Here is a 100,796-nt window from a genome sequence, read left to right as displayed (position 1 = left end):
GACGCTCGGCTGGGAAACCCCAGCCGAGCGCCTCTCTACACTGCTTGCAACCGCCCAACACTGATCACGTGTTGCGACGACCGCTGGAATCCGCCGGTCGGGCAGGGGGCGCTTTCGTCGTGCCCGGGGTCAGGCATCGGGCTGCCTGTTGTACGCCGCCAGCGTCGCCTTGTTCGTCGACGCGTCCTGGAATACCAGCTCCCACGGTCCAGTGTTCACGTCGAACTCCTTACCGAAGCCGACCCACTTGCCGGTCATGCGGCGCCCGGTCGGCTCGACTAGCAGCTGAATGGCCCCGTGGTACCGGGCGCCTCGGTAGTAGCCGTCGGTCGCGGTCTGCTCCGTCCAGGTGCCGGTGGCGACATGCCCGTCGATTTCCAGGTCCATCGTCAGCGGGCTGTCGGACGAGCCGGGCAGGCTGCGCACGGTGAGTCGGTTGCCGTGCTGGAGCACGACGACGTAGTGCTGGCCGATGAAGGCGGAGTCGCGGCCACTGGAGAAGTACTCGTAGCGGGATAGCCACACGCCGGAGTAGTTGCGGTGGGCGCTTTGCGGCTCGGGCTGCGATGTGGTGGCGGCGGGGGCGATGCCGTTCTCCGATGCTTCGACATCGTGCCCGCCGTGCCCGTCCTCGGTGACGCGTGCTCCGGGTACCGCAGCGGTGAAGCCGAGGGCTTCGATGGGCAAACCGGTAACGGACTCAAGGGCGCGGGCGTAGACGGGGCGGGGGGAGGTGGTCACGCCGGATTCCCAGCGCTGTACGAGTCGTTTGTTGGCGTCGTTGGGCTGGCCCGCGCGGGCGCCGGCATCTCGCACGGCGCGGGCGAAGTCGTCTTGGGACATGAGCAGGCCGAGGCGGACTGCTCGCAGTGCGCTGTTCGGTGTTGCCATGAGAGCAAGGTAGTCCCAACCGCCTTGGAATGACACCGAAATGACGCCCCATGTGTCGCCGGTTTGACGCCTGCACTGACGCCGCGCAACTCTCTGTGGTCGCGCAATGGTGAATCCGTGACCACGACAGGTAACGGCGCATCACATCCCGGTCTGGCCATCAGCGTTTACCGGGTCAACCCCGAGACGAAGGTGCGAACCCCCGTCAAGGAGTGCACCCTCCCGGCCGCTGATCAGCCGGCGTTCTCCCTCGCCTACCCGGCATGCGCCTGCGCGCGGTGCCTCGGCACGGAGAGTGCGGCGCGATGAGCCCCATGTGGGACGCAGGTCCCGAGTACGGCGAGGGCTTCTGTGCCGCCTGCGGCCGCCACACCGAGAAGGGCATCGTCACCTGGCTGCCCCGGATGTCAGCCGCGGACGTGCGCCTGATCGTGCACGCCAACCCTGCCGACTGCCCGTCAGCGTCACGCAGCAGTGACCCGTCCTCACCCGAGGACACGTCCACACAGGAGGAAGCATGACCATTGCGTTGGAGCGTCCCGCGGGCACCACCGACCCGGCCACCCTGGTCGACCCCGAGGTGATGGAGCGGCTTACCGCCCGCATCACCAAGGAGCACACCGACGTCGACGAGCCCACGGCCCGCCGCATCGTCGCCCAGACGGCCGCGTTCCTCGCCGCCGGCGTCCACTCCGGGCAGGAGCTGGCGCCCAGCGAGCTGGTCGACATCGGCTGGCACACGTTCATCCTGCACACCGTCGACTACGCCGCCTTCTGCCAGCAGATCGCGGGCCGCTTCATCCACCACGTGCCCGAGCCCCAGGCCGATGGGCGTGACTCCAAGACGGGCGAGCCGCTGCGCACTACCGTGGCGGCACTGACCGCGGCCGGCTTCACCGCCGACCCCGACCTGTGGCGCGGCTCGGGCGACTGCTCGCAGTGCCACGCCGGGTGCCACAACAGCCCCAAGCACTGACTCGCCCGTCCCGCGGCCGCCCGGTGCTCCACTGCCGGGCGGCCGCCCGCACGTGAAAGGTCACGACCTTGACCGACCCCCGCTACTGGGACGTGTACGCGAAGAGCAGCAAGCAGCGGCGAGAGACGAATGCCGCCGGGGAGACCACCTGGTTCAACTGGACCCAGTACCCCGACCACGGCCCCGGCGCCGAGATCCTCGACCTCGGTCCCGGTATGGTCGCCCTCGAGCTCGGCTGCGGGAGCGGCGGAAACCTGGCCCACGTCAGCACGCTCGGCGCTAGCGCCGTCGGCATTGACGTCTCACCCACCCAGCTGGCTGCCGCGGAGGACCGCTGGGGTGACGCGCACGGCCTGGAGCTACGGCACGCTGACGCGGTCGATTTCCTCTGCGAGACCGACACGGAGTTCGACGCCGTGTACTCGGTGTTCGGCGCAGCCTGGTTCACCGCGCCGGACGTGCTGCTGCCACTGGTCCGTAAGCGGCTGCGCCCGGGTGGCGTGTACGCGTTCTCCCACCGGCCGGCGGTCGAGGACTGCTACGGCTGCCAGGCCTCGTACATCAACCGCGAGGACGCTGACCCGTTCATCGTGAAGCGCTGGGACTACGAGCCCGAGCGCTGGGTGCAGATCCTGCGCGAGCATGGCTTCACCAGGGTGACCGCCGAGGTAGTGGCCGCCCCTCCCGGACCCAAGACGCTCGGCACGCTCCTCGTCCGCGCCCAGACGTAGCCCCTCTCAGACCGCCCCGGCCCGCCGTCCCCCGTCGGCTGGCCGGGGCTTTCGTGTGCCCCCTGCAGGATTGTTTGCGCTTGGCCCGCCGCAGATGCATCCTGCGCCGCGTGCTTCTCCACATCATGAGCGGGCCGCACCAGGGCAAGACGCTCGACGCCACGCCGGGCCCCACCGAGTACCGGCTGCCTCACCCTGACCGGCCGGGCGTCCACTGCCGGTATTCGATCAATGACGGGGACAGTCCGATCGACGGTCTTCCGGGCGCGGTACAGCTGCACTACGTCGGCGACGTCGGCGCGGATGTCACCACCCAAGAGCCTTGATCGTTAGCGCTTCGGCTGAGCATTGACTGAGCAGCCGCCCGGAATGTCCACCCAAACAAGATCAGCCCCGGGTCAGATGCGTTCTGACCTGGGGCTGAGGCGTAGGCCGTGTGGGACTCGAACCCACAACCAACGGATTAAAAGTCCGCTGCTCTGCCAATTGAGCTAACGGCCCTCGGCACAACACCCCCGAGCATAGCCGGACAGGGCCGGTGAGCCGATCGGGTATCGGTTCACCGGCCCCGTCACCTTGCTCGAACAGCTCCAACAGCCTCTAGAAGAGGCCCTTCATCGTCGCCCAGCCGGTGCCGATCTGGACCGCGGGGCCGAATGAGCCCTGGCCGTCGCCCGACATGCGGAAGAGCAGGCCGGCCCTGTCCCGGGCGATCAGGTCGGGCTTGGCGTCGCCGGTCACGTCCCCGACGCCGACGATCGAGGTGTACGAACCGCCCCAGCCCGAGAGGATCTTCACGCCCGCCTTGAGCCTGCCGGTGCCCGTGCCGTCGTAGCGGTAGACCGAGCCGTCGCTCTTGCGCGCGACCAGATCGCCCGCGCCGTCGCCGTTCAGATCACCCACACCCACGATGTGGGTGAAGGACGACCACCCGGACCCGAGCTTCACCGCGCTCGCGACCGCCCCGCCGGCGCGCCCGGCGAACAGATACAGCCCGTCCCCGCTCCGCCCGATCAGGTCGGCACGCCCGTCCCCGGTCAGATCACCGGGCGAGGTGAGCACATTGAGCCCACCGAAGCCGCTCCCTGCCTTGGTGTACGGAACCGAGGGCGTCAGCGGCTTGCCGCAGGCCGGCTTGTAGGCACGCAGTTCACCGCCCGGCATCCGGACAAGGACGTCATTGCACGCGTCACCGTTCACGTCCCCGAAGGGCACCGCGCTGACACCGGCGGGCCAGCCCGCCCCCGACGTCTTCCCGGACACCCGGCCAGTACCCGTGCCGTGCCAGAAGTCGAAGGAGCCGGCGGGGGTGAGGGCGAGCAGGTCACCGTTCCCGTCCGGGATGGAGGCCGCGCCGACATGGTCGTGGCGCTGGGCCGGACCGCCGTAGCGCCGGATCGATCCGGTTGCCGTGAACGCGGCGCCCTGGCCGTTGGCGGGCTGGGCGGTGAGGGTCCAGGTGTAGTAGCCGCTGGGCAGATGGCCGCCGGTGGCGCTGAATCCGTCCCACTGGACGTCCATGGCGCTGTGCGGACCACCGGAGAAGGTCCGGACGACGGCTCCGGTGGCGTTGTTCCTGATGACCACTTGCCAGGAGGACATCGGCCGGTTCATCTGCCACTGGCCCTTCCACGCCCCGTAGTCGGACGTCGGCCGCACCACCGTGTCCGTGTGGGACTGGATCGGTGCCAGGGGCTCGGTCTCCACTCCGCTCGGAACGAGGTGGATCTTCTTGTCCGGGGCCACGAACGCCGCCGGGCCACCGAACTTGTCCACCGTCCACAGCTGCCCGCGCGTGCTCGCACCCGTGTCGGGCATGTCGCCGATGACCCGCGTGTCGTCGGCCGTGCCGTCCCGGAAGCCGGTCAGGAGCAGCTTGCCGGCCGCCCTGTCGTGGCGTACGAGATAGCCGTCACCGATCAGCGCCTCGCCGGCGGGCACGGGGACGTTCTTCTTCGCCTTCAGGTCCCATACACCCGCAGGACCGGTCGTGCCGCAGGCCCAGTAGAGCCAGCGCCCCACGGCCTGGAGGTCGGTGGCGAGGCAGGTCGCCCCGGTCTTGAGCGTGGTGACGGTGCCGTTGCCGAGGCTCTCGGCCGTGAGCGTGCCGGGGGTCGCCGACTGGGTCCAGTAGGTGGGCCCCCAGACGGTGGCGGCCGGCGTCGTGGAGCGGGTCCGGATCGGCTTGAAGTCCGAGAAGCGGTTGAGGTCACCTACGTACTGCGCCGTGGGATTGGCGCCGTTCGCGATGACGTACCGGCCGGAGACGTCGACGACCTTGACGGACTCCGACGAAAAGCGGACGTAGCCGGTGTCGTGGTAGGGATCCAGTACCGACATGTCCACGCTGCCGAACGACGAACTCAGCCGGTACTCCCTGCCGTCGCCCGACGCGAATGGCACATCGGTGGATTCCCGGCCCCAGGCGATCCAGGAACGCACCCCGGGGGTGAGCTTTGCCCCCTCGGTCGCAATGGGCCTGCGGTGGAACGAGGGGTGGAAACTGCCGTCGATCTCCCGGGTGGCCATCTGCCCTGCCGCGATCGACAGATTGTGCACGCCTGCCGGCAACGGCGGTATGTCCAGGATCGTCTGCGGTGCCGGAACGGCACCGTCGAACCGCCGCAGCGCCCACTGTCCTGAGTCCTCGCCACCCGCCACGATCGCGCTTCCGTCGGCGGCGGTGATCAGGCTCGGGGCGGCGTGCCGCAGCAGCGTCCGGCGCTCGCCGCCGTCGAAGGGGATGGCCTCCAGGCGGTATCCGGCCACATCGGCCATGTTGTTCGGAGTGTTGAGGTCAGACCAGGTGAGGAGCAGCGAATCCCCGGCCACGGCGAGGACCGGCCACTCGTCGCCCACGGATACGAGCGGGATTTCCCTCGGCGTCGACTGGAGATCGCCGCGCGGCAGCCACCGGACCTTCCCTTCGGCGACACGGGAAACGAGCCGGTCCCCGGAAAGCATCATCCGCCCAGAGAAGACCGTGGTCGTCGGTCCGAGCGCGAAAGCGCCCGTCTTGAAATCGAGAATGCCGTAGCGGAGGGGCCCCCCTCCTCCGTCGTAGGACTGGAGCACGACACCCGACTCGTCGGCCGCGTAAGCCCCTGTCGTGATCAACTGGATTCCGGTCGGAACGACGAGGTCCCTCAGTGGCGTAAGAGCCTCGCCCGTCCACTCCAGCAGGTGGTACGCGACCGCGCCCGCCTCCCCGGTCCTCGTCACGAGGTACTGCCCCGCCGTGGCCAGGGCAAGGTGCCCGGCCGGGAGGGCGAAGTCCTTCTTCGTTCCGGCATCGAAATCGAGCGCGCGCCAGTTGCCGCCGCCGAGACTGGTGATGAGAATGTCGGACCCGGTCGAGACCTTCAGGGACGACAGATTGACGAAGTCGTCCGGCACGCTCCGGCTCGTACCGTCCCACCGGGTCCACAGCAGGCCGCTGCCCTCCTGCTTGTGGAGCACACCGGTCGCACCGGCCCAGTACAGGGTCTCGGCACGCGGCAGATAGCGGTCGGACTGGAAGACCACCTGCTCAGGCGGCGCCTCGGCGGCCGTGGCCGGACCCCCGACCGTGGCGGCCAGTCCGGCCGTCAGGCTGACGGCGATCGCGGTGGACAGCAGTCTTCGAGTGCGGATTCGCACGAGGTTCCCTCCCCAGAGAAACCTGTGGGGAGGCCTGTTCGCATGCCCCAGCGCGCCCCTCGCCACAGGTGCGCGGATCGTAACAGCAGCCACAGGGGCAACGGAAGAAAGATTCGAACCCGTTCAAAGGACGGGTGTGGAGGGCGGAGACAGGGAACCGCGAGCGCCGGAAAAGGCACAGGGCCCGCACAAGCACCGAAGTGCTCGTACGGGCCCTGCTTCCGGGTTACGCGATGTCAGCCGTTGCGCTTCCAGCGCGGCTTGTCGTCGCGGCGACCGCCGCCGAACGAGCCGGTGCCGGTGCCGGTGCCCGAGCCGCGGTGGTCGCGGTGGTCGTCGCGGCGGCCGTACGGGCGGTCGTGGCCGCTGGAGCGGAAGCCGCCGCCCGAGGGGCGGTCGTCACGACGGTCGCGGTTGAACGGACGGTCGCTGCCACCGCGGTGGTCACGGCGCTCGAAGCCACGGTCGTTGTCGCGGCGCTGGAAACCGCCCGAGGGACGGTCGTTGTCGCGGCGGTCGCGGTTGAACGGACGGTCGTTGTCACGACGCTCGAAGGAACGGCCACCGCGGTCGTCGCGACGGTCGTCGCGGCGGAAGCCGCCACGGTCGCCTTCCCGGCGGTCGTCACGACGGTCGTTGTCCCGACGGAAACCACCCGACGGGCGGTCGTCGCGGCGGAAACCGCCACGGTCGCCGTCCCGGCGGTCGTCACGACGGTCGTTGTCCCGACGGAAACCACCCGACGGGCGGTCGTTGTCGCGACGGTCGTCACGACGGTCGTTGTCCCGACGGAAACCACCGGACGGACGGTCGTTGTCACGGCGGAAGCCGCCACGGTCGCCGTCCCGGCGGTCGTCGCGACGGAAACCGCCACGGTCGCCGCCACGATCGCCACCGCGGTCGCCACCACGGTCACGGCGCTCGTAGTTGCCGCGCTCGTCGCGGTACGCCGGGCGCTCCTCGCGGGTCTCGCGTACCGGCTCCGCCACGACGGCAGCCGCAGCGACGACCTCGGCCTCGGCCGCCTCCGTCACCTCGGCGACCGCGGCCTCCGGGTCCTCGCCCCGCTCGCGCGCGGCGCGGGCGATCAGGCGGTCGGCCTCCTCGCGGAGTTCGGTGGCTCGGCGCTGGACGCGCTCCAGCTCCTTGGTGAGCTGGGCGACATCGCGCTCGGCCTGCTTGGCGGCGTTGTTCGCGGAGTCGGCCTGGACCTCGGTCAGCGAGCGGGCGCCGGTGATCTCGGCGACCTCCGGGTCGAACGCGCCGGCGCCGCCGACGATGTGGCGCGAGGCGTCGACGCCCGCGTCCTCCATCAGGCGGAAGATCTGGCGGCGCTGGTGCGGGAGCGCCAGCGAGACGACCGTGCCGGACTGGCCCGCACGAGCGGTACGGCCGGAACGGTGCAGGTAGTCCTTGTGGTCACCGGCCGGGTCCACGTTCAGGACCAGGTCGATGCCGTCGACGTGGATACCGCGGGCGGCGACGTCGGTCGCGACGAGCGCGTTGACGTAACCGTCCTTGAAGTCGGCGAGGACGCGGGTACGGGCACCCTGCGTCATGCCGCCGTGCAGCGCGTCGGCCTTCACGCCCGCCTCGACGAGCTGCTCGGCGATACGGTCGGCGCCCAGCTGCGTACGCACGAAGATGATCGTGCGGCCCTTGCGTGCGGCGATCGCGGCCGTGACCGGCGCCTTGTCCTTGGGCTTCACGACGAGGACGTGGTGCGTCATGGTCGTGACGTTGCCCTGGGCGCTGTCGACCTCGTGGCTGACCGGGTTGTTCAGGTAGCGCTTGACCAGCGTGCCGATCTCGTTCTCCATGGTGGCGGAGAAGAGCATGCGCTGGCCGCCCTCGGGCACCTGGTCGAGCAGCTCGGTGACCTCGGGCAGGAAGCCCAGGTCGGACATCTGGTCGGCCTCGTCGAGGACCGCGACCTGGACGTTCTCCAGGGAGCAGGCGCCGCGGTTGATGATGTCGCGCAGTCGGCCCGGGGTGGCGACGAGGATGTCGACGCCGCGCTCGAGCGCGTAGATCTGGTTGCCCATGGACGTACCGCCGCAGACGACCTTGATCTTCAGACCGAGGACATCGCCGTACGGCTGGAGCGCGTCCGCGACCTGCATCGCGAGCTCACGGGTCGGGGTGAGGATGACGGCGCGGGGCTTCTTCTTCTCGGTGTGGCCGCCGGCCAGCGTGGCCAGGGTCGGCAGACCGAAGGAGAGGGTCTTGCCGGAGCCGGTACGGCCACGGCCGAGGATGTCCTTGCCGGCCAGGGCGTCCGGGATGGTCGCGGCCTGGATCGGGAACGGGACGGTGACACCGTTCTGGGCGAGCTTGCGGACGACGCCCTCGGGGAGACCCAGGTCGCCGAAGGTCACCTCGGGAGCCTCAGGGGCCTCGGGAGCCTCGGCCTCGACGGCCGTGTCGACCTCGACAGCGTCGACGATCTCGTCGTTCTCGGGCAGGACGGCACGGTCAGAACTGGAAATGGACATGCGAAATGCGAAACCTTCCGGAGTCTCGGCACGCGCCCAAACTCCGTGAATTCGCAATTCGACCGCCTCAATGCGGTCAGTCACGGCTAGGGAGAGTACGCGCCACGCGGCGCGCTTCTGTGTCGGCGCCGGGCAATGGGATCAAACGATCTACCACCATACGCACCCGAACCCACCGGAGGCAAACCACCACGCTGCGGCTCTCGTCACACCCGTCGGCGCCTCCCGCCCATCGCACGACCGTCACGCGGGCGCCATCTGCGGCGATGCCGTCGGTTCCGCGCGCATTGCCTCCCCGCGCTCGTCGTCGGCCGCCCGCATCCCGCCCATCTGCGTGTCGGCCGCAGGCGACGCGGACGGCGGGTCGGCCGGCTCCCCCGTCGGGTCCGGGTCCGGGCCCGGCGGTGTCGGATCCACGGGCGGGGTCGGCTCACCGGGCGGAGGCGTGGGTTCCACCGGCGGGGTCGGATCGCCCGGGTGCGACGTGGGCCGCTGCGGACCGGCGGGCTTCCCGAGTCCGCCGCCCCCGTGGCCCGCGCCGCCGTTCGACGGCCGCCCGGACGGCGCGACCGACGTGCTCGGGCTCGCCCCGGCCCCCGCGTCCTTGCCGTCGCCCTTGCCCGCGGCCCCGCCGGACCGCGCCGCTCCGCCCATGCCCGTACGCCCATGTCCACCGCCACCGCCCTGCGCGGCTCCGCCGCCGTCGGGCTCGGCCGCGGCCCCTTTCTGCTGCGGGGACTTCGCGGGCGCCCGGTCGCCACCGTCGTCGCCGACGCTCATACAGCCTGCGGAGGCCGCGACCGCCAGGGCGGTGGCGACCCATACGGCACAACGGCCAGGGGCGGACAACTGGCGCACGGGCGGCACCTCCGGGGCACGGGACACGGGTTTCCCTGCCCAACTCCCTTTGCCCCACGAGGGACACGCCCGCAGACCCTTGGGCTAACGCGAGTCCGAGCGCTCGGGCGAGGGCGAGAGCGGGCGCTCGGGCGAGTGCGCGGGCGAACTCATCCGTACCCCAGGGCATGCAGCCGCTCGTCATCGATCCCGAAGTGATGGGCGATCTCATGGACCACCGTGACCTCGGTCTCGGCGACGACGTCCTCCCGCGACTCGCACATCCGCAGCGTCGGCCCCCGGTAGATCGTGATCCGGTCCGGCAACACCCCGGCGTACCACTCACCGCGGTCGGTCAGCGGAGTCCCCTCGTAGAGCCCGAGCAGCTCGGGATCGTCGGCGGTGGGTTCGTCCTCGACGAACACCGCGACGTTGTCCATCAGCCGCGTCAGCTCCGGCGGGATCCTGTCCAGCGCCTCGGCGACCAGTTCCTCGAACTCCTCGCGCGTCATCTCCAGCACCCGGCCATTGTCACGCACATACGTCTCCGTGAGCGGGCATAGCCCGTCCCGAGCCTGGGCATACGGGACCAATGGCCCGCGCTCGTGAACGGTTCCGTGCCCTCCTCACCGGCGTCACGCGCCTCTACCTCCGGGTGCGGTCGCACCGCCACCGATCGCACCGCCACCGATCGCACCGCCACCGGTCGGACCGCCATCGGTCGCGCCCCACCGAGACCCTTGCCGGGATCCCCGCCCTCACCCACACCTCGCGCCCTGGTGCCCGCGCACTCGCCCTGACCGCCGTCGTCCTGACGGGTGCGTGGCTCGGCCTCCTCATCGTCGGGGCCGTCCGTACGCCCGTGGGGCCGATGGACACCACCATGACCCTGCGCCCGTCCCTCACCGGCGGCACGAAGATCAACGTCTCGCCGCTGGGCGCCCTGGAGCTGGACTCCCACGTGGCGCCCATCCGCCTCGACGTCGACGTCGACCGGCTCGACCCGGTCCGCTCCCAGGCCCTCGTCGAGCACCCCGAGCGCCTCTCCGGCCTCCAGGACGAGGTCACCCACGACGTCACGGCCGGCACCCGCGAGCTGGCGTGGCGTTCGTGTGTCGCCGTAGTCTCCGGCGCCACCGCCCTCGGCCTCGCGGTCTACCGCCGCCCGCGCCGCGCCCTCGCCGCCGGCGGCCTCGCACTCGCACTCCTCGCGGCTTCCGGCGTCAGCGCGTACGCCACCTGGAACCCGAAGTCCGTACTGGAACCGAAGTTCTCCGGACTCCTGTCATCGGCCCCCTCCGTCGTCGGCAACGCACGCTCGATCGTCACCGAATTCGACGTCTACCAGAAGGAGTTGGCACGCCTGGTCACCAACGTCACCAAGCTGTACGACGCGACGTCCACGCTCCCCGTCTACCAGCCGGACCCCGGCACGATGCGCGTCCTGCACGTCTCCGACGTCCACCTCAACCCGGCGGCGTGGCACATCATCGGCTCGCTCGTGGAGCAGTACGAGATCGACGTCGTCATCGACTCCGGCGACACCATGGACCACGGCACCGCCGCCGAGAACGCCTTCCTCGACCCGATCCCCGACCTCGGCGCGCCCTACGTCTGGGTCCGCGGCAACCACGACTCACTCACCACCCAGCGGTACCTGGAGGGCCTCAAGAACGTCCACGTCCTCGACGACGGCCGTGCGATCACCGTCGCGGGCCTGCGGGTGGCGGGCACCGGCGACCCCCAGTTCACCCCGGACCGCTCGACCCGGCCCCAGGGCGACCCCGCCGAGAGCATGGCCGGAATCCGCCTCGCCTCCGCCCTCCGCGACCAGCGCCGCGCGGGCACCCCCGTCGACATCGCCGTCGCGCACAACCCCGTGGCCGCCCGTGAGACCGACGGCGAGGTCCCCCTCGTCCTGGCCGGCCACGTCCACCACCGCGAGACCGAGCTCCTCCCCCTCGGAACCCGCCTCAAGATCGAGGGCTCCACGGGCGGCGGCGGCCTGCGCGCGGTCCAGAACGACGAACCCGAGAAGGTCCGCGCCTCCGTCCTCTACCTCGACCGGACCACCCGCCGCCTCCAGGCCTGGGACGAGATCACCCTGGGCGGCCTCGGCCTCACGACGGCCGAGGTCAGCCGCCACCTGGCCGGCCCCGAACCCTCCGGCGGGCCGACTCCCGCCTCCCCGTCGGCGACGCCACCCGAGTGACCTCGGCCGCGCCTTTCCGCAGCCGAGCCCGGGCCCCTGCCGCGCCTGCGCGCCAGCCCTTCCGGGGGGTCGGCCCCCGGCCCCCCGCCGTGTCCTCCCGTGGGCCGACCCCCCGGCCCCCGAAAAGCGTTTTGGCGATAGCTCCCCGCATCCCATATGCTTCTCACGTCCCCGACGCGCTGAGAAGCGCCCAGGTGGGCCCTTAGCCCTCATCGTCTAGTGGCCCAGGACGCCGCCCTTTCAAGGCGGTAGCACGGGTTCGAATCCCGTTGGGGGCACGCATCACCGTGTGCGAGACTGTCTCTCGCACAATGCATCACCCTGGTCCTGTGGAGCAGTTTGGAGTGCTCGCCACCCTGTCAAGGTGGAGGCCGCGGGTTCAAATCCCGTCAGGACCGCTGCAGCTCGCAAGAGCTGCGTGGCTGGGTAGCTCAGTTGGTACGAGCGTCCGCCTGAAAAGCGGAAGGTCGCCGGTTCGACCCCGGCCCCAGCCACCGCCCCTGAATAGGGAAAACGCCCGCCCGAGGCTTCTCGGAGCGGGCGTTTCGCTTTTCGTACGCCAGCACCTTCCTGCTGCGGGGGTGAGGGATCCGTATCCACGGACCTCACCTCCGGCGCTACACCCGCTCGCGGCGGCGCCACCCCCGGACCGCCGGCCCGATCGCGACGACCGCGACGACAAGAACCAGCAGGACCCGGTCCGGGACCGCGCGGCCCAGGCCGGCGGCCCGCGACGCGGACCGTGCGGCCGCGCAGCCATGTGCGCGCGCCCAGCTCGTAGCGTTCCCAGAGGAGCGCGAGGGCGAAGAGCGGGACCGCCATACCGAGGGCGTAGACGGCGAGGAGCAGGCCGCCGTAGGCGGGGCTGCCGCTGAGGGCCGCGACCGTGAGGACGCTGCCGAGGATCGGGCCCGCGCAGAAGCCGGCCAGGCCGTAGACCGCACCGAGCGCGTGGACGGAGACTGCGGTCGTGGGCCGGATCCGGCCGCTGACCTCGGCGAGGCGACGCCACGCGCAGCCGCGCCGCTCGTCCCCGCGGCCAGCAGGACCCCGAACAGCACCGCCGCCGCCGGCGCGATCACGGCCGCGAAGACGTCGCGGCCCCGGCGGCTGCTTGCGCTGGGCATGGGCGGGCGGTCGCCTGATCTTGGGTGTGCCGCACTCGTACGGGCCGTCGGACCCCGGGCCCCGGGCCGCCGGGGCCGCGAAGTCTGCGCGTCCGGCCGGGCGACCCCGCGTCGCACCGCGGTCGGACCGCGCCGTCACCGTAAATGGGTTCGCCAGTCCGCTCGCACGGGTGCGATCCTGGGTTCCGTATGTCTACTTCCTTCGCCGATCTCCAGACCCAGCTGGCCGAGCTCTCGCTGCGCGACGCGCACCGGCTCGGCCGGCGGCTCGAAGGCACCCGCCGGATCCGTAAGCCCGAGGCGCGGCAGGCCGTGCTGGACGAGATCGCGGCCGAGGCCGCCAAGGCCGCTGCCCGCACCGCCGAGCGCGCGGGGCGGGTGCCCGAGGTCACGTACCCCGAGCAGCTGCCGGTCAGTCAGAAGAGGGACGAGATCCTCGCGGCGATACGGGACCACCAGGTCGTGATCGTCGCCGGTGAGACCGGCTCCGGCAAGACCACGCAGATCCCCAAGATCTGTCTGGAGCTCGGCCGGGGCGTGCGCGGCATGATCGGGCACACCCAGCCGCGCCGGATCGCCGCCCGCACGGTCGCCGAGCGCGTCGCCGAGGAGCTCCGCACCCCGCTCGGCGAGGCCGTCGGCTGGAAGGTCCGCTTCACCGACCAGGTGGGGCAGGACACGTTCGTCAAGCTCATGACGGACGGCATCCTGCTCGCGGAGATCCAGACGGACCGCGAGCTGCGCGCGTACGACACGCTCATCATCGACGAGGCCCACGAGCGCAGCCTCAACATCGACTTCCTGCTCGGCTATCTGGCCCAGCTGCTGCCCAAGCGGCCGGACCTCAAGGTCGTCATCACCTCCGCGACGATCGATCCCGAGCGCTTCTCGCGCCACTTCGGCAACGCGCCGATCGTCGAGGTCAGTGGGCGTACGTATCCCGTCGAGGTCCGCTACCGGCCCCTCCTGGAGGAGGACGGCGAGGAGTCCGACCGCGACCAGATCACCGCCATCTGCGACGCCGTCGACGAGCTGCAGTCCGAGGGCCCCGGCGACGTGCTGGTCTTCCTCTCCGGCGAGCGCGAGATCCGCGACACCGCGGACGCGCTCAACAAGAAGAACCTCCGCCACACCGAGGTCCTCCCGCTCTACGCCCGCCTCTCGCACGCCGAGCAGCACCGCGTCTTCCAGGCGCACACCGGCCGCCGTATCGTCCTCGCGACGAACGTCGCAGAGACGTCGCTCACGGTCCCCGGCATCAAGTACGTCATCGACCCGGGCACCGCCCGTATCTCCCGCTACAGCCATCGCACCAAGGTCCAGCGCCTCCCCATCGAGGCCATCAGCCAGGCCAGCGCCAATCAGCGCAAGGGCCGCTGCGGCCGTACGTCCGACGGCATCTGCATCCGGCTCTACTCCGAGGACGACTTCCTGTCCCGCCCGGAGTTCACGGACGCGGAGATCCTCCGTACGAACCTGGCGTCCGTCATCCTCCAGATGACCGCCGCCGGCCTCGGCGAAATCGAGAAGTTCCCCTTCATCGACCCGCCGGACCACCGCAACATCCGCGACGGTGTGCAGCTCCTGCAGGAGCTGCACGCGCTGGACCCCGCGCAGAAGGATCCGAAGAAGCGGCTGACGCAGATGGGCCGCAAGCTCGCGCAGCTGCCCGTCGACCCGCGTCTGGCCCGGATGGTCATCGAGGCCGACAAGAACGGCTGTGTCCGCGAGGTCATGGTCATCGCGGCCGCCCTCTCCATCCAGGACCCGCGCGAGCGGCCCGCCGACAAGCAGGCCCAGGCCGACCAGCAGCACGCCCGCTTCAAGGACGAGACGAGCGACTTCCTCGCCTTCCTCAACCTCTGGCGGTACATCCGCGAGCAGCAGAAGGAGCGCGGCTCCTCCAGCTTCCGCCGGATGTGCAAGCAGGAGTACCTGAACTTCCTGCGCATCCGCGAATGGCAGGACATCTACGCGCAGCTGCGTACGGTCGCCAAGCAGATGGGCATCCACCTCAACGAGGACGACGCCCCCGACCAGCAGGTGCACATCTCGCTGCTCGCGGGCCTCCTGTCCCACATCGGCATGAAGGACATCAAGGAGGGCGCGAAGAACGAGTACCTGGGCGCGCGCAACGCGAAATTCGCGGTCTTCCCCGGGTCCGCCCTCTTCAAGAAGCCCCCGCGCTTCATCATGTCCGCCGAGCTGGTCGAGACGTCCCGCCTCTGGGCCCGGGTCAATGCGAAGGTCGAGCCGGAGTGGATCGAGCCGCTCGCCGGGCATCTGATCAAGCGCACGTACAGCGAGCCGCACTGGGAGAAGGACCAGGCGGCGGTGATGGCGTACGAGAAGGTCACGCTGTACGGCGTCCCGATCGTCGCCCAGCGCAAGGTCAACTACGGACGGATCGACCCGGAGACGAGCCGCGAGCTGTTCATCCGCAACGCGCTCGTCGAGGGCGACTGGCGTACGCACCACAAGTTCTTCGCCGACAACCGCAAACTCCTCACCGAGGTCGAGGAGTTGGAGCACCGTGCCCGGCGCCGCGGCATCCTCGTGGACGACGAGACGCTGTTCGACTTCTACGACCGGCGAGTGCCCGAGCACGTCGTGTCGGGCGCGCACTTCGACTCGTGGTGGAAGCACAAGCGCCACGAGGAGCCCGAGCTCCTCGACTTCGAGCGCGAGATGCTCATCAACGAGAAGGCCGGGGCGGTCACCAAGGACGACTACCCCGACTCGTGGCAGCAGGGGCAGCTGAAGTTCCGGGTCACGTACCAGTTCGAGCCCGGCGCGGACGCGGACGGCGTCACCGTCCACATCCCGCTCCAGGTCCTCAACCAGGTCACGGACGAGGGCTTCGACTGGCAGATCCCGGGTCTGCGCGAAGAGGTCGTCACGGAGCTGATCCGTTCCCTCCCGAAGCCGATCCGCCGCCATTACGTGCCCGCACCGAACTACGCGAAGGCCTTCCTGGAGCGGGCCGTGCCGCTGCAGGAGCCGCTGCCGGTCACGTTGGCGCGTGAGCTTCAGCGCATGGTCGGCGTGCCGGTCACGGGCGACGACTTCGATCTCTCGAAGATCCCGGACCACCTGAAGATCACGTTCCGGATCATTGACGAGCGCCGGCGCAAGCTCGCCGAGGACAAGGACCTGGAGGCGCTCCGGCTGCAGCTGAAGCCCAAGGCCCGCCAGGCCCTCTCCAAGGCCGCCGCGGCCACCGCCGAGCGCTCGGGCGGGGCCGCCGTCGAGCGCACGGGCCTCACCGACTGGACGATCGGCACGCTGACGAAGGTCTTCGAGACCCGGCGCGCGGGCCAGCCCGTGAAGGCGTACCCGGCCCTCGTCGATCAGGGCGAGACCGTCGCCGTACGCCTCTTCGACACCGAGGCGGAGCAGGCGCAGGCGATGTGGCAGGGCACGCGGAAGCTGATCCTGCTGAACATCCCGGTCAACCCGGCGAAGTTCGCGTCCGAGCGGCTGACGAACCAGCAGAAGCTCGCCCTCTCGCGCAATCCGCACGGCTCCATCCAGGCGCTCTTCGAGGACTGCGCGACCGCGGCGGCGGACAAGCTGATCGCCGACCACGGCGGTCCCGCGTGGGACGAGGAATCGTTCCGGAAGCTGTACGACAAGGTCCGCGCAGACCTGGTGGACACGACCGTACGGACCGTGGACCAGGTCGGACAGATCCTGGCCGCCTGGCAGGCCTGTGAGCGCCGTCTCAAGGCCACGAACAGCCTGGCCCTCGTCAGCAACGTCCAGGACGTACGGGAGCAGCTGGCCGCCCTCGTGCCGGCCGGCTTCGTGACGAGGACGGGCCTGCGACGGCTGCCCGACCTGATGCGCTACCTGATCGCGGTGGACCGCCGGCTGCAGCAGATGCCGACGGCCGCCCAGCGCGACACGACGCGCATGGAGAAGGTCCACGAGATGCAGGACGAGTACGCCTGGCTCCTGGAGCAGCTGCCCAAGGGGCGGCCGGTGCCGCAGGAGGTCCTGGACATCCGCTGGATGATCGAGGAGCTGCGCGTGAGCTACTTCGCCCATGCCCTCGGCACGGCGTACCCCGTGTCCGACAAGCGCATCGTCAAGGCGATCGACGCGGCGGCGCCGTGAGCGGCAGTGACGCGGCCGTCGCCTTGAGTGAGTTCGACCGCACCGTCTGACCTGCTGTACAGTCTCTCTCGCAGCCGAGGAAGTACGGAGCTGCGAAACCTGGTCCTGTGGAGCAGTTTGGAGTGCTCGCCACCCTGTCAAGGTGGAGGCCGCGGGTTCAAATCCCGTCAGGACCGCAACAACGAAGGCCCCTCGTACCGATTGGTGCGAGGGGCCTTCGGCATGCAGGCCCCTCGCGGCGCAGGCCCGGGGCCGCGCCCGCGGCGGAGCCGCAATCGGACACAGCAAATCCCGTCAGGACCGCAGCAACGAAGGCCCGGCACCGCTTGGTGCGGGGCCTTCTGGCGTATTGACGGGGCCACTTGCCGCCGGTACCCAGTCAAGACAGGGGTAGGGCCCCCGACCGCGGAGGTGGCGCATGGCGGCATCCACAGCGAGGCACGAGACCCGGGCGCTGCTGCGCGCCCATCTGGCGGCCGTCTCCGGCTATCGGCACCTCACCCAGCACTGTCCGGTGTGCCATCGACTGCTGCGCCTCGCCATGGACGCTATGGACACCGTGGACGCCATGGACGCCATGGACGCTATGGACACCGTGGACGCCATGGACGCAAGGGGCGCCGTGGACACCGTGGACGCCATGGACGCAAGGGACGCCTTCGAACCCATCGAGCGGGCCGAGAGGTCCGCCGAGGGCGACGCCTCGACCCGGCCTCCGGGCATGTGACGGGAGTCACCGAACGAATTTCCAGAACGGCGGAACTTACACACCCCCTACAACCACCCAATTTAATATGTGCAATTGCACCTGTCTGGGGGCCACTTCACGCCACTCCGAGCGACCCCTTGGCCAACGCATCGCCGCCCCGCGGCGCCGGCCGTGCGCGCACAAAAAAGATCGCGCTGGACCCGGCGGAGTCCAGCGCGATCGACGACGAAACCTGTTGGGGCAGGCGCCCGCCGTGTCGAGCTCTGTTTCGGGCTGCGGGGTTGGGGGTCCCGCTATGCCCTGCTATCGGGGTGTCAGGCCTCGCTGCGCTGCTGCGGAATACCCGCAAGCAGTGCGCGGACCTCTGCCTCGCGGTACCGGCGGTGTCCACCGAGCGTACGGATGGACGTGAGCTTGCCAGCCTTGGCCCAGCGAGTGACCGTCTTCGGGTCCACGCGGAACATCGTGGCAACCTCAGCCGGGGTCAGCAGCGGCTCGGCATCAGGGGTGCGAGCGGTCATGAGCGGCCTCCTCGGGAGAACCGAACCTTCTCGGTTCTTTCCTCTAAATTCTGCACCTTGACCCACGTTGCCCGAAATGGCAGACGCGGGCCGAGTCGGTTATAGGACGAACGGCTTGTCCTCGGCACTACAACTACACCATCTGTCCAGCCACGTCGGCCAAACCGATGGAATTGCCCTCTCAGGTGTTCATCAGCGGCGGAAGCCGATGGACCATGCCATAACGGACAGTCACGTCACAGTGACGATCAGTCACAGAGCGATCAGGAGTCATCAGACCCCCCATAGAGTGCAATGCTGAGCAATCCGCCTTTTATGTAGACGGAAGGAACCCTCCCCGGACTCCTTGTCCTATTTTGGCACGAGGGTGGGCGATGGACGCAAGAAGCGACTTAGTGCTGTCCGTCACGCTTGAGCCAAAGGCCCGGATCGGGACCTACGTCCCGTCGCTCCCCGTTCAGGAGTTCGCCGCCGTTACGTCAGTTCGCGAACTGACGGTGCCGCACCGCTCGCCACCGCTCGCTCAGCCGCCCGTACGCCTCGCCCGCACCGTCGCCGTCGCCGGCCCTGAGCGCCGCGATCCCCTCGGCGAGGTCCGCCGCCGAGCGGTCGTCGGCGAGCTCCTCCGGGGAGAGCGCGTGGACGAGCCCGCCGTAGTCGAGCTCGACCAGCGAGCGCGGGTGGAATTCCTCCATCCACTTCCCCACATCTACCAGGCCCTCGGTCAGCGGCCCCTCGTCGATCGTCTCCCTCAGCGTCTTCAGTGCCCGCGCGAGCCTGCGCCTGGCCTGCACCATCGGCGTCCGGTAGCGCAGGGTGGGCGGCACCCCGGGCACGTCCCCGGGCTCGTACTCGCGCTCCTCGTCCGCGAAGAGCGTGAACCAGCGCACCGGCACCTGCCACACCGCCGTCCTGATCCACGGCCGGGCGTCGGGGTTGCGCTCGCGCCACGCCTCGTAGTCCGCCGCGGCCTGCCCGCGCACCACGGGCGGCAGCACCGCGTCCAGCACCGGCGCCGGCAGCAGGGCGGTCAGCTCCTCCAGCGCCAGCCAGCCGCGCAGCCGGGTGCGCCAGGGACAGACGCAGACCACCCCGTCCACCTCCGTGACGAAGGCGTCCGCGCTCTCGTGGACCGGCACCGGCACGGGAGGGGTCGGCAGCAAGTCCGCCAGTGAGCGTCGGAGTTCGTCCTGCGCCGTGGGCGTACGGTCGCCGCGGGCGTAGCGCGCCCAGTGGCTCCGCTCCGGCTCGGGAAAGGCCGCCAACGGCTCGTACACCCGCAGGTAGGAGGCATAGGGGACGAGCACAGAAGTGACGGCCGGCATGTCGCAAATCCTTCCACGCGCGTACTCCGGGAGGGGGTGATCCTGGGCACTGGGTCGGATCTACGCACCCGTAGGACTTACTCTCTTGCCCACCGGGTCCCTCCCCACCCGCAGGAGGGCCCTCAAATCGCCGCTTCGTACTTGGGAGTCACCACCGTGACCGATGTGACCGACGGCGTCCTGCACACCCTGTTCCATTCGGACCAGGGGGGCCACGAGCAAGTCGTGCTGTGCCAGGACCGCGCCACTGGCCTGAAGGCCGTCATCGCCATCCACTCGACCGCCCTGGGCCCCGCCCTCGGCGGCACGCGCTTCTACCCCTACGCCTCCGAGGAAGCGGCCGTCGCCGACGCGCTGAACCTCTCGCGCGGGATGTCGTACAAGAACGCCATGGCCGGTCTCGACCACGGCGGCGGCAAGGCCGTGATCATCGGAGACCCGGAACTGATCAAGACCGAGGAGCTGCTGCTGGCCTACGGCCGGTTCGTGGCATCGCTCGGCGGCCGGTACGTCACGGCCTGTGACGTCGGCACGTACGTCGCCGACATGGACGTCGTCGCGCGCGAGAACCGCTGGACCACGGGCCGGTCCCCCGAGAACGGCGGCGCGGGCGACTCGTCCGTCCTCACCGCGTACGGCGTCTTCCAGGGCATGCGCGCCTCCGCGCAGCACGAGTGGGGCGACCCGACGCTGCGCGGCCGCAAGGTCGGTGTCGCCGGCGTCGGCAAGGTCGGCCACTACCTGGTCGAGCATCTGCTGGAGGACGGCGCCGAGGTCGTCATCACGGACGTACGGGAAGAGTCGGTGCGCCGCATCACCGAGAAGTTCCCGCAGGTCCAGGTGGCCGAGGACACGGACGCGCTGATCCGCACCGAGGGCCTGGACATCTACGCCCCGTGCGCGCTCGGCGGTGCGCTGAACGACGCCACCGTGCCCGTGCTGACCGCGCGGATCGTCTGCGGCGCGGCCAACAATCAGCTCGCGCACCCCGGTGTCGAGAAGGACCTCGCCGACCGCCACATCCTCTACGCACCGGACTACGTCGTGAACGCGGGCGGAGTCATCCAGGTCGCCGACGAGCTCCACGGGTTCGACTTCGACCGGTGCAAGGCGAAGGCGTCGAAGATCTTCGACACCACGCTGGCCATATTCGCACGTGCGAAGGCGGATGGCATTCCGCCGGCCGCGGCGGCCGACCGGATCGCCGAGCAGCGGATGGCGGAGGCGCGCCGCCGCTGAGCCCCACGGCCATGGACACGGCCATGGACACGGCCTTGGACACGGTCACGACACGGCCATGACACGGCCGGGGAACGGGTCACCGCCGACCGGGGAGACAAGACTCACGCCGGTCGGCGGGTCGACCGCCAAGAAGAGGTTAAAATCGCGGTTGACCAGCGAGGACAGAGCTCCTTGCCGGTTCTGTGAGGTGGCATGTCATGCGGGCGGCGTACCGTATGGCCGCGGAAGCAGGTACCGTTGAAGCTCTACGGACCGGTCTCTCCAAGGAGAGCCCGTTCCGAATCATGAACGCGTGTCAAGACTCTGGGGCCGTCGAGCCCCGTCACCGAGGGGGTCGAGCCATGGGGCGCGGCCGGGCCAAGGCCAAGCAGACGAAGGTCGCCCGCCAGCTGAAGTACAACAGCGGCGGGACTGACCTGTCGCGTCTGGCCAACGAGCTGGGCGCATCGACTTCGAGTCCGATTTCGAGCCAGCCGCCGAACGCTGAGCCGTTCGAGGACGACGAGGAAGACGACCCGTACGCCCGCTACGCGGAGCTGTACAACGATGACGAGGACGACGAGGAGGACGACGAGTCCTCGCCCTCGCAGCGTCGCGGCGCTTGACGCGAGCACACTTTGAAACCCGGTCCGGGGCCTCGCCCCGGACCGGGTTCTGTGCTGTTCAGCCGGCGTAGTCGCCGACCAGGGCGGCGCCCGTGGTGTGCTCGCCGCGCTCCGTGATCTCGCCGGCGACCCAGGCGTCGACGCCACGGTCGGCGAGGGTCGTCAGCGCCACGTCGACCGACTCCTGCGGCACGACGGCGATCATGCCGACGCCCATGTTGAGGGTCTTCTCCAGCTCCAGCCGCTCGACCTGGCCGGCGGTGCCGACGACGTCGAAGACCGCGCCCGGTGCCCAGGTGGACCGGTCGACGACCGCGTGCAGGCTGTCGGGGACGACGCGGGCCAGGTTCGCCGCGAGCCCGCCGCCGGTGATGTGGCTGAAGGCGTGCACCTCGGTCGTGCGGGTCAGCGCCAGGCAGTCCAGCGAGTAGATCTTGGTGGGCTCCAGCAGCTCCTCGCCGAGGGTGCGGCCGAACTCCGGGATCTCACGGTCGAGCGTCCAGCCGGCGCGGTCGAAGACCACGTGGCGGACGAGCGAGTACCCGTTCGAGTGAAGGCCGGAGGACGCCATGGCGATGACCGCGTCCCCCGTACGGATGCGATCCGCGCCCAGCAGCCGGTCGGCCTCCACCACGCCCGTACCGGCGCCCGCGACATCGAAGTCGTCCGGACCCAGCAGGCCGGGGTGCTCGGCGGTCTCACCGCCCACGAGGGCCGTGCCGGCCAGCACACAGCCCTCGGCGATGCCCTTCACGATGGCGGCGACGCGCTCGGGGTGGACCTTGCCGACGCAGATGTAGTCGGTCATGAAGAGCGGCTCGGCACCGCAGACGACGATGTCGTCCATGACCATCGCGACGAGGTCGTGGCCGATCGTGTCGTAGACGCCCATCCGGCGGGCCAGATCGACCTTCGTGCCGACGCCGTCGGTGGCGGACGCGAGCAGCGGGCGCTCGTAGCGCTTGAGCGCGGAGGCGTCGAAGAGGCCGGCGAAGCCGCCGATGCCCCCGAGAACCTCGGGGCGCTGCGCCTTCTTCACCCACTCCTTCATGAGCTCGACGGCGCGGTCGCCCGCTTCGATGTCGACGCCCGCGGCCGCGTAGGAAGCACCAGTGTCCGGGGACGGAGTCGCCTGATCAGACGCAGCAGACATTGCCTGAGATCTTTCGATTGGTTGTGACGGGGCCTGACTACGGACGCCGGAGCGCGTCGGCGGCATCGGCGCCGCCCGCAAGCTCGGTCTCCAGCAGCTGCTTGCCCAGCAGCTCGGGGTCGGGCAGCTCCATCGGGTACTCGCCGTCGAAGCAGGCACGGCACAGGTTCGGCTTGGCGATGGTGGTCGCCTCGATCATGCCGTCGATGGAGATGTACGAGAGGGAGTCGGCGCCGAGCGAGGTGCCGATCTCCTCGATGGTCATGCCGTTGGCGATGAGCTCGGCGCGGGTGGCGAAATCGATGCCGAAGAAGCACGGCCACTTCACGGGCGGGGACGAGATCCGGATGTGGACCTCGGCCGCGCCGGCCTCACGGAGCATCCTGACCAGGGCACGCTGGGTGTTGCCGCGGACGATCGAGTCGTCGACGACCACCAGGCGCTTGCCCTTGATGACTTCCTTGAGCGGGTTCAGCTTGAGGCGGATGCCGAGCTGGCGGATGGTCTGCGACGGCTGGATGAAGGTCCGGCCGACGTACGCGTTCTTGACCAGTCCCGCGCCGTAGGGGATTCCGGAGGCCTCCGCGTAGCCGATCGCGGCGGGGGTGCCGGACTCCGGTGTCGCTATGACGAGGTCGGCGTCGGCGGGCGCTTCCTTCGCGAGGCGGCGGCCCATCTCCACACGGGAGAGGTAGACGTTGCGGCCGGCGATGTCGGTGTCGGGGCGCGCGAGGTACACGTACTCGAAGACACAGCCCTTGGGCTTCGCTTCTGCGAATCGAGAGGTGCGCAGACCGTTCTCGTCGATCGCGATGAGCTCGCCCGGCTCGATCTCGCGGACGAAGCTCGCGCCGCAGATGTCGAGGGCGGCGGTCTCGGAGGCGACCACCCAGCCGCGCTCCAGCCGGCCGAGGACCAGCGGGCGGATGCCCTGCGGGTCGCGGGCGGCGTAGAGCGTGTGCTCGTCCATGAAGACGAGGGAGAAGGCGCCCTTGACCTGGGGCAGGATCTTGGCGGCCGCGTCCTCGACGGTCAGCGGCTTGCCGTCGGCATCGGTCTGCCCGGCGAGCAGCGCGGTGACGAGGTCGGTGTCGTTGGTGGCGGCGACCTGGGTGGCGCGGCCGTCCTTACGGGGCAGGTCGGCAACCATCTCGGCGAGCTGCGCCGTGTTGACCAGGTTGCCGTTGTGGCCGAGCGCGATCGAGCCGTGGGCCGTGGCCCGGAAGGTCGGCTGCGCGTTCTCCCACACGGAGGCACCCGTGGTCGAGTAGCGGGCGTGACCGACCGCGATATGACCCTGGAGGGAGCCGAGGGAGGTCTCGTCGAAGACCTGGGACACGAGGCCCATGTCCTTGAAGACGAGGATCTGGGAGCCATTGCTTACCGCGATACCCGCGGATTCCTGGCCCCGGTGTTGGAGGGCATAGAGCCCGAAGTAAGTGAGCTTGGCGACCTCTTCGCCCGGAGCCCAGACACCGAAGACGCCGCAAGCGTCCTGGGGGCCCTTCTCACCGGGGAGCAGGTCGTGGTTGAGTCGTCCGTCACCACGTGGCACGCCACCGAGTGTAGGCGAGATCGACCACTGGTCCGAATTGGGGACGGGCGGCGGACAGTAGTTGACCCCCTCGGATGTTCACACAAAAGCCGCGTAATGAAGCCTTTGGGGGGTCCTACGGGCGAGTAAGGGGCACCTGGGGGCGTGCCGCACATCACTCTCCGCATGGTCCCTACGGGCCCCGTGTGTCCGTCCTCAGGTTCCGGACGGGCTCGAACCGGGCCCGGCACCGCCAGGGCGGGCGTACGCCTGGCCGGGGGTCCCCGTCGCCGCCAGTCCCTCGCCGTTCTTCGCGGTGAGGGACAGGCCGCGGTGCTGCAGCTCGTACGTCACCGTGCCCTGCAGGACCTTGGCCACGGCCCGCTCGAGGGTCATCTCGGGGCCCGGGCACATCCTGCGCGTGGTGGCCGGCCGGCCGAAAGTGATCTCGGATCCGGAGATCTTCGCGGTGCCGCGGAAGGTGTTGCAGCCGAGGCTGCCGTACACGGAACCGTCCTTGCCGAAGACGAAGTGCGCCTTCTTCTCCGTGCCTGCCGGCAGCGAGGTCGCGATGTCGCCCGTCACCAGGGACGTGACGGTCCACTCGGTGCCGACGAGCGGGGCGTCGGCCTGCCTGATCAGGGCGATGGAGTCACCGTTCGCCGTCGTCAGCGTGAGGTTGTCCTTGTCCGACAGCTTCGCCGTGAGCTTGCCGGAGAACGCCTTGGTCATCGCCTTTTCGAAGGCCTCCAGGTCCTTCGGGCAGCCCATCTCCGTCATCTCGCCCGGTCGGACCGTGATCGTGTCACCCTCGACGGTGACATCGGCACCGAAGTGGTTGCAGCCGTAGTTGCCCGTGGCCCGGCCCTTGGTGTCGATCTCGATATGGGCACCTTCGGGGGCTGCCGTCTTCTTTCCCTCGACGGTGACGCTGTGGACGGTCCAGTGGATGCCGGTGACGGGCACCTCGGGCCCTACGGAACCGCCCGCGCCGTCCGAGCCCGCACCGGAGCCCGAACCCGCGCCACAGGCGGTGAGCGAGAGGAGGGCGGTCACGGCTGCCGCGACGGAAACGATCGGCTTGGTTCGCATGCCGGTCTGACGGAACGGCTGTGACACCGGTTCCCTCCTCAGCCCAGCAGGGGCAGCAGCCCGGACAGATCGGCCCGCTCCCCGCTCGCGCTCACCTTCGCCGCGCCGACCGCCTCGCCCCACCCCGCACGCCCCGCCGCCAGCCGGATCCAGGTCAGCGGGTCCGTCTCGACGACGTTCGGCGGGGTGCCACGCGTGTGCCTGGGGCCCTCGACGCACTGCACCACGGCGTACGGAGGGATCCGCACCTCCACCGAACCGCCGGGTGCCTTCACGGCGAGCGCGTCCGCGAGCAGCCGTACGCAGGCGGCGACCGCCTGCCGGTCGTACGGGACACCGAGACCGGTCGCGTCGTTCAAATCGTCGGTGTGGACGACGAGTTCGACGGTGCGGGTGACCAGGTAGTCGCCGAGCCGCATCGCCCCCATCCGGGCCTGGATCAGCCGGTCGTCGGGGGTCGCCGCCAGGGTGTCGGCGAGCTCCGCGGCGGTGCGCTCGTACAGCGCGTGCAGCGCGTCGAGGCCCTGGGCCACGTCGGCGATCGCGCGCGTGTCCTCGTCGATCGCCCCTGCCCGCTCGGCCGTCGTGAACGGCCAGTCCAACAACCCGACTTCCCGCTGCGCCGGCTCCGGCCGGGCGACGTTCCGGACGACGGACCCGACCGCCAGCGCGAAATGGGCGGCCAGCTCACGCACGGTCCAGTCGCCCAGCCGGGTGGGCAGGGCGAGCTGCTCGGGAGTCAACGTCCGCACCGCCTCCCGCACATGCCCGAACTGCGTGAGCACGGCGGCACGGATCTTGGCGGAGTCGTAGCTGCGGGTGCGCTTCTTGGCCGGGGACATGGGGGCGAGGGTAATCGCTGCCGCATGGCAGGGCCCACGGACCCGGCGGAAGATGGAGGCGAGCGGACCTACTGGCACGAAAGGCGTGAAACAACCATGGCCGAGCACCCGGACGCCGCCCTGGTCCGCCAGGGCTACGACGCGTTCAACAAGGGCGACATGGAGGCACTCGCCTCCCTGATGACGTCGGACTGCACCCATCACGCGCCGGGCGGGAGCCGGCTCTCCGGACACTTCAAGGGTCGGGACAACGTCCTGGCCATGTACCGCGAGATGCATGAGCTCACAGGTGGCAGCATGCGCGTCGAGCTCGAAGGCGTCTTCCCCGACGGACGCGGGCACGCCATGTCCGTACACAAGATCTACGCCGAGCGCGGGGACCGCGGCATAGAGATGCGGGGCGGGCTCTTCTTCACGATCGTCGGCGGCAAGATCTCCGACATCGACGAGTGCGTCGAGAGCATCGAGGAAATGGACTCCTTCTGGGACACGCCCGCTTAGGCCGTGTCTTGGGACCAGCGCCGACCGCCCCGAAAGGCACGACAGCAGCCCCCGTACGTACGGGGGCTGCTGTCGTTGCTCGTGTCATGCTCGGCGTGCTGGTGCGCCGGGCCGGGTGCGTCAGGCGAGCAGAGCCGGAATGGTCTCCTCGTGCGAGGTACGCAGCTCGCCCAGCGGAATGCCGAACGCGCCCTGCACCTCCACCGCGTCCCCGTCGACGACACCGATCCGCGTCGCCGGCAGACCCCGCGCAGCGCACATGTCGGTGAAGCGGAGCTCCTCGCTGCGCGGGACGGCGACGACCGCGCGGCCCGCCGACTCGCTGAACAGGAACGTGAAGGCGTCCAGGCCGTCGGGGACGACCAGGCGAGCGCCCTTTCCGCCACGCAGGCACGACTCGGTGACCGCCTGGATCAGACCGCCGTCCGACAGGTCGTGCGCCGCGTCGATCATGCCGTCGCGGGAGGCGGAGATCAGGATGTCGCCGAGCAGCCTCTCCCGGTCCAGGTCGACCTTCGGCGGCAGACCGCCGAGGTGGTCGTGGATCACCTGCGACCAGGCCGAACCGCCGAACTCCTCGCGCGTGTCGCCCAGCAGGTAGAGCAGCTGGCCCTCCTCGGCGAACGCGATCGGCGTACGGCGCGTGACGTCGTCGATCACACCGAGCACGGCCACGACCGGGGTCGGGTGGATCGCCGTCTCGCCCGTCTGGTTGTAGAGCGAGACATTGCCGCCGGTCACCGGCGTGCCGAGCTGCAGGCAGCCGTCCGCGAGACCACGGGTGGCCTCGGCGAACTGCCACATGACGGCCGGGTCCTCGGGCGAGCCGAAGTTCAGGCAGTCCGAGATCGCCAGCGGCTTCGCGCCCGACGCGGCCACATTGCGGTACGCCTCGGCCAGCGCGAGCTGCGCGCCCGTGTACGGGTCGAGCTTCGCGTACCGGCCGTTGCCGTCCGTGGCGACCGCGACACCGAGGTTGGTGTCGGGGTCGATCCGGACCATGCCGGAGTCCTCGGGCTGGGCGAGCACGGTGTTGCCCTGCACGAAGCGGTCGTACTGGTCCGTGATCCACGCCTTGGAGGCCTGGTTCGGGGACGCGACCAGCTTGAGGACCTGGTCACGCAGCTCCTCGCTCGTGGCGGGGCGGGGCAGCTTGCCCGCGTCGTCGGCCTGCAGCGCGTCCTGCCAGTCGGGGCGCGCGTACGGACGCTCGTACACCGGGCCCTCGTGCGCGACGGTCCGCGGCGGTACGTCGACGATCTGCTCGCCGTGCCAGAAGATCTCCAGGCGCTCGCCGTCCGTCACCTCACCGATGACGGTGGCGATGACGTCCCACTTCTCGCAGATCTCCATGAAGCGGTCGACGTGCTGCGGCTCGACGATCGCGCACATGCGCTCCTGCGACTCGCTCATGAGGATCTCCTCGGGCGAGAGGGTCGCATCGCGCAGCGGGACGGTGTCGAGCTCGACCCGCATACCGCCGGAGCCGGCGGACGCCAGCTCGCTGGTGGCGCAGGACAGACCGGCACCGCCGAGGTCCTGGATGCCCGCGACCAGCTGCTCCTTGAAGATCTCGAGCGTGCACTCGATGAGGAGCTTCTCCTGGAACGGGTCGCCGACCTGCACCGCGGGGCGCTTGGCCGGGCCGGTCGACTCGAAGGTCTCGGAGGCCAGCACCGAGACACCGCCGATTCCGTCGCCGCCGGTACGGGCGCCGTACAGGATGACCTTGTTGCCGGCGCCGGACGCCTTCGCGAGGTGGATGTCCTCGTGCTTCATGACGCCCACGCACAGGGCGTTGACCAGCGGGTTGCCCTGGTAGCAGGAGTCGAAGACGACCTCGCCGCCGATGTTCGGCAGACCCAGGCAGTTGCCGTAGCCGCCGATGCCCGCGACGACGCCCGGCAGGACGCGCTTGGTGTCGGGGTGGTCGGCGGCGCCGAAGCGCAGCGGGTCCATGACGGCGACCGGGCGGGCGCCCATGGCGAGGATGTCGCGGACGATGCCGCCGACGCCGGTGGCGGCGCCCTGGTAGGGCTCGATGTAGCTGGGGTGGTTGTGCGACTCGACCTTGAAGGTGACCGCGTACCCCTGGCCGACGTCCACGACGCCCGCGTTCTCGCCGATGCCGACGAGGAGCGCGTCGTTCTCCGGGGCCTTCTCGCCGAACTGGCGCAGGTGGACCTTGCTGCTCTTGTACGAGCAGTGCTCGGACCACATCACGGAGTACATGGCGAGCTCGGCGCCGGTCGGGCGGCGGCCGAGGATCTCGCGGATGCGCGCGTACTCGTCCTCCTTGAGGCCGAGCTCCTTCCAGGGCTGCTCGACCTCGGGCGTCTCGGTTGCGTGCTTGACGGTGTCCAGAGTCATGCGGCGACCAGCTTCTTGATGATCGAGGTGAAGAATCCGAGGCCCTCGGTGCCGCCGGTGCCGATCAGCGGCTCCACGGCGTGCTCGGGGTGCGGCATCAGGCCGACGACGTTGCCGGCGGCGTTGGTGATGCCCGCGATGTCGCGCAGCGAGCCGTTGGGGTTGCCGTCGAGGTAGCGGAAGGCGACCCGGCCCTCGGCCTCGAGCTCGTCGAGGACGTGCTCGTCGGCGACGTAGCGCCCGTCCATGTTCTTCAGCGGAACGGAGATCTCCTGGCCCTCCTCGTAGTCCGAGGTCCAGGCCGTCCCCGCGTTATCCACCCGCAGCTTCTGGTCGCGGCAGATGAAGTGCAGGTGGTTGTTGCGCAGCATCGCGCCGGGCAGCAGATGGGCCTCGGTGAGGATCTGGAAGCCGTTGCAGATGCCGAGGACCGGCAGTCCGGCCTTCGCCTGCTCGATGATCGTCTCCATCACCGGCGAGAAGCGGGAGATGGCGCCCGCCCGCAGATAGTCACCGTAGGAGAAGCCGCCCGCGAGGACGACCGCGTCGACCTGCTTGAGGTCCTTGTCGCGGTGCCACAGCGAAACGGGCTCGGCGCCCGCGATGCGGACGGCGCGCAGTGCGTCCTGGTCGTCGAGCGTTCCAGGGAAGGTGACGACTCCGATGCGAGTGGTCACGACTCCACCTTTACGACGAAGTCCTCGATGACGGTGTTGGCGAGGAACGTTTCGGCCATCTCGTGGATGCGGGCGAGGGCGGCGTCGTCGACGGGCCCTTCCACCTCGAGTTCGAAGCGCTTTCCCTGACGTACGTCGGCGATCCCCTCGAAGCCCAGACGGGGCAGTGCGCGCTGCACCGCCTGTCCCTGCGGGTCGAGGATCTCCGGCTTGAGCATGACGTCGACTACGACGCGTGCCACTGGCACTCCCGGTGGTGTGGTGCTGAAGGCGGTTCCCTCAGCGTACCCGCCCGGAAAATCTACGCGCATAGATATCCGGAGAGCCCCAGTGAAACCCCATGTGAAAATCCAGAGAAAAACCGCCCCGCCCCATTGCGGAAGACACGCTGATGCAATTGGCTGGGCTTCACAATGCGACGCCGACCGCTGTACAAAGGAATACAGCGGAAAGCAGCATTGCCCCGCATCAGCCGGAATACCGGTATCGCCGCATGCCAGCACCGACCGAGTCGCAATCCGGTTGCGATCCGGCCGTCCTGGCACGGCGAAACCGCAGGAAAGGACCGATATCCGTGGCTCAGCGCGTAGTGGTCACGCTCTTCGACGACATCGACGGCGGAGAAGCGGCGGAAACGGTCAGGTTCGGCCTGGACGGGAAGTCGTACGAGATCGACCTGAATCCCGCCAATGCAAAGAAACTGCGCAACGCTCTCGCCCCTTACGTGGCGGCAGGACGCAAGGCCTCCAGGCACGCGGGCAAGGCGCGCAAGGAGTACCGGCACACCGCACTCGAGCCCGACCCGGCCGCCGTCCGCGCCTGGGCCCAGTCCAACAAGATGGACGTGCCGGCCCGCGGCCGGATCCCCAAGCGGGTCTACGAGGCGTTCCGCGAGGCGAGCTGAACACGCCCCGGATCACCGGCAGAAGAGCCCGCGAAGCGTCATGCCTGGTGAACCGAGTTGCACTGCACCCCCGCAGGTGGGCTAGAGTCTGGACCACGCCGAGGGGCGAGGCCGGAAGGCCGGACCTCACGGAGCGTGCGGGTGTAGTTCAGTAGCAGAACAGCCCTCTTCCAGAGGGAAGGCGCAGTGTGCAATTCCTGTCACCCGCTCCGCACCACTCATCGACCACTCCGGTGGATCAGGTACAGTGGTGAACGCACCGCCCAGTGAGAGCTGAGCGGCAGCAATGCGGACGTGGCTCAGTTGGTAGAGCATCACCTTGCCAAGGTGAGGGTCGCGAGTTCGAATCTCGTCGTCCGCTCTTGAGAAGGCCCCGGTCATCACGACCGGGGTCTTCGTCGTTTGTACGTGACCTTCGTCGTTTGTGCGTGACCTTCGACGCAGGTGCGTGACCTTCGACGTATCTGCGGGCGGGGCGCCGACGGTTCCCTCATCGATGTGGCCGGACTCACACCCGCACGGGGTCCTGACTCCTCGGCCCTGCGCAGCAGTTCGGCTCGCGGCTCGACCCCGGGAAGCGGCACGGCTCGCCGTGTCTCACCTGTGGGCGAGGTTGGGTTATAGTGGTTCCCGCGCTACGGCGCATGCGGACGTGGCTCAGTTGGTAGAGCATCACCTTGCCAAGGTGAGGGTCGCGAGTTCGAATCTCGTCGTCCGCTCTGAGAAAGCCCCCCGGCCGGTCGGCCGGGGGGCTTCTTCGTGCCTGCTTCGTGCTTGGTGCCTTCTCGGACGCTGCCTACGCCCGGCTACGACCAGCGGGTGCCGGTCAGCCGCTCGTACGCCTCCACGTACTTGGCGCGGGTCGCGTCCACGACCTCCTGCGGCAGCGGAGGCGGCGGCTGCTCGCTCCTGCGGTCCCAGCCGGAGGCCGGCGAGGTCAGCCAGTCGCGCACGTACTGCTTGTCGTACGAGGGCTGGGCGCGGCCCGGCTGCCACTGGTCGGCGGGCCAGAAGCGCGAGGAGTCCGGGGTCAGCACCTCGTCCGCGATGATCAGCTCCTCACCGTCGAAGCCGAACTCGAACTTGGTGTCGGCGAGGATGATCCCGCGCTCGCGGGCGATGTCCCGGGCGCGGCCGTAGACGGCGAGGGTCTTCTGGCGCAGCAGAGCGGCGGTCTCTGCGCCGACCTGGTGGGCGACTTCTTCGTACGACACGTTCTCGTCGTGGTCACCGACGGCCGCCTTCGTGGCGGGCGTGAAGATCGGAGCCGGGAGCTCGGAGCCGTCCACAAGGCCCTCGGGGAGGGCGAGGCCGCAGACCGTACGCGTCTGCTCGTACTCGGCGAGGCCGGAGCCGGTGAGATAGCCGCGGGCGACGCACTCGACCGGCACCATGTCGAGGGCCTTGCAGACGAGCGTGCGACCCGCCCAGTCGTCGGGGGCGCCGGCCGGGAGGTCGGTGGAGAGCACATGGTTGGGGACGAGGTCCACGAGACGCTCGAACCACCAGAGGGACAGCTGTGTGAGGACCCGCCCCTTGTCGGGGATCTCGGTGGGCAGCACCCAGTCGTACGCGGACATGCGGTCGCTCGCGACCATCACGAGGTCACCGGCCTCGGTCTCGTACAGGTCGCGCACCTTGCCCGTGTGGAGGTGGGTCAGTCCCGGAACCTGAAGCGGCTCGGGCTTTTCTACAAATCCGGACACGGTTCCTCCGCGTAGATTGATCCAGGAGCGCTTCGATTCTCCCGTACGGAGCGCGGACCGGCACGGACGGGGTCGTCGGTCGCGCCGGCGGCGGCGTCAGTCCCGCTTGCAGATGCGGTCGAGGAGATTGGCGGTCGCCCGCTGGATACGGGTGTCCACGTGGCCGGGGCGATCGAGGGCCGGGGACCAGGCGAAGGTGCCGGAGGCGAAGACGAGGGCGCCGGAAGGGGCGCGGTAGAGGGACGTCTCCTGGTGGCGGGTGACGCCGTCGCCGTCCTGGTAGGGCGAGTGGGCGAGGAGGATGCGGCCCTGGTGGTCGGGGAGCGGGGTGCGCGGGAAATAGCGGTCGGCCTCGCCGGCGACCAGGCCCGGGATCTCGTCTCCTTCGCCCGCGCCGGTCGCCTCCCAGAGCCAGTGCTCCGCGTTGCGCACCACCAGAGGGTGGGGCTCGGGGACCCGGCCGACGTACTGGATGCCGAGCAGTTGCTGCTCCGCCCGGTCGACCTCGCGCCAGAGCGCGGGGCGGCCGGGGCCGCGGCGCTTGCGGCAGGTGAGGAGACGGTCGGCGACGCCGGAGGGGGACGGGCCGAGCTCGACCTGCCAGTACATGGTGTTGGCGGAGAGGAACACGAGGGACGTGCCCTGCTCGCGGGCGAGCTCGGCGGTGCGGCGCATGGGCGCCGACCAGTACTCGTCGTGGCCGGGGAAGACCAGGCCCCGGTAGCGGGTGGGGTCGATCCGGCCGGCGTGCAGATCGCGGGTGTCGGCGTAGGCGAGGTCGTAGCCGTACCGCTCGGCCCAGCGGATGAAGTCGTACGCGTGGCCGACGTGGAGGGGCAGGCCCGCGCCCGCGTAAGGACGGTCGAAGGAGACCGTGATCGCGGCGTCCTCCTCGCCGAGGAGCCGCCCGTGCTCGTCCCAGGCGTGGTAGAGGCTGGCGCCGGTGCGGCCGTCCTCCGGATAGAGGTTGTACGCCTGCCAGGTGATGTCGGGGAGGAGCAGGAGCAGATCGGCGGGATGGCTGTCGCGGACGGTGAAGGGGATGTGCGAGCGGTATCCGTCGGCGGTGGTCAGGACGGCGACGTACGCACCGATCGACCAGTAGGAGGGGATCTGCAGCCGCCAGGAGAGCCACCAGTGGTGGCAGGAGACCGTGCGGTCGGCGGTGAGCGGGGACGGCTGGACGATGCCGGAGAGCCGAGGGCTGGTCGTGATCTTGGCGGCGCCGTCGCCGCCGTAGTGACCGATCCGGTAGACGTCGACGGAGAACTGCTGGGGCGGGTCGACCGTCACATGGAAGTCGATGGCCTCGCCGGGGGCGACGGCGCCGGTGGAGGTGAAGCCCTTGATCTGGCGGCGTACGTCGTCGGCGGTGCGGGGGCCGCGGGCGCTCTTGCCTCGGTCCGGGTCCGCGTACCAGGGAACGACCTGGCCGGTGTCGTCGAAGTAGTGCTCGCTGCCGCGGAGCCAGGGTAGGGGGCCCTGGCCGAAGGGGTCGGTGACGGCGTGGGCGAGGGCGCCCGATTCCCACCGCCGGATCTGCTCCGCCCCCATGGCGCCCCTCCTTCGATTCCCCCGCGACCGCTGTTGATGAAAAGCCGATGATGAAAGTCGTTGAAGCCACTGAAGCCGCTGAAGCCGTTGATGAAAGCGCCTGCTGTCAGCGTCGACCTCCAGCACATCACATAACGCACGCACTCCGTCACCGTTCGTCGTGAATTGGCGTGAACGGAACGCACTATTCCGCTCAGGCCCGGTCCTCAGACCAGGCGGACGGGCTTCTCGGAGCGGATTCCCACGGACGTGAACCAGTCGCGCAGGGGCCCCGGATCGCCGTCCTCGACCAGACTCAGCACCCGGCCGCCCAGATCCACGCTGCGCTCGCCGCGGATGAGGAGGGCCGGCCCGTCGAGCCAGTCGAGCCCGGGCACGGCGCCCGCGGTGTCGACGGCCGCGCAACAGACCATGGCGGTGACATGGTCGGCGAGAAGCTCACGGGCGGTGCGGGGCGGCAGGAGCGGGAGGAGGGGCAGCGGGTCCGTGCCCCACACGGCGGCGGCGCCGCTCGCGGGGTCGGCCGCCGGGACCCCGCATCCCTTGAGGCCCGCGGCCCGCTCGCGCGCGGCCTCTTCGCGTGCCACTTCGGCACTGATTCCGGCGGCGAGCGCGGCACCGGGGACGGCGGACCGGGGGTGGCCGTCGGCGTCTTCGCCGACGTCGGCGGATGCGCCGGATGCGGTGCACGGGGTGGCCGCGGCGGATGCGGGGAATGCGGCGGTCTCGGCAGTCTTGGCGGTCTCGGCCGCAAAGGCATCGTGCGCGCCGGCAGCGTGGTCGGACCCGGAACCCGACTCCGGGCCCGGGGTATGCCCGGCGGCCGGGCCTCCGGGAGCGTCCTCGGCGACGGGGGCGTCGTCCGCATCGTCCCAACAGCCAGGACCTGCGCCGGAGAGGTAGTCCACAACCCGGGCGAGGGTCGGCCCGGCGGGCGCCGCGGCGGGACGCACCCCCATCGTGTCCAGGACACGGTGCAGCCGGGCCGCTTCCGTGCGCCACTTGCGGTCCACGACCTCTTCCGGATACGCCTGCCAGTCCACCGGTGACCAGTCGGCACCGCCCTCGGCCGGGCCGCCGTGGAAGAGGCGTGCGGCCAGCAGCGATGCGGCCTCGTCGACCGCGCCGGGCTCCTCCAGGAGATCGCAGGCCGGTCGCTCGCCCAGCCGGGACGCGAAGCCCTCCGCCAGGCGGTCGCGGCGGGAAAGCTCGGTCAGCGCCGAGACCACGCCGGCGTCGAGACGGGACGGCCATCGCCCCATCCGCCAGGCGGGCAGCGCGACCCGGGTCAGCAGGCGGTCCCAGCCTGCGTAGGCGAGCCCGACCTGCTCCTGGGCGACGATCCGCAGGCCGTAGTCCACAGCCTGTGCACGCTCGGACGCGGCGGCGGCGACGCCCCGCTCCATCTCGGCGGCATGGCCGCGGCAGCTGCGCAGCAGGAGCTTGGCGACCCCGCCGGCCAGGCCGAGCGCCGGGCCGCGTATCGGACCGAGCCCGGGCCGGGCCGCGGCTCCCACCGCGGCGTCCAGCCCTCGCACGAAACGGCGGGCGGCGGCTATGTCCGGGTGCGCGGACGGGCCCGTACCGGCGACGACCGGGGCGAGCACGGCTCTCAGCTCGGCCACCCGCATCCACCACAGAAAGGGCGAGCCGATGACCAGCACGGGAGCGTCGGCGGAGCGGCGGACGCCGCCCGGTATCGCGCCGGAGCGGCGCGTGCGGGGGTGCATGGCCGCCTGCTTCGCATGGGTCGCCGGGTGCGTACGGTCCTCGAGCCAGCTGTCGCAGTCCGGCGTGAGGGCTATCGAGGACGGCACGGGGACGTCCAGCCGGCCGGCGAGGTCCTCCACCAGCCGGTACAGATCCGGGGCGGCCTCCTCGGCCAGCTCCACCGTCGGGCTGACGGCCGGCCTGGCCCGGGCGATCACCGCGGCGACGGCAGCCGCGACGAGCAGCACCACGATCGCGACGACCGTCACGGCCCAGCGGGCGGTGTCCCAGCTTCCGCCGATACGTCCCGTGGCCTCGCCGACGAGCAGGACGACGGAAACGGCCGCGGGCAGCAGCGCCACGGCCTGCGCCCTGCTGCGGATGCGCAGCACGGCGAGGGCCCGGGAGCGCGCAGCCAGCGCGCCCGCCTCCTCGCCGATACCGGTTCCGGACACGGCCGGATTCACCCCCTCTGCCCTGCGGCGGTGTAGCTCACTCCCCCACTGTGGCACCCACCACTGACATCGCAATGCCGGTGGGCCAAGTGCCGGAACGCCTGCGCCGCACCCTAGTTGGGGCTTCGGCGGCCGTCATCCGGATGGGGCAGCCATCACTCGATGGAATGGCTTTGGGCAAAGGTGATGACGGCCGTCGGAGGCCGTGGATTCAGGCCGTCGTTCAGGCCGTGGGCTCAGCTCCCGCGGCCTTGCGCGCAATGTCCGTACGGTGCTGCGAGCCGTCGAGCCGGATACGGCCGACTGCCGCGTACGCACGCTCGCGGGCCTGCGTCAGGTTCTCTCCGGTCGCGGTCACCGACAGCACACGGCCTCCGGCGCTCACGATCGCGTCGCCTTCCTGCCTGGTCCCTGCGTGCAGGACGTACGCGCACGGCGCGTCCTGCTCCGCGACCGCGTCGAGTCCCTCGATCGGGTCGCCGGTGCGCGGCGTACCGGGGTAGTTGTGCGAGGCGATGACGACGGTGACGGCGGCGTCGTCGTGCCAGTTCAGCGGGGGCTCGTCGGCGAGGGTGCCGCGCGCGGCGCTGAGCAGGACGCCCGCGAGCGGGGTCTTGAGGCGGGCGAGGACCACCTGGGTCTCGGGGTCACCGAAACGGGCGTTGAACTCGATGACCCGTACACCGCGGCTCGTGATGGCAAGACCGGCGTAGAGGAGCCCCGCGAACGGGGTGCCACGGCGGTGCAGCTCGTCCACGGTGGGCTGGAGCACGGTCGCCATGACCTCGTCGACGAGCTTGGGGTCGGCCCAGGGGAGCGGCGAGTACGCGCCCATGCCGCCGGTGTTCGGGCCCTCGTCGTCGTCCAGGGCTCGCTTGAAGTCCTGGGCGGGCTGGAGGGGGAGCACGGTCTCGCCGTCGGTGATGGCGAAGAGGGAGACCTCGGGGCCGTCGAGGTACTCCTCGATGACGACTCGGTCGCAGGCGAGCGCGTGCTCGCGGGCCTTCTCCACGTCGCCGGTCACGACGACGCCCTTGCCGGCGGCGAGTCCGTCGTCCTTGACGACGTACGGGGGCCCGAAGGCGTCGAGGGCCTCGTCGATCTCCTCGGGGGTGGTGCACACGTACGAGCGGGCGGTGGGCACGTTCGCCGAGGCCATCACCTCCTTGGCGAAGGCCTTGGAGCCCTCCAGCCGGGCGGCCTCGCCGGACGGGCCGAAGCAGGCGATGCCCGCGGCCCGTACGGCGTCGGCGACACCGGCGACGAGGGGAGCCTCGGGGCCGACGACGACCAGGTCCGCTTCGAGCTCGGTGGCGAGCGCGGCCACGGCGGCGCCGTCGAGGGCGTCCACCGGGTGCAGCTCGGCCACCTCGGCGATTCCGGCGTTGCCGGGCGCGCAGTGCAGAGCGGTGACGTCGGGGTCGAGGGAGAGAGAGCGGCACAGGGCGTGTTCGCGGGCGCCGCCGCCGATGACGAGGACCTTCACGGCAGCCAGGGTAGCCCGCGCGGCGGCGGTGACCTTGTGCGGGCCACCGAAGCCGCCGTACCTACTCGTTTGTGTATTCCTCCACGACCGTGGCGCCGAGCTCCCGGACGATCAGGTCGTGGCCGGAGAGTGCGGAGTCCACAAGGTCCGGATCGTCCTCTTCCGGAATGTCGTCCTCGGGGGCGACGGGCTGCGGCTGAGGCTGCGCGTGCCCTTGCGGCCGCGACTGCGACCGGGGGCCTGTGGCGGCGGGCATGGCCGACGCCGTGGCCGATGCAGCCGCGGCCTGCGGCGGCTGTGGTGCGGTCGCGGTGTGCGGAGGCTGGAAGGCGGACGACTGCGGGGCGGGCGCGGACTGCGGCTGCGACTGGGGGGCCGGGGGCTGGGCGGGGCGTGGTGCGGGGCCGGAGCCGGGGCCCGGGCGGCCGCCGTAGCCGCCGCCACCGCCGGGACCGGCCGGAGGCTGACCGGCACCACCCGACGGGTCGACGATCGCCTCGATCTTCCACTGGACGTTGAACTGCTCGGCGAGCGCCTGCCTGAGCACGTCCTCGCTGCCACTGCTCGCGAAGTTGTCGCGGGCGCCGGCATTGATGAAGCCGATCTGGAGGGTCGTGCCGTCGAAGCCCGTCACCTGCGCGTTCTGACTGAGCAGGATCCAGGTGAACCGGCGACGGTTCTTGACCGCCTCCAGGATGTCGGGCCACATGTTCCGCACCTGGGCCGCGCCCTGGGCGGCTCCGGCTCCCGGAGCGACGGCGTGGGCCGGCTGTGGCGCGGGTGCCGGCGCGGCAGCGGGTGCGGGTTCGGGTTCGGGCGTCGGGGCCGGGCCGCCCGCGGGCGCGGCAGGGCGCCCCTGGCCGGGGGCGGTGGCGGAGGGCCAGGCGCCGGGGCGCTGAGCCGCCGGAGCAGGAGTGCCGGTGCTCTGGGATGAGGGGGCGCCGACGGCACCGCCACCGGGGGTCGCGGCGCCCGGCCAGGCGCCGGGCCGCGGCGCTGCGGGCTCCTGGACGGGCGGGGGCGGAGCCTGGACCTGACCCCCGGCCTGGGCCTCGGGCGCCGCGGCCGGGGCGACCTGCGGGGCGACCTGCGGCTCGGGGGCCTGGCCCCGTACGGCCGCGCGCGCGGCGGTCGGCCCCCCGACGGGGCCAACGGGCCCGGGCGGCATATGGGCATCCGTCGCCGGTACGTATCCCATGGCCGGCGCCTGAGCGCCCGTCGAGTACGTGGCCCCCCGCTCCAGCCGGTCGAGCCGTGCCTGGAGCGAACGCTCGTCGTCGAAGGCCGCGGGCAGCAGCACCCGGGCACAGATCAGCTCCAGCTGCAGCCGCGGCGAGGTCGCGCCACGCATCTCCGTAAGACCCGCGTTGACAAGATCCGCTGCCCTGCTGAGCTCGGCCGCGCCGAAAACCTGCGCCTGCGCCTGCATGCGCTCGACCACATCGACGGGGGCGTCGATCAGCCCCTTCTCCGCCGCGTCCGGCACGGCCGCGAGGATCACCAGATCGCGCAGCCGCTCCAGCAGATCGGCGACGAAGCGCCGGGGATCGTTCCCGCCCTCGATCACCCGGTCCACGACCTCGAACGCCGCCGCCCCGTCCCCCGCCGCGAAAGCGTCCACGACCGAGTCCAGCAGAGACCCGTCCGTGTAGCCGAGCAGGGACGTCGCCATGGCGTATGTCACACCGTCGTCCGCGGCACCGGCGAGCAGCTGGTCCATCACCGACATCGAGTCACGCACCGACCCGGCCCCGGCCCGCACCACCAGCGGCAGCACCCCGTCCTCGACCGGAATGCCCTCCCGGCCGCACACCTCTGCCAGGTACTCCCTGAGCGTCCCGGGCGGCACGAGCCGGAACGGATAGTGGTGCGTCCTCGACCGGATCGTCCCGATGACCTTCTCGGGCTCGGTGGTCGCGAAGATGAACTTGAGATGCTCCGGGGGCTCCTCGACCACCTTCAGCAGGGCGTTGAAGCCCGCCGACGTGACCATGTGCGCCTCGTCGATGATGTAGATCTTGTACCGACTCGAGGCGGGCCCGAAGAACGCCTTCTCCCGCAGCTCACGGGCGTCGTCCACACCACCGTGCGACGCGGCGTCGATCTCGATGACATCGATCGACCCCGGCCCGTTCCGCGCGAGGTCCCGGCAGGACTGACACTCCCCGCAGGGCGTCGGCGTGGGCCCCTGCTCACAGTTCAGACACCGCGCGAGAATGCGCGCACTGGTCGTCTTGCCACAGCCACGCGGCCCGCTGAACAGGTACGCGTGATTGACCCGGTTGTTCCGCAGCGCCTGCTGCAGCGGGTCGGTGACATGCTCCTGCCCGATGACCTCGGCGAAGGACTCGGGACGGTAGCGGCGGTACAGCGCAAGGGACGACACGCCTACGAGGTTATCGGGGCCCACGGACAACCGGCCCCGCCGCAAGCCCCCGCTGCGGCGCACAACCCCGGCGCCCGGCACGCCATCGCCCTACGGAACGCAAAGCGCCCCTCACGCACCCGCCAGAGCCGACCTACCCTTGCTGCCTTCCGGCCCTGGGGGAGTTCAGTCAGATAGCGCCACGTGAGGGGCTCTGCACAGAGTACCTGATGGTGGGGGTGGGGAACGAGTTCGCGAGCACTCCTCGCCGTCATGTAATGTTTCCGGCGGAGGATTCGCCTAGAGGCCTAGGGCGCACGCTTGGAAAGCGTGTTGGGGGCAACCCCTCACGAGTTCGAATCTCGTATCCTCCGCCAGTGCCTCACCGGGCACGATGTCGAAGGGCCCCACCGTTCGCGGTGGGGCCCTTCGACGTTTCTCAGCTCTCGTTGTCCTGCGTCTTTGTCCACAAGGGCTGTGTCCGGGTCTCCCCAGATCGCTGTTCCGATCTTCTGGGCCACTTCCTTGAGTAGCTGGTCCGGCACATGGAGGTACCGCGCCCGCATCCGCGCGGCGCCACCCGGCTCCCATCCCATGATCTGGTCGATGACTCGGTCCGGGACTCCCAGCAACATGAGCACCGTCCCGGCTGTGTGGCGGGCATCGTGCAGGCGAGCGTCGCGGACCTGAGCGTCTTCGAGCAGCCGCTTCCGGTCGTGGTAGTCCGTGTTCGGGCTCAGCGGCCCGCCCAACGTCTTGGTGAACACGTACTCCGATTCGGTCCACAGGTTCCCGGCGGCGGCGCGCTCCCGCGATTGCGCCTCAGCGTGTGTGCGGAGGTGCGGAGCCCGGCAGGGCACCGCACGGCGCCCCGCGCGCGAATTGGTGTTCTTGGTCTCGCGCCGCACCTGCACCCGATCCTGGCAGTAACCGGCCTTCCGGCCGCAGGGTGCTGACTCGCTGCACCGTGCTCGCCTTCTTCGACCAAGTCCTTGCGCGAGGGCGGGTCAGATGCCGACGGTAGGGGGTCCCGTCATCCTTGTAGCCCGTGGGTACCCGGGCGTGCCAACGTCCGTCTTTACCTAGGTAGATGGCCGATTCACCGTTGGCGCGGCGGGTGCGCTTCTTCTCCTCTGCCATGGGCAGCTCCTCTGTTCGGTACGGGGCAGACGGGGACGGAGCGCCGACCGAATCTCGGGCGGCGCTCCGGGAGTACTGAGATCAGGCGGCGCGCTGCGCAGCGCGCCGGCGGACGACATACGCGGCGGGAGCGTCGGCAGGGATACGACGCAGGCTGCCGACGGGGACGGACTCCAACTGACCGGTGCGGATGAGGGCGTAACAGGTCGTGCGGCCAATGCTCAGGCGACGAGCCGCCTCTTCGACGGTGAGCAGAACCAGAGTGCTGTCGACGGCGGGGCTGAGTTCGGTGCTCATGAACGTCCCTTCGTGGCCAGGCCCTCCGGGGCCCTTCTGGAAATCGGCGGCCGGCGCAGGACTACTCCAACGGCCGCGTGCTGGGCCGGAACCGCCTTATCGGGGCCGGGCAGGTCCTCGACTGTTGACCGCTGGCCGCTGGCCGCGTCGAGGATGTCCGCGCGCGGCTCCGGGACCCGGCGGCCGCCCACGACAGGGCTCGCTTCCGGACTAAAGGAATCGATCAAGAGGTGGCCGTGCTCAGACGGCCGGAGCAGCCATCGGAAGACAGGTTGCCTCGGGCATGAGGGCCTCGCGGGACACGCGCGTCGCGGTGGCAAGAGCCCGGCCCACGGAGTAGGCGTGGGCGCTTGCCGGGAGGTGTCCGCGGCTGCCGCTGAGCACCACGTCGACGTTACCCATCGCGCCGTCTGACTCCGTGGGCCGGTCCAGGCGCCGCAACGTCTGCCGGGCGACCGCCTCCGCGCTGTCGTACAGGGTGGTGCCGGCGGGTAGCTGCTGCAGAATCTCAGGTGCTACCAGGGGGTAATGCGTGCAACCCAGCACCACTGCGTCGCAGCGGAGGGGAGTTCGCTCGACCGCATAGGCGATCGCTTCAGATGCAGCCGCCACGTCCCCGTGGTCGATCGCTTCGGCCAAACCGGGACAGGCAACCCGCACGACTGGCTTGCCGTTCGCGAAGTCGGCGATCAGGCGGGCCTGATAGTCACTCGCCGTGGTCCGAACCGTTGCCCATACCGCGATGCTCCTGCCGGTCGCTGCGGCCGGCTTCACTGCGGGAACAGTACCGATCACCGGCACATGAGGCTCGAACTCCTGGCGCAAGGCGTCGATCGCAGTGACGGTGGCGGTATTGCAGGGCACCACGATTGCCTCCGCACCCCGCTCGACTGCGGCATGAGCAGCGGTGAACAGACGGTCCGTGATGAAGGACGTGCTCTTCGGGCCCCAAGGGGCGCCCTCGGGATCCAAGAGCAGCAGCAGATCGAGTTCAGGGGCAAGATGCCGCACCCAGCCGGCGGTGGAGAGAAGGCCAAGTCCGGAGTCGATCAATGCCACCGTCATGGCGATCAAGCTACCAAGCTCGTTCCCACCATGGGTAGCGCGGTCAGGAACACCGCCTTCTGTCAAGTCCCGAGTTCTCCTGCCACGCGATTTCGGAACATGACGCGATCCGACACCGGGGCTTGACTGGAACCTGGGTTCACGCAGAGCAGGTGGACGCCCTCATCGTCCGGAAATAAGCCTGGCGGTGCGACGGGACATGTGCCCACCGCAAAAGGTCCGTGAATTGATAGGGCCGCCGACACACACTGTTCCACATTTCTCGCAAGGAGTGATTCTTATGGCTCACCACTCGCTGACGCAGCGCTTTCTGATGCTTGCCGGCTCGACTTCCCTGGCTGCAGGAGGTGTGCTGCTTCCCACCAGTGCCTTCGCCGCCCCGGCGCCGCCGTCCGCCGGCATCGGGACAATGATGGTGGCCGAGCAGGGCGATCACGGTCAGGCCGATGCCACGGAATGGGTGAAGACCACCGATTCCCCCAGTGGCATCACCTTCAAACTTCCCGGACAGCCCACCGTTGAGAAGTTCGCCGAAGACGCCACTGCCTACGCCGGGCGCACGTATTCGGTGACTACCGCTGACGTGTCCACCAGCATCACCGTTAATGACGGGCCTAGCTCGTCGGAGGATCTCGACCGGCAGCTTCAGTTCTCCCTTGACGTTGACAACGCGGACCTCAAGGCCACCGACATTCAGAAGACCACGGTTGATGGCCGCCCCGTCCTCGACGCTCGTGTCACAGACCCCACCGACGCCAGCTGGGTTGGTTTCATTCGCATCATCGGCGGTGACACCCATGTCGTTAAGGTCATAACCGAGGCTTCCGCGGCAGACGAGCAGGCAGTGAGCCAGACGCATCAGAAGGCCCGCGACAGCGTCCGCATCCCCGGATCTTGAGCCAGGGACCATCATCCACGAATCCCTGCACCATTCGGGGGATATTGGACTCTCCGGACCCTAGGGGCTTTGAGCCGCTCGTTGTCCTGGTCTTTGTCCAGTGCGCTGACGGACGCCCCCGTTCACTGCTGTACGCGCACCCCGTCCGACCTGCCCCGTGAACTCTCACGAAGGCGCACGTACAGTCACGTGGACAGTTGGAAAGCGTGTTGGGGGCAACCCCTCACGAGTTCGAATCTCGTATCCTCCGCCAGTGCCTCACCGGGCACGATGTCGAAGGGCCCCACCGTTCGCGGTGGGGCCCTTCGACGTTGTCCGTCTCCGTTTTCCGTCTGGCCCCGTGATGTGCATGTACCGAGCGCGCATCCGGGCCGCTCCCCCGGGCTCCCATCCCATGATCGAGTCGACCACGACGTCCGGGACACCGAGGATCAGGAGCACGGTCGCCGCCGTGTGGCGAGCGTCGAGTGCGCAGCACGTCAGACGCCCTGTGGATCACTCCACAGGGCCTCCGACTTTTGTCTTGACGGCACTGTTTGACGGCAACCGCCCACGAGCTGGGGGAGCGTGCGGCCGTCGCTCGCGCGGCGGCTGCCTTGACCGATCAAAGGTGGTGCAGCGTCTCGATGATCTTGGCGGTGACGGCCTTGGTGGAGTAGGGGTTCTGTCCCGTCACGAGCCTGCCGCCAGCGGTGGCGAAGGGGGTCATGGGGATGGTGTTCCTGACATAGCGCGCGCCCCGATTGCGGAGTTCGTCCTCCAGCAAGAACGGCACCCGCTTCTTCACCATGGCGACTCGCTCCTCCGCGGTGGAGAACCCGGTGACTGTGCGGCCGTCGACAAGCAAGGAGCCGTCGGAGAGCGTGATGTTCAGCAGTCCGCTGGCGCCATGGCAGACCGAGGAGACCACGCCACCGTTCTCGTAGATCTGCCGTGCGGCCTGCTGGAGCGCGGCGTTTGAGGGGAAGTCCCACATGACGCCGTGCCCGCCGGTGTAGAAGATCGCGGCATACCGGGCCGGGTCGATGTCGGCCGCCTTGCTGGTGCGGTCCAGGCTCGACATGAACGCGCGATCGTTCATGTAGTCGCGTACCGCCTTGTCGGCCCATCTGGTGCTGCGCGGATCCAGCGGCACCGGTCCCCCTTCTGGACTGACGAGGTCGACCTCGAAGCCGGCCTGGCGGACCCCGGCGTGGAAGTGAACCAGCTCTCCGATCCACAGTCCGGTCCGATGGGGGCTCGTCCCGTAGGTCGCCTGGTTGGTCACCACGGCGAGGATCCGCCTCATCGTCATCACGACTCCTTGCTTGCCGCGGAGTTGGCCACGGACTTGGTGTTCAGGCCTGCTCGGTGGGGCGTACGAGCAGTTCGGCGACGGCCACGTGCCGGGGGCGGGTGACGATGTAGCCGACGGTATCGGCGATGTCCTGGCTCTGCAGCCGCTCGATGTCGCCCAGGGCGGCGACGATGTGCTGCTGGATGGCGGCCGGGTTGTGCGTGCGCAGTTCGGTGTCGACGCTGCCCGGCTCGATGACGGACACGCGGACGTGTTGCCGTGCCAGTTCCTGACGCAGTGCCTCGCTGAAGGCACCGACGCCGAACTTGGTGGCGCTGTACACGGCGGACATGGCGTAGGCGTTGCGGCCGGCGAGCGAGCCGATGTTGACGATGTCGGCGACCTGACGCGGCTCCTCGGCGGCGGCCTTGACCAGGTGGGGGACGGCCGCGTGGGCGGTGTACATCAGGCCCATGAGGTTGATGTCGATCATGCGCCGCCAGTCGTTCAGGTCCGCACCGGGCGCGGGCCCGAGCAGCATGAGGCCGGCGTTGTTGACCAGCGTGTCCAGACGGCCCAGGCCCTCGACGGTCCGCTCGACCGCTTCCGCGGCGGCCTGGGCCGTGGTGATGTCGGCGGGCACGACCAGGGCCTTTCCACCGGCGCCGGTGATTTCCGCGGCGAGGTCGGTGAGCCGGTCCTCGCGCCGGCCGACCAGGGCCACGGAGGCGCCCTCGCGGGCAAGCTCCAACGCGGTGGCGTGGCCGATACCGCTGGATGCTCCGGTGACCAGGGCGACGGTTCCTTCAAGACGACGATTCATGGGTTCAAGCCTTTCGATGAACGGCCACGCTGCTGCGGGCCGTACGGAATGCCGTACGGGATGCCGTACGGGATAGGGGGAGGACGGCCCTATGGGTGTGGGCCGTACGGGGGTGGAGGCCGCTCGAGGCAGGGCCGAGGGCACAATGGGGAAGTGAGCAGCACTGGGCAGAAGACCACCGACAGCACGCGTCGAGAGACCAAGACCGAGGGAGAACTACCGCCTCGCGAACGCCTGGTCCGGGCCGCGTCGCGGCTGTTCTACTACGAGGGCGTCCGCGCGATCGGCGTGGAGCGGCTGATCGCCGAGGCCGGGGTGACGAAGGCGACCTTCTACCGGCACTTCGCCTCCAAGGACGACCTGGTCGTGGCCTACCTGCTGACCAAGGACGCCTACTACCGTGAGGTGGCCGAACCACTGGCCGCCGGGCACCCGCCCGCGGAGGCGATCGACCTGATCTTCGCGGCCATCGCCGAGCACGCCCGCGAGCGCGGCTTTCGCGGATCGCCGTTCATGAACGCGGCCGCCGAGTACCCGGACGCCGACCATCCTGTCCGTGGCCTGGTGACGTCCCATCGGGACTGGATCCGCACCCTCTTCCAGGATCTGCTCACCCGGCTCGGCCACGCCGACCCGGAGTCGGCCGCCGGTGCGCTGCTGATGCTGTACGACGGCGCGATGGCCGCCGGCTACCTGGACGACTCGACGGCCGCCCACAAGACCCTGCTGAACGCGGTCCGGCTCATCCGATCTGACGGCTGACCCCGTCGGGGCCGCGCGAATCAGCGGCCCTCTGCGGGGCCCCGGCCAGGCCGGGGCGCGGGTTGCTTTCATAGAACTCTTTGATCTCTCTTCGACGTGCACCGGGGACCCCTGGCAGGTTCTCTGCCTGGAGGCAGTCCCACCCCGGAAGGCCGAGAGGCCATTCCCCAAGGGGTAGGAAGACCGGTCGCTCTACCTCTCGAAGATAGCCCCCCTCGGCGTTCGCGCGCCACTGGTCGACCCGTTTGTGGGATCCCTCACCGGTCCGCCGCCGGCTCTCGCCACCGCCCAGAGAGCCATCCATGACCCCGCTGACCGGCCTCGTGCCAGCCGGACCGTCTCGGTTTCCGTCTCATTCAGCGACGTTCACCGCCGTTCAGGCGGGCCCATCAGCGGAGGCCGCCCATGAACGCAGGTGAACGGCCCATGGCCGCACCCCTCGCCCACACCGCCACCGCCCACCAGGGCAGACGAAAGGCCCCGGCCGATCATGGTCGGGGCCTTCGTCGTATCCGTGTTCTCGGTTTCGGTGTCCGTGGCCTGCCCCGCTGCGGCTCCCCCCTAGTCGCGACCGGGTGCCAGGTGACCCAGCGCCGCCTCCGTCCCGGCGATGAGCTCGTCGAGGTAGTCGCGGGCGCCCCGCGGCCGGGTGAGCGCTGCCGCCTGCCCGGACCAGAGGTTGACGTACTCGGCCAGACCGCGTTCCGCGGCTGCGGTGCGCAGCGGGCGGGTGAGGGTGTACTGGAGCGGATAGGGCGCCAGTTCGTTCTCGTACGCCAGCGCCTCACGCGTGAAGCGATTGGGGAGGGCCCGCGCGAGCCGTCCCGAGAAGGCCCGGGTCAGTACGGTCGTATGCGCGTCGGGGCCGTGCAGCGCGGCCCGGTGGACGGCGCTTGCGCCGGACTCCTCGGTCGCCAGGAAGCCGGTGCCGATCTGCACTCCGTCCGCCCCGAGCGTCAGCGCGGCGGCGATTCCCCGGCCGTCGGCGATGCCGCCGGCGGCCACGACGGGGATCGACACGGCCCGCGCGACCTGTGGGACGAGCGAGAAGGTCCCGACGAGGGACTCGTTCACGGGGCGCAGGAACGAGCCGCGGTGCCCTCCCGCGTCACTGCCCGAGGCGACGACGGCGTCCATACCCGCCGCCTCGATCGCGAGGGCCTCCTCGACGGTGGTCGCGGTACCGACGGTCCGGATGCCTCGTCGCCGGGCCTCGTCGAGCACGCCGGCCTCGGGAATGCCCATCACGAAGCTGATCACCGGCGGCTCCGCCGCGAGCAGCGCGTCGATCTGCTCCGCGAAGCCCGGGGCGGGCGGCGGCTCCTCCAACTGGCCGGTCGGCAGCCCGAGTTCCTCGAACCAGGGGCGCAGCAGCCCGGCGTACCGGGCCATCCGGTCACGGTCGGGCGGTGCGGCGGTTTCGTCGGGGTGCGGGACCCAGAGGTTGACCGCGAAGGGCCGGGCGGTGGCCTTCCGTAGCTCGCCCACGAGTTCGCCGATCCCGTCCGGGGTGAGGATATGCCCTCCGTACGAGCCGAGCCCGCCGCCCTCGGAGACGGCGGAGGCGAGCGCCACGGACGACAGACCGCCGCCGAACGGACCCTGCACGATGGGAACTTCGAGGCCCAGCAGCTCTGCGAGCCGGCCGCGGGCCCAGGAGTGCTTCCCGGTGGTCATGACGGTCTTCCTTTCAGGCCATGGAGAGCTATTGGGGCGTTCAGGGGCTTGAGGACGTTCACAGCGCGAGGGCGAGCGCCGTACGGCCCGACACCTGCTCGAGTGCGGTCTCGGCCACCCGGCGCCCGAGGTGCTCGGCGGTCCGCAGATCCGCCCCGGACGGGGCGTCGTCCGGACCCAGGTCGGACGGCGACTGGGCCATCGCGCCGAGGAAGCCGCCGAGGCGATTGAGGTCCTCGGGGGTTCCGGTCGTGGAGTACTCACCGCCGGGCGGCAGACCCAGCGAGACCCAGTTCATGCCGTGCTGCGCGGCGAAGAGCGCGAGAGAGACCAGGACGTTCAGTTTGTCGCCGTTGACGCCGGCGGAGTTGGTGAAGCCGGCGGCGAGCTTTCCGGCCCAGCCCTGCTTCATCCAGACCGGGGCACTGGCCTCGGCGAATGCCTGGAAGACGGCGGACTGGCTGCCCATGTAGGTCGGTGTACCGAAGACGATCGCATCAGCGGCGGCCAGCGTCTCCCACAGCCGGTCGCCCACGACGGCCACGTCGCACAGCCGGGCCTGCACTCCGGGCACCGACCCGGCTCCGGCAGCGACCGCACGAGCCTGGCGGGCGGTGTGGCCGTAGCCGCTGTGGAAGGCGACGGCGATCGTGATGTTTTCGGGCATGGCGAAGTCCTCGCAGGTCAGGTAGTCGGCGGGCAGTTTTCCCACCACCTGCCGAGAAGAGTAGACGACCGGTCAACTAAAAACCACTCCGGATAGTTGACCGCCCGTATACTCGTCGGCATGGGACGGACGAGCACGGCACGGGAACGACTGCTGGATGCGGCCTGCGGCCTGATGCTGAGCCGCGGTTACGGCACGATCGGCGTCGCCGAGATCTGTGCTCGCGCGGACGTGAAGAAGGGCAGCTTCTACCACTTCTTCGAGTCGAAGCAGGCCCTGACGATCGAGGCGATCAACGCCCACTGGGCGGCCCAACGGCCCGGCTGGGTGGCGACCCTGCGCAGCGACGGGCCGGCGGAGGACCGGCTGGAACGGCTCTTCCTCGACCAGGCCACCGCCCAGCGCGCGGCGAAGACGGAGGGCGGCGCGGTCAACGGCTGTCTGTTCGGCAATCTGGCGCTGGAGCTGAGCACCCAGGACGCGGGCGTCCAGACCCGGCTGGCGGAGATCTTCGACGAGCAGATCGACCTGGTCCACGCCGCGCTGAGCGATGCGGCGGAACAGGGCACGATCCCCGCCCCGGCCGCGACCCGCACCACTGCCCGCGCGGTACTCGCCCAGCTGGAAGGCATGGTCATGTTCGCGAAGCTGGCGAACGACCCGTCCGTGCTGGACGGGCTTTGGGCGCAGACCTCCCGGCTGCTGCGGAGCTAGGCCGACCACGTCCGGCGTCACGACGTGCGTGCCGACCGGGAACTGCATCCTCCGCCACCGCCGCGCAGGGCAGCCGAGAGGCCCCGACCGATCATGGTCGGGGCCTTTCGTCGTCGCCCGTGTCGCCTTCTATGTCACCGGCCCGGTGATGGGCGTGTCCCAGGACCGCATCCGGGCCGCTCCCCGGGCTCCCACCCAGGTGATCGCGCGCTCGGCCACCCCATGGTCAGCGCCTCAGCACGGTCAGCGCCCGAGGAGGAAGTCGAACACCGCCTGACGGCCCTCGTCGCTCGCCGCCCTGCTCTGCACCGAGTGCGCGGCACCCGGCACCACCACGACCCGAGCTCGCGGCGTCAGCTTCTTCTGGTCGTACAGCCATTCCACGGGCGTCGACAGGTCCCGGTCCCCGCCGAGCAGCAGTACCGGTACGCCCGGAAGCCGGCGGTGCTCCGGCGGCAGCGGCGGCGCCGGCGTGCGCGGCCAGTGCAGACAGCTGAGCATCGAGCCGAGGCCCGTCGCCGTGGCGGCGTCGAAGGGGCCGTAGTCGGCCGGTGTCAGCTCCGCGCCTGCCTTCTCCAGCGCCTCTTGGCGCCCTGCCACCGGGCTGTCCGACCTGCCCCACGGATAGCGCCCGTCCAGGCACAGCGTCGAGGCGTGCAGCCCCTGGCTCAGCTCCTCCGCGGTCGCCGCGCTTCCCTGCCGTACACCCGCGATCAGGCCCTGCAGCAGTGCGGGATCGCCGGCCGCCGCCTTGTGCAGGGCGTCGATCATCGCCGCATAGTCCGGGTCCACGAAACCCCAGGTGGTCAGCGCGTCCAGCACATCGACGCCGTTGTCGTACGTGTCCACCACCTTGGCCAGATCCGCTGCCGGGTCCGTATGGCAGCCGATCGCCTCGCAGGCCGCCGTCAGCACACGCGGCGCCGCTCGCATGGCGGCGCGGTCCATCGGGTCGTAACCGGTCTGCGGCACCACCGAATCCAGTACCAGCCGCGCCACGTGCTGCGGGTACGCCAGGGCGTACCGTTCGGCGGTGTACGTGCCGTACGAGACACCGTCGAGCGTCATTTTCCGCACGCCCAGCGCCCTGCGCAGCAGCTCCAGGTCGGCGACCGTGTCACTCGTGCTGTAGAAGCGGCGGTCAGGACCGATGGCCGCGGCGCAGTCCGTCACCGCCCGCACGGTGGGCGGCGTGAGGTCGGACGACCCCATCTCCTTCTGCAGCTGCGGGCATTGGAGCGCATCGGTGCCGGTGCCGCGCTGGTCGATCATGACGAGGCGGTAGTCCTTCAGCAACGGCGCCAGCTTCTTGCTCAGCCGTTCCACGAACGGCACACCCGGCTGCCCCGGACCGCCCGTCAGGAACAGCAGCACGCCCTTCGGGGCCTTCGCGTTGTCCGCCATCGCGACCTTCAGGCCCAGCCGGTCCGGCACGCCGCCGCTGTGGTCGAGCGGGACCGTCAGCGTGGCGCAGCTGAAGCCCTCCAGGCCGGGGCAGGCCGCGGCGCCGGAGAGTCCCCCGCTCCCCCCGGCCGACGCCGCGGCTGCCCGGTCCTGCGCCGTCGACGTGCACGTCCCCGAGAGCATCAGCACGCCGGCGGCGGCCAGCGCGACCTTCGCCAGCGCTCCGGGACGCCGCAACGCCCGTACCTTCTCGCCCCTCTGCGTTCCCCGCATCCCCCACATGCCCTGCAGCCCCCCGTGTCCCTCGCGCCTCTGCGGCCCCTCGTCCCCGTCGGCCACCAGAGTGCGCCGAGCAGGCCCACTACGGCGAGCTTCCGTGCCACGATTCGAGCAGGTTCGAAGGGACATGGGGCAAGAGACACGGGACAGGGGACAGCGGAGGGCCGTGATCGAACTCACCGTGGACGCCACCGGGCTGGCCCGCTCCCGCTTCGCGGTCTCGCCCTTGCACGAGGTCGCGGCGACGCTGCTGCCATGGGGCCTGTGCCCGGGCTCGGACGCCGATCCGTGGGTCACGCTCGCCCGGCGCGTGCTGCGCCGGGCGCGGCTGCCGCTGCTGTCGGAGCTGGCCCTGGACGGCGGCGGCTATGTGCCGGACTTCCTCAGTCCGCATCCGTCCGGGCCCTCGCCCACCGTCGAGGAGGAACTGGAGCGGGTCCGGTCCACCCCGCCCGAGCGCGTCCTCGGCGAGCTGGAGGCGCTGCGCGACGGCCGCCCGTGCAACGGCCTGGCCGGATCGGAACTGCCCCCGGAGGTGCGGCGGGCGATGGCCCGGGGCGGCGGGTACGTCGCCCGGCAGGCCGCGGAGGAACTGCGGCGCTACTGGGACCTGGCCTTCGCCCCGCACTGGGAGGCCGCGAAGGCCGCCCTCGAATCGGAGGTCGACCGGTGCGCCGGAGTGCTGGCCCGGCGCGGCGCGGCCGGGCTCTTCAACTCACTGCACCCCGGCATCCGGTGGGCCGACGGCACGCTGCGCGTCGACAGTCGGTTCACGGTGGAGTTGGCCGTGCCCCTGGTGGTCGTGGTGCCGTCGCTGGTGGCGGCGGGGCCGGGCGTGGCCGTTGACCCGGTGCGGGACGGACGGAGGCCGCCGATGGTGGCCTATCCCGTGCGCGACAGGGCCACCGCGCCGACGATCCCCTCCGCCGAGCTGGCCAGGCTGCTCGGACCCACCCGCGCCGGGCTGCTCGCAGCGCTGGCGCGACCGACTTCCACCGCGCAGCTCGCGGCACATCACTTCCTCAGTCCCGCTACGGTGTCGTACCACCTGGGCGTCCTGCACCGGGCGGGTCTCGTCGCCCGCGCCCGGTCCGGACGGGCGGTGCTCTATCGCCGCACGCCGGCGGGTTCCCGGCTGGCGGGAAGCCGGTAGACACGGCCGGCGGTGCCGCCGCCCGTTCACCGGACCTCGTGCGCCCCGGCCGTCGGTCGCGGCCGTTACGAAACCGTCCCCTCCCCGCGTGCAACTGCTGCGCACCCTCCGCTGTCTACCAGGCGGAACTCAACACCACGCTCACCGCAGCCGCACGGACATGAGGAGTCGACAGCAGTGGGGGACACACGCCGACGAGGAGTCGTCGCACTCGGGATCGCCGCACTGGTGGCGCCGCTCACGCTCGCCATGGGCAGCACGACCGCTCAGGCGGCGACCTCGTGCACGACGCAGACCGGGCCGTACCAGAGGCAGGTCGAGGGGTTCCTCGGGCTCCCGGTGGACGGGAGGCAGTCGGCCACGGACTGCAAGGCGATCCAGGCATTCCAGACGAAGCACTCGATCAGCCCGAACGCCGGGCTGGCGGGGCCCATCACCTGGGGCGTCATGGATCTGATGAACAAGCAGAAAGCCGTCGGGAAGAACCCGAACAAGGCCGGCAAGTGCCCGACGAACAAGGGCCGTATCGCCTGCGTCGACCTGACGCTCCAACTGAGCTGGATCCAGGACGGCACGAAGCTGGTGTACGGACCGGTCGCGGTGCGGACCGGGCGTGACGGGCACGAGACCCGCACCGGGCTGAAGAAGATCTACTGGCGGCACATCGACCACGTGTCCAGCCTGTACAAGGTGCCGATGCCGTACAGCCAGTTCTTCGACGGCGGCCAGGCCTTCCACTCGGTCGGCATCAGCGTGTGGGCTCCGCCCGGGTCGCACGGGTGCGTGAACATGACCAGGACCAACGCCGCCGCGTACTGGAACCTGCTCCGCAACGGCGACGACGTCTTCGTCTACGGCCGCAAGCCCGGGACCTGAGAAACGCACGGCTCCGCGGTCCGCCATGCCCTTCGTCGCCCGCTCGAAGTGGCCGACCCACACCCTCGCCGAGGGCAACGGCAGGAGAGCGTCACTCGTCGCGGCGCCCGGTGGTGAGGGCACACCGGAGCGCCCGATTCCGGCGCGGTGAAAGGGATTTTGCGGGCCGCCGGGCATATGCCATGCTGCTCCTCCTCCGGGGAGGGGATCATGAACATATTCACGGGGAGCGGTCGCATTCGGCGCCGCCGCGCCACCGGCAGAGCGGTCGGGACAGCCCTCGCGGCGGCAGCCGCGTGCCTCGCGTTGCCCGCATCCGGCGCGGAGGCGGCAACCACCTGCGCCGCCGGGGTCTGGAAAGCGTCGTACTACGCGAACACCACGTTCGCCGGGACCCCTAGGGGGACCGTGTGCGACTCCGCGATCAGCGAGAGCTACGGCACCGGGGACCCGGCGGGCGTCACGCTGCCGCGCGACAACTTCGGAGTCCGCTGGACGATGACCCGCGACTTCGGTTCCGGCGGGCCCTTCACCTTCAGCGTGGCCGTCCAGGACGCCGTCCGCGTCTACCTGGACGGCACCCGCAAGATCGACCTGTGGTCCAACGTCTCGTCGACCCGCAGCAAGACCGTCTACGTCACCGTTCCCAAGGGCACCCACACCATCCGCGTCGACTTCGCCGCCTTCACCGGCAGCGCGAACGTCAAATTCGGCTACGCGCCCAGGACCTCGGCCACCGTCGACAGGACCGCCCCGCTCGCCCCGACCGGCGCGAAGGTCGTGTACGACAAGGTCACCAGCAAGGCCACGTTCACCTGGGCGAGGAACAAGGAGATGGATCTCGCCGGGTACAAGGTGTACCTGCGCAGGCCGGGCACCAGCACCCTGGTGGTGCGGACGACCGCCACTTCCTACACGACGACGCTGCCCGCCACCGGTGCGGTCTACCGCTTCGGCGTCGACGCCGTGGACATCGCGGGGAACACATCGTCCTCCGCCATCGATCTGCCGGTCACGACCGTCGACCGGACGGCTCCGCCGGCGCCCACGGGCCTGACGGCGGCCGACAGCCAGTGGGACGTCACCCTGGGCTGGAAGGCGAGCGAGACGGACTCCACCTTCAGGGTGTACCGGGCCGACGCGGCCACCGGGCCGTACGCCCTCGTCGGAACGACGAAGGCGACGGCGCTGGGCCTCACCGACGTCCCGTACAGCACGGCGCGCTACTACAAGGTGACCGCCACCGACGCCTCGGGCAACACATCGGCGGCGTCCGCCGTGCTGGCCTACACCCGGCCCACGGCGGTTCCCCGGATCTACCACGCCGAGAACAACGAGGCGGACACCGGTATCCGCCTGCTCTGGGAAGCACGCGTGAACGCCGGCACGACGGGGTTCCGCGTCTACCGTTCCGAGCCCGCATCGGCCGACCCCTCCTGGCACGCCGTCACGTGCGAGGACTTCGGGCAGGGCGGCTCGACCCCGTACGTGCAGGTCCACTACTGCACGGATCACACGGCGGTCGCCAGGACCGCGTACGAGTACGCGGTGACGTCGGTCGACGCCCAGGGGCGTGAGTCGGAGCGGTCCGCTCCGTATGCGATCTCGCGCGTGGACAGGACGCCCCCGCCCGCCGTCACCGGGGTGACGGCCAAGGCCACGCCCTACGGTGTGGTGCTGGACTGGGATCCCAGCACGGCCCCCGACATCGCCAAGTTCGTCATCCGCAGGGAGCCGGTGGAGAAGCTTCCCTGCTGGTGCAATCTGGCCGAGGTCGACGCCGGCACCACCCACTTCGTGGACACGGAACTGCCGGACGGAGAGACCCTGACCTACTCCGTGGATGCCGTGGACACCTCGGGGAACTCCCTCTACACGCTGTACCTGAACCCGGAGAGCATGACGTTCGCCGAGGTGACGGAACTGGACCTGACCCCGTCCGTCGACACTCCGGCGGGCGCACCGCTCGGTCTCACCGCCACGGCCGCGGATTCGGGCCGGGCGGTGGAGCTGGGCTGGGACGCGGTCGGGGAGGCGACCGGTTACCGCGTCCACCGCTGGAACCACGACGCCGGGGCGTACGAGCAGCTGACGGCGGAGCCGGTCACCGGTCTCTCCTACACGGACACCACGGCCGCCACCGGTACGACCCACTTCTACTGGGTGACCGCCGTCCACGCCGACGGGACCGAGTCGGCCCCGGGGGACGCCTGGGCGATCCTGCAGCCCGGAAGCTGACGGCGCGACCGTCCACCGGACGGACCGAAGGCCGGACCGCTCGACGGTCCGGCCTTCGTCGTTGTCCGGTGGCGGGTTTCGTACGACCTTGCCTTCCCGGCCTGTTTCTCCACCTGCACGCGGCGGGGTCGCGCCTCACACCGTGATGACGACCTTGCCGCGTGCGTTGCCCTCCTGGACGTACCGGATCGCCTCGGGGGCCTCGCTCAGCGGGTACGTCGCGCCGACGACCGGCGCGACCTTGCCGGCCTCGATGAGTACCCGCAGGGACTGAAGGTCCTCGTGGCGCTCCACCGAGATCAGCCCGCGCAGCTTGTGGCGCACGAACGGTGACAGCATCAGCGCACGCAGGACGCGATCCGTGCCGCCGAACCACCGCCCGCCGCCCTCGCCCCCGACGATGACCAGAGTTCCCCGCGGAGTGAGGGCACGCCGGAGGAGGGACAGCGGACGGTTGCCGGCGGTGTCCACGATGAGGTCGTAGCGGCGCGCCCCGTCGGCGAAGTCCTCACGGGTGTAGTCGATGACGTCGTCCGCGCCGATCGAGCGGACCAGGTCCGTCTTGGTCGTGCTGCAGACGCCGGTGACATCCGCTCCGAACGCTTTGGCCAGTTGCACCGCGAAGGTGCCCACCCCGCCCGCCGCGCCGATGATCAGGACCTTCTGTCCCGGCTGCACCCGGCCCGCGTCGCGCAGGGCCTGGAGTGCGGTGAGCGCGGATATGGGGACGGCCGCCGCCTGCTCGAGGGTGAGATTCGGGGGCTTCGGTACGAATCTGTCCTCCGGAGCGCTCGCGTACTCGGCGAAGGAGCCTTCGCAGATGCCGAACACCTCGTCGCCCGGCCGGAACCGGGTGACCGCGGCGCCGACGGCCTCGACGCGCCCGGCGACCTCCCTGCCCCGGACGCGGACCTTGGGGGCACGGAGCCCGTAGCCCATCAGGCGCAGGAGATACGGCAGGCCGGTCATGAGGTGCCAGACGCCCGCGTCGACGGCGGCTGCGTGCACCCGTACGAGCACGTCGCCTTCGCCTGCCGACGGCTTGTCGATGTCCCTGAGCTCCAGCACGTCGGAGGAGCCGTAGGTGTCGTGCACGATGGCCTTCATGGTGTCTCTCCTTCGCTGCGTTCGCTTCCTTCGGCTCCTTGGGCCCCTTCGACCCCTTCGGTCCCTTGGCGACCTTCGCCGTCCGGGTACTGGAACACCTCGTCGAGCGGGACTCTGAACACGCGGGCGATCTGGAAGGCCATCTCGAGCGAAGGCGAGTAGCGGCCCTTCTCGATGGCGATGACGGTCTGGCGGGTCACGCCGATCCGATCCGCCAGCTCCGCCTGGGTCATCTCCCCGTGCGTGAAGCGGAGGGACCGGATCGTGTTCGTGACGCGGGTCGGCTTCACCACGGCTGGAAGCCCCACCTGTAGGCGGCGATCTTGGCCACGGAGCCGAGGACGGCGGAGAGGACGAAGGCCAGGTAGATCGCATTGGCGATCCAGAAGTGGTCCAGCTCGGCCATCGACATGCCGAGGGCCGCCACTCCGCCGATGACGACGAACGACTGCCCCGTGTACTCGCCGAACCGGGTGATCTCCCGGTCGCGCTGGTCCTTCCTGTTCGCGTCCTTGGGCGAGGCGATCGCGATCACGACTTCGAGCGCTATCGCCGCCGCGACCGCGGCGCCGACGGTCCACAGCAGCGTCGGTACGTACGACACCTCCGCGAGCGGGGTGTGCTCCGCCCGGCCGAGCACGATGGCGAGGTAGGCCGTGTACGCGGCGACCGCGACCACCCCCATGATCCATGCACGCTTCTCTTCGAAGGTCACGCCAACTCCCCCCTGTAAAGCAAACTTGACACCGAGAAGGTAAAGCCACGCGTACATGAAGTCAAGAATTCTGTACATCGACCTACCGCCCCCGCGCCCGCTCCCGCGGCCGCACCCCCGGCCGCGACAGGCCGGCGCGTACCGCCTGGGGATCCGCGGCCGGATCGTTCGCGGCGACGCCCAGCCGGCGTCTGTCTGCGGTGATCAGGGTGGACAAGATCCGGACCGCCGCGGTCACGGGTGCCTGCTTCGCGTACCGAAACCCATGGTTCCGTGACATCCGTCACGGCGGCTTATGGCACTAAGGCGGCCGAATAGTAGCGATCACCCCGGCGACATAGTGAGATTTGTCCGACTTGACGTAGACATATCTCGCACAGGATCCGAGGGCACTGGACGCCCCCTGCAACTTCGCTCGTTCCTTTTGCAAATAGGGACTTCTGACGGAGCGACAGCTCGTTCCGGAATTCCGCAAACCGGGCCAGCACGCCCATGTGCCCATTTCAAGGGCCCTCCACCGCTACGAGCGCGGGTAGTACCGACGCTCGTTGCCCTCCGCTCGGAGTGCTTCTAACAATGGCGGCCCGCAAGGCGTCCCCGCAGCTCAGGTGCAGTGTCTGCACAGAGTTTGCCGCACCGGGGATGCTCCGCGATCACCGAGTGAGGTCATGCATGAGGAAGCACCGCAGGAAGACGCACTACCGGAAGATAGCCATCGCCGTCGTCGCGCTGGGCACGGTAGGTGTGCCCTCCGTCGCCATGGCCTGCATGGATCCGCAGGAGAACCAGGACGGCGGGTCCAGGGGACAGTGGCAGAATGCGTCCGCCGATCAGCGGTGGTCGCACGACGGCGGGGACTGGAAGCAGAAGCACGGCGGCTGGGACTGGAGGCAGAAGCACAACGGGGCGGAGCAGTCCGCGCCGGCTTCGAAGACGCCCACCGCGCCCCCGAGCACCTCGAAGCCGACGGCCCCGAGCACCTCGAAGCCCACCGCTCCGAGCACTGCCGCGCCGGCCCCCACCGCCCCCGCCGCCCCCGCGTCCGGCGCCGTGGCCCGCGTCGTGCAGCTCGTCAACAGCGAGCGCAGCAAGGCCGGATGCTCGCCCGTCACCGTCAACGCGACGCTGACGAAGGCCGCTCAGGCTCACAGCGCGGACATGGCGGCCCACAAGAACATGTCGCACACGGGCTCCGACGGCTCGTCCCCGGGCGCCCGGATCACGCGTGCCGGTTACAACTGGAGCACCTACGGCGAGAACGTCGCCTACGGCTACTCCACCCCCGAGAGCGTCATGCAGGCCTGGATGACCAGCCCCGGCCACAAGGCCAACATCCTCAACTGTGAGTTCAAGGAGATCGGCGTCGGCCTCGCGCAGCCGAACGACTACTGGACCCAGGACTTCGGCACCGCCCGATAGCGGTCCCGTCAACGGACTCGCTCTGCACGGGACGAAAAGCCCCGACCGGACTCTGGTCGGGGCTTTCGTCGTGCTCCCGGTCGGTCGACCCCGGCCGGCCGCCGGCCCGTCCCCCGGCCCGGTCGGTTCCGGTTCAGCCGGCCGCCGCCGGCTGCGTCTCCGGCACTTCCACGAGAGTGGCCGGCAAGGCTACGTACGCCGTGACTCCGGCGGTACTCCCGCCCTGCCCCGCCGTGGGGCGCAGATCGACCTGGGCGCCGAGCCGGGCCGCGAGAGTACCGACGACGTAGTGGCCGAGGTAGCGGGTAGGGGCGACCAGGAAGGACTCCCGGCCCGTGAGCCGGGCGTTGGAGCGGGCCAGTTCCTCGGCGGTCATGCCGGAACCGCGATCGACGACTGCGAGGCAGTACTCACCACCGTCGCGCCAGCCGTAGATCTCGACGGGGCGCGAGGAAGGCGAGAAGACCAGCGCGTTCTCTATGAGCTCGGCGAGCAGATGGGAGAGCTCGGCGACGACCCGGCCGCGGATCCGCCCTGCCTGTACGTCGACCACGACGACGCGCTGGTACTCCTCGACCTCGGCGATCGCCGACTGCACCACCTCGGCCGCCGTCACCAGCCCCGCCCAGGTGCGCGGGGCCAGCTCCTCCCCCGCGAGCACGAGCAGCGACTCGGCATTGCGGCGCATACGGGTGGCCAGGTGATCGAGTTGGAAGAGCTCGCCGAGTGCGTCCGGATCGACCTCCTGACGCTCCAGTGCGGTGATCAGGCCGAGTTGGCGGGAGAGCAGTGCCTGATTGCGGCGGCCAAGACTGGCGAGCGATTCGGAGCTGTTGCGGCGCAGCACGGCCTGCTCGGTCGCGAGGGCGATGGCCGTGCGCTCGACGTTGTGCAGGGCGGTGGCGAGCCGGGTGAGCTCAAGGGCGCCGCCGGGCATCCGGCGGGGCGGTACGGAGACCAGCTCTTCGCCCGCCTCGGCCTCTTGGATACGGGCAACAGCTGCGGGCAGCCCGGTGCGGGCGACCGAGTCGGCCTCGTCGGCGATCGCGACGAGCGGCCGGGTGATCGAGCGGGCGGCGAGCACAACGAGTGCGGCGGCGGCTGCGAGGATCAGGACACCGAGGCCGAGGAAGCCGCCCAGCTCGCCGGTGGCCTCGTCGCCGATACGCTCCGCGCGCGTTCGGATGTCGGCACCGATCTCCCGCTGTACGCCGTGGAGCCGGTCGACGAGTGAGGTCATCGATGACCACCAGCGGCCGGGGTCCACCGTGAGGCGGCTGCCGTCGGCTCCGCCCTCGGCCTGCTTCTCGTAGCCGAGTGCGCGTCGGGCATCGCTGGTGGCGAAGGCGGCGTCGAGCGCGGACTGCTGGGCGGGGGTGGAGAGTTCGGCGAAGTGACGCAGAAAGGCCAGCCGATCCGCTCGTACCTCGGTGAAGTCGAGGAACTCGGTTCCCTTGAAGCGCCCTGTCGCGAAGACCCCGTTGAGGAAGCCGCGCTCGAGTGCGACCGCCTCGGTGGCCCTGGCGAGGGTCTGCAGGGCCCCCATCGCCTCGGCGAGGGCCCCGTCACCGCCGGCCGGTTCCGCTGCCACGGCGTCGATCAGTCCGTCGATCGCCTTGGTGTACGCGGCCAGCGTCGCGGCGCGCTCGGCAGTGCCGCTGTCGACCTGGCTGCGCACGGACACCAGCTCCGAGACCGGGGCGAGCGCCCTTCGTAAGGTCTCGGCGGTGTCCTCGCCCGCGCCATCCGCCTCCAGCAGGGAGCCGAACCCGGTGCGGGCGGTGTCGGTGCGTGTGCGCTGGGCGTCGACGTCCTCGCGGTACTCCTTGGCCCCGCCCAGCAGCCCATTGGTGAGGCCACGCTCGCGTTGCAGCTCACGCACCAGGTCCTGGGCCTCGAGAGCGAGCTCGACCCGGCCGGCGCTCTCACGTGCCAGGGACCAGTCGGCCGCCCGGTCGGCGACACCGAGGCCGGTCACGACCAGCAGCAGACAGGTGGGGACGGCGAGCACGATGGCCATACGGCCGCGGATCGTGCTCCAGGCGGGCAGGGCGGACAGTCGCGGCAGAAGGCGCCGCCGGGTGCGCTTCATCACGTCCGACGACGATAGGAACCGGCATGCCCGGCGCGGTTTCCCGGCGGTTAGAGGCTGGTTGCTCCTGATTCACAGGGCGTCGTTCCGCGCCGAGCACCGTACGCCACGTTCCCGTAACGCAGCGCTGGGCATGTCGGCTGCACGGCAGCGTCGGGGGCGTCCCTGTCGTAAGGCCGCGCCTTCAGCAGACAGGGCCGGCCGTGCCGGTGGCAATCCAGGTCTGTGGGCCTCCGGTTCCGGGTTCGAATAAGAAATTGTCCGGGCGCGGTTGCCGCCCTACGGTTGACGCCGTGACTGCCGGGTCGGCCTTGGGCCAAGAGCGAGTGGGGTACCCGGCCCTGGCGTGAGCGCGGGGCGGGCGAGAGGCCCGCCTTCTTCTTTCTTCTCCGTTTGTGTTCGACGTTTCCGTTCGACCCCTGAGAAGAAAGCAGCGCATGCCCAACGACTTCAACCAGCAGATCATCGACGAGTTCCGTGCCAACGGCGGACGTGTCGGCGGCCCCTTCGAGGGCGGCCGACTGCTCCTGCTCACCACCACCGGGGCGCGAACCGGCGCCCGCCACACCACGCCCGTGGGCTATCTGCCCGACGGCGGCGAGCGCGTCCTGGTCATCGCATCGGCCGGTGGCGCGCCGAGGCATCCGGACTGGTTCCACAACCTGGTGGCCCATCCACGCGTCACCGTCGAGGCCGGAGTGTTCACGTACGAGGCCGAGGCCGTCGTCCTGGAGGGCGCCGAGCGGGATCGCGCCTTCGCCCGCGCGGTCGAGGCCGATCCCGGGTGGGCCGAGTACCAGGCCAGGGCGGAGCGGGTGATCCCCGTGGTCGCCCTCGAGGAGATCCCCGGTCCGCCGAACATCGCCGCGGCGTCGTTCGGGGCGGCCGTCAAGGCCGTGCACGACGGGTTCCGGCAGGAGCTGGCGCTGATCCGCAAGGAGATCGCCGAGTGGCACGCGGCGACGGAGTCGCCGTCACAGTCGGAGTCCGGGCCCGGGTCCGAGCGGGGTCCCGGCACCGGCATCGGCATCGGCATCGGAGCCCAGCTCCGGGTGAACTGCCTGACCGTCTGCGCCGGAGTGCACAACCACCACACCGGCGAGGACGCCGGGATGTTCCCGCTCCTCGCGGAGCGCCATCCGGAGCTCGCCCCGGTCCTGGACCGGCTGCGCGACGAGCACGTGCGCATCGCCGAGCTCGTCGAGGACCTGCGGAAGGTCGTATCGGCCGAAGGGGCCGACGCCGCACGGGTCCGCGCCGAGGTCGAGCGGCTCACGGACGAGCTGGAGAGCCATCTGCTCTACGAGGAGGAGCAGCTGATCCCGGTGCTCGACCCGCCACAGGCGCCCTGAGTTCTCAGCCGCCGTCGGGAGCGTCGGGTCCGGCCTCCCGGCGGCGGTCCTCGTCCGGACGCAGGACCAGGGCCAGCAGCCCAGGGAAGCGTGCGTCGAACTCCTCGCGGCGCAGCCGGTTGACGCGCTTGGGTCCCTCGTCGCGCTGTTCGACCAGGCCGGCCGCGCGCAGGACCGAGAAATGGTGGCTGAGCGCCGCCTTGCCGACCGGTACGTCGAAGCTGCCGCAGGCGCGCGTCCAGTCGGCAGAGCCCGCGAGCTCACGCACGAGCTGGATGCGCACGGGGTCGGCGAGCGCGGAGAGGGCGACCAGGACGGGGACCTCGTCGGGGTGCGTGTGCACAGGGGCGGCGCGGTGTCCGCCGCTCGCCGCCGTCCCATCGGTCATGGCCGCCTGCTCCTTCTCTTGTTCTCTTGCCGAGTGTTCGATGAGGATCATACACTTCGAGTGTTCGACTCCCATTGAACACTTCGAAGGATGTGTACTGCTGTGCGTGCGGTCGAGATCCATGAGTACGGCGGTCCCGAGGTGCTGAAGGTCGTACGGACCGACGCACCCGATCCGGGACCGGGCGAGGTCACCATCGACGTCGCCTACGCGGGCGTGAACTTCGCGGACCTCAAGGCGCGGGCCGAGGGCTACCGGGTCCCCGCCCTGCCCTACGTCCCCGGCCTCGAGGTCTCGGGCCGGATCCGGGCCGTCGGCACGGACGTGGCGGACCTGCGCCCGGGCCAGGAGGTCGCCGCGCTCACCGCCGCGGGCGGGTACGCCGAGGTCGTGGCGGTACCGGCCGCCTCGGTGTTCCCGCTGCCCGAAGGGGTGGATCTGCGCACCGGCGCGACGCTCCCCACCGTGCTGCCGACCGCGCACGCCCTGCTGCACGAGGTGGGACGGCTGCGCGCCGGCGAGACCGTGCTGGTCCACGGCGCGGCGGGCGGCGTCGGCACGGCGGCCGGGCAGCTGGCGCGGGCGGCGGGCGCGAGGGCGGTGTACGGCGTGGTGTCGTCGGCCGCGAAGGCCGGGCACGCACTCGAGCACGGCTACGACGAGGTGTTCGTCGGTGACTCCTTCCCGGACGAGGTCCGCCGTGCCACCGACGGCCGCGGCGTCGACCTGCTGCTCGACCCGGTGGGCGGTGACACCCTCCGCCGCGGTCTCGACGCGCTCGCCGTCTTCGGGCGGCTCGTGTCGTACGGCAACGCGAGCGGGGCGGAGCCCTGGCAGGTGGGTCCCGCCGAGCTCTACGGATCCGGCCGTACGGTCGCGGGCTTCTCCATCCTCGCGCTCGCGCAGACCGCCCCCGAGGCGCTGCGGGCCCTCGCCGAACGCGCCTTCCGCACCGTCACGGACGGAGTCGTGGAGCTTCCGGTCACCGCGGAGTTCCCCCTGGAGGACGCGGCCGGGGCGCACGCACTGATGGGCGGCCGGACGTCGACGGGCAAGCTGCTGCTGAAGGTGGCCCCATGAGCGCGAAGAATCCCCTGAAGATCGCCGTGATCGGCACCGGCGGTGTCGGCGGCTACTTCGGCGGCCGCCTCGCGCTCGCCGGCCACGACGTCGCCTTCGTCGCCCGCGGCCCCCACCTCGAAGCGCTCCGGCGCGACGGGCTCACCGTGGAGAGCGTGGCGGGCGACTTCGCCGTGTCGCCGGCCCGTGCGACGGACGACACGGCGGAGATCGGCGAGGTGGACTACGTACTCCTGTGCGTGAAGACGTGGCAGCTGCCGTCCGCCATCGACGCACTGCGTCCGCTCCTGGGCACCGACACAGCCGTGGTCACGCTCCAGAACGGGGTCGAGGCGCCCTCCGAGGTCGCCGGGGCCATCGGCCGGGACGCGGTCCTGCCGGGCACAGCGAAGATCATCGCGCAGCTCGACGGTCCCGGGCGGGTACGTCATGTCGGCGGACCCGGCCTGCTGGCCTTCGCGGAGTGGGACAACCGGCCGACGGACCGGGTCGGGCGGCTGCGGGCCGCACTCGACGCGGCGGACGGGGTGACGGCCGTGTTGTCCGAGGACATCTGGGCCGAGCTCTGGGCGAAGTTCCTGTTCGTCGTGCCGCCCGGCGGGCTCGGCGCCGTGACGGACGCGCCGTTCGGGGTCCTGCGCACCCGGCCGGGGACCCGGCAGCTGCTCGTGGCGGCGATGACCGAGATCCGGCAGGTGGCGCTGGCGACGGACGTCAAGCTGCCGGACGATGTCGTAGCGACGGCGATGGCGTTCCTCGACCAGCAGCCCGCCACCGGTACGACGTCGCTGCACCGCGACCTCGTGGCCGGTCTCCCCTCCGAGCTGGAGGCCCTGACCGGCGCGGTGGTGCGCATCGGCGAGCGGACGGGGACGGCGACGCCCGTGAACAGCGTCCTCTACGAGGTGCTGCGCCTGCGGGAGGAGGCGTCGCAGGGCACCTGACGGCGAGGATCGCGAAGGCCGCAAAAAATTCTCGCGTGCCGTGTCGAGAAACCGTCATCCGCTCCGACGTCCCCTGTGAGAGTTGCCCACAAGGGGCGGCACCCCACCCGAGGGAGCGAAACCATGAAGTACCTGGTGATGGTTCAGGGCTCGCAGGCCGACTACGACGCGATGAGCGGCAAGGCCTCCGAGCACAGCCCGGCCTGGAGCGAGAAGGACCTGCAGGCGATGTTCTCCTTCATGGAGGCCGTCAACAACGACCTGGCCGAAACCGGTGAGCTCGTGGACGGGCAGGGCCTGGTCGAGCCCGCGCAGACCCGCTTCGTGAGCACGGGCGAGGACGGCCGCCCGGTCATCTCGGACGGTCCCTACGGCGAGACGAAGGAGCTGCTCGCCGGGTACTGGGTGCTGGAATGCGAGAGCTTCGACCGGGTGACCGAGATCGCGGCCCGTATCGCCCGGTGCCCGTCCCCCGAGGGCGCGCCCGACTACCCGGTGGTCATCCGTCCGATCCAGGACGGCGGGGGCGACCTCTGCCGGTGAAGCGCCCGACCGAGGTCGAGGACCTGCTGCGTCTGCACGCGCCGCAGGTCCTCGGCGCGCTGGTACGCCGGTACGGACACTTCGGCCCCGCCGAGGACGCCGTACAGGAGGCGCTGCTCGCCGCCGCGCAGCAGTGGCCCGATGCGGGCGTGCCGGACAATCCGCGCGGCTGGCTGATCAAGGTGGCCTCGCGGCGCCTCACCGACCAGCTGCGCAGCGACGAGGCGCGACGCCGCCGCGAGGAGACGGCCGCGCAGCTCGCGCCCAGGGACGCCTTCGTCGCCCCGCCGCCCGGTGAGGGCAGGGCGCCTTCCGATGACGACACCCTCACACTGCTGTTCCTCTGCTGCCATCCCGATCTGACGCCCGCCGCGCAGATCGCGCTCACGCTGCGGGCCGTCGGCGGTCTGACGACGGCGGAGATCGCCCGCGCGCTGCTGCTGCCCGAGGCGACGACGGCCCAGCGCATCAGCCGGGCCAAGGCGAGGATCAAGGGCGTGCCCTTCCGCCCGCCGGTCCCCGAGGACCGCGACCGGCGGCTGGCGGCGGTGCTCCAGGTCCTCTACCTGATCTTCAACGAGGGCTACACGGCCACCTCGGGCGCCGCGCTGCACCGCGCCGACCTGGCCCACGAGGCGATCCGGCTGACCCGTGCCGTACGCAGGCTGCTGCCCCGGGAGGGCGCGGTCACCGGGCTGCTGGCCCTCATGCTCCTCACCGAGGCGCGGAGTGCGGCCCGCACCGGCCCGCACGGCGAGCTCATCCCCCTCGACGAGCAGGACCGCACGCTGTGGAACCGCGACGCGATCGCCGAGGGCACGGCCCTGGTGGAGGAGGCCCTCTCCGAAGGACCCGCGGGCGCCTACCAGTTGCAGGCGGCGATCGCGGCGCTCCACGACGAGGCGGCGCGGGCGGAGGACACCGACTGGCCGCAGATCCTCGCCCTGTACGACGTGCTCCTACGCAGGGCACCCGAGCCGATGGCCGAGCTGGGGAGGGCGGTGGCCGTGGCCATGGTGGAAGGGCCGGAGGCGGGGCTGGCCGAAGTGGCGAAGCTGGAGGACCGGTTGGCGGGGCACCACCGGCTCGATGCCGTACGGGCCCATCTGCTGGAGAAGGCCGGGGACCGGGAGGGTGCGCGGGCGGCGTACCAGCGGGCGGCCCAGCGCACGCTCAGCGTCCCGGAGGCCCGCTATCTCCAGCTGCGGGCGGCCGGGCTGAGCTGAGTCCGGATCGAGTCCGGTCCGGAGTCTGGCCTTTCATCTGACCCGCCAGTACCTTACCGCGCAGTAAGTTCCTGTCTCCCTCCTGCCCCACGCCCCTGCCCCACGCCTTCAGGAGCGCACCGTGAAGACAGCACTGACCCCTGCCGTCGCCGCCCTCGCCGCAGCCCTGGCCCTCAGCGCGACGTCCGCGGCCCCGGCGGCCGCGACCACGTCCCCCGACGGCCTCCGGGAGGTGCTCTTCGTCGGGAACAACTGGGAAGGCACCGCCGACGTACTCGAATCGTCCGGAGCCCTCACGAAGGTCGGCCGGATCAATGTCGTTCCGGACAAGGACGAGCGGCTGCTGGAGATCCACCTCAACCCCGTGAAGCTGGCCTACTTCCTCGGGATACGGATGACGGTGGGCGAGGGCCACGACCAGTTCGTGGACGACATGTACTCGACCCCCGACGGGTCGGCGATCGTCGTCTCGCGCCCCAGCTTCGCCGACGTCGCCTCGATCGATGTCGCCACCAACAAGGTCAACTGGCGCTTCCCCGTGTCCGGCTACCGCTCCGACCACATGGCCGTCTCCCCGGACGGCAAGCGCGTCGCCGTGTCCGCCTCCACGTCGAACACCGTGCATGTCCTGGACATCGGGACCGGCCGCGAGACCGGCTCGTTCACGACCGGGGACAAGCCGCACGAGAACGTCTTCACGGCCGACGGCAGATACATCTGGAACATGGCCATCGGGGAGGTCAACACCGCACTCGACGACCCGTTCTTCGACTGGACCAAGGGCGACCGGAAGATCACGGTCGTGGACGCACAGACCTACGGGACGGTGAAGGTCATCGACATGCGGCAGCGGCTGGACGCGTTCGGCCGCAAGGACCTGTCCGACGCGGTACGGCCGGTGGCGTTCACGCCCGACGAGTCGAAGCTCTACTTCCAGGTGTCGTTCTTCAACGGCTTCCTCGAGTACGACGTCGCCGCCGACAGGATCACCCGCCAGAAGACGCTCCCGAAGAACCCGGCCACCAGCGAGGACCGCACGACCTGGGTCAACGACTCGCGCCACCACGGCCTGTCGATGAGCCCGAAGGGCGACAAGCTCTGCATCGCCGGGACGATGGACGACTACGCAACGGTCGTCGACCGGGCGACCCTCCAGGAGGGGCCGCTCGTCGCGGCGTCGAAGCCGTACTGGGCGACGGTGAGCGGGGACGGCAAGTCCTGCGTCATCTCCGAGAGCGGCGCCGACACGGTCACGGCGATCGACTTCGCGACCGGGCGGAAGGTGGCGAGCGTGCCGGTGGGCGACCATCCGCAGCGCGTACGGCTCGGCCATGTGGCGGCGGACTGGACGGGTCCTTCCGCCACGCGGGAATAGCCATGGCGTGAACACGGACCGTTCGTGTGGGACAGACGTGGCCATGGCAAACCAGTTGGCAGAGGCCGTGTCCGGAGGGACGATCGGTCCATGACTCGCACGTTCGACCACCTCGTCGCCGAGGCCGAGTCCGTGTCCGTGGCCGGCTGGGACTTCTCGTGGCTCGACGGCCGGGCCACCGAGCAGCGCCCGTCCTGGGGCTACCAGCGCCTGATGAGCGAGCGGCTGGCGCGGGCCTCCGCCGCCCTCGACATCCAGACGGGCGGCGGGGAGGTCCTCGCCGGAGCGCCGAAGCTGCCGCCGCTCATGGTGGCCACGGAGTCCTGGCCGCCGAACGTCGCCAGGGCCACCAAGCTGCTCCACCCGCTGGGCGTGGCCGTCGTCGTCGACACCGACGAGCCGCCGCTCCCCTTCGGCGACGAGGCCTTCGACCTCGTCGTCAGCCGCCACCCGGTGACCGTTCGGTGGGACGAGATCGCCCGCGTACTGCGGCGGGGCGGCACGTACTTCTCCCAGCAGGTCGGCCCCGCCAGCGTCTTCGAACTGGTCGAGTACTTCCTCGGACCGCAGCCGGAGGAGGTGCGCCGCGCCCGCCATCCGGACGACGCGCGGGCGGCGGCCGAGGCGGCGGGCCTGGAGATCACCGACCTGCGGTCGGAGTCGCTGCGCACCGAGTTCTTCGACATCGGCGCGGTGATCTACTTCCTCCGGAAGGTGGTCTGGATGGTCCCTGGCTTCACCGTGGCCCGGTACCGCGGCCGCCTCCGCGAGCTCCACGACCGGATCGAGGCGGAGGGCCCGTTCGTCGCGCACACGACCCGCTTCCTGATCGAGGCCCGCAAGCCCGGCTGACGGACGGGACGTGCGTGGCGACCGCGCCGGCGTCATCATCGGGGCATGAGCCCCACGATTCATCTCGCCCAGCAGCCAGAAGCCGACGAACTCCTCGGTCGCAGCCCGCTCGCCGCCCTGGTCGGCATGCTGCTGGACCAGCAGGTCCCCATGGAATGGGCCTTCTCCGGCCCGTACACGATCGCCCGGCGCCTCGGCAGCGACGACCTGGACGCTCACGAGATCGCCGCCCACGACCCGGAGGCCTTCGGCGCGCTGCTGTCCGAGAAGCCGGCGGTGCACCGCTACCCGGGATCCATGGCGAAGCGGATCCAGCAGCTGTGCCAGTACCTCGTGGACGAGTACGACGGCGACGCGACGGCGCTGTGGCGGGACGCCGCGACGGGCAAGGAGCTGCTCGCGCGGCTCAACGCGCTGCCCGGATTCGGCAAGCAGAAGTCGCAGATCTTCCTGGCCCTGCTGGGCAAGCAGTTCGGCGTCACGCCGGAGGGCTGGCGGGAGGCGGCGGGACCGTACGGCGAGGAGGGCTCGTACCGTTCGGCGGCGGACATCACGGGCCCCGAGTCGCTGGCCAAGGTGCGCTCGTACAAGCAGGAGATGAAGCGCGCGGCGAAGACCGCCAAATGACCTACGCCTACGCCCGAAGACGTACAACCTGCTGTCAATGCGGCTAAATATCGCGTGAGTTGCGGCACAACTGTTCACAGAGCCATCAGAGATCGCTAACTTCCCCTCAACCTCGTTCGCACCGGGAAGGACCTCTGTGAACGCAACCCATCGCAGAGCCGTGGCCACCCTGGCCGCAGCCGCACTCGCGACCCCGCTCCTGCTGGCATCCGCCTCCCCCGCAACCGCCCACCGGCACGACCCTGCCAAGGAAGCGGCGAAGGAAGCAGCCAAGCTGTCGAAGCGGCTGGTACGCGAGTCGTCCGCCAAGGACGCCTACCAGCACCTCCAGAAGTTCCAGCAGATAGCCGACAGCGCCGGCGGCAACCGCGCCGCCGGGACGCTGGGCCACGACGCGTCCGCCGCGTACGTCTACCAGCTCCTGAAGAAGGCCGGGTACGACGTCTCGTACCAGGACTTCGAGTTCATCTACACCGAGACCAAGGCCCAGAGGCTGTCGGTGGTCTCGCCCGCGCCGCGCGATGTCGCGATAGCCGCGATGACGTACACCAAGTCGACGCCCGTGGGCGGTGTGAAGGCGGATCTGGTCGCCGCGCCCGTCGACGCCGACGGCACCAACGGCTGTGAGCCCGGCGACTTCGCCGCCGGCGCCTTCACCGGGAAGATCGCCCTGATCAAGCGCGGCGGCTGCACTTTCGCCCTCAAGCAGGAGAACGCGGCGGCCGCGGGCGCGATCGGCGCGGTGATCTACAACAACACCGAGGGCGTGCTCTCCGGCACGCTCGGCGCCCCGGAGGCGGGCAAGATCCCGACCGGCGGCGTCACCCTCGCCGAGGGCGAGAAGCTCGCCGCGGACCTCGCGAAGGGGCCGGTGAGCATCGACTTCGAGATCCGCCAGCTCCAGGAGAAGCGCACCACCCGCAACGTCATCGCGGAGACCAAGCACGGCAACGCCGCCAACACGGTGATGCTCGGAGCCCACCTGGACTCCGTCGTGGCGGGCCCCGGCATCAACGACAACGGCTCCGGCTCCGCCGGCCTGCTCGAAGTCGCCCTGGAGCTCGCCGAGTCCCACAAGCGGCCCGCCAACAAGGTGCGCTTCGCCTGGTGGGGCGCGGAGGAGAACGGTCTGCTCGGCTCGGAGCACTACGTCGCGAACCTCAGCGAGCTGGGCAAGAAGGAGATCAAGCTCTACCTCAACTTCGACATGATCGCGTCGCCGAACTACGGTCTGTTCGTGTACGACGGCGACAACTCGGACGGCGTCGGCGCACCGGCGGGCCCGGCGGGCTCCGCGCAGCTCGAGCGCGACATCAACGAGTTCATGGACAAGCTGGGCAAGCCGCACGAGGGCACGGACTTCACCGGCCGCTCCGACTACGGCCCGTTCGTCGAGGCGGGCATCGCGTCCGGGGGCACCTTCACCGGTGCGGAGGGCATCAAGACCGCTGCGCAGGCCGCGAAGTTCGGCGGCACGGCCGGGGTCGCGTACGACGCGTGCTACCACGCCAAGTGCGACGACATCAAGAACATCGACATGACGGCGTTCGACGTCAACATCGACGTCATCGCCAACGCGGTCGGCACCTACGCCCAGGACCTGAGCTCGCTCCGCAAGCCGGTCGTCACCGTCCCCACGGACGGCGACGCGGGCAGCGGCGGCGGCCTCCACGACGGCCACGACCACGACGTGACGGAGTAACGGGGCTCCGCCCTTCCGCCCGGACCCCTACGCCCTGCGGGCGCAGGGACCCTCACCTGGAACGCCGGTGGGGCTTCTCAGGAGCCCTACCGGCGTTTCCGTATCCCGGTGCCCGGCACACATCAAGCCCGTCCGGGTTCGAGGACGGACACACGGGCCGCCCGTGCGGTACCGAGCACACCGCCGGGGCCCGGTCACCGCCTGCGGCGGGCCGCCGATGCCCAGCGATATGAGCACCTCCTCCAGGTCGTACGCCGGATGCCGACCCCCTTCGAGCGAATCAGCCGCACGGAGCGCACCCAGGTCGAGCGCCGGCCCCGAGATGGCGTAACCGGCCACGATCTCTCCGGCCTCGGCGGGAATCGACCCCCGGCTGAGCCGAGGTGGCGGGCTGCGGGGCGGTCAGGGACGGCTCGGGCTCGCTCATGACAGAGCCCCGATTCCCGGTTTGTAGGTTTTTGCCCGGGATCGCACCGGCGCCGCCTGGCTGCGCCGACCGCCGCTTGCCCGGTAGGCTTTCCGTGTGATCTTCAAGCGCATCGGCAACGGGCGGCCGTATCCCGACCATGGCCGGGAAAGCACCCGGCAGTGGGCGGATGTCGCGCCGCGCCCGGTCCGCCTCGATCAGCTCGTGACCACCAAGGGCCAGCTGGATCTCGAGACCCTGCTCGCCGAGGACTCCACGTTCTACGGCGATCTCTTCGCCCACGTCGTGAAGTGGCAGGGCGATCTGTACCTCGAGGACGGACTGCACCGCGCCGTGCGCGCGGCGCTCCAGCAGCGCCAGGTGCTGCACGCCCGCGTGCTGGAGCTGGACTGACGGCCGGACGCCCCGCCGACACTTCGGCCCGACCCCACACCGGCCCGACGGTCGGCCGATCTTCCCGGGCCCGGATCCACGGCGTTTTCCGACCCGTACGGGCGGAGTTTCCGACCCATACGGGCTCAGTGCGATGATCGTTTAGTAGGCAGGGCCGCGCGACCGCACTACGCTGCGCCCATGAGCATGCTCACTCCCCCAGGCATGGGCGGAAAGTACCGCATTACGGGCAACGCCTATCCGCGTATGCGCCGCCCCCGACGCCGCCGCAGGATCGTGCTCGCAGTCGTCGCAGCCGCGGCCGTCCTAGGCCTCGGCGGCTGGGGGACGCTGCAGCTCATCGATGTGTTCACGGGCGGCGGGAAGAAGACCACGGCCAAGTCGGGCCAGGCGGCCTGCAGGCCCCGGGTGACCGTCTCCGCCGCGCCCCTCCCACCGAAACCCGCCCAGATCACGGTGAACGTCTACAACGCGACCCCGCGCAGCGGACTCGCCAAGGCCACCGCCGACGAGCTGCGCAAACGCGGGTTCGCCATCGGCAAGGTGGGCAATGCCCCGGTGGAGTACGACAAGAAGGTCCCCGGCACCGCGATACTGCTGGGCGCCTCCCCCGCGCACGAAGGATCGTTCCGGGTGCTCGCCACACAGCTGGCCGGCACCCAGCTCAGGACGGACGCCCGCAAGACCGCGGACGTCGATCTGATCCTGGGCACCGCCTTCAAGGCGCTCACCGCCAAACCGGCATCGGACAGGGCGCTGGCGGCCCTTGCCACCCCGCCGAAGTCGGCCACGACGTGCTGACGACAGTGCTGAGCGGCTGCTCGCCGAGCAGCCGCTCCTGACCGTCGCAGTCCCGCCGCCCGCCCGCGCGAGGGCGGGCGGGACTGTGCGCGCTACTCCGCCGCGCCGTACATCCGGTCGCCCGCGTCGCCCAGGCCCGGGACGATGTAGCCCTGCTCGTTGAGCCGCTCGTCGACCGAGGCCGTGACGACCGTCACCGGCGTGCCCGCCAGCTCGCGCTCCATGACCTCGACGCCCTCCGGCGCCGCCAGCAGCACGACCGCGGTCACATCGTCCGCACCGCGCTTGATCAGCTCCTGGATGGCCGCCACCAGCGTGCCGCCGGTGGCCAGCATCGGGTCCAGGACGTACACCTGGCGGCCGGAGAGGTCCTCGGGCATGCGTGTCGCGTACGTCGACGCCTCGAGGGTCTCCTCGTCGCGGATCATCCCGAGGAAGCCCACCTCGGCGGTCGGCAGCAGCCGCACCATGCCGTCGAGCATGCCGAGCCCGGCCCGCAGGATCGGCACCACCAGCGGTCGCGGGCGGGAGAGCTTGACGCCCGTGGTCCGCGACACCGGGGTCTGGATGTCGATCTGCTCGGTGCGCACGTCCCGGGTGGCCTCGTACGCGAGCAGGGTCACCAGCTCGTCGGCGAGCCGCCGGAAGGTCGGGGAGTCGGTGCGCTGGTCGCGCAGGGTGGTGAGCTTGTGCGCCACCAGGGGGTGGTCGACGACGTGGATCCGCATGGGCCCAACAGTAGCCGGGAGCAGCCACCCCCTGGCATCAACGGCCGCTTCGGAGGGAAGGTGGGACATGCCCCTTCCAGCACCGAGGTGGTGTGGCCGATGCCGGACCGGGAACAGCAGGACCCGCGGGATCCGCCGGACCCGCGGGCACAGACAGAACAGGAGCGGGAACGGGAACGGGAACAGGATGCCGACGCCGATCGACGCCGGCGGCGCGCCCAGTTCCTGCGCGAGCTGAACGAGGCGAAGGCGCTGCGCGAGCGCGTCCAGCCACGGCGGGCGCGGGCGGCCAGGATGCGCCAGGCCATGCGGATGCGCACCTTCCGCTGGTGAGCCCCGAGTGCACGCATGTGGGCGCTCTTGACTGAACGCGTGCACGACGCAACGCCGGAAGACCTCTCGCGAAGCCGTTGTTTCTGTCACGATTCCGAAAGGGCGGGGCACCAAGCGCACCGCCGGTCGTCACAACTCTGATCAGTGGGAGAGTCACGGTGTACTTCGCCGCACTGCTCGCGCGCACCGAAGACGGGTGGGAAGCGAGCGACACAGAGCTCGACGATGTGGAGACCCTGTCGGATCTGACCGACTTGGCCCGCGAGGCCTCGATGGACGAGGACACGGTGCTCGTCTTCATCGAGCAGGAGGACGCGTGGTTCGGCGTCGTCCGCGTGGAGGGCGAGGAGGATCCTCGTATCTACGTCTCGGACGCGGCCGCGGCCGCCCGCTCCTCGTACGGGGAGATCCTCACCAAGGAACTGCTGGGCGGGGACCAGGACGACGACGACGCCGACCTGGACTCGCTGGACCTCGACGGCACGGAGGACGGCGAGCCCGCCGTGGCGGACGACGAGGAGGAAGAGGAGGAGACCTCGGTCTCGGCGGAGTTCGTCCCGACCGGACCGGCCGGCGACCGCGAGATCCTCGCGGACCTGGGCATGTCCGAGAAGGAGCTGCTGGCCCTGGACACGGACGCGCTCGGTGAGATCGCCGACGCGCTGGGTGCCGCCGAGGTGCTGGAGACCGTCCGCTAGTGACCGAAGCGCCCGTGGACCCCGTACGTGCTCCGTGGGAGGCGCCCATGCGTCTCGCCCTCAAGGAGGCGGCGCGGGCGGCGCAGGCCGGTGACGTACCGGTCGGCGCCGTCGTCCTGGACCCGGACGGGGCGGTCCTCGCCACGGGCCACAACGAACGCGAGCTGACCGGTGACCCGACCGCGCACGCCGAGGTGCTCGCGCTCCGGAGGGCCGCGGCCAGGCGCGGGGAGTGGCGGCTCACCGGCTGCACCCTCGTCGTGACACTGGAGCCGTGCACGATGTGCGCGGGCGCGCTGGTGCTGTCCCGGGTGGACCGGGTGGTCTACGGCGCGCGGGACGAGAAGGCGGGCGCGGCCGGCTCGCTCTGGGATCTCGTACGGGACCGGCGGCTCAACCACCGCCCGGAAGTGATCCTCGGGGTGCTGGAGCCGGAGTGCTCGGAGCAGTTGTCGGCGTTCTTCCGGGACCGCTGACGGAGCGCTGACCGATATCGATTTCAGAGCACGGCCCACCTTGGGCTAAGCTCTCTCCCGGTAGCGTGTCCGAGCGGCCGAAGGAGCTCGCCTCGAAAGCGAGTGTGGCGCAAGTCACCGAGGGTTCAAATCCCTCCGCTACCGCTGGTAGACGAAAGGGCGGTCCCGATGGGGCCGCCCTTTCGCGATCTTCCGTCTCGGTTTCCGCCGGGCGGCATTGGACGGGCATCGGCGCGCGAGCTGTCGTACAGCAGCCACGAGAAAGCGAGCCGTTTCTTTCGGACCACCTCGCTGACCGGATGAAGCCGGCGGCGACGTGCGCAGGTCCGGGGGGACTTCCCCTTCATCCGTTCGGGCGGAACTCTCGTTCGTCGTCCGAATAGTCTTCGCACCGACTGGCACGATTCATGAGCAAATGATCCCTTGCTCTGCACTCATGCCGGTTCCTGTGCATCGGGCGGGGGTTCGCGTACACGCGGAGGCAGAATGCCGAAGTCCCCCCGACCATCCACCCGACAACGCCTGGCCGCGGTCGCTGCGGCGGCCGGCCTGCTGCTACCGGGCCTGTGGCTGATGCCCGGGCTGCCCGGGCCTGCGGAGGCCGCTCCTCCGCCGCCGCTGGGCCTCACCGTCACCGTCAGCCTGGACTGGTTCGAGCGGTTCGAGGTCCCCGACGACGGCATCGACGAGGAGGGTGAGTTCTATCCGGAGGTGAAGATCGGGGACAACGCGTTGCAGCGGGGCCGGGTCGTCTCCGACGACGCCTTCCACCCGAACACCCTGTCGCCGGGCCCGTGGGTCTTCACCCAGGAGGTCACCCTTCCCGTCGACCAGACCGAGCTCGACATCAACGTGCAGATCAAGGACGAGGACGGCGGGACCAACTTCGCGGACGACCGGATGGACATCAGTCCGCAGAACCAGGACATCGACCTCAACCTCAAGTACAACGTGCTCACCGACAGCTGGTCCGGCGACTCGATCGGGCACGGGGCCGCTCTGGACACGCCGTGTCTCGACCGCGACCAGAAGCCGCAGGGTCAGGCGTGCGCCATCGGCGACGGCGACCCCAACTTCCCCAACGACGGCGACGGCAAGCGCGCCGCACTCGGGCTGACCATCTTCAGCAGCGACCACAGCGACGCCGACCAGGACGGCATCGCCGACCGGTACGAACGCTTCGGCGTGCGCAACCCGAACGGATCGATGGCCGTCGACCTCCCGGCCTTCAAGGCGGACCCGCTCCACAAGGACATCTTCCTCGAGCTCGACCACTCGGCGGGAACGCAGCCGTCCCACCAGACGGTCGAGGAGGTCAAGCGCGCCTTCGCACTGGCCCCGCTGTCGAATCCGGCGGGCGGGGACGGCATCACCCTGCACGTCGACACCGGTGGCCTGTATGACAGAAACGCCATGGAGGGCCCGCCGCAGGGCACCTGCAACGACGGAGTGGACAACGACAGGAAGCACGGTCCGGACGGCTCCGATCCGAACTGCCGCTACCGCGACCTCGGCGTCGAGGACTTCACCGCCAACTGCGACAACGACACCGACGACGACGAAGACGGCAAGAGGGACGAGGAGGACCCGGACTGCATCGTCGGTGAGGACCTGGGAGGCGGCGAGCAGATTCCGAGCCCGCTGAACAACTGCAAGCTCGACACCACGTTCTACGAGACCAAGAACGCCCGGCACCAGGCCCAACGTCAGAAGGCGTTCAACTACGTCCTCTACACGACCGAGGGCCCGGACTGCGACGCCGGCGGCGAGGCCCAGGGAACCGACATCATCCTCTACCGCCGCGACGCCGGGTCCCTCATGCACGAACTGGGACACAACCTCGGCCTGGACCACGGCGGGGACGAGGAGCACAACTGCAAGCCCAACTACGTGAGCGTGATGAACTACGACATGAATTCCGGCATCCCGCGCCTGGGCGGCGGAATGATCGTCGACTTCTCGCCCGCGCGCGTCACGACGGACGGCCGGCCGAGCGGCGATGTGCCGGGCCGGTCCAAGGCACCGCTGGAAGAGCTCAGGGAGAACGACCTCCGCGAGAGCCAGGTGCTCGACCCGCGCGACAACGCCAACCGGTTCGTCTTCTCGAACGGAAGGGGCGTCAAGCGCACCAACCCGCTGAACAGGAACCCGGACTGGAACGGCGACAATCCGTGGGGCTTCGGTGACGACGGCGACGCGGTCCAGGTCGTCAACATCGATGACGCGGGTCCGAAGGATTGCGAGAACAGCACCACCGACAGTCCGATGAAGGGCCACGACGACTGGACCCTGGTCGGGACCTCCATGCCGGACCGCTTCCCGAAGGCCGGTGAAGTGCAGCCCCCGAGGGAGTTCCCGCCCCTTCCGACCGCCGAGGAGGCCGAGCGGATCCTGGGGCTCATCAACACCACGGACCTCATCGTGACCATGACCGACGCACCGGATCCGGTCGCCGCCGGTGAGCGCCTGACCTGGACGGTCGACGTGTTCAACAACGGTCCCAACTCGTCCACGTCCACCCAGATCACCACCGAGCTACCCGCCGACGTCACCGACCCGGTCGCGACCGCCCCCTGCCTGACTGCCGGCCGGACGGTCACCTGCAACCTGAGCGAGGTGCCGCAGGGAGAGCGCAGGCAGTACACGATCAGCGCGCAGGTCCCGGCGGACCTGGTCTACCGCAACGCCGGGCCCAAGACGATCAGCGCCACCTCGACGGCGGCCAACCTCGCCGGCCCGGACTCACAGCCGGCCGACAACACCGCCACCGCGGAGACCAGGGTCATCGCCAAGGCCGATGTGCGGATCACCGAGGCCAGGGCCACCAGTCCGCTGGAGGTACTCATCGGCGAGCCCGGCACGGCCTCGCTGGAGGTCACCGTCGCCAACGACGGCCCGTCCAGCCCGGTCGACACCGTGCTGACCACCACGGCCACCGCGGATGCCGGGGTGAGCGTCACTCCGGCGACGGAGACCGCCCAGCAGACGGCGCTGAGCGTGGGCACGCCGCAGAAGGCCACGTACACCGCGCGGCTCGAATGCACCTCGCCCGGCGTCAAGCACGTACGGCTCGACTCCAAGCTGGCGTTGAAGAACGCCGAGGACGTCGATCCGGACCCGAGCAACAACACCGCATCCACCGCGTTCCAGATCGACTGCGTGGTGCCCATCGCGGTCAACGTCCGGCCGGGCGGCTTCCCGAACTCCGTCAACCTCAACACCGACGCCACCCTGGCCGCGCTGACCACCCGGGCCGGGGAGTACCGCCTGCCGCTGGACTTCGACGCGACGGACATCGACGTGTCCCAGACCTACTGGGGCCTGCGGGAACGGCTGTTCAACACCGCCACCCCCGCCGGAGCCAGGGAGACCCACGGCAGGGGCCACCCCGGTGACTCCTACGAGCTGGACGAGCGAACCCGCGACGGCGACACCGACCTCGTCCTGCACTTCAAGCCGAACGAGTCGGGGCTGAACCTCACCTCGACCCGGGCCTGCCTGAAGGGCAAGTACAGGGCCCCGGGCGGGCAGGTGCACACCTTCCTGGGCTGCGACTCCGTCAGGGTCGTGAACTGACTGCGGACGGCCCCGCCGGGGACCGGCGGGGCCGTCGAAGGGCACGGCGACCTGGCATCGCCTGGCGCGCCCCTTCGTGCTGTTCCGGCTCAGTTTCCGTCGCTCCTCGGCGAACGGTAGGTGCACACCTGCACGCCCGTCGCGCTGGTGACCGTGGAGACCAGCTCGAACGCGCGCAGCGCACCGTCCCCGGGGAAGATCGTTTTTCCGCCGCCGAGGATCACCGGCATGATCATGAGCCGGAGCTCGTCGACCAGGCCCTCGTGCAGGAGGGTGCGCACGAGCGTGGGGCTCCCCATGACCAACAGATCGCCGCCGGCGCTCTCGTGCAGCTCCCGGATGCGGGCGACGGCCTTGTCGCCGGGGATGCGCGTGGTGTTGTCCCACGTCAGCTCGGAGTCGCCCAGCGTCTCGGACACGACGTACTTCGGGATGGCGTTCATCCGGTCGGCGAACGGGTCGCCGGCCCGCTCGGGCCACGCCGCGGCCATCGTCTGCCAGGTGCGGCGCCCGAAGAGCAGCGCATCGGCCTTGCGCAGCGCATCGTCGAAGGCGCCGCCCACCACCTCCGGATCGAAGAACGGGTGCGTCCAGCCGCCGTGGGCGAAGCCGCCTTCGGTGTCCTCGTCGGGTCCGCCCGGCGCCTGCACGACGCCGTCCAGGCTCATGAACTCACTGATGACGATGCGCATGGGACTCGCTCCTCTTCCTCGCTCGGGCTTACGGCAATGGAGACCGTCCTGCCGCTCCGGAATCATCGTCGCCCCTGGATTTCCATCCGTCCCGGGAAGAGGGCGGAAGCAGGCACAGAAGGGCCCCGGTGTCCGGCACCGGGGCCCTTCCGCGTTGCAGTCGCCGTTCGCCCGCCCCTGCTGCCTTCCGAGGAGAGAAGGAGAGAGGAGGACGGGGGGAGCGGCATCAGGGGGACAAGCCGCTCCCCCCCTACGGGAACCGGTCCGCCGGACCCGGGCCGCTCTCGGGGGGAAGCTCACGGCCGGGGACCCCGCAGTGGGGGCCGGTTCCTCACCCTTCGGATTCCTGCCGGATCCTCCGGGTTCATCTCCCATCCTGCGCCGATGGGCACCGTTACCGGGCCGGGCAAAGGGCCCGGATCTCCGGGTCCTTGGTCCATAAAGGCTCAGTTAGACTCACGCGACTTGGCAGGGGCCGCAGGGGAGGCAGGACCGATGGTGCAAACGAAGAAGATCGCCCTCTACATAGTCGTCGTCTTCGTCCTGTACACGATCATCAACTCCCCGTCACGCGCGGCTGACCTGGTCCAGGTAGGGTTCGAAGGGATTTCGAGCGCCGCTCAAGGCGTCGGAGAGTTCATGACCGAGCTCGTCAACTAGCTCGACACGAGGAGCGTCCCCTTGATCCGCCATCTGGTCCTGTTCAAGCTCGACGAGGGCGTCCGGCGCGACGAGCCCCGCGTCGTCGCCGGCGTGAAGGCTTTCCAGGAGCTCGGCGGGGTCATCCCCGAGCTGGAGTTCTGGGAGTGCGCCTGGAACATCACCGAACGGCCGATCGCCTACGACTTCGCGATCAATTCGGCGGTCGCGGACACGGACGCCCTGAAGCGCTACCTCGAGCATCCGGCCCACCAGGCGGCCGCCGGACAGTGGCGCGAGTTCGCCACGTGGGTGATCGCCGACTACGAGTTCTGAGCCACCCGCCGACCCCGGCGCCCCGGCCCCCCGCCGCAACGGCGGGGGGCTTTGCCGTTCTCACCCGGGGTTCGGGGGTCGTCCCCCGAGAAAACACAGCGCCCCAACTTGCCCTCAACACGGCGTTATACGGTGCTTGCACACAGTGGACATGTCTTGTGATGCTATGACCGCTTTTGACGGATGAGTTGACCGAGATCGATCCGCTGTTCGAACCGTGAAGGGGTGGCGTGACCGTGCCGGCCAGTACTGCGCCTCAAGTGCCGCCCCTGAACGAGAGCGAGGTCCCCGCCGCCAGACCCCAGAGCCGGGGCGCGGACACCAGGGCGCTCACCCAGGTGCTGTTCGCCCAGCTCAAGGACCTGGAGCCGGGCAGTCCCGAGCACACACGGGTGCGTGCGGCGCTGATCGAGGCCAATCTGCCGCTCGTCCGGTACGCCGCCGCCCGCTTCCGCAGCCGCAACGAACCGATGGAGGACGTGGTCCAGGTCGGCACGATCGGCCTGATCAACGCGATCGACCGGTTCGACCCCGACCGCGGGGTCCAGTTCCCCACGTTCGCGATGCCGACCGTCGTCGGCGAGATCAAGCGGTACTTCCGCGACAACGTACGGACCGTGCATGTGCCGCGCCGGCTGCACGAGCTGTGGGTGCAGGTCAACGGCGCGACCGAGGACCTGACCACGGCGCACGGACGCTCCCCGACGACCGCGGAGATCGCCGAGCGGCTGAAGATCTCCGAGGACGAGGTCCTCGCCTGCATCGAGGCGGGGCGGTCGTACCACGCGACCTCGCTGGAAGCCGCCCAGGAGGGCGACGGGCTGCCCGGGCTGCTGGACCGGCTGGGTTACGAGGACCCGGCGCTGGCCGGGGTCGAGCACCGCGATCTCGTACGCCATCTGCTCGTACAGCTGCCCGAAAGGGAGCAGCGGATTCTGCTGCTCCGGTACTACAGCAATCTGACGCAGTCGCAGATCAGTGCGGAGCTGGGAGTGTCCCAGATGCATGTGTCAAGGCTCCTCGCCCGGAGCTTCGCGCGATTGAGATCCGCAAACAGGATCGAGGCGTAACCGAAACGGGTAGACCCCTTTCAGCCCATTTTGCGGGGCGCAAAAGCCGCAGACCCCCTTTTTCCTGCACTGATCTGACGCTCCGTTGTCGACATGTCACTACAGCGTGTTGCCGACATGTGACATTCTGCGGAAACCGCGTTTGCCGCGGCCCCGCCTCCGGTATTCAGGTGGAGGCTGCGTTCCTCCGATGGTCGCGGCCCACGCGACCGTCCGCGACCTCCAGGGGGTGGCATGTCCGCAGAACAGGGCAGCTCTAAGGTGCTCACGCGTGAGTTGAGCGCTCCCTCGCCCGACGTGCTTCCGGAGCCCGTGCCGCTGCCGGCACCGGCTTCTCCGGAAGCCCCGGAAGTGTCGGCGGCCCCGGAAGCCATCGACACCCGCACACTCTCCCGCTCCCTCTTCCTGCGGCTGGCCACTCTGGACCAGGACAGCCCGGAGCGTACGTATGTACGCGACACCCTCATCGAGCTCAATCTGCCGCTCGTCCGGTACGCGGCGGCCCGCTTCCGCAGCCGCAACGAACCGATGGAGGACATCGTCCAGGTCGGCACGATCGGCCTGATCAAGGCGATCGACCGGTTCGACTGCGAACGGGGCGTGGAGTTCCCGACGTTCGCGATGCCGACCGTCGTCGGCGAGATCAAGCGCTTCTTCCGCGACACGAGTTGGTCGGTGCGGGTGCCGCGCCGGCTCCAGGAGCTGCGGCTCGCCCTGACGAAGGCGAGCGACGAGCTGGCCCAGAAGCTCGACCGCTCCCCGACGGTGCCCGAACTCGCCGCGGTCCTCGGTGTGTCCGAGGAGGACGTGGTCGACGGCCTCGCCGTCGGCAACGCGTACACGGCCTCGTCCCTCGACTCCCCGTCCCCCGAGGACGACGGCGGCGAGGGCTCCCTGGCGGACCGTCTGGGCTACGAGGACAGCGCGCTGGAGGGCGTCGAGTACCGCGAGTCGCTCAAGCCGCTGCTGGCCAAACTCCCGCCGCGCGAGCGCCAGATCATCATGCTGCGCTTCTTCGCGAACATGACGCAGTCGCAGATCGGCGAGGAGGTCGGCATCTCCCAGATGCATGTCTCCCGCCTGCTGACGCGCACGCTGGCCCAGCTCCGCGAGGGCCTCATCGGGGACTGATCCCGGGTGTCATCCTCAAGCGCAGGAGGGGCTGAAACTCAGCCTCTCCGGCGCTTGAGGAGTCAGGGATCCCCGCTGACGGGTTCCTCATTGACGGCCCGTCAGACACACTGGCCCGATGCGACGGCGACAGGTCGGGTACGGGCTCGCGGGGGTCGCGCTCTGCCTCGGTGGGGTGCTCGCCGCTTGCGGAGGTGACGGGAACGGCGGCGGCTATGTGGCCGTCGGGGCCGCAGGAGCCGGGCCCGAGGAGGGGCCGGCGGATGCGGTGACGCCGTCGGGCAAGGTCGAGCTGTTTCCGCTGGACGGCACGACGCCGCCCGCGGGGGCACCCTCTGCCGGCGGCCCGTCGGGCGGTGGCACGAGCGCGGACACGGGTACGGGTACGGGCGCAGGCGCGGGAGCGGGCACGCCCACGGCACCGGGGCACACCGAGCCGCCCTCCCGGCCGTCCACCGGCACGGGCGGCACCTCGGCACCGACCGCTCCCGGAACGGCCCCGCCCGGCACCACACCACCCGGCACCACGCCGCCCGCGACGCCGCCCGGGCCCGCCGTGCTGAGCATCGTGGACCTCGTGCGGGACACCACGGACAAACGATGGTGCGAGAAGGTGACGCTGGAGTTCCGAAACACCGGAGGCTCGCCGGTGCCATCGGGCAGCGTCACGTTCGAGACGCACATCATCGGCGCGCTGGGCATCGACTGGGCGACCGTCGAGTCGGCCCAGCCGCTGCCCGCGCCGATCGCCGCGGGCAGCACGAAGACACGGACGTACACCGTGTGCGTCGACTCCTGGCGCGTGCCGCTCGGCATGCACATCGAGACGCAGGACGCGCGCGCCGCGTACTGAAGGTGCGGTACTGGCCCAGTACTGGCCCAGTACTGAAGGAGTGGTCCTAGGTCCTGTCCGGTCGATCAGGCCGGATCAGTGAGCGGGGTCTGGTGCCGTACATCGCAAGGCGGAGGTGGGGGTCCCCCCGCCGAAGGCAGGGGGAGAAATCGACGCGGTGGGGGCACCTCCCGTGCCCGAAGGGCTACGGGGGAGTCGGTGACCGACGACAACGCAGCGAGGTGCGGCACCAGGGCACGCGAGCCCGGCAAGATCGGCCGGACAGGACCTAGCCGAGCGCGAGCCAGGCGACCGCGCCGAGGATCGCGATGACGGCGACCACGCCGACGATCAGTCCGACCCGCGGACCGGCCGCCGGTGCGGACGACTGCGCGCGGCCGCCGTGCTGCGGCGCAGCCTCGTCGACGAAGGCGCGGAACATCTGGGTGCTGCCCGCGGGGTCGTAGTTGCCCTCGGGACCCTGGGGGGCTTGGGGGTTGTGTGCCATGGGCCAGGACCCTAGCGAACCCGGGTGACCCGCCCAACCCCCGGCCCGCCGCCCTCGCGACATACCCCCAACATGTCCGCACCATGACCTCGCACATGCAAAGCCTTTTGCGTTCCTTTACCCCCCGGGGCCCGTTTTCGTTTGCCTTCAGCAACCAACCTTTCCTATGGTTGCCCTAAGCAACAAGATCTGGGGGGTGCCCATGGCCGATCGGAGTCAGTACGAAGAGCTGGCCCGGCAGATCAGCGCGATGGGCGCTGTCAAACGGGGCATCGCACGTCTCCTTCCTGTCGAGTGCCCTTCGGGATCCGCCGCCGTGCTGGCGCTCCTCGACCGGTTCGGAGAGATGCGGATGAGCCGGCTGGCCGAGCTGCTCGCCGTCGACATGTCCGTCACCAGCCGGCACGTGGCCCATGTCGCGGACCGTGGCTGGATCGAGCGCTCGCCCGACCCGGACGACCGGCGCTCCCGCATCCTGCGGCTCACCCCCGCAGGCAAGGAGCTGCTCGACGAGCTCGCCCGGCGCACCACGGACATGCTCGCCCATCACCTCAGGGACTGGTCCGACGAGGACGTCGGACAGCTCAACGCGCTGCTGGCCCGCCTCCGCACCTCCGTAGGCGACTGCCGGGCCGCCCACACGTACACGTAACAGACAAGGAAGTTCATGGCTACGACCACACCGACCGGTGTGCGGGGCGGCCACGCCAAGACCCGTGACGACGGTGGCGCCCCGATGACGCACCGACAGATCATGGAGGCCCTGTCCGGGCTGCTGCTCGGCATGTTCGTCGCGCTTCTGTCCTCGACGATCGTCTCCAACGCCCTGCCGGAAATCATCACCGACCTCGGCGGCGGCCAGTCCGCCTACACCTGGGTGGTCACGGCGGCCCTGCTGTCGATGACCGCGACCACCCCGCTCTGGGGCAAGCTCGCCGACCTCTTCTCCAAGAAGCTGCTCGTCCAGATAGCCCTGGTCATCTATGTGGCGGGCTCGGTCGTGGCCGGCCTCTCCCAGAACACCGGCATGCTCATCGCCTGCCGCGTCGTCCAGGGCATCGGCGTCGGCGGTCTCACCGCCCTCGCGCAGGTCATCATGGCCGCGATGATCTCGCCGCGGGAGCGCGGCCGGTACAGCGGCTACCTCGGGGCGACCTTCGCCGTCGCAACGGTCGGCGGCCCCCTGCTCGGCGGCGTCATCACCGACACCGAATGGCTGGGCTGGCGCTGGTGCTTCTACGTCGGGGTACCGTTCGCGCTCATCGCGCTCGTCGTGCTCCAGAAGACCCTGAAGCTCCCGGTCGTGAAGCGGCAGGTGAAGGTCGACTGGGCGGGCGCGCTCTTCATCAGCGCCGCCGTCTCGCTGCTGCTGATCTGGGTGACCTTCGCGGGCGACAAGTACGACTGGGTGTCGTGGCAGACGTACGCCATGACCGGCGGCGCGGTCGCCCTCGGCGTGATCTTCCTGATCATCGAGTCCAGGGCGAGCGAGCCGATCATCCCGCTGCGGCTCTTCCGTAACCGCACCATCACGCTCGCCTCGCTCGCCTCGCTCTTCGTGGGTGTCGCGATGTTCGCCGGCACGGTCTTCTTCAGCCAGTACTTCCAGCTGGCGCGCGACGAGTCGCCGACGATGTCGGGCGTCCTGACCATCCCGATGATCGCGGGCCTCTTCGTCTCGTCGACGGTCAGCGGCCTGGTCATCACCAAGACCGGCAGGTGGAAGGCCTGGCTGGTCAGCGGCGGGTTGCTGGTGACCAGTGGTCTCACGCTGCTGGGCATGATCCGGTACGACACCGAGTACTGGCGCATCGCGGTCTTCATGGCCGTCATGGGTCTGGGCCTCGGCATGATGATGCAGAACCTGGTGCTGGCCACCCAGAACCAGGTCGCCCCGCAGGACCTCGGCGCGGCCTCCTCGGTCGTGACCTTCTTCCGGTCCCTGGGCGGCGCGATCGGCGTCTCGGTGCTCGGCGCCGTCCTCGCCAACCGCGTCACCCGCTACGTCGAGGACGGTCTCGCCGAACTCGGTCCGCGGGGTGCGGCACTGGGGCACGGCGGTACGGGCGGCGGAGGCATCCCCGACCTGGACACGCTGCCCGCTCCGGTCCGCACGATCGTCGAGAGCGCGTACGGACACGGTGTGGCGGACGTCTTCCTGTGGTCGGCGCCGTTCGCGCTGCTCGCCTTCCTGGTGACGCTGTTCATCAAGGAGGTGGCGCTGAAGAGCCGTTCCACGGCCGGGCCCGAGGCGACGTCCGACGAGCCCGCGGCCGCCGAGGTCACCGCGGTCACCTTGACCGCCGGGACCGCCGGGACCGCCGTTGTCGTCGGCACCCTCGTCCGCGGCGTCGTACGCGGCGCGGAAGGCGCCCCCGTCGCACGGGCCGCGGTCACCCTGATCTCGCTGGGCGGACGCCAGTTGGGCCGGGCCGTGGCCCAGGAGGACGGCTCGTACGCGCTGGACGCCCCTGGCGCCGGTTCGTACGTCCTGATCGCCTCCGCCGACGGCTTCCAGCCGCAGGCGTGCACCGTGGTCGTCGGGGACGGGCCGCTGGCGTACGACATCGCGCTCGCCGGTACGAGCGGACTGGCGGGCGTCGTGATCGCCGCCGATGACCGTGCCCCGGTGGAGGGCGCCATGGTCATCGTCACCGATGTCCGCGGCGACGTCCTGGCCACCGGCAAGTCCGCGGCGGACGGCGGCTTCGCCTTCGCCGAGCTGGTCCCTGGCGGGGTGACCGTCGCCGTGAACGCGGCGGGCTTCCGGCCGCTGGCCCTTCCCGTGGAGATCGGCGGCCAGGGCGTGACCCGGATCGAGGCGGCCCTGCGGGCAGGCGCGGTCGTCCAGGGCACGGTACGGGCCGGCACCGCACGCAGGCCGCTGGCCGACGCGCGCGTGACGCTCGTGGACGCCGCCGGGAACGTCGTCGCCACCGCGACGACCGGCGAGGACGGGGCGTACGCCTTCGCCGACCTGGACGCGGGCGCGTACACGGTCATCGCGACCGGCTACCCGCCGGCGGCGGAGGCGCTCACCGTGGCCGGACAGGGAATCGACGGCCACGACATCGAACTCGCCCACCCCGGCGAGTGATCCGACCCCCGGGCGCCGTTTCGAGCGGAGGCGCGCGCCCGGGGCCGGGGCGGCGGGCAGGGGACGGCCCGCCGCCCCGGCGACACACGCAAGGAGAGACATGGGGCTTCGCGCACAGGTAAGGACCCGGGACGGCTGGGCGGTCCAGCACGCGGTCGTGACCGTGACCGACGCCGCCGGCGCTCAGGTGCTGCGGGCCGCCGCGGACCCGGACGGAGCCGTACGCACGGACGCGGCGCTGCCGCCCGGCCCGTACACGGCGATCGTGACGGCCGTCGGCTACGCCCCGTACGCCTCGACCGCACTCGTCACCGCGAGCGGCCGGGCCGACATCGGCACCGTCGTGCTCGCCCGCGTGGGCGGGGCCGAACTGCCGCCGCCGGGCGTCTGGTCGCTGGACCCGGCGCACTCGTCGGTCGGCGCGGTCGCCCGGCACCTGGGGATCTCCAGCGTGCACGGCCGGTTCACGGACCTCGCGGGCCGGATCGAGATCGCGGAGGACGTGTCCCGGTCGCGCGTCGACGCGGTGATCGACGCCGCGTCGATCGACACGGGCAACGGCCTGCGGGACAAGCACCTCACATCGCCGGACTTCCTGGACGTGGAGCGCTTCCCGCAGATCACGTACCGCAGCCACGCGCTGACGGCGTCCGGCCCGGACCGCTGGACGGTGCACGGCCGGCTCTCCCTGCACGGGGTCGAGAGCGAGGTGGATCTGTCACTCTCGTACCTCGGCACGGGCCCCGACCCGTGGGGCGGGGTACGGGCGGCCTTCCACGCCACCGCGGAACTGCACCGCGAGGACTTCGCGATGACGTACAACCAGGTGGTGGAGGCGGGGATCTCGGCCATCGGCACGACACTCAAGGTGGAGATCGCCATTCAAGCAATCAAGAGGGGCCAGGCGGTCCAGGGCGAGACCCTGCCCTAGGGTGCGGACATGGCACGGCACCCATATTCGCGAGCAACACCCCGGTGGACCTGGAGCAGTTGCTGGACTTCGTCCGGCCCCGCCACCGCGCGATCCTCCTCACCCGCCGCGCCGACGGCTCCCCGCAAGGTTCCCCGCTGACCTGCGGCGTCGACGACTCGGGCCGGATCGTCGTCTCGACCTACCCCGAGCGTGCGAAGACACGCAACGCGAAGCGCGACGAGCGGGTCAGCGTCATCGTGTGAGCGATGACATCAAGAAGGGGCGGCGCGCAGCGCCTCGTTGAGGGGTGGCGGTCGGGCGACGGGTGGGCGGGCCGTGGGTGCAGGTCGACGGCACGGCGGAGGTCATCGACGCGCCCGGGTGGAGTCCGGCGCGGCCGGCCCCGGATGCCTGGCCTCTCCCCGCCGCAGGCACGTCGCCCCTACGGCCGGGCCACCATCGTTTCGATGCCGGCGATCACCAGCTCCAGCGCGTACTCGAAGTCGCGGTCGAGCATCTCCTCGACCGTGTCCCCGCCCCGCGCCTCCATGACCTTCTCCGCGTCCTGGAGCATCTCCGCGAGCTCCGGCATGCTCCGGGTCGCGCCCATGGCCTCCGCGTAGAACTCGTCCAGCGTCATCCCCGCGTCGGCGCAGCGCTTCTTGAAGTGGCCCTCGACCGTGCCGAGGCCGTAGACGAACTGGAAGACCGCGGCCATGCCGGCCGCCTGCCAGTTCAGCGGCAGTCCCGTGTTGCCGATGAGCCCCTGCACGGTGCGCGCGAAGGCCAGCGAATGCGGGCCGATGTTCAGGTACGTACCGATGAGCGAGGACACCCAGGGGTGCGTGACCAGCAACTTCCGGTACGCGACGGCGACTTCGCGGAGCTGGTCGCGCCAGTCCGCGCCCTCCTGCCCCGGGTCGGGCAGCCGCATCTCGCTGTAGACGGAGTCGAGGGCCAGTTCCAGCAGGTCGTCCTTGGTGTCGACGTACCAGTAGACCGACATCGCCGTGACCCCCATCTCCGCGGCGAGCCGGCGCATCGAGAACTTCGCCAGCCCCTCCGCGTCGAGCAGCCGCACCGTCATCGCGGTGATCTTGTCCCGGTCGAGTCCTGAAGGCTGGTCGGCCTTACGGCCCCGGGTGGCCTTGCCCTCCAGCCATACGCTCGTCACCGCCCGGCGCTTCGTGCGGTCGGCTGCCGACACCATGGCGTACCCTCCTCGCTCCCGCCGGGCGGTCCGCCCAGTTCAGATGCTATTCCGCCGCTCCGTCGGAGTCTGCCCGCCCGGCCCTCCGGAGGAGCACCGCGGCCAGCACCCCGCCCGCCAGCACCGCTACCGCGCCGACGAGCTGGCTGGTCTGCAGGCTGGAGGCGAAGGCATCGGCGATGCGCGCCTGCTCCTGCGGGCTCTTGGCCGCCGCGAGCGCCGCCGGGAGCGAGGCCGCCGATACGGCGACGAGGGAGGCGAAGCGGGAGTGGCGGTCACGCCGGCTCCTTGTACGGTGTATGGGACTCGATCCCGTACACCGTACAAGGGCTTCTCTTACGCTGTATAGCGCTATTTCCGGGCCGTCAGGTCGTAGAGCGTGGTGCCGCCCACCGTGACCTGCGTGAAGTTCTCCTCGACCCAGGTGGAGATCTCGCTGCTTCCGCCGGGGCCGCCGCCCTGGCCGCCGCTCGCGACGAAGTAGTGGATCTTCCCGGCGGCCACGTACTGCTTGAACCGGGCCAGGGTCGGGGACGGGTCGCTGCCGTTGAAGCCGCCGATCGCCATGACCGGCTTCTCGGTGGCGAGCTGGTAACTGGCGGCGTTCTGGGAGCCGATGGCGGCGGCGACCCAGGTGTAGTCGGCGGCGTTCTGCTCGAGCTTGGCCGCGACGGCGGAGCTGACGTTCGCGCCGTTGAGGAGGCCGCCCATGCCGCCGCCTGCGCCGCGACCGCCTGCGCCTTCACCCTGCTGGACCTGGCCGGGCGTCTGACCCTGGCCGGGCATCTGCCCCTGACCCGCCTGTCCCTGGCCCGGCTGTCCCTGACCCCTGCCGGGCATCCGGCCCTGGCCGCCTGCCGGGGGCATGCCCTGCCCCGCACCCTGACCGCCCTGACCGCCCTGACCGCCCTGGCCTCCCTGACCAGCGGCCATGCCCGGCGGCATCATCCGCGCGCCGTCGCCCCCGGGCCCACCGGGACCGCCCCCGCCGGGACCACCACGCATGCTCGCCGGACCCGCCGTCACGATCGAGCCCTGATGCCCGGTGTTCACCGTCGAGAGGGTGTACGCGACCGGCCCGGCGAGCGCCGCCGCCAGCCCGAGACCCGCCGCCCCGAGGGCGAACCGCCGCCCGAGCCGCCCCGCGAAGAGCAGCCCCGCCGCCGCCACGAGCCCGCCGGCCGCCACCGCCGTGCCCAGCCAGGACACGAAGTCCTCGGTACGGCCGAGCAGGACGTACGCCCAGACCGCCGTCACCGCCACGGTCGCCGCCAGCGCCGCGCGGGCGGCGAGCTGCGTCCGCTCCTCCCACAGCACCGTCGCCCCCATGCCGACGAGAGCGGCGATGTACGGGGCGAGCGCGACCGTGTAGTACTCGTGGAAGATCCCCGCCATGAAGCTGAACACCGCGAGGGTGCTCAGCAGCGAGCCGCCCCACACCAGGAACGCCGCCCGGGCCGTGTCCTCCCTCTTGCCGCGCCAGGTGACGACGATGCCCGCGACCAGCAGGATCAGCGCGGCGGGCAGCAGCCAGGAGATCTGGCCGCCGATGCTGTCGTTGAACATCCGCCCGATGCCGGTCTCGCCCCAGCCGCCGCCCTGCCGGCCGCCGCCGTCACCGCCGCCTCCGACGCTCCCCGTCTCGTTGCCGTTGATCCGGCCGAGGCCGTTGTAGCCGAAGGTGAGCTCCAGGAAGCTGTTGGTCTGCGAGCCGCCGATGTACGGGCGCGAGGACGCCGGCCACAGTTCGACAATGGCCACCCACCAGCCGGCCGACACGATCAACGCAACCCCCGCGAGGGCGAGTTGGCCGAGCCGTCGGCGTACGGTCGTCGGCGCGCACACCGCGTACACCAGCGCGAGCGGCGGCAGGATCAGGAACGCCTGCAGGGTCTTCGTCAGGAACGCGAACCCGACGGCGACGCCCGCCCACACCAGCCACTTCGTCCGGGCGCCTTCGAGAGCGCGGAGCACGCAGTGGACGGTCACGGTCATCAGCAGCGCGAGCAGCGCGTCCGGGTTGTTGAACCGGAACATCAGCGCGGCGACCGGCGTGAGCGCCAGCACCGTCCCTGCGATCAGACCGGCGGCCGCGCTGAACCGCCTGCGTACGGCCGCGTACACGACGCCGACCGTCGCCACACCCATCAGCACCTCGGGTACGAGGATCTGCCACGACCCGAGCCCGAACAGCCGTACGGACAAGGCCATCGGCCAGAGAGCGGCGGGCGGCTTGTCGACCGTGATGGAGTTCCCCGCGTCGGAGGACCCGAAGAAGAACGCCTTCCAGCTCTCACTGCCCGCCTGAACGGCGGCGGAGTAGAAGGAGTTGGCGTACCCGGACGCGCTGAGGTTGTACAGGTACAGCACCCCGGTGAGCACCAGCAGCGCGAGCAGGGCCGGCCGCACCCACGCCGGATCCCCGGCCCGCCCCCGCCACAGCCGGCCGACCCGCCCGCGGGGCGGCGCGGCGTGCGCGGCGGCGGACGACGGCGGGGCCGTAGCGGCGACGGGCAGCGAGCCCACGGCCGCGTCTGCGCCTGGCGCGACAGGTGCCGAGCCCGTGGGCACACCCTGCACGAGCCGCGCCGCGGTGCCCCCCACGGCCGCCGCGGGCGCCGGGCCCGGGACCGTCTCGTGCGCCCCCTGTGCGGCGCTGCCCGCGGGCCGCCCGGCCGTTGAGCCGGCCGTCGGCCATGGCGGCGGAGCCGTAGCGGCGACGGGCAGCCCGTCGTGGTTGTCGTGAGGCGTCGTGGTCATCGTCGCGTCCTCGTCGTCGTGGCCGTCATGTCCACTGCGGCCGTCGTGTTCGTCGGGTTCATCGGGTTCATCGGGTTCATCGGGTTCGTGTCGTCGCCGGAAGGCACACCGCGCAGTTGCACGGTCGCGTCGCCGTTCCAAGGGCCTGAGAAGCCGGAGCGGGCGGAGCGGCCGGACGACCCACGTCCGTCCGCGCCGGGGGTGGCGGGTCCGCCCGCCGTGAGGTCGTCATCGCGCCGGTCCGGGAAGACCCAGGCGCGGAAGAGAAGGAAGCGCAGGACCGTCGCCGCGAGGTTGGCGACGATCAGGACCGCCAGCTCCGTCCCGTGCGAGGGGCTGCCGCCGGCCGTGTCCAGGGCGGCCAGCGAGCCGCTGGTCAGCGCGAGGCCGATGGCGAAGACGACGAGGCCCTGGGCCTGGTGTCGTACGGCGCGCTCCCGGCCCCGTACCCCGAAGGTGAGCCGCCGGTTCGCCGCCGTGTTGGCGACGGCGGACACCAGCAGCGCCGCGGCGTTCGCGGCCTGCGGCCCCACCCCCGCCCGGAAGACGGAGTACAGCAGCAGATAGAAGAGCGTCGACAGCGCCCCCACCACGCAGAAGCCGACCAGCTGCCGTGCCAGCCCGCCCGGTACGCCGCTGAGCTGCCGGTCCCTCGGGTCGTCGCCGAACGGCCGCGCGAGCCGGTCCAGCGGCAGCGCCCCCACCGCCAGCGCCCGCCCCACCCGCCACACGCCCTTGAGGTCGTCGACCGCCGTGCTCACGATGTGCACCGTGGAGTCGGGGTCGTCCACCCAGTCCACCGGCACCTCGTGGATCCGCAGCCCCGCCCGCTCCGCGAGCACGAGCAGCTCGGTGTCGAAGAACCAGCCGGTGTCCTCGACCATCGGCAGCAGCCGCTCGGCCACATCGCGCCGTATCGCCTTGAACCCGCACTGCGCGTCCGAGAAGCGCGCCGCCAGCGAGCCGCGCAGGATCAGGTTGTAGGCCCGCGAGATGAACTCCCGCTTCGGGCCGCGCACCACGCGCGAGGACCTGGCCAGCCGCGAGCCGATCGCCAGGTCGGAGTGCCCGGAGATCAGCGGCGCGACCAGTGGCAGCAGGGCGTTGAGGTCGGTGGACAGATCGACGTCCATGTACGCGAGTACGGGCGCGTCGGATGCGCCCCAGACGGTCCGCAGGGCCCGCCCGCGGCCCTTCTGCTCCAGCCGGTACGCCCGTACCCCGGGGATCGAGGCTTCGAGCGCCGCCGCCACCTGGGGCGTACGGTCGGTGCTCGCGTTGTCGGCGACGGTGATCCGGAAGCCGTACGGGAAGGTCCGTGCGAGGTGGCTGTGGAGCCGCCGTACGCACGGCTCCAGGTCCTTCTCCTCGTTGTAGACGGGGATGACCACGTCGAGTACGGGCGTGCCCGCCATGCCTACGGGCAGATGCTCCCGTGCCGGCAAGGTGCCCGTTGCAGTGTCGGTTCGCATGGCCCTGACTCTCGCCAGGGCAGCTGTCACGGCTGTGTGGTGAGCCTGTGCGCCGTCTGTGAGTCGCGAGCCTCGAGAGGCAGGCGTACGGAGAAGACCGTGCGCCCCGGCACGCTCTCCACGCCCACCGACCCACCGTGCGCGGCGACGACGGCGTGCACGATCGCCAGACCGAGGCCCGTGGAACCGGCCCCGCGCGAGCGCGACGCGTCACCGCGCGCGAAGCGTTCGAAGACATGCGGCAGCAGCCCGGGCGGGATGCCGGGCCCGTCGTCCTGGACCTCGACGGCGACCGCGGACCCGCGGTCGAGCGGGCGGACCCGCGCGGTGACCGTCGTCCCGGGCGGTGTGTGCGTGCGGGCGTTGGCCAGCAGGTTGACCAGCACCTGGTGGAGCCGGGCCCCGTCGCCCCGTACGGTCACCGGCTCGTCCGGCAGCTCCAGGCGCCAGACATGGTCCTGCCCGGCCGCGCGGGCGTCGCTCACCGCGTCCACGACCAGCATCGAGAGATCGGTGCCCTCGTACGAGAGCGGGCGTCCCGCATCGAGCCGCGCCAGCAGCAGCAGGTCCTCCACGAGGCCGGTCATCCTGGTCGCCTCCGCCTCGATGCGTCCCAGGGCATGACGGGTGTCGGGTCCGGTCTCCTCGCGGCCGCGCCCGCGGCGCGTCAGCTCGGCGTACCCGCGGATCGAGGCGAGCGGCGTGCGCAGCTCATGGCTGGCGTCCGCCACGAACTGCCGCACCCGCGTCTCGCTCTCCTGACGCGCGTGCAGCGCGGAGTGGACATGGTCGAGCATCCGGTTGAGCGCCGCACCGACCTGCCCGACCTCCGTACGCGGGTCCGCCTCCGCGTCCGGCACCCGCTCGTACAGCGCCACCTCGCCGCTGTGCAGCGGGAGTTCGGAGACCCGGGTCGCGGTCGCGGCGACCCGGCGCAGCGGCCGCAGCGCGACCCCGACGAGCGTCCCGCCCGCCAGTCCGGCGGCGACGAGACCGGCGCCGGTCACACAGACCTCGACGACGACGAGGGTGCCGATGGTGCTGTGCACCTCGGCGAGCGGTACGCCGACCAGGAAGGTGCCCTTCCCGCCGTCCGCGTACGCGACGCGGTAGCTGCCGAGCCCCGGCAGCTCCACCGTGTGCGGGTCCTCGTCACGCGGGACGCCCGCCAGGACCTCCGTCTCCGCCTGTGACAGCACGCGGTCCGTGACGTCGGGGCCCAGACCGTCCGTCTCCTGCTGCGTGGAGACGACACCGTCGCCGAGTGTGCCGTCGGCCGCGACCTCCACGCCGACCGTGCCGAGGGGCGCCCCGCCCTTGGTGACGAACTGCAGCGGCTCCTCGGGCGGCGGCGGCCCGGCGGCGAGGGCGGCGTCCGGCGGGGGCCCGGCCGCCCGCCGGGCCAGGGCGGTCAGCTGCTCGTCCTTCTGCCCGTACAGATAGCTGCGCAGCGCGAGCGTCGTCACCGTACCGATGACCGCCGCGACGACCGCGATCAGCGCGACCGCGGACACCACCAGCCGCGTCCGCAGCGACCACCTTCTGCCCATGGCGCTATTCACCCGGCTTGATCAGATACCCCGCACCGCGCCTGGTGTGGATCATCGGAGAGCGGCCGGCGTCGATCTTCCGCCGCAGATAGGAGATGTAGAGCTCGACGACATTGGCCTGGCCGCCGAAGTCGTACGACCACACGCGGTCGAGGATCTGCGCCTTGCTGAGCACACGCCGCGGATTGCGCATCAGATAGCGCAGCAGCTCGAACTCGGTCGCGGTGAGATGGATCGACTCGCCGCCCCTCGTCACCTCGTGACTGTCCTCGTCGAGCGTCAGGTCCCCGACGGTGAGCACGGACTCGCTGCGTACGGCGGCGGCCGCCCCGGAGCGCCTGATCAGCCCGCGCAGCCGGGCCACGACCTCCTCCAGGCTGAACGGCTTGGTGACGTAGTCGTCACCGCCCGCCGTCAGCCCCGCGATCCGGTCCTCGACGGCGTCCTTCGCGGTGAGGAACAGCACGGGGACGTCGGGGAGTTCGCGCCGCAGCCTGCCGAGGACCGCCAGCCCGTCCATGTCGGGCAGCATCACGTCCAGGATGACGGCGTCGGGCCTGAAGGCGCGCGCCGCGCGCACCGCGCCCGCACCGTCACCGGCGCTGCGCACCTCCCAGCCCTCGTAGCGCAACGCCATGGAGAGCAGCTCGGTGAGCGACGCCTCGTCGTCCACGACGAGCACGCGGACGGGCCCGCCGTCCGGCCTGCGCAGTTCGGTACGGCCTTGAGGAGAGGTGGTCGTCGTCATGGTGCACCACCCTGGGACCCTGCCGTGAGAGCGACCTTTCCCCTACCTGTGAATTCCCTGAGAACCGTCCCGGTCCGAGAACCGCCTCAGGGCGTCATGGAGAAGAGCCGGGCGCCGTTCTCGTAACAGACCGCTCGCAGCCAGTCGTCCCCCAGCTCCAGCCGCTCCAGCGCCTCCAGCTGGTGCAGATACGGATACGGGATGTTGGGGAAGTCCGTCCCGAGCAGCACCCGGTCCGCGAGCTCCGCCAGCCGTCCCCGCTCGCTCACCGGGAACGGGCTGAACCGCTCGCCGAAGTCCGTGAATGTCATGGTCGTGTCCAGCCGCACCTGGTCGTACCGCTCGGCGAGCTCCAGGAAGTCCGCGTACTCGGGCATCCCCATGTGCGCCACGATCAGCGGCAGCCGCGGATGCCGGGCCAGGAGCCGGCCGATCGGCTCGGGTCCGGTGTACTTGCCGGGCGCGGGACCCGAGCCGCAGTGCATCACCACCGGGATCCCCGCCTCGGCGAGCAGGCCCCACGCCGGGTCGAGCAGCGCGTCGTTCGGGTCGTACGCCCCCACCTGGAGGTGCGATTTGAAGACGCGTGCACCGGCCTCGACGGCGCGGCGTACGTACCGCTCGACCCCCTCCTCCGGGTAGAGCGTCGCCGTGTGCAGACAGTCGGGGGTGCGGGAGGCGAAGTCGGCGGACCAGGCGTTGAGCCACTCGGCCATGCCCGCTTTGTGCGGATAGAGCATCGACGTGAAGGCTCGCACCCCGAACTCCCGGAGCAGGGCGACCCGCCGCGCCTCCTCCTCGCGGTACGCGATCGGCCACTCCATACCGGTCAGCGGCCCCACGGCGTCAAAGTAGGCCCAGACTTTGTCGAGCACCCTCTCGGGCATGAAGTGCGTGTGGACGTCGACGAGTCCGGGCAGCCCGAGCCGCTCCCAGAACGCCCTGACGTCGTCAGCCTCGTCAACCTCGCTCAAAGCCGTAGCTCCGCTCGACCCGGCCGACGTGGACGCTGTAACGCTCGTACCACTCGGCACGTCCGCGCCGTTGTGCGTCCTGGTGCTCCAGGTTGCGCCGCCAGGCGGCGATGGCCTCCTCGTCGCGGAAATAGCCGACGGTGATGCCGAGCCCGCCGGGCGTACGCGCCGACTCGTACCCGAGGAAGCCGGGCACCTGCTCGACCAGCTCCTGCATACGGGCGGCGGTCTCGGCGTAGCCGCTCGGGTCCTCCCGCAGACGGGAGGTGAACACAACGGTGTAGTAGGGCGGGTCGATCCCCGCCACGAGGGCATCGCTCATGACGAACACCCTCCGACGTGCGGCGATGCGGTGTCCAGGCCGCAGGCCGAAAGGGGTCCAAGTCTTGACCATCGGCGGGCGGAGCGGTCAGAAGAGGCCTTCCTGCACTCCGCGCGGCAGCTCGTCCACGGGCACGGTCACGGTCACGGCGGCGGTCGATGCGCCAGGGATGCCGGCGAGCTCCCATCCGGACATGATCCGCGTATCGAGGACGATCACCCGCCCGTCACCGGCGCGCAGATGCAGATCGGGCCCGGCGGCGGCGAGCAGCCGTCCCGCGACGGTCCCGCCGTCGACCAGCTCCCGGACCACGCCCCAGGCGGTCGGCAGCCCCTCGATCCCGAAGACCCCCACGTGATCGACTGCCTCGAACCCGATCCGCTCCAACGCCTCCGGCCAGTCCTCGAGACCGGCCACCCGCGCGTACAGGTCGGTGACCTCCGCAGCTCGCTCGCCGACCCCGGCCGGCAGTTCCGCGCGCACCGCCCGCTTCCGCGCGTACGGAATCCGGTCCGGCACCCCGAGCGCGGCGCGCAGCACCTCCTCGGTACGCCGCGCGGCCATCAGCGGCCCGCGCCCGAGCCAGCTGAACACCACGGCGCCCTGCTCCAACAGCCGTGCCCGCCCCCGCTCCTCCGCGGTGATCCCGACCTTGACCATGCCGGGCCCGAACCAGGCCAGGTACACCCGGTACGGCCGCGGGTCGTCGGCGACGGTGTCGGCGGCCACCGAGTGCGCCCGCTCCAGCCGCGCACATTCAGGGCAGAGCCCGCCGGTACTCCGCCCGGGCACGACGGCGCCGACCGGGCACACGTTGCCCCGCGCCCCGGTGCACCGCCGCTGCCCGACGGCGCGGAAGGCGATCTCCTGCCCGTAGGTCAGCGGCCTGACCCGCGCGGAGGGCCCGGACGCCCACCGCAGCCCCGGCGGTGTGGTCGCCCAGGTCAGGCCCTTGCACTGCCACGACATGGGCGGCCTGCCTTACGCGTCTGCGTCGCCGGAGGACTTCCCGGGCTGCTCGGCGACGAAGGAGCCGAGGCCCGGCTCCGTATAGGTCAGGCCCTCCTCCCGCAGCGCCCGAAGCACCTTGTGCGCGGTCGCGTTGGCGATCCCGAACTCCTCGGTGAGCTGCACAACAGACGGGACGCGTGTACGCGGCGGGTAGCTGCCGTCCGCGATGCGGCCGCGGACGACTTCGGCCACCTGGCGCCAGCGCGGGATGTCGGGAACAAATTCGATCACCGCCCCAGCATGCGCATGCTTAGAACTCCACGCGATGCATAGAATACCTAGCATGCCTGTAATGCCACCGGTATCGTGAGGCACAGTGAACCCCGGCGACGGAGTGCAGCCGTCCCGGGGCACGGCCATCAGCCACACCCTCTACAAGGAGCTGACGACATGACCGACCTTATCCGTCGCCTCTTCGCCTTACTGGGCCTCTCGCTCAAGCCGTACGACGCACAGTCCCCCGCCGCCCGCGGGCAGGCCACCCCGCTCACCCTCCCCGCGCACCGCAGCCCGTACGGCATCGGCCCGGCGGCGCTGCTGGACGCGGAGGCGGGCGTGCTGGTCCGCCCGTATCTCAGGGCGGGTTCATGCTGGGCGCACGGCGTGGAGGCGGCATGACGAAGCCGCGCCCGGAGCACGCGTCGCCGCGCGAGGCACGCCTGCTTCCCTGGACCGGGCCCGAGGGCAAGACCTGCTTCCTCATCACCGACGACCACGACGGCCCGGTGTCCCGCCTGGCCGACGCCACGGAATCCATCCACCTCGGCATGGGCGCGGACCTCCTGGCCCACGCCCGCCGCCTGCTACCCGACGCACCCACCGGCGAACTACGCTATCTGGCCGAGCGGTTGGCCGATGCACTGGACGCCGTGCTCCGGGTCGCAGAGAGCCGAGGCCGACGGCTGCACTGACAAGGGACGGCCGAGGGCCTGCTGCTCAGCACGGCGGGCCCTCGCCGAGGCGGGCATCTGCCCAGGTCCCGTGCCTTGGCGAGGACGAGCGTAGGGGTTGTGACGCGCGGGCCTCACTTCGTTGTTGACCCACGTTCATTTCACCTATGAAGCCTCGCGCTGCCCCCTGTCGGCTTCGCGAAGGAGACCTCTCAGATGACTCGACCCACCCGTCGGCGGATCGCCGCGGCGGTCGGCTCGGCGCTCGCCGCCTCGCTGCTGCTGTCCGCCACCGCCGACGCCACACCCGCGGTCCCTGCCTGGGAAGGCTTCTCCGGCACCGTCACCAGCACGGCCACGCTGCCGGACATCCCGCTCTCCGACTTCTCCAATGCCCTGCTGCCGGGCACCGTGGGTGACGACCGTGGCATCGACCTGGGCGGCATCGGCAGTGACCTCTACCCGGCGGACCGGCCCGGTGAGTTCTGGACCGTCACCGACCGTGGCCCCAACGGCCAGATCAAGGTGAACGGGGCGAACCGGCGTACCTTCCCGGTGCCCGGCTTCGACCCGGCGATCGTCAAGATCAAGGTGAAGGGTGAGCGGATCGAGGTCCTCAAGGCCATCCCGATCACCACCAGCAGCGGCGCAGCGGTGACCGGCCTGCCCGACCAGAGCGGCCGCGACGAGACCCCCTACACCTATGACGCGTCCACCCCGCTGGAGTTCAACCCCAACGGACTGGACACCGAAGGCATCATCCGCGCCCACGACGGGACCTTCTGGCTGGTCGACGAGTACAGCCCGTCCCTGGTCCATGTCTCCGCGAGCGGCCGGGTGCTGGCCCGGTACGTCCCCCAGGGGCTCGCCCTGACCGGAGCCGACTACCCGGTGATCGAGGCACTGCCGTCGATCTTCCTGACCCGCAAGGGCAACCGCGGCTTCGAGGGACTGGCCCAGCTGCCCGGCGGGGACCTGGTCCTGGCCCTGCAGAGCCCGCTGCTCAACCCCGGCAAGCAGGTCGGTGACGCGTCACCGACCACCCGGCTGCTGCGCTTCTCGCCCCGCCAGGGCAGGATCACCGCCGAGTACGCGTACCGCTTCGACGCGGTGGGTGTGGTCGACCCCGGCGAGACCGACCCCAGCCAGCTGAAGATCTCCTCCGTGGTGGCGGTGGCGCCGGAGACCCTGCTGGTGCAGGAGCGCACCGACCGGGCCTCCCGGCTCCACCTCGTCGTGCTCAGGCCCAAGAACAACATCCTGGGCACCGCATGGGACGCCGCCGGCACCTCGCCCTCGCTGGAGGCGCTGCCGGACCCGGCCGCGGCCGGCGTGCCGGTGCTGTCCAAGTCGCTGATCATCGACCTCAACACCGTCCCCGGTGCGCCCAAGAAGATCGAAGGCGTCGCGCTCGTCAACCCGTGGACGATCGCGCTGATCAACGACAACGACTTCGGGATGACCGACGGCACCGGGGCGTTCGACGCCGAGGGCAGGCTGATCGACAGCGGTATCGACACCACCCTGGTCCAGGTTCGCCTGGGCGCCCCGCTGCGCTGACCCACCGCCGACCACGTCGTTGTGCCGTGCCCGGTGGGAGCCGGGCACGGCACGGCGTCGCCCTGCGCCCTGCCCTACTTGGCGAGCCAGTCCGTGAGGGCCACAGGGCTGTCGATGAGGACGCGAAGGTTCCCGCCGTCGGCGGCGTCGTCTCCGGGGGCCTCTTGGCACCTGCCGGCCCACGCGCGCCCACCGCTCCCCGAGGCGCCCACCGGCGAACTGCGTTGTTCGGCCGAGTGGTTGGAACGACGCGCCGGATGCCGTGCTCCGGGTCGCGGAGCGCCGTGGCCGGACGGTTGACCGCTCGGCCTGCCGATCGAGGCCGGTCAGCGGCTCGCCTTCACGGCCTCCGACGTCGCTGCGCGGAACGACTCGGTCGCCCCAACTGTGACATGGCTCACGCGAGTTGGCGCCCCTGAAGGTTCCGGCCCCGTCCCGCGTCCCGTCGCCGCCGTTCCCCGTGAGTCCCCGCTCGAGACCTCCCGATCGGGCACGGATGGGGCACGGGGCTAGAGCCGCTTCAGGTTCCGGTCCAGGATCGCCCGGAGCCGGTCCACGTCCCCGGGGTCCTGGGCCCCCCGCTTGGGCAGCACCGCGACTCCGGCCGCGCGCTCGCCGCCCAGCAGCACGAAGAGCCCGGGCGTCTCCAGGTACTCCCGGAACACCGTCCACTCGGTGGTGGAGGACATCCGCTCACCGGTGCTGACCGCGCCGCGGTCATCGGCGACCATGTGGCACTGCCCGTACGGCTCCACAATGCTGAACATCCGGCGGGCCATGGTGTGCAGCCCTCGTACGGTGATCCAGAACGCGATTCCCACGGAGAGCACCAGCGAGATGATCCACACAGGCAGCGCGGCATCGCGGAGCGCCGCGAAGACGACCACAGCGGCCGCCGCCGCCACCGGCGCCAGCAGCGCCTGGGACCTGCCCGCCGGCGTCCCATCTCCGGGGTGACCTATCAGGACAACCCGGGCCCGCCTCCGGAGGTGAAGGACACTACGGAGGGGCCGACCCTCCCCCTCAGGCTGACACGGTTGCTGCATTTCGCTGCTGTACGCACGACAAAGCCCCCTCCGGGATGAGGCGGATTCCAGCGGTCGTCGCAACACGTGATCAGTGTTGGGCGGTTGCAAGCAGTGTAGAGAGGCGCTCGGCTGGGGTTTCCCAGCCGAGCGTC

At 70.5% G+C, this 100,796-nt stretch carries 90 protein-coding genes, 10 tRNA genes, 1 other RNA gene and 3 pseudogenes; 55 read left to right on the top strand and 49 right to left on the bottom strand.

The window, feature by feature from the left end; all coding sequences use genetic code 11:
* Window positions 1-129 precede the first annotated feature (129 nt).
* Entirely contained in the window at window positions 130-891 is a 762-nt protein-coding gene (locus tag ACWCXB_RS28935; protein ID WP_450726686.1) for an XRE family transcriptional regulator, read from the bottom strand.
* A 117-nt stretch (window positions 892-1,008) separates the two neighbouring features.
* Here ACWCXB_RS28935 and ACWCXB_RS28930 point away from each other — a divergent pair, with 117 nt between their 5' ends.
* The 5 genes from ACWCXB_RS28930 to ACWCXB_RS28910 all read left to right on the top strand — a co-directional run bounded on the left by ACWCXB_RS28930 (window position 1,009) and on the right by ACWCXB_RS28910 (window position 2,924).
* Complete coding sequence (locus ACWCXB_RS28930; RefSeq protein WP_450726685.1) at window positions 1,009-1,200, top strand: hypothetical protein; 192 nt, start codon at window positions 1,009-1,011, stop codon at window positions 1,198-1,200.
* On the top strand, window positions 1,197-1,412 hold the full coding sequence (locus ACWCXB_RS28925) for a hypothetical protein (RefSeq protein ID WP_450726684.1): 216 nt from the start codon (window positions 1,197-1,199) through the stop codon (window positions 1,410-1,412). Before ACWCXB_RS28930 ends, ACWCXB_RS28925 begins: the two co-directional genes overlap by 4 nt.
* Window positions 1,409-1,867 carry a glycine-rich domain-containing protein gene (locus tag ACWCXB_RS28920; RefSeq protein ID WP_450726683.1) on the top strand — a complete coding sequence of 153 codons (459 nt, stop codon included), beginning with the start codon at window positions 1,409-1,411 and terminating at the stop codon, window positions 1,865-1,867. The genes ACWCXB_RS28925 and ACWCXB_RS28920 overlap by 4 nt, the downstream gene beginning before the upstream one ends.
* Before the next feature lie 68 nt (window positions 1,868-1,935).
* A complete protein-coding gene (locus tag ACWCXB_RS28915; RefSeq protein ID WP_450726682.1) occupies window positions 1,936-2,598 on the top strand; it encodes a methyltransferase domain-containing protein in 663 nt (220 codons plus the stop codon).
* A gap of 110 nt (window positions 2,599-2,708) precedes the next feature.
* Window positions 2,709-2,924, top strand: a complete 216-nt coding sequence (locus ACWCXB_RS28910; RefSeq protein ID WP_450726681.1) for a hypothetical protein — start codon at window positions 2,709-2,711, stop codon at window positions 2,922-2,924.
* Between the two features lie 102 nt (window positions 2,925-3,026).
* Here the strand turns inward: ACWCXB_RS28910 and ACWCXB_RS28905 are convergent.
* The 5 genes from ACWCXB_RS28905 to ACWCXB_RS28885 form a co-directional block, all read right to left on the bottom strand.
* Window positions 3,027-3,099 (bottom strand) — tRNA-Lys (locus ACWCXB_RS28905).
* 99 nt (window positions 3,100-3,198) lie between these two features.
* Entirely contained in the window at window positions 3,199-6,237 is a 3,039-nt protein-coding gene (locus ACWCXB_RS28900) for an FG-GAP-like repeat-containing protein (RefSeq protein WP_450726680.1), read from the bottom strand.
* 236 nt (window positions 6,238-6,473) lie between these two features.
* On the bottom strand, window positions 6,474-8,732 hold the full coding sequence (locus tag ACWCXB_RS28895) for a DEAD/DEAH box helicase (protein ID WP_450726679.1): 2,259 nt from the start codon (window positions 8,730-8,732) through the stop codon (window positions 6,474-6,476).
* Window positions 8,733-8,975: 243 nt separating this feature from the next.
* On the bottom strand, window positions 8,976-9,590 hold the full coding sequence (locus ACWCXB_RS28890; RefSeq protein ID WP_450726678.1) for a hypothetical protein: 615 nt from the start codon (window positions 9,588-9,590) through the stop codon (window positions 8,976-8,978).
* 149 nt (window positions 9,591-9,739) lie between these two features.
* Window positions 9,740-10,090 carry a metallopeptidase family protein gene (locus ACWCXB_RS28885; RefSeq protein WP_450726693.1) on the bottom strand — a complete coding sequence of 117 codons (351 nt, stop codon included), beginning with the start codon at window positions 10,088-10,090 and terminating at the stop codon, window positions 9,740-9,742.
* Window positions 10,091-10,161: 71 nt separating this feature from the next.
* Here ACWCXB_RS28885 and ACWCXB_RS28880 point away from each other — a divergent pair, with 71 nt between their 5' ends.
* The 4 genes from ACWCXB_RS28880 to ACWCXB_RS28865 all read left to right on the top strand — a co-directional run bounded on the left by ACWCXB_RS28880 (window position 10,162) and on the right by ACWCXB_RS28865 (window position 12,275).
* On the top strand, window positions 10,162-11,781 hold the full coding sequence (locus tag ACWCXB_RS28880) for a metallophosphoesterase family protein (protein WP_450726677.1): 1,620 nt from the start codon (window positions 10,162-10,164) through the stop codon (window positions 11,779-11,781).
* A 205-nt stretch (window positions 11,782-11,986) separates the two neighbouring features.
* Window positions 11,987-12,059: transfer RNA gene (locus tag ACWCXB_RS28875), tRNA-Glu, on the top strand.
* 45 nt (window positions 12,060-12,104) lie between these two features.
* Window positions 12,105-12,179, top strand: a tRNA-Asp gene (locus tag ACWCXB_RS28870).
* A gap of 22 nt (window positions 12,180-12,201) precedes the next feature.
* Window positions 12,202-12,275 (top strand) — tRNA-Phe (locus ACWCXB_RS28865).
* A gap of 123 nt (window positions 12,276-12,398) precedes the next feature.
* Here ACWCXB_RS28865 and ACWCXB_RS28860 read toward each other — a convergent pair.
* Window positions 12,399-12,801, bottom strand: a pseudogene (locus ACWCXB_RS28860) (cytochrome c biogenesis CcdA family protein); the annotation flags it as partial.
* A 296-nt stretch (window positions 12,802-13,097) separates the two neighbouring features.
* On the opposite strand from ACWCXB_RS28860, the gene hrpA reads away from it, so the two are divergent.
* The 3 genes from hrpA to ACWCXB_RS28845 all read left to right on the top strand — a co-directional run bounded on the left by hrpA (window position 13,098) and on the right by ACWCXB_RS28845 (window position 17,754).
* Window positions 13,098-17,027, top strand: coding sequence for an ATP-dependent RNA helicase HrpA (gene hrpA / locus ACWCXB_RS28855; protein WP_450726676.1), 3,930 nt, complete (start codon window positions 13,098-13,100; stop codon window positions 17,025-17,027).
* A gap of 101 nt (window positions 17,028-17,128) precedes the next feature.
* A tRNA-Asp gene (locus ACWCXB_RS28850) sits at window positions 17,129-17,203 on the top strand.
* A 242-nt stretch (window positions 17,204-17,445) separates the two neighbouring features.
* Complete coding sequence (locus ACWCXB_RS28845; RefSeq protein WP_450726675.1) at window positions 17,446-17,754, top strand: DUF6274 family protein; 309 nt, start codon at window positions 17,446-17,448, stop codon at window positions 17,752-17,754.
* 296 nt (window positions 17,755-18,050) lie between these two features.
* Here the strand turns inward: ACWCXB_RS28845 and bldC are convergent, their stop codons facing one another.
* Together bldC and ACWCXB_RS28835 are read right to left on the bottom strand one after the other, a co-directional pair.
* Window positions 18,051-18,257: a developmental transcriptional regulator BldC gene (gene bldC / locus ACWCXB_RS28840; RefSeq protein ID WP_003949541.1), complete on the bottom strand. Its 207-nt coding sequence runs from the start codon at window positions 18,255-18,257 to the stop codon at window positions 18,051-18,053.
* A gap of 479 nt (window positions 18,258-18,736) precedes the next feature.
* Window positions 18,737-19,582, bottom strand: coding sequence for a hypothetical protein (locus ACWCXB_RS28835; protein WP_450726674.1), 846 nt, complete (start codon window positions 19,580-19,582; stop codon window positions 18,737-18,739).
* A gap of 156 nt (window positions 19,583-19,738) precedes the next feature.
* Between ACWCXB_RS28835 and ACWCXB_RS28830 the strand changes: the two genes are divergently transcribed.
* Window positions 19,739-20,821: a Leu/Phe/Val dehydrogenase gene (locus ACWCXB_RS28830; RefSeq protein WP_450726673.1), complete on the top strand. Its 1,083-nt coding sequence runs from the start codon at window positions 19,739-19,741 to the stop codon at window positions 20,819-20,821.
* Between the two features lie 344 nt (window positions 20,822-21,165).
* Window positions 21,166-21,429, top strand: a complete 264-nt coding sequence (locus tag ACWCXB_RS28825; protein ID WP_360445526.1) for a DUF3073 domain-containing protein — start codon at window positions 21,166-21,168, stop codon at window positions 21,427-21,429.
* 58 nt (window positions 21,430-21,487) lie between these two features.
* Here the strand turns inward: ACWCXB_RS28825 and purM are convergent, their stop codons facing one another.
* The 4 genes from purM to ACWCXB_RS28805 form a co-directional block, all read right to left on the bottom strand.
* Window positions 21,488-22,582 (bottom strand): phosphoribosylformylglycinamidine cyclo-ligase, encoded by a 1,095-nt coding sequence (purM, locus tag ACWCXB_RS28820; RefSeq protein ID WP_450726672.1) that lies wholly within the window; start codon window positions 22,580-22,582, stop codon window positions 21,488-21,490.
* Between the two features lie 37 nt (window positions 22,583-22,619).
* Window positions 22,620-24,137 carry an amidophosphoribosyltransferase gene (purF, locus tag ACWCXB_RS28815; protein WP_450726671.1) on the bottom strand — a complete coding sequence of 506 codons (1,518 nt, stop codon included), beginning with the start codon at window positions 24,135-24,137 and terminating at the stop codon, window positions 22,620-22,622.
* Window positions 24,138-24,332: 195 nt separating this feature from the next.
* Window positions 24,333-25,208 (bottom strand): META domain-containing protein, encoded by an 876-nt coding sequence (locus tag ACWCXB_RS28810; protein WP_450726692.1) that lies wholly within the window; start codon window positions 25,206-25,208, stop codon window positions 24,333-24,335.
* Window positions 25,209-25,246: 38 nt separating this feature from the next.
* Window positions 25,247-26,050: a sterol carrier family protein gene (locus tag ACWCXB_RS28805; RefSeq protein WP_450726670.1), complete on the bottom strand. Its 804-nt coding sequence runs from the start codon at window positions 26,048-26,050 to the stop codon at window positions 25,247-25,249.
* A gap of 96 nt (window positions 26,051-26,146) precedes the next feature.
* On the opposite strand from ACWCXB_RS28805, the gene ACWCXB_RS28800 reads away from it, so the two are divergent.
* Window positions 26,147-26,551 carry a nuclear transport factor 2 family protein gene (locus ACWCXB_RS28800; RefSeq protein ID WP_450726669.1) on the top strand — a complete coding sequence of 135 codons (405 nt, stop codon included), beginning with the start codon at window positions 26,147-26,149 and terminating at the stop codon, window positions 26,549-26,551.
* Window positions 26,552-26,671: 120 nt separating this feature from the next.
* Here the strand turns inward: ACWCXB_RS28800 and purL are convergent, their stop codons facing one another.
* The 3 genes from purL to purS are packed head-to-tail and all read right to left on the bottom strand — an operon-like array spanning window position 26,672 to window position 29,840.
* The gene (gene purL / locus ACWCXB_RS28795) at window positions 26,672-28,921 is read right to left on the bottom strand and encodes a phosphoribosylformylglycinamidine synthase subunit PurL (protein ID WP_450726668.1); all 2,250 of its coding nucleotides are present in this window, start codon (window positions 28,919-28,921) and stop codon (window positions 26,672-26,674) included.
* Window positions 28,918-29,598, bottom strand: coding sequence for a phosphoribosylformylglycinamidine synthase subunit PurQ (purQ, locus tag ACWCXB_RS28790; RefSeq protein WP_450726667.1), 681 nt, complete (start codon window positions 29,596-29,598; stop codon window positions 28,918-28,920). Before purQ ends, purL begins: the two co-directional genes overlap by 4 nt.
* Window positions 29,595-29,840 carry a phosphoribosylformylglycinamidine synthase subunit PurS gene (gene purS / locus ACWCXB_RS28785; RefSeq protein WP_266379892.1) on the bottom strand — a complete coding sequence of 82 codons (246 nt, stop codon included), beginning with the start codon at window positions 29,838-29,840 and terminating at the stop codon, window positions 29,595-29,597. The genes purQ and purS overlap by 4 nt, the downstream gene beginning before the upstream one ends.
* A gap of 332 nt (window positions 29,841-30,172) precedes the next feature.
* On the opposite strand from purS, the gene ACWCXB_RS28780 reads away from it, so the two are divergent.
* The 4 genes from ACWCXB_RS28780 (at window position 30,173) to ACWCXB_RS28765 (ending at window position 31,221) form a co-directional block, all read left to right on the top strand.
* A complete protein-coding gene (locus ACWCXB_RS28780) occupies window positions 30,173-30,502 on the top strand; it encodes a histone-like nucleoid-structuring protein Lsr2 (RefSeq protein WP_450726666.1) in 330 nt (109 codons plus the stop codon).
* Between the two features lie 137 nt (window positions 30,503-30,639).
* Window positions 30,640-30,711: transfer RNA gene (locus ACWCXB_RS28775), tRNA-Gly, on the top strand.
* A 79-nt stretch (window positions 30,712-30,790) separates the two neighbouring features.
* Window positions 30,791-30,863, top strand: a tRNA-Gly gene (locus ACWCXB_RS28770).
* A gap of 285 nt (window positions 30,864-31,148) precedes the next feature.
* Window positions 31,149-31,221, top strand: a tRNA-Gly gene (locus ACWCXB_RS28765).
* An 87-nt stretch (window positions 31,222-31,308) separates the two neighbouring features.
* On the opposite strand, the gene ACWCXB_RS28760 is transcribed toward ACWCXB_RS28765, so the two are convergent.
* From ACWCXB_RS28760 to ffs, 6 genes are all read right to left on the bottom strand, one after another.
* Window positions 31,309-32,208, bottom strand: a complete 900-nt coding sequence (locus ACWCXB_RS28760; protein ID WP_450726665.1) for a phosphoribosylaminoimidazolesuccinocarboxamide synthase — start codon at window positions 32,206-32,208, stop codon at window positions 31,309-31,311.
* Between the two features lie 96 nt (window positions 32,209-32,304).
* Window positions 32,305-33,762, bottom strand: a complete 1,458-nt coding sequence (locus ACWCXB_RS28755) for a N,N-dimethylformamidase beta subunit family domain-containing protein (RefSeq protein WP_450726664.1) — start codon at window positions 33,760-33,762, stop codon at window positions 32,305-32,307.
* Between the two features lie 206 nt (window positions 33,763-33,968).
* Window positions 33,969-35,927, bottom strand: a complete 1,959-nt coding sequence (locus tag ACWCXB_RS28750; RefSeq protein ID WP_450726663.1) for a hypothetical protein — start codon at window positions 35,925-35,927, stop codon at window positions 33,969-33,971.
* A gap of 223 nt (window positions 35,928-36,150) precedes the next feature.
* Window positions 36,151-37,413 (bottom strand): phosphoribosylamine--glycine ligase, encoded by a 1,263-nt coding sequence (purD, locus tag ACWCXB_RS28745; RefSeq protein ID WP_450726662.1) that lies wholly within the window; start codon window positions 37,411-37,413, stop codon window positions 36,151-36,153.
* A gap of 61 nt (window positions 37,414-37,474) precedes the next feature.
* The gene (locus tag ACWCXB_RS28740) at window positions 37,475-39,799 is read right to left on the bottom strand and encodes a DNA polymerase III subunit gamma and tau (RefSeq protein WP_450726661.1); all 2,325 of its coding nucleotides are present in this window, start codon (window positions 39,797-39,799) and stop codon (window positions 37,475-37,477) included.
* Window positions 39,800-39,899: 100 nt separating this feature from the next.
* An RNA gene (ffs, locus tag ACWCXB_RS28735) (signal recognition particle sRNA small type) lies at window positions 39,900-39,994 on the bottom strand.
* 73 nt (window positions 39,995-40,067) lie between these two features.
* Between ffs and ACWCXB_RS28730 the strand changes: the two genes are divergently transcribed.
* Window positions 40,068-40,155, top strand: a tRNA-Ser gene (locus tag ACWCXB_RS28730).
* On the opposite strand, the gene ACWCXB_RS28725 is transcribed toward ACWCXB_RS28730, so the two are convergent.
* The 3 genes from ACWCXB_RS28725 to ACWCXB_RS28715 all read right to left on the bottom strand — a co-directional run bounded on the left by ACWCXB_RS28725 (window position 40,126) and on the right by ACWCXB_RS28715 (window position 42,280).
* Window positions 40,126-40,545 carry a tyrosine-type recombinase/integrase gene (locus tag ACWCXB_RS28725; RefSeq protein ID WP_450726660.1) on the bottom strand — a complete coding sequence of 140 codons (420 nt, stop codon included), beginning with the start codon at window positions 40,543-40,545 and terminating at the stop codon, window positions 40,126-40,128. The genes ACWCXB_RS28730 and ACWCXB_RS28725 overlap by 30 nt on opposite strands.
* A gap of 454 nt (window positions 40,546-40,999) precedes the next feature.
* Complete coding sequence (locus ACWCXB_RS28720; RefSeq protein WP_450726659.1) at window positions 41,000-41,215, bottom strand: excisionase family DNA-binding protein; 216 nt, start codon at window positions 41,213-41,215, stop codon at window positions 41,000-41,002.
* Between the two features lie 240 nt (window positions 41,216-41,455).
* Window positions 41,456-42,280 carry a glutamate racemase gene (locus tag ACWCXB_RS28715; RefSeq protein ID WP_450726691.1) on the bottom strand — a complete coding sequence of 275 codons (825 nt, stop codon included), beginning with the start codon at window positions 42,278-42,280 and terminating at the stop codon, window positions 41,456-41,458.
* A gap of 280 nt (window positions 42,281-42,560) precedes the next feature.
* Between ACWCXB_RS28715 and ACWCXB_RS28710 the strand changes: the two genes are divergently transcribed.
* Window positions 42,561-43,178, top strand: coding sequence for a hypothetical protein (locus tag ACWCXB_RS28710; protein ID WP_450726658.1), 618 nt, complete (start codon window positions 42,561-42,563; stop codon window positions 43,176-43,178).
* A gap of 258 nt (window positions 43,179-43,436) precedes the next feature.
* On the opposite strand, the pseudogene ACWCXB_RS28705 reads toward ACWCXB_RS28710, so the two are convergent.
* The 3 genes and pseudogenes from ACWCXB_RS28705 to ACWCXB_RS28695 all read right to left on the bottom strand — a co-directional run.
* Window positions 43,437-43,643, bottom strand: a pseudogene (locus tag ACWCXB_RS28705) (hypothetical protein); the annotation flags it as partial.
* A 139-nt stretch (window positions 43,644-43,782) separates the two neighbouring features.
* Window positions 43,783-44,472 carry a type 1 glutamine amidotransferase domain-containing protein gene (locus tag ACWCXB_RS28700; protein WP_450726657.1) on the bottom strand — a complete coding sequence of 230 codons (690 nt, stop codon included), beginning with the start codon at window positions 44,470-44,472 and terminating at the stop codon, window positions 43,783-43,785.
* A gap of 43 nt (window positions 44,473-44,515) precedes the next feature.
* Window positions 44,516-45,277 (bottom strand): SDR family NAD(P)-dependent oxidoreductase, encoded by a 762-nt coding sequence (locus tag ACWCXB_RS28695; protein ID WP_450726656.1) that lies wholly within the window; start codon window positions 45,275-45,277, stop codon window positions 44,516-44,518.
* Window positions 45,278-45,430: 153 nt separating this feature from the next.
* Here ACWCXB_RS28695 and ACWCXB_RS28690 point away from each other — a divergent pair, with 153 nt between their 5' ends.
* Window positions 45,431-46,039 (top strand): TetR/AcrR family transcriptional regulator, encoded by a 609-nt coding sequence (locus tag ACWCXB_RS28690; protein ID WP_450726655.1) that lies wholly within the window; start codon window positions 45,431-45,433, stop codon window positions 46,037-46,039.
* Window positions 46,040-46,600: 561 nt separating this feature from the next.
* Here the strand turns inward: ACWCXB_RS28690 and ACWCXB_RS28685 are convergent.
* On the bottom strand, window positions 46,601-47,716 hold the full coding sequence (locus ACWCXB_RS28685) for an NAD(P)H-dependent flavin oxidoreductase (protein ID WP_450726654.1): 1,116 nt from the start codon (window positions 47,714-47,716) through the stop codon (window positions 46,601-46,603).
* 58 nt (window positions 47,717-47,774) lie between these two features.
* On the bottom strand, window positions 47,775-48,383 hold the full coding sequence (locus ACWCXB_RS28680) for a flavodoxin family protein (protein WP_450726690.1): 609 nt from the start codon (window positions 48,381-48,383) through the stop codon (window positions 47,775-47,777).
* A 120-nt stretch (window positions 48,384-48,503) separates the two neighbouring features.
* Between ACWCXB_RS28680 and ACWCXB_RS28675 the strand changes: the two genes are divergently transcribed.
* On the top strand, window positions 48,504-49,097 hold the full coding sequence (locus tag ACWCXB_RS28675) for a TetR/AcrR family transcriptional regulator (protein ID WP_450726653.1): 594 nt from the start codon (window positions 48,504-48,506) through the stop codon (window positions 49,095-49,097).
* 243 nt (window positions 49,098-49,340) lie between these two features.
* Here the strand turns inward: ACWCXB_RS28675 and ACWCXB_RS28670 are convergent, their stop codons facing one another.
* Window positions 49,341-50,738 (bottom strand): alpha/beta fold hydrolase, encoded by a 1,398-nt coding sequence (locus ACWCXB_RS28670; RefSeq protein ID WP_450726652.1) that lies wholly within the window; start codon window positions 50,736-50,738, stop codon window positions 49,341-49,343.
* A 208-nt stretch (window positions 50,739-50,946) separates the two neighbouring features.
* Here ACWCXB_RS28670 and ACWCXB_RS28665 point away from each other — a divergent pair, with 208 nt between their 5' ends.
* From ACWCXB_RS28665 to ACWCXB_RS28655, 3 genes are all read left to right on the top strand, one after another.
* Entirely contained in the window at window positions 50,947-51,933 is a 987-nt protein-coding gene (locus tag ACWCXB_RS28665) for an ArsR/SmtB family transcription factor (protein ID WP_450726651.1), read from the top strand.
* A gap of 177 nt (window positions 51,934-52,110) precedes the next feature.
* Window positions 52,111-52,809 (top strand): L,D-transpeptidase, encoded by a 699-nt coding sequence (locus ACWCXB_RS28660; protein WP_450726650.1) that lies wholly within the window; start codon window positions 52,111-52,113, stop codon window positions 52,807-52,809.
* 210 nt (window positions 52,810-53,019) lie between these two features.
* Entirely contained in the window at window positions 53,020-55,047 is a 2,028-nt protein-coding gene (locus ACWCXB_RS28655) for a PA14 domain-containing protein (protein ID WP_450726649.1), read from the top strand.
* 135 nt (window positions 55,048-55,182) lie between these two features.
* Here ACWCXB_RS28655 and ACWCXB_RS28650 read toward each other — a convergent pair whose 3' ends face one another.
* Genes ACWCXB_RS28650 through ACWCXB_RS28640 form a run of 3 tightly spaced genes read right to left on the bottom strand, consistent with a single transcriptional unit; the run spans window position 55,183 to window position 56,869 of the window.
* On the bottom strand, window positions 55,183-56,154 hold the full coding sequence (locus tag ACWCXB_RS28650) for an NAD(P)-dependent alcohol dehydrogenase (protein WP_450726648.1): 972 nt from the start codon (window positions 56,152-56,154) through the stop codon (window positions 55,183-55,185).
* The gene (locus ACWCXB_RS28645; protein ID WP_450726647.1) at window positions 56,151-56,447 is read right to left on the bottom strand and encodes a helix-turn-helix transcriptional regulator; all 297 of its coding nucleotides are present in this window, start codon (window positions 56,445-56,447) and stop codon (window positions 56,151-56,153) included. Before ACWCXB_RS28645 ends, ACWCXB_RS28650 begins: the two co-directional genes overlap by 4 nt.
* A complete protein-coding gene (locus ACWCXB_RS28640; RefSeq protein WP_450726646.1) occupies window positions 56,441-56,869 on the bottom strand; it encodes a hypothetical protein in 429 nt (142 codons plus the stop codon). Before ACWCXB_RS28640 ends, ACWCXB_RS28645 begins: the two co-directional genes overlap by 7 nt.
* Window positions 56,870-57,541: 672 nt before the next feature.
* Here ACWCXB_RS28640 and ACWCXB_RS28635 point away from each other — a divergent pair.
* Window positions 57,542-58,288, top strand: coding sequence for a CAP domain-containing protein (locus tag ACWCXB_RS28635; protein ID WP_450726645.1), 747 nt, complete (start codon window positions 57,542-57,544; stop codon window positions 58,286-58,288).
* A 133-nt stretch (window positions 58,289-58,421) separates the two neighbouring features.
* On the opposite strand, the gene ACWCXB_RS28630 is transcribed toward ACWCXB_RS28635, so the two are convergent.
* Window positions 58,422-60,380 (bottom strand): sensor histidine kinase, encoded by a 1,959-nt coding sequence (locus ACWCXB_RS28630; RefSeq protein WP_450726689.1) that lies wholly within the window; start codon window positions 60,378-60,380, stop codon window positions 58,422-58,424.
* A 437-nt stretch (window positions 60,381-60,817) separates the two neighbouring features.
* Between ACWCXB_RS28630 and ACWCXB_RS28625 the strand changes: the two genes are divergently transcribed.
* Complete coding sequence (locus tag ACWCXB_RS28625) at window positions 60,818-61,732, top strand: nitroreductase/quinone reductase family protein (protein ID WP_450726644.1); 915 nt, start codon at window positions 60,818-60,820, stop codon at window positions 61,730-61,732.
* Window positions 61,733-61,736: 4 nt separating this feature from the next.
* Here ACWCXB_RS28625 and ACWCXB_RS28620 read toward each other — a convergent pair whose 3' ends face one another.
* The gene (locus ACWCXB_RS28620) at window positions 61,737-62,120 is read right to left on the bottom strand and encodes an ArsR/SmtB family transcription factor (protein ID WP_450726643.1); all 384 of its coding nucleotides are present in this window, start codon (window positions 62,118-62,120) and stop codon (window positions 61,737-61,739) included.
* A 102-nt stretch (window positions 62,121-62,222) separates the two neighbouring features.
* On the opposite strand from ACWCXB_RS28620, the gene ACWCXB_RS28615 reads away from it, so the two are divergent.
* From ACWCXB_RS28615 to ACWCXB_RS28570, 10 genes are all read left to right on the top strand, one after another.
* On the top strand, window positions 62,223-63,200 hold the full coding sequence (locus ACWCXB_RS28615) for a quinone oxidoreductase family protein (RefSeq protein WP_450726688.1): 978 nt from the start codon (window positions 62,223-62,225) through the stop codon (window positions 63,198-63,200).
* Complete coding sequence (locus tag ACWCXB_RS28610; protein ID WP_450726642.1) at window positions 63,197-64,144, top strand: 2-dehydropantoate 2-reductase; 948 nt, start codon at window positions 63,197-63,199, stop codon at window positions 64,142-64,144. The genes ACWCXB_RS28615 and ACWCXB_RS28610 overlap by 4 nt, the downstream gene beginning before the upstream one ends.
* Window positions 64,145-64,267: 123 nt before the next feature.
* Window positions 64,268-64,687 (top strand): YciI family protein, encoded by a 420-nt coding sequence (locus tag ACWCXB_RS28605; RefSeq protein WP_450726641.1) that lies wholly within the window; start codon window positions 64,268-64,270, stop codon window positions 64,685-64,687.
* Window positions 64,684-65,913 carry an RNA polymerase sigma factor gene (locus tag ACWCXB_RS28600; protein ID WP_450726640.1) on the top strand — a complete coding sequence of 410 codons (1,230 nt, stop codon included), beginning with the start codon at window positions 64,684-64,686 and terminating at the stop codon, window positions 65,911-65,913. Before ACWCXB_RS28605 ends, ACWCXB_RS28600 begins: the two co-directional genes overlap by 4 nt.
* A 121-nt stretch (window positions 65,914-66,034) precedes the next feature.
* Window positions 66,035-67,288: a YncE family protein gene (locus ACWCXB_RS28595; RefSeq protein WP_450726639.1), complete on the top strand. Its 1,254-nt coding sequence runs from the start codon at window positions 66,035-66,037 to the stop codon at window positions 67,286-67,288.
* A gap of 90 nt (window positions 67,289-67,378) precedes the next feature.
* Complete coding sequence (locus tag ACWCXB_RS28590; protein ID WP_450726638.1) at window positions 67,379-68,140, top strand: class I SAM-dependent methyltransferase; 762 nt, start codon at window positions 67,379-67,381, stop codon at window positions 68,138-68,140.
* A gap of 45 nt (window positions 68,141-68,185) precedes the next feature.
* The gene (locus ACWCXB_RS28585; RefSeq protein WP_450726637.1) at window positions 68,186-68,767 is read left to right on the top strand and encodes an HhH-GPD-type base excision DNA repair protein; all 582 of its coding nucleotides are present in this window, start codon (window positions 68,186-68,188) and stop codon (window positions 68,765-68,767) included.
* 160 nt (window positions 68,768-68,927) lie between these two features.
* On the top strand, window positions 68,928-70,469 hold the full coding sequence (locus tag ACWCXB_RS28580) for a M28 family metallopeptidase (protein WP_450726687.1): 1,542 nt from the start codon (window positions 68,928-68,930) through the stop codon (window positions 70,467-70,469).
* A 523-nt stretch (window positions 70,470-70,992) separates the two neighbouring features.
* The gene (locus tag ACWCXB_RS28575; RefSeq protein WP_003999914.1) at window positions 70,993-71,289 is read left to right on the top strand and encodes a type II toxin-antitoxin system VapB family antitoxin; all 297 of its coding nucleotides are present in this window, start codon (window positions 70,993-70,995) and stop codon (window positions 71,287-71,289) included.
* 180 nt (window positions 71,290-71,469) lie between these two features.
* Complete coding sequence (locus ACWCXB_RS28570; protein WP_450726636.1) at window positions 71,470-72,090, top strand: LytR C-terminal domain-containing protein; 621 nt, start codon at window positions 71,470-71,472, stop codon at window positions 72,088-72,090.
* A 92-nt stretch (window positions 72,091-72,182) separates the two neighbouring features.
* On the opposite strand, the gene upp is transcribed toward ACWCXB_RS28570, so the two are convergent.
* Complete coding sequence (upp, locus tag ACWCXB_RS28565) at window positions 72,183-72,818, bottom strand: uracil phosphoribosyltransferase (protein ID WP_450726635.1); 636 nt, start codon at window positions 72,816-72,818, stop codon at window positions 72,183-72,185.
* 99 nt (window positions 72,819-72,917) lie between these two features.
* Between upp and ACWCXB_RS28560 the strand changes: the two genes are divergently transcribed.
* The 5 genes from ACWCXB_RS28560 to ACWCXB_RS28540 all read left to right on the top strand — a co-directional run bounded on the left by ACWCXB_RS28560 (window position 72,918) and on the right by ACWCXB_RS28540 (window position 77,901).
* Window positions 72,918-73,151 carry a hypothetical protein gene (locus ACWCXB_RS28560; protein WP_450726634.1) on the top strand — a complete coding sequence of 78 codons (234 nt, stop codon included), beginning with the start codon at window positions 72,918-72,920 and terminating at the stop codon, window positions 73,149-73,151.
* Between the two features lie 158 nt (window positions 73,152-73,309).
* Complete coding sequence (locus ACWCXB_RS28555) at window positions 73,310-73,849, top strand: tRNA adenosine deaminase-associated protein (RefSeq protein ID WP_450726633.1); 540 nt, start codon at window positions 73,310-73,312, stop codon at window positions 73,847-73,849.
* Window positions 73,850-73,896: 47 nt separating this feature from the next.
* Complete coding sequence (gene tadA / locus ACWCXB_RS28550; protein WP_450726632.1) at window positions 73,897-74,325, top strand: tRNA adenosine(34) deaminase TadA; 429 nt, start codon at window positions 73,897-73,899, stop codon at window positions 74,323-74,325.
* Between the two features lie 59 nt (window positions 74,326-74,384).
* Window positions 74,385-74,469 (top strand) — tRNA-Ser (locus ACWCXB_RS28545).
* A 342-nt stretch (window positions 74,470-74,811) separates the two neighbouring features.
* Window positions 74,812-77,901: a CARDB domain-containing protein gene (locus ACWCXB_RS28540; protein ID WP_450726631.1), complete on the top strand. Its 3,090-nt coding sequence runs from the start codon at window positions 74,812-74,814 to the stop codon at window positions 77,899-77,901.
* Window positions 77,902-77,990: 89 nt separating this feature from the next.
* On the opposite strand, the gene ACWCXB_RS28535 is transcribed toward ACWCXB_RS28540, so the two are convergent.
* A complete protein-coding gene (locus tag ACWCXB_RS28535; RefSeq protein WP_450726630.1) occupies window positions 77,991-78,593 on the bottom strand; it encodes a dihydrofolate reductase family protein in 603 nt (200 codons plus the stop codon).
* A 495-nt stretch (window positions 78,594-79,088) separates the two neighbouring features.
* Here ACWCXB_RS28535 and ACWCXB_RS28530 point away from each other — a divergent pair, with 495 nt between their 5' ends.
* From ACWCXB_RS28530 to ACWCXB_RS28510, 5 genes are all read left to right on the top strand, one after another.
* Window positions 79,089-79,253 carry a hypothetical protein gene (locus ACWCXB_RS28530; RefSeq protein WP_450726629.1) on the top strand — a complete coding sequence of 55 codons (165 nt, stop codon included), beginning with the start codon at window positions 79,089-79,091 and terminating at the stop codon, window positions 79,251-79,253.
* A gap of 21 nt (window positions 79,254-79,274) precedes the next feature.
* Complete coding sequence (locus tag ACWCXB_RS28525) at window positions 79,275-79,568, top strand: Dabb family protein (RefSeq protein WP_450726628.1); 294 nt, start codon at window positions 79,275-79,277, stop codon at window positions 79,566-79,568.
* A gap of 236 nt (window positions 79,569-79,804) precedes the next feature.
* Window positions 79,805-80,638 carry an RNA polymerase sigma factor SigF gene (locus tag ACWCXB_RS28520; RefSeq protein ID WP_450726627.1) on the top strand — a complete coding sequence of 278 codons (834 nt, stop codon included), beginning with the start codon at window positions 79,805-79,807 and terminating at the stop codon, window positions 80,636-80,638.
* A gap of 234 nt (window positions 80,639-80,872) precedes the next feature.
* Window positions 80,873-81,769 carry an RNA polymerase sigma factor SigF gene (locus tag ACWCXB_RS28515; RefSeq protein WP_450726626.1) on the top strand — a complete coding sequence of 299 codons (897 nt, stop codon included), beginning with the start codon at window positions 80,873-80,875 and terminating at the stop codon, window positions 81,767-81,769.
* A gap of 118 nt (window positions 81,770-81,887) precedes the next feature.
* A complete protein-coding gene (locus tag ACWCXB_RS28510; RefSeq protein ID WP_450726625.1) occupies window positions 81,888-82,622 on the top strand; it encodes a hypothetical protein in 735 nt (244 codons plus the stop codon).
* Between the two features lie 268 nt (window positions 82,623-82,890).
* Here ACWCXB_RS28510 and ACWCXB_RS28505 read toward each other — a convergent pair whose 3' ends face one another.
* Window positions 82,891-83,109, bottom strand: a complete 219-nt coding sequence (locus tag ACWCXB_RS28505) for a hypothetical protein (RefSeq protein ID WP_450726624.1) — start codon at window positions 83,107-83,109, stop codon at window positions 82,891-82,893.
* 202 nt (window positions 83,110-83,311) lie between these two features.
* On the opposite strand from ACWCXB_RS28505, the gene ACWCXB_RS28500 reads away from it, so the two are divergent.
* From ACWCXB_RS28500 to ACWCXB_RS28485, 4 genes and pseudogenes are all read left to right on the top strand, one after another.
* The gene (locus ACWCXB_RS28500) at window positions 83,312-83,761 is read left to right on the top strand and encodes a MarR family winged helix-turn-helix transcriptional regulator (protein WP_450726623.1); all 450 of its coding nucleotides are present in this window, start codon (window positions 83,312-83,314) and stop codon (window positions 83,759-83,761) included.
* A gap of 15 nt (window positions 83,762-83,776) precedes the next feature.
* Window positions 83,777-86,206, top strand: a complete 2,430-nt coding sequence (locus ACWCXB_RS28495; RefSeq protein ID WP_450726622.1) for an MFS transporter — start codon at window positions 83,777-83,779, stop codon at window positions 86,204-86,206.
* 100 nt (window positions 86,207-86,306) lie between these two features.
* The gene (locus tag ACWCXB_RS28490) at window positions 86,307-87,137 is read left to right on the top strand and encodes a YceI family protein (RefSeq protein WP_450726621.1); all 831 of its coding nucleotides are present in this window, start codon (window positions 86,307-86,309) and stop codon (window positions 87,135-87,137) included.
* 23 nt (window positions 87,138-87,160) lie between these two features.
* Window positions 87,161-87,498: pseudogene (locus ACWCXB_RS28485) on the top strand (pyridoxamine 5'-phosphate oxidase family protein); the annotation flags it as partial.
* A gap of 63 nt (window positions 87,499-87,561) precedes the next feature.
* Here the strand turns inward: ACWCXB_RS28485 and ACWCXB_RS28480 are convergent.
* The 9 genes from ACWCXB_RS28480 to ACWCXB_RS28440 all read right to left on the bottom strand — a co-directional run bounded on the left by ACWCXB_RS28480 (window position 87,562) and on the right by ACWCXB_RS28440 (window position 97,397).
* On the bottom strand, window positions 87,562-88,329 hold the full coding sequence (locus tag ACWCXB_RS28480; protein ID WP_450726620.1) for a TetR/AcrR family transcriptional regulator: 768 nt from the start codon (window positions 88,327-88,329) through the stop codon (window positions 87,562-87,564).
* A 351-nt stretch (window positions 88,330-88,680) separates the two neighbouring features.
* A complete protein-coding gene (locus ACWCXB_RS28475; protein WP_450726619.1) occupies window positions 88,681-91,089 on the bottom strand; it encodes an ArnT family glycosyltransferase in 2,409 nt (802 codons plus the stop codon).
* The gene (locus ACWCXB_RS28470) at window positions 91,086-92,561 is read right to left on the bottom strand and encodes a glycosyltransferase (RefSeq protein ID WP_450726618.1); all 1,476 of its coding nucleotides are present in this window, start codon (window positions 92,559-92,561) and stop codon (window positions 91,086-91,088) included. The genes ACWCXB_RS28475 and ACWCXB_RS28470 overlap by 4 nt, the downstream gene beginning before the upstream one ends.
* Window positions 92,562-92,587: 26 nt before the next feature.
* Window positions 92,588-94,111, bottom strand: a complete 1,524-nt coding sequence (locus tag ACWCXB_RS28465; RefSeq protein ID WP_450726617.1) for a sensor histidine kinase — start codon at window positions 94,109-94,111, stop codon at window positions 92,588-92,590.
* A gap of 4 nt (window positions 94,112-94,115) precedes the next feature.
* Window positions 94,116-94,859 (bottom strand): response regulator transcription factor, encoded by a 744-nt coding sequence (locus tag ACWCXB_RS28460; protein WP_450726616.1) that lies wholly within the window; start codon window positions 94,857-94,859, stop codon window positions 94,116-94,118.
* Window positions 94,860-94,945: 86 nt separating this feature from the next.
* A complete protein-coding gene (locus ACWCXB_RS28455; RefSeq protein WP_450726615.1) occupies window positions 94,946-95,833 on the bottom strand; it encodes an amidohydrolase family protein in 888 nt (295 codons plus the stop codon).
* Entirely contained in the window at window positions 95,820-96,155 is a 336-nt protein-coding gene (locus ACWCXB_RS28450) for an antibiotic biosynthesis monooxygenase family protein (RefSeq protein WP_450726614.1), read from the bottom strand. The genes ACWCXB_RS28455 and ACWCXB_RS28450 overlap by 14 nt, the downstream gene beginning before the upstream one ends.
* Before the next feature lie 87 nt (window positions 96,156-96,242).
* Window positions 96,243-97,124, bottom strand: coding sequence for a DUF2797 domain-containing protein (locus tag ACWCXB_RS28445; protein WP_450726613.1), 882 nt, complete (start codon window positions 97,122-97,124; stop codon window positions 96,243-96,245).
* Window positions 97,125-97,136: 12 nt separating this feature from the next.
* A complete protein-coding gene (locus tag ACWCXB_RS28440) occupies window positions 97,137-97,397 on the bottom strand; it encodes a GntR family transcriptional regulator (RefSeq protein WP_450726612.1) in 261 nt (86 codons plus the stop codon).
* A 159-nt stretch (window positions 97,398-97,556) separates the two neighbouring features.
* On the opposite strand from ACWCXB_RS28440, the gene ACWCXB_RS28435 reads away from it, so the two are divergent.
* The 3 genes from ACWCXB_RS28435 (at window position 97,557) to ACWCXB_RS28425 (ending at window position 99,616) form a co-directional block, all read left to right on the top strand.
* Window positions 97,557-97,784, top strand: a complete 228-nt coding sequence (locus tag ACWCXB_RS28435) for a hypothetical protein (RefSeq protein WP_450726611.1) — start codon at window positions 97,557-97,559, stop codon at window positions 97,782-97,784.
* On the top strand, window positions 97,781-98,077 hold the full coding sequence (locus tag ACWCXB_RS28430; RefSeq protein ID WP_450726610.1) for a hypothetical protein: 297 nt from the start codon (window positions 97,781-97,783) through the stop codon (window positions 98,075-98,077). The genes ACWCXB_RS28435 and ACWCXB_RS28430 overlap by 4 nt, the downstream gene beginning before the upstream one ends.
* A 195-nt stretch (window positions 98,078-98,272) precedes the next feature.
* On the top strand, window positions 98,273-99,616 hold the full coding sequence (locus tag ACWCXB_RS28425) for an esterase-like activity of phytase family protein (RefSeq protein ID WP_450726609.1): 1,344 nt from the start codon (window positions 98,273-98,275) through the stop codon (window positions 99,614-99,616).
* A 509-nt stretch (window positions 99,617-100,125) separates the two neighbouring features.
* Here the strand turns inward: ACWCXB_RS28425 and ACWCXB_RS28420 are convergent.
* Entirely contained in the window at window positions 100,126-100,521 is a 396-nt protein-coding gene (locus ACWCXB_RS28420; RefSeq protein WP_450726608.1) for a YcxB family protein, read from the bottom strand.
* Window positions 100,522-100,796 lie beyond the last annotated feature (275 nt).

This window comes from Streptomyces sp. NPDC001514 (assembly GCF_053597075.1).
Note: the sequence above shows the minus strand (reverse complement) of the source record. Positions and strands in the feature narration are given on the sequence as shown.

What these genes read in the sequence shown, in the direction of transcription:
- ACWCXB_RS28935 (WP_450726686.1), bottom strand. Translation starts at nt 891, where the DNA reads ATGGCAACACCGAACAGCGCACTGCGAGCAGTCCGCCTCGGCCTGCTC.
- ACWCXB_RS28925 (WP_450726684.1), top strand. Translation starts at nt 1,197, where the DNA reads ATGAGCCCCATGTGGGACGCAGGTCCCGAGTACGGCGAGGGCTTCTGT.
- ACWCXB_RS28920 (WP_450726683.1), top strand. Translation starts at nt 1,409, where the DNA reads ATGACCATTGCGTTGGAGCGTCCCGCGGGCACCACCGACCCGGCCACC.
- ACWCXB_RS28895 (WP_450726679.1), bottom strand. Translation starts at nt 8,732, where the DNA reads ATGTCCATTTCCAGTTCTGACCGTGCCGTCCTGCCCGAGAACGACGAG.
- ACWCXB_RS28880 (WP_450726677.1), top strand. Translation starts at nt 10,162, where the DNA reads ATGGCCCGCGCTCGTGAACGGTTCCGTGCCCTCCTCACCGGCGTCACG.
- hrpA (WP_450726676.1), top strand. Translation starts at nt 13,098, where the DNA reads ATGTCTACTTCCTTCGCCGATCTCCAGACCCAGCTGGCCGAGCTCTCG.
- ACWCXB_RS28845 (WP_450726675.1), top strand. Translation starts at nt 17,446, where the DNA reads ATGGCGGCATCCACAGCGAGGCACGAGACCCGGGCGCTGCTGCGCGCC.
- bldC (WP_003949541.1), bottom strand. Translation starts at nt 18,257, where the DNA reads ATGACCGCTCGCACCCCTGATGCCGAGCCGCTGCTGACCCCGGCTGAG.
- ACWCXB_RS28835 (WP_450726674.1), bottom strand. Translation starts at nt 19,582, where the DNA reads ATGCCGGCCGTCACTTCTGTGCTCGTCCCCTATGCCTCCTACCTGCGG.
- ACWCXB_RS28825 (WP_360445526.1), top strand. Translation starts at nt 21,166, where the DNA reads ATGGGGCGCGGCCGGGCCAAGGCCAAGCAGACGAAGGTCGCCCGCCAG.
- purM (WP_450726672.1), bottom strand. Translation starts at nt 22,582, where the DNA reads ATGTCTGCTGCGTCTGATCAGGCGACTCCGTCCCCGGACACTGGTGCT.
- ACWCXB_RS28810 (WP_450726692.1), bottom strand. Translation starts at nt 25,208, where the DNA reads ATGCGAACCAAGCCGATCGTTTCCGTCGCGGCAGCCGTGACCGCCCTC.
- ACWCXB_RS28805 (WP_450726670.1), bottom strand. Translation starts at nt 26,050, where the DNA reads ATGTCCCCGGCCAAGAAGCGCACCCGCAGCTACGACTCCGCCAAGATC.
- ACWCXB_RS28800 (WP_450726669.1), top strand. Translation starts at nt 26,147, where the DNA reads ATGGCCGAGCACCCGGACGCCGCCCTGGTCCGCCAGGGCTACGACGCG.
- purL (WP_450726668.1), bottom strand. Translation starts at nt 28,921, where the DNA reads ATGACTCTGGACACCGTCAAGCACGCAACCGAGACGCCCGAGGTCGAG.
- ACWCXB_RS28755 (WP_450726664.1), bottom strand. Translation starts at nt 33,762, where the DNA reads ATGGGGGCGGAGCAGATCCGGCGGTGGGAATCGGGCGCCCTCGCCCAC.
- ACWCXB_RS28720 (WP_450726659.1), bottom strand. Translation starts at nt 41,215, where the DNA reads ATGAGCACCGAACTCAGCCCCGCCGTCGACAGCACTCTGGTTCTGCTC.
- ACWCXB_RS28715 (WP_450726691.1), bottom strand. Translation starts at nt 42,280, where the DNA reads ATGACGGTGGCATTGATCGACTCCGGACTTGGCCTTCTCTCCACCGCC.
- ACWCXB_RS28710 (WP_450726658.1), top strand. Translation starts at nt 42,561, where the DNA reads ATGGCTCACCACTCGCTGACGCAGCGCTTTCTGATGCTTGCCGGCTCG.
- ACWCXB_RS28700 (WP_450726657.1), bottom strand. Translation starts at nt 44,472, where the DNA reads ATGACGATGAGGCGGATCCTCGCCGTGGTGACCAACCAGGCGACCTAC.
- ACWCXB_RS28695 (WP_450726656.1), bottom strand. Translation starts at nt 45,277, where the DNA reads ATGAATCGTCGTCTTGAAGGAACCGTCGCCCTGGTCACCGGAGCATCC.
- ACWCXB_RS28685 (WP_450726654.1), bottom strand. Translation starts at nt 47,716, where the DNA reads ATGACCACCGGGAAGCACTCCTGGGCCCGCGGCCGGCTCGCAGAGCTG.
- ACWCXB_RS28680 (WP_450726690.1), bottom strand. Translation starts at nt 48,383, where the DNA reads ATGCCCGAAAACATCACGATCGCCGTCGCCTTCCACAGCGGCTACGGC.
- ACWCXB_RS28675 (WP_450726653.1), top strand. Translation starts at nt 48,504, where the DNA reads ATGGGACGGACGAGCACGGCACGGGAACGACTGCTGGATGCGGCCTGC.
- ACWCXB_RS28655 (WP_450726649.1), top strand. Translation starts at nt 53,020, where the DNA reads ATGAACATATTCACGGGGAGCGGTCGCATTCGGCGCCGCCGCGCCACC.
- ACWCXB_RS28650 (WP_450726648.1), bottom strand. Translation starts at nt 56,154, where the DNA reads ATGAAGGCCATCGTGCACGACACCTACGGCTCCTCCGACGTGCTGGAG.
- ACWCXB_RS28635 (WP_450726645.1), top strand. Translation starts at nt 57,542, where the DNA reads ATGAGGAAGCACCGCAGGAAGACGCACTACCGGAAGATAGCCATCGCC.
- ACWCXB_RS28630 (WP_450726689.1), bottom strand. Translation starts at nt 60,380, where the DNA reads ATGAAGCGCACCCGGCGGCGCCTTCTGCCGCGACTGTCCGCCCTGCCC.
- ACWCXB_RS28625 (WP_450726644.1), top strand. Translation starts at nt 60,818, where the DNA reads ATGCCCAACGACTTCAACCAGCAGATCATCGACGAGTTCCGTGCCAAC.
- ACWCXB_RS28620 (WP_450726643.1), bottom strand. Translation starts at nt 62,120, where the DNA reads ATGACCGATGGGACGGCGGCGAGCGGCGGACACCGCGCCGCCCCTGTG.
- ACWCXB_RS28610 (WP_450726642.1), top strand. Translation starts at nt 63,197, where the DNA reads ATGAGCGCGAAGAATCCCCTGAAGATCGCCGTGATCGGCACCGGCGGT.
- ACWCXB_RS28605 (WP_450726641.1), top strand. Translation starts at nt 64,268, where the DNA reads ATGAAGTACCTGGTGATGGTTCAGGGCTCGCAGGCCGACTACGACGCG.
- ACWCXB_RS28590 (WP_450726638.1), top strand. Translation starts at nt 67,379, where the DNA reads ATGACTCGCACGTTCGACCACCTCGTCGCCGAGGCCGAGTCCGTGTCC.
- ACWCXB_RS28585 (WP_450726637.1), top strand. Translation starts at nt 68,186, where the DNA reads ATGAGCCCCACGATTCATCTCGCCCAGCAGCCAGAAGCCGACGAACTC.
- ACWCXB_RS28570 (WP_450726636.1), top strand. Translation starts at nt 71,470, where the DNA reads ATGAGCATGCTCACTCCCCCAGGCATGGGCGGAAAGTACCGCATTACG.
- upp (WP_450726635.1), bottom strand. Translation starts at nt 72,818, where the DNA reads ATGCGGATCCACGTCGTCGACCACCCCCTGGTGGCGCACAAGCTCACC.
- ACWCXB_RS28560 (WP_450726634.1), top strand. Translation starts at nt 72,918, where the DNA reads ATGCCGGACCGGGAACAGCAGGACCCGCGGGATCCGCCGGACCCGCGG.
- tadA (WP_450726632.1), top strand. Translation starts at nt 73,897, where the DNA reads ATGCGTCTCGCCCTCAAGGAGGCGGCGCGGGCGGCGCAGGCCGGTGAC.
- ACWCXB_RS28540 (WP_450726631.1), top strand. Translation starts at nt 74,812, where the DNA reads ATGCCGAAGTCCCCCCGACCATCCACCCGACAACGCCTGGCCGCGGTC.
- ACWCXB_RS28535 (WP_450726630.1), bottom strand. Translation starts at nt 78,593, where the DNA reads ATGCGCATCGTCATCAGTGAGTTCATGAGCCTGGACGGCGTCGTGCAG.
- ACWCXB_RS28530 (WP_450726629.1), top strand. Translation starts at nt 79,089, where the DNA reads ATGGTGCAAACGAAGAAGATCGCCCTCTACATAGTCGTCGTCTTCGTC.
- ACWCXB_RS28515 (WP_450726626.1), top strand. Translation starts at nt 80,873, where the DNA reads ATGTCCGCAGAACAGGGCAGCTCTAAGGTGCTCACGCGTGAGTTGAGC.
- ACWCXB_RS28510 (WP_450726625.1), top strand. Translation starts at nt 81,888, where the DNA reads ATGCGACGGCGACAGGTCGGGTACGGGCTCGCGGGGGTCGCGCTCTGC.
- ACWCXB_RS28505 (WP_450726624.1), bottom strand. Translation starts at nt 83,109, where the DNA reads ATGGCACACAACCCCCAAGCCCCCCAGGGTCCCGAGGGCAACTACGAC.
- ACWCXB_RS28500 (WP_450726623.1), top strand. Translation starts at nt 83,312, where the DNA reads ATGGCCGATCGGAGTCAGTACGAAGAGCTGGCCCGGCAGATCAGCGCG.
- ACWCXB_RS28495 (WP_450726622.1), top strand. Translation starts at nt 83,777, where the DNA reads ATGGCTACGACCACACCGACCGGTGTGCGGGGCGGCCACGCCAAGACC.
- ACWCXB_RS28490 (WP_450726621.1), top strand. Translation starts at nt 86,307, where the DNA reads ATGGGGCTTCGCGCACAGGTAAGGACCCGGGACGGCTGGGCGGTCCAG.
- ACWCXB_RS28480 (WP_450726620.1), bottom strand. Translation starts at nt 88,329, where the DNA reads ATGGTGTCGGCAGCCGACCGCACGAAGCGCCGGGCGGTGACGAGCGTA.
- ACWCXB_RS28475 (WP_450726619.1), bottom strand. Translation starts at nt 91,089, where the DNA reads ATGACCACGACGCCTCACGACAACCACGACGGGCTGCCCGTCGCCGCT.
- ACWCXB_RS28470 (WP_450726618.1), bottom strand. Translation starts at nt 92,561, where the DNA reads ATGCGAACCGACACTGCAACGGGCACCTTGCCGGCACGGGAGCATCTG.
- ACWCXB_RS28465 (WP_450726617.1), bottom strand. Translation starts at nt 94,111, where the DNA reads ATGGGCAGAAGGTGGTCGCTGCGGACGCGGCTGGTGGTGTCCGCGGTC.
- ACWCXB_RS28460 (WP_450726616.1), bottom strand. Translation starts at nt 94,859, where the DNA reads ATGACGACGACCACCTCTCCTCAAGGCCGTACCGAACTGCGCAGGCCG.
- ACWCXB_RS28450 (WP_450726614.1), bottom strand. Translation starts at nt 96,155, where the DNA reads ATGAGCGATGCCCTCGTGGCGGGGATCGACCCGCCCTACTACACCGTT.
- ACWCXB_RS28445 (WP_450726613.1), bottom strand. Translation starts at nt 97,124, where the DNA reads ATGTCGTGGCAGTGCAAGGGCCTGACCTGGGCGACCACACCGCCGGGG.
- ACWCXB_RS28435 (WP_450726611.1), top strand. Translation starts at nt 97,557, where the DNA reads ATGACCGACCTTATCCGTCGCCTCTTCGCCTTACTGGGCCTCTCGCTC.
- ACWCXB_RS28430 (WP_450726610.1), top strand. Translation starts at nt 97,781, where the DNA reads ATGACGAAGCCGCGCCCGGAGCACGCGTCGCCGCGCGAGGCACGCCTG.
- ACWCXB_RS28425 (WP_450726609.1), top strand. Translation starts at nt 98,273, where the DNA reads ATGACTCGACCCACCCGTCGGCGGATCGCCGCGGCGGTCGGCTCGGCG.